Below are 88,454 nucleotides of genomic sequence, written 5' to 3' on the forward strand. Positions count from 1 at the left end.
GCTGCTGCACTTCGGCGACGGCCGGCACCGGGCCGTACCGGTGATCGGGGACAGCCGGCCGCGGGCCGTGGTGCGACTCGCGCCCAACCGAAGCGCCTACGCCATGGTCCGCACCGGCACGGCCGGCGGGCGGCACCACACGGCGGGCCCGGCCGGCCGGCCGATCGCACAGTTCGGCATGGCGCTGAACGCCCGCGCCACCCCCGTCCAGGTGGGCCTGGACGGCCGCACCCCGGTCCGCGTCGACCCGCCGGCCGCCCGGGTCACCTACTGGCAGCCGAGCCGGGAAGCCGCCCTGAAGTGGTGACGGTCCCGGCGGCGCGCGGAACGGCGCACCCCACGGGGAACGGCGCGCCGGAGCCCCAGTGCTGCCCACGGCGGGCCGTGCACGCCGGCCGCTCACCCACCAAAGATCCAGATTCGCGACCAATGATCCTTTTGCACTGCTGCGGCATGGCTGCGCCCGGTGCCGCTCGCCCGGTAGGCTTTCCGTGTGATCTTCAAGCGCATCGGAAATGGGCGGCCGTACCCCGACCACGGCCGGGAGAGCACCCGCCAGTGGGCGGATGTCGCCCCGCGCCCGGTACGCCTCGACCAGTTGGTGACGACCAAGCAGCAGCTCGACCTCGAGACGCTGCTCGCCGAGGACTCGACGTTCTACGGCGACCTCTTCGCGCACGTCGTGAAGTGGGAGGGCGACCTGTACCTGGAGGACGGGCTGCACCGCGCGGTGCGGGCCGCGCTCCAGCAGCGCCAGGTGCTGCACGCCCGGGTACTGGAACTGGACTGACGCCGGCGGGCGCCCCCACACGACACGCACGGAAACCGCGCGAGCCACAGGAATCGCAGGAGTCGCGCGAGTCGCGGGAACCGCAGCGATCTCGGGAACCCGAGCGGCCCCGAAAATCCATGGAAAAGCCCCACAGCCACGCGGACCCACCCCATCCCACCTGTCTGAATTGACCCTTTTGGGTTGGGTCTCGCGCCACGCGTTGATCATCTAGTAGGCACGGACCGCCGCCCGCACTACGCTGCGGCCATGAGCATGCTGACGCCCCCTGGCATGGGCGGTAAGAAGTACCGCATCACGGGCGACAGGTATCCGCGGATGCGCCGCCCCCGACACCGTCGCCGGATCGTCCTGATCCTCGTCGCCACCGCGTGCACCCTCGGCCTGGCGGGCTGGGGCACCCTGCAGCTCATCGACGTCTTCGGCGGCAGGAGCAACACCGCCCAGGCCGCCCCGGAGAAGAAGCACTGCGAGACCGGCAGCAAGGCTGCGGCACAGGCCGCGCCGGCGGTGCAGAAGCCCCCCGCACCGGCCACGCTCACCGTCAACGTCTTCAACGCCACCCCGCGCTCCGGGCTGGCCAAGCGCACCGCCGACGAGCTCAAGAAGCGCGGCTTCAAGATCGGCAAGGTGGGCAACGCCCCCGCCGCCTACGACAAGAAGGTCAAGGGCGCCGGGATACTGCTCGGCCCGGCGGCGGCCGAGGGCCCGATGAAGGTGCTCGCCACCCAGCTCACCGGCGCCGAGCAGAAGACCGACGGCCGCAAGGGCGCCGCTCTCGACCTGATCATCGGCGACGGCTTCAAGGAGCTGGTGCCCCAGCAGGCCGCCGCCAAGTCCCTGGCCGTACTGGCCCACCCGTCACCGGCGCCCTCCGCGGGCGCGAAGTGCTGACCGCACGCAGTCGGGCCCCGCACCACTCTCTGGTGCGGGGCCCGCTCGCTTTCCGGACCGGCGCCGGGCGGAGTGCTCAGCCGGCGGTGCCGTACATCCGGTCGCCCGCGTCGCCGAGGCCCGGCACGATGTAGCGGTCCTTGTTGAGCCGCTCGTCGACCGCGGCGGTGACGACCGTGACCGGCGTGCCGGCCAGCTCCTTCTCCATGACCGCGACGCCCTCGGGCGCGGCCAGCAGACAGATCGCGGTGACGTCGTCCGCACCGCGCTTGATCAGCTCGCGGATCGCCGCGACCAGCGTGCCGCCGGTGGCCAGCATCGGGTCGACGACGTAGACCTGGCGGCCCGAGAGGTCGTCGGGCATCCGCGTGGCGTAGGTGTGCGCCTCGTAGGTCTCCTCGTTGCGGACCATGCCCATGAAGCCGACCTCGGCGGTGGGCAGCAGCCGGACCATGCCGTCGAGCATGCCCAGACCGGCCCGCAGGATCGGCACGACCAGGGGACGCGGGTGCGAGAGCCGCACGCCGGTCGTCGCCGTCACCGGCGTCTCGATCTCGACCTGCTCGGTGCGCACATCACGGGTGGCCTCATAGGCGAGCAGGGTGACCAGCTCGTCGGCGAGCCGCCGGAAGGTGGGGGAATCGGTGCGCTTGTCGCGCAGTGTGGTGAGTTTGTGCGCCACCAGCGGGTGGTCGACGACGTGGATCCGCATGACATCGACAGTAACCGAGCCGGCGAGCCCCGACGCCCGCCGTGCGGCACCGGCCGCCGCCGAGGGCGCCCCGGCCTTGTCGGCATCAACCCACCGAAACGAGGGAATGTGGGCACGTACGCCCGATCGACCGTGCCGTTGGCGGGCGACGACCCCACCCGAGGTGGTGTGCAGCGTGCCCGACGGTAAGCGGACCGACGACGACATCGACGCCGTCCCCAAAGGCCCGGACCCGGGCGGCGGCGGGGACGCCGGCAGCGACGCGGCACGCCGGCGGCGCAGGGCGCAGTTCCTGCGGGAGCTGCACGAGGCCAAGGAGCTCCGCAACCGCGTCCAGCCGCGCCGGGTACGCGCCGAGCGGATGCGTCAGGCCCTACGAATGCGGACATTCCGCTGGTAGCGGAGCCGGTTCCGCTGGTAGCGGAACTCCATCGCGGAACCCGCTCCCGCTGCGGCACGTGAGCGACATCTCGCACAACCTCCGCACGACGCAGCGCCGAAGACGCCGCGCGGACGCCATGTTTCTGCCACGATTCCGAAAGGGGCGGGACCAACGGCGTGCAGCGCCGCCCCGCCCGGCCCGGCACGCCTATGACCAGTGGGAGAGTCACGGTGTACTTCGCCGCACTGCTCGCGCGCACCGAAGACGGGTGGGAAGCGAGCGATACGGAGCTCGACAATGTGGAGACAGTGACCGATCTGGCCGATCTGGCCCGAGAGACGGCGGTCGACGATGACACGGTGGTGGTCCTCCTGGAGCAGGAGGACGCATGGTTCGGCGTGGTCCGGGTGGACGGCGACGACGACCCCCGCGTTTTCATCTCGAACGCCGCCGCGGCGGCCCGGAGCTCGTACGGTGCGATGCTGACCGACGAGCTGCTCGGCCGCGACGACAGCGTCGAGACCGACCTCGACAGCCTCGACCTGGACGGGACCGAGGACGGCGAACCCGAGGCGGAGGACGGCACCGAACAGGACGGCGAGGCGGACACCCCCGTCCCGGCCGGCCCGGTCGGCGACGCCCAGCTCCTGGACGACCTCGGCATCAGCGAGAAGGAGCTGCTCACCCTCCAGGGCGATGCGCTCTCCGAGATCGCCGACGCCCTCGGCTGCACGGACGTCCTGGAGGCCGTCCGGTAGCCCGGTCACCGACACTGGGTGGCATGAGTGCCCCCCAGTCCGACCCGCTGCCCGGCTCGCCCCCTCCCCCGCCCGACCCGCTGCGTGACCCCTGGGCCGCGCCGATGCGCCAGGCGCTGGACGAGGCCGCCCGCGCCCCCGGGACCGGTGACGTCCCGGTGGGCGCCGTCGTGCTGTCCGCCGACGGCACGGTCCTGGGCACCGGCCACAACGAGCGCGAGGCCACCGGCGACCCCACCGCGCACGCCGAGGTCCTCGCGCTGCGGGCGGCCGCGCGCACGGTGGGCGAGTGGCGGCTGACCGGCTGCACGCTCGTCGTCACCCTGGAACCCTGCACGATGTGCGCGGGGGCGATCGTGCTCTCCCGGGTCGACCGGGTGGTCTACGGCGCCCGGGACGCCAAGGCCGGTGCGGCCGGCTCGCTCTGGGACGTCGTCCGTGACCGACGTCTCAACCACCGCCCCGAGGTCATCACCGGCGTGCTCGAAGCCGAGTGCGCACAGGCCCTCACCGCGTTCTTCCGGGACCGCTGACCGGCGCCCACAACCGCCGCGCAGCGCCCCGCCGGCCCCGCACCCGCGATACCGATTTCGGCACACGGGCCCCCGTGGGCTAAGCTCTCTCTCGGTAGCGTGTCCGAGCGGCCGAAGGAGCGCGCCTCGAAAGCGCGTGAGGGGGCAACTCCTCCGTGGGTTCAAATCCCACCGCTACCGCTCGAACGGAGAGGGCCCCGATTCCCAGGAATCGGGGCCCTTTCCCTTTGCCCGGACCGGCCCGCTCCGACCCAACTCCCCCTGCACGACCGAAGGCCGCCGGTGGCCCGCCGGACGACCGCGCGGGGTGGAAGCCGCCGAAGCGGGCCACCGGCGCGGTCTGACGGCCTGTCGGGCCGAGGGGCGGTGGCTCAGGTGGTGCGCCGGCCGCGCACCGCCCGGCGGACGAAGCGCACGATCAGCCAGATCACCAGCGCAAGGACGAGCAGGAGCACCACGAACAGCACGATCAGGAAGATGCCGAGCTTCTTGAAGAAGCCGCCCTTCTTCTTGTCCTTGGACTTCTTCTTGTCCTTGGACTTCCAGGCGGACTTCTTGCCCTTGAAGACCGAGCTGCCGTGCGCGGTGTGGTGCGTGCCGTACCGGCCGTGGTGGCCGAACGAGGCCGGCTGTGCGGCGGCCGGGCGCATCGCGCTGCCGTCCGTGGCCGCGGTGACCGTGCCCGGGGCGGACGCGGCGCTTGCCGCCCGGCCGGCCGGCTCGGTACCGCGCCCGGCCGCGGTGGCCGGTGCGACGGCCGCGGCCAGCAGGCCGATCAGCAGCGCCAGGACGACGGCGGGGCGGCGCCGGGACGGGGCCGGGCGGCGGTCGGCCGCACCGGCGGCACCGGACGCGGTCCGTGTGGAGTTCTCGGTCATGCGGGTGTCCCCCCTGGGTACGTAAGAATCAGCCGTGCTGGGCCGCGACGGGCACCCCGGCGGAGGTCTCGACCTCCAGCAGGGACGCGCTGTGCCGCTCGGCGTCGAAGGCCGCGCGTCCGCCCCGCAGCCCGAAGAGCCGCTTGGTGACCGCGATGTAGAGCACTGCCAGGATATTGATCACCAGTGTGGCGATCTTCAGCCAGCTGACCTTCTCGGTGAGCTCGTAGATCTCCAGCGGCAAGAAGGCCGCGGTGGCCACCACCGTCAGGTACTCCGCCCAGCGCTTGGCGCGCCACAGGCCGACGCCCTCGACGATCTCCACCAGGGCGTAGACCAGCAGCAGCGCGGCCACCAGCAGCAGGGTGGAGTGCCGGTAGCCGAAGGTCTTCTGGATGGTGCCGACGACCGGTGACTGGTCCAGGTCGTAGTGGAAGTGCCGGGCCACCGGGCGGAGCACGGCGATGTACTCGTCGAAGAACCGGCGGACGGCGTCCTTGCGGTTGCTGAACTGCCATACCCCGACCGCGGCCAGCACGATGAACACCCCGCGCACCGCCCGCTCGACGGCCAGGAAGCGCAGGATGAACAGGTCCCGCAGGACCTTGCCGCGCGGGACCAGCGGGGCGTCGGCGGCCGGCCCGGAGCCATGCGGGGCGCCCAGTGCGAAGTCGCCGCAGCGCAGACAGCGCCAGGCCTCACCGAGGGCGGTGTCCGCCCGCAGCTTCTCCGCGAGGTGCGCCTCTTGCGGGAGGTAGGTGATGTGCCCGCGGCGCGCGCAGGTACGCCGGTCCCAGTCGATCCTCATCGTTGGAGTCCGTGTTCCTCTCATCGTCCCCGGCCGCCGTCCCGCGGGGCGCCCGGCCGTGGCCATTTCTGTCGCGTACATGATGCCCGGCGCGCACCTCGTACGGGGTGAGGGACGCAGGGCGCCGGGCCGCCGGTTGCGTCCCGCCCCAGGTGTCACACCGGCCCCCGCGCGCACGACGGAGCCCCGGCCCCACGCCGGGCACATCGGCGCGGAGCCGGGGCTCCAGGTCGGTCGGGGGAAACGGCATCGGGGGGACAACCGCTCCCCCCGGTGCGGACCGCGCCCCCAGGCCCACGCCGTTGCCGGGGGGAACCCGTGGCGTGGACCCCGCAGAGAGGCCCTGGTCCGGCTCGTGGATTCCTGCCAGATCCACGAGCCATGTCACTCATGGTGCCCCCACCGGCCGTCCCAACAGACGGACAAAGGGCCTCGTTTGGCGGGGCTTTGGTCCATAAAGTCCTGATCAGTGCCGACAGCCGTCCACCGCAGCGACTGCCGCCCCCGAACACGTGTGGTTACACTCGCCCGACTGCAACCAGGGGTGCAGCACGCCGCAGGAAACTGCCACAGGGGAGACAGCACGATGGCGCAGGCGAAGAAGATCGCGATGTACATACTCATCGTCTTCGTGCTGTACACGATCATCACCTCCCCACAGCGGGCCGCCCAGCTGGTCCAGATAGGCTTCGAGGGCATCTCGTCCGCTGCTCAGGGCGTCGGCGAGTTCATGACCCAGCTGATCAGCTAGAGCCGGTCCGCCCCGCCGGCGGTTCTGCTGATCGCCCGCCCGCACGGAGGCCCCTGTGATCCGCCACCTGGTCCTGTTCAAGCTCAATGACGGCGTCTCCCGCGACGAGGAGCGGGTGCAGGCCGGCGTCCGGGCGTTCGCGGCGCTCAAGGACGAGATCCCGGAGCTGACGTTCTGGGAGTGCGCCTGGAACATCACCGAGCGCCCGATCGCCCATGACTTCGCCATCAACTCGGCCGTGGCCGACAAGGATGCCCTCACGCGCTACCTGGACCACCCGGCCCACCAGGCGGCCGCCGCCCAGTGGCGCGAATTCGCCACCTGGGTGATCGCCGACTACGAGTTCTGAGCCGCGGCTCCCCCGAACGCCGTACGCCGAAGCCCCCGCCGCACCACGGTCGGGGGCTTCGCCATACCCCGGCCCGGTACCACCCGCCACCCGCCCCGCGCGCCTCCCCCATGCACCGCTCCCACCACTCAACTCTCTGTTCAACACGGCGTTATGGGGTGCTTGCACACAGTGCACATGTCTTGTGATGCTATGACCGCTTTTGCCGGATACATCCACTACACGTAGATGCACTGCGAGCACTGTGAAGGGTGGCGTGACCGTGACGGCCCGTACTGCGCCCAAGGCTCCATCCCGCGAGAGCCGGAGCGCGGACACGCGGGCGCTCACCCAGGTGCTGTTCGCGGAGCTGGCGGATCTGGAACCCGGCACCCCGGAGCACACCCGCGTCCGGGCCGCACTGATCGAGGCCAACCTGCCGCTGGTGCGCTACGCCGCGGCCCGCTTCCGCAGCCGCAACGAGCCGATGGAGGACGTCATCCAGGTCGGCACGATCGGTCTGATCAATGCGATCGACCGGTTCGATCCGGACCGGGGCGTCCAGTTCCCGACCTTTGCGATGCCCACCGTCGTCGGCGAGATCAAACGCTACTTTCGAGACAATGTCCGGACGGTCCATGTGCCGCGCCGCCTCCACGAGCTGTGGGTGCAGGTCAACGGCGCCACCGAGGACCTGACGGTGCTGCACGGGCGCTCCCCGACCACCGCCGAGATCGCCGAGCGGCTGAAGATCGGCGAGGACGAGGTGCTGGCCTGCCTGGAGGCCGGCCGCTCGTATCACGCCACCTCGCTGGAGGCCGCCCAGGAGGGCGACGGGCTGCCCGGCCTGCTGGACCGCCTCGGCTACGAGGACCCCGAACTCGCCGGCGTCGAGCACCGCGACCTGGTGCGGCACCTCCTGGTCCAGCTCCCCGAGCGCGAGCAGCGGATCCTCCTGCTGCGTTACTACAGCAATCTGACGCAGTCCCAGATCAGTGCCGAACTGGGGGTGTCGCAGATGCACGTCTCACGGCTACTGTCGCGGAGCTTCGCTCGACTGCGATCCGCAAACAGGATCGACGCCTAACCGGCACGGGCTACCGACACCGGCGCGGCCTGCGCAGATATGTCGACAAGGCGCTACAGCGTGTTGCCGACATGTGACATTCTGCAGAAACCGCGTTTGCCGTAGCTCTTGCTCCGGTATTCAGGTGGAGGTATCCCTCCTCGGTCCGCCCTGGGCCGGGGACGCCGCAGCGACCCGTCCGCGACCTCAAGGGGGTGGCATGTCCGTAGAACTGGGCAGCTCAAAGGTGCTTCCCGCGATTCCCGCGCCCGCACCGCACGTGCATGACGACGACTCCATCAACACCCGCACGCTCTCCCGCTCCCTGTTCATGCGGCTCGCCTCGCTCGACAAGGACTGCACGGAGCGCACCTACGTCCGTGACACCCTCATCGAGCTGAACCTCCCTCTGGTGCGCTACGCGGCGGCCCGGTTCCGCAGCCGCAACGAGCCGATGGAGGACATCGTCCAGGTCGGCACGATCGGTCTGATCAAGGCGATCGACCGTTTCGACTGCGAACGCGGGGTGGAATTCCCGACGTTCGCGATGCCCACCGTGGTCGGCGAGATCAAGCGCTTCTTCCGCGACACCTCGTGGTCGGTACGGGTCCCGCGCCGCCTCCAGGAGCTTCGACTCGCCCTCACCAAGGCCAGCGATGAGCTCTCCCAGAAGCTCGACCGCTCGCCCACCGTCGCCGAACTCGCCCTGTGCCTGGGGGTGTCGGAGGAGGACGTGGTCGACGGGCTGGCCGTCGGCAATGCGTACACCGCCTCCTCGCTGGACTCCCCGTCCCCGGAGGACGACGGCGGCGAGGGCTCCCTCGCGGACCGCCTCGGGTACGAGGACACCGCCCTGGAGGGCGTGGAGTACCGCGAGTCGCTCAAGCCGCTGCTGGCCAAACTCCCGCCCCGCGAGCGCCAGATCATCATGCTGCGCTTCTTCGCCAACATGACCCAGTCTCAGATCGGCGAGGAGGTCGGCATCTCCCAGATGCACGTCTCCCGCCTGCTCACCCGCACCCTTGCGCAGCTGCGCGAGGGGCTCATCTCCGACTGAGGAACGGTCCGCCGAGGGGCATCGCCAGACGCTCCGCGCCGCTCGGCGGACAGTTGTAGAGCCGGAGGGTCCGAGGACCGGGGAGTCCGAGGGCCAGAGAACCCCAGGCGGTGGAGTTCGAGGCCGTGGGTCCGAGGCCTTGGAGTCCGCTCGTGGAGTCCGCTCGTGGAGTCCGCTCGTGGAGTCCGCTCGTGGAGTCCGCTCGTGGAGTCCGCTCGTGGAGTCCGAGGATCGAAGGGTCCCGGAAGTGCTCCGGCCACCTTCCCCACCTTCCCCACCACCCTTGCCGCCGCCGTCCGTTCCGCCGCCGTCCGTTCCGCCATCGACCGGGCCGCCACCGCACCGGGCCCATCCGAGCCGCCCGCGCCCGGATCTCGTCGGCCACCGGCGCCTCCACCGGCGCGCCCCTATACACCTGATGCTCCGTCAGCAACACTGTGCCGATGCGACGGACGACAACGACTCTTGCCGCCGCCTCGGCGGCTGCGCTGTGTCTGGGTGTCCTGCTCACCGGCTGTGGGAGCACGGCCGGCAGGGGCTATGTCGCGGTGGGCGCGGCAGGCCCCGCCGACGGCCGCGCACCGACCGGGCCGGTACCGCCCCGGGACGGCATCGAGTTGACCCCCTTGGACGGCGGCCGCGACCAGAACCGCGGCACCCACGGGAACGACCGGGGCGACGGCACGCCGGCCCCGGACCGCACCGGCTCCGCCACGGGTTCCGCGCCGGCCCCCGCCCGGCCCTCCGGACACGACGCCCCGGAGACTCCCGGTAGCTCGGCCACCCCGTCCAATCCCGGGCCCGCGCCCGGCAGTTCCGCCCCCTCGCACGGCTCCCCCAGCAGCCCGGGCGGCTCCGGTGGTGGCAGCTCCGGCGGTGGCGGCTCCGACGGTCCGGGCAGACCGGGAGGCTCGCCCGCCCCCAAGCCCCCCTCCCCCACCATCCCGCCCGGTGAGGGCGCCCCCGCCGGGCTCGTCGTGGGCAGGCCCAGGCTCGCCGACACCGACGTCCGCTGGTGCGAAAAGGTCAGCGTCGTCTTCCTCAACACCGGCAAGCGCCCGGTGACCGCCGGCACGGTCGCCTTCGGCACCCACATCATCGGCGGCCTGGGCGTCGACTGGGCCACGATCACCTCCACCCACCCCCTCCCGCTGCCGCTCGCCCCCGGCGAGGAGAAGACCGGCACCTGGCGGGTGTGCGTGGACGCCTGGCGGGTGCCGCTGGGCATGCACATCGACACCAGGGACACCTCCTTCCGCTGGAAGTGACCGCGTCCTTCCCCGGGAAGTGACCGCGTCCTTGCGCCGGGCAGTGACGGCGGCGGTCCGGACCGGACGGTACGCCGGGCCGGGCCGGGCATCCGTACCGCCGAAGGCGGCATTGCGGCGGTCCGTCCGGATGCCCGTCCCGACACCGATGAGTTTCCTCCGGCGCGAACGTCAATACAGGTAGCGGTCCGCCCCCGCCGGGGCGGGCCACCCCTCACGACGACGCCAGGAGAGTGCCATGCCCCGCATCACGCCCAGCCTCTGGTTCGACACCCAGGGCAAGGAGGCCGCCGAGTTCTACTGCTCGGTCTTCCCCAACTCGCGGATCACCGATGTCACCTACTACAACGAGGCGGGCCCGCGCCCGGCCGGCACCGTGCTGACCGTCGAGTTCGAGCTGGACGGGCAGCCGTACCTCGCGATCAACGGCGGTCCCCAGTTCACCTTCGACGAGGCGATCTCCCTCATGATCAACTGCGCCGACCAGGACGAGATCGACCACTACTGGTCCAAGCTCACCGAGGGCGGCGAGGAGGGCCCCTGCGGCTGGCTGAAGGACAAGTACGGGCTGTCCTGGCAGGTCGCCCCGGAGGGCATGGCCGAGCTGCTCAACGACCCGGACCAGGAGCGCGCCGCCCGTGCCATGAAGGCCATGTTCGGCATGAAGAAGATCGACATCGCCGCCCTGGAGGCCGCGGCGGACGCGGCGTAACAGCCCAGGAGCACGTACGGCGGAGGCGGCCCCGCCTGATGGGCGCACGGCGGGGGCGGACGTAGCGGGGCGTCGCGGCCGGCGGAATGCAGCAGGGGTCCGGCGCGGGTGCGCCGGACCCCTGCGGGTGAAGTGGGTGGGGGAGGTTGGCCGTTGGCGTCAGGACAGGGCCAGCCAGGCGGCGCCCGCGACGACCAGGATGGCGACGATCACGCCGACGATGACGCCCACGCGGGGCCCGGCGGGCTGCTGGGGAGCCGGGGCGCGGCGGCTGCCGGCCTGGGGGGTGCCGCCCTCGGACACGAAGGCCTGGAACATCTGCGTGCTGCCCGCCGGGTCGTAGTTCCCGTCGGCCTGGTTCTGCGGGTTGGTCGCCATGGGCAAGGACCCTAGCGAACGGTGCCCACCAGGGCACCCCTGGGGCACGTACGAAACGACGGCCGCGGGCCGGGGTGCGGCGTGAGATGCGCCACTGCGGGGCGTTATTCCACCGGCTGTCCGACATGCGCCCCGACCTGCGACTTTACAAATGATTGAACGTTCACCCAGTCGTCCGGAGGGCGGGCTTGGGCGGTCCTTTACCTGCATCTGACACCCAATCGTTTGCCTTCAGCAACCAACCTTGTTTATGGTTGCCCCAAGCAACAAAAGAGGGTCGGGATACCCACCCGGGAGATTCCCGATCGGGGCGCGCGGATGATGCATGGAGGAGCGGTGGCCACTCACGGTCAGTACGAGGAGCTGGCCAGGCAACTCAGCGCCATCGGTGCCGTGAAGCGGGAGCTGGGCCGGCTCCTGCCCCAGGACTGCCCGCCTGCTTCGGCCGGTGTGCTCACGCTGCTCGACCGGCACGGTGAGATGCGGATGAGTCAGCTCGCCGAGCTGCTCGCCATCGACATGTCGGTGACCAGCCGGCACGTCGCACACGTCTGCGAGCGCGGCTGGATCGAGCGGAAGCCCGACCCGGCCGACAAGCGGTCGCGGCTGCTGCGCCTGACGCCCAGCGGGCGGGAGCTCCTGGCGGAGCTCTCCGAGCGCTACGCCGCGGCACTCGCCCGCTACCTGAGCGACTGGTCCGACGACGACGTCAGGCTCCTCAACGAACTACTCGGCCGGCTCCGTTCGAGCTTCGGCGACTGCCGGACCCGGCCGTCGCACCACGATGCGGGCCACCGGGCACCGCATCACCACTCCACCACCCGTACACCCGCAGGATGAAAAGGAACCACATGGCTACGACCACACCAGCCGGTGTGCGGGGCGGCCACGCCAGGCACGGAGGCGGCGGACACGCCGCCTCCCACGGGGCGCCCATGACGCACCGTCAGATCATGGAGGCGCTGTCCGGGCTGCTGCTCGGCATGTTCGTCGCCATTCTGTCGTCGACGATCGTGTCCAACGCGCTGCCGGAGATCATTCACGATCTGGACGGCGGACAGAGCGCCTACACCTGGGTGGTCACCGCCTCGCTGCTGGCGATGACCGCGACCACCCCGCTGTGGGGCAAGCTCTCCGACCTCTTCAGCAAGAAGCTGCTGGTGCAGTTCGCGCTGGTCATCTATGTCGCGGGATCGGTCGTCGCCGGTCTGTCGCAGAACACCGGGATGCTGATCGCCTGCCGTGTGGTGCAGGGCATAGGCGTGGGCGGTCTGTCCGCCCTGGCCCAGATCGTGATGGCCGCGATGATCTCGCCGCGGGAGCGCGGCCGTTACAGCGGTTACCTCGGCGCCACCTTCGCCGTCGCCACCGTCGGCGGCCCGCTGCTGGGCGGCGTCATCACCGACACCGACTGGCTCGGCTGGCGCTGGTGCTTCTACGTGGGTGTGCCGTTCGCGGTGATCGCCCTGATCGTGCTGCAGAAGACCCTGAAGCTGCCGGTCGTCAAGCGCGAGGGCGTCAAGGTCGACTGGGCGGGCGCCTTCTTCATCAGCGCGGCGGTCTCGCTGCTGCTGGTGTGGGTGACGCTGGCCGGTGACAAGTACGACTGGATGTCGTGGCAGACCGCCGCGATGGTCGGCGGCGCGGTGGTGCTCGGCGCGCTCTTCATCCTGGTCGAGACCAAGGCTGCGGAGCCGATCATCCCGTTGCGGCTGTTCCGCAACAAGACGATCACCCTCGCCTCGCTGGCCTCGCTGTTCGTCGGCGTCGCGATGTTCACCGGCACCGTCTTCTTCAGCCAGTACTTCCAGCTGGCACGCGGCAAGTCGCCGACGATGTCCGGCGTGATGACGATCCCGATGATCGGCGGGCTTTTCATCTCCTCCACCATCTCGGGCCAGATCATCACCAAGACCGGCCGCTGGAAGGCCTGGCTGGTCTCCGGTGGCGTGCTGGTGACCGCTGGCCTGGGCCTGCTGGGCACCATCCGCTACGACACCGAGTACTGGCACATCGCGATCTTCATGGCCCTGATGGGTCTCGGCATCGGCATGATGATGCAGAACCTGGTGCTCGCCACGCAGAACCAGGTCGCCCCCGAGGACCTCGGCTCCGCCTCGTCCGTCGTGACCTTCTTCCGCTCCCTCGGCGGTGCGGTGGGCGTCTCCGCCCTCGGTGCGGTGCTCGCCAACCGGGTCACCGACTACGTCAAGGATGGGCTGGCCGAGCTCGGCCCCAAGGCCGCCAAGGCCGCCGCACACGCCGCCGGCAACAGCGGCGGCATCCCGGACCTGGACGCCCTCCCGGCGCCGCTGCGCACCGTCATGGAGAGCGCCTACGGCCACGGTGTGGCGGATGTGTTCCTCTTCGCGGCGCCCTGCGCGCTGCTCGCCTTCCTCTTCACCCTGTTCATCAAGGAGGTCGCGTTGAAGTCACATGGCGGCATGGCCCAGAGCAGCGAGGAGGCCGCGGCGGCCCCCTCGGCGGCACCGGCGGACACCACCGTCCCGGTGACGGCCGAGGCGACGGCCCCGGCGGCTGCCGCAGCGGCGGCCGTCCCGACGCAGGCCGAAGAGCGGGAGCTCGCCCTGGTGGGCGCCCCGGTCGGCGGCGACTCGTACGACGACGGTGCGCACACGCCCTCCTGGGCGCAGCCGGCCGCCGCCACGGCCACCCGGCCGCTGACCGCGTACGCCTCGGCCGGCGGTGACGGCGCGGCCCCCACCGGCCCGTCCGTCCACGGCTTCGTGCGCAATGCGGAGGGCAGCCCGGTGCCGCGCTCCGCGGTCACCCTGATCTCCCTCGGCGGGCGTCAGCTGGGCCGCGCGGTGGCCCAGGCCAACGGCTCCTACGCGCTGAGCGCCCCCGGCGCCGGCTCGTACGTGCTGATCGCCGCCGCCGACGGCCACCAGCCGCAGGCCTCCACGGTCGTCATCGGCGAGCAGCCCTTCGGCTACGACATCCTGCTCAGCGGCGTCAGCGGCCTCGGCGGTCAGGTCCGCAGCGCGGTCACCGGCGAGCCGGTGGACGGGGCGATGGTCGTCGTCACCGACGTCCGCGGGGAGGTGCTGGCCACCGGGACGACCGGTGCCGAGGGCCAGTTCGCCTTCGACGAGCTGACGCCGGGCACCTACACCGTCGCCGTCAACGCCGCCAGCTACCGTCCGGCGGCCCAGCCGGTGGAGATCGGTGGCCAGGGCACGACCCGTATCGAGGTCGAGCTGCGCTCCGGCGCGCGGGTGCAGGGCGTGGTGCGGGCGGACAGCCAGGACGGGCTCCGCCGGCCGCTGCCGGACGCCCGGGTGACGCTGGTGGACGCCGCGGGCAATGTCGTGGCCACCTCGACGACCGGGGAGGACGGGGCGTACGCCTTCACCGACCTGGACGCCGGCGACTACACGGTCATCGCGAGCGGCTACCCGCCGGTCGCCACCGGCCTCGCGGTCGAGGCCCACGGGGTGGACGGCTACGACATCGAGCTGGCCCACCCCGGGGACTGACCCGGACCGAGCCCGGGAACGGTCCCCCAGGGACCCGTCCTCCGGGCGGCAAGACCCCGGACCGGGGCGCGCGTCGAGCGGAGACGCGTCCCGGACCGGACCCCAGGGTTCCGGCGGCGGTGCTGCGCACAGGCAGGGGACGGCCTGCACGCCGCCGCCGGAGCCCGATACTCCCCCCGGTTCCGACGGATTCGCCGGAGCGGGGCCCCGACCAGGCAACACACAGGAGAAGGCAATGGATGCGACGGGCGCGGCAGCGGCGGGCGTCAGGGCCCAGATCCGCACACGCGACGGCTGGGCGGTCCAGCACGCCGTACTGACCGTCACCGACATGACGGGCGCGCAGGTGCTGCGCGCTGCGGCGGACGAGCAGGGCACCATCCGCAGCGCGGAGCCGCTGCCCGCCGGCCCGTACACGGTGATCGTGACGGCCGTCGGCTACGCACCGGTGGCCTCCAGCGCGATCGTGACGGCGAGCGGCCGGATGGACGTGGGCGCCGTGGTGCTGGCCCGGCAGGGCGGGGCCGAGCTGCCGCCGCCCGGCGCGTGGACCATCGACCCGATGCACTCGACGGTGGCCGCGGTCGCCCAGCACCTGGGGATCTCCAGCGTGCACGGCCGGTTCACCGAGTTCAGCGGCCGGATCGAGATCGCCGAGGACCTGGAGAAGTCGCGGGTCGAGGCGGCCATCAAGGCCGCCACCATCGACACCGGCAACGGCATGCGGGACGGCCACCTGCGCTCCGAGGACTTCCTCAACGTCGAGGAGTACCCCGAGATCACCTTCCGCAGCTCGGGCCTGGCGCCGGCCGGTCCGGACCGCTGGACGGTGCACGGCGAGCTGGCGCTGCACGGCGTGGTCCGCCCGGTGGACCTCGACCTGAGCTACCTCGGCACCGGCCCGGACCCCTGGGGCGGGGTGCGGGCCGCGTTCCGCGCCACCGCGGAACTGCGCCGCGAGGACTTCAAGATGAACTACAACCAGGTCGTGGCGGCCGGCATCGCGGCGATCGGCACCACGCTGAAGGTGGAGTTGGACATCCAGGCGGTGCAGGGCGAGACCTTGCCGATGGCCTGAGGCCACGCGCGGAGCGTCACACGGGGTCCCCCAGGGGACCTCACTCGGGCCGGGTTCCCTCCGGGGAGCCCGGCCCGCGGTCGTCGCCCCGGTCCCGCAGCGCCTCGATGCCCGCGATCTGCAGATCGAGCGCGAAGGCGAAATCCCGGTCCCGCATCTCCTCCACGGTGGAGCCGCCGCGGGCCTCCATCACCTTGGTGGAGTTCTCCATGGTCTCGGCGAACTCCGGACGGTCCTGGACCGCGGCCATCACCTGATGGAAGTAGGTGTCGACGGACACCCCCGCCTCCGCACAGCGGGCGTTGAACAGGCCCTCGACGGTGGCGAAGCCGTAGACGAACTGGAACACGGCGGCCAGCGCACCGGAGATCTGATCCAGCGACAGCCCGCTCTCCTTCATCACCCGCAAACTGGCATTGGAGAAGGCGATCGAGTGCGGGCCGATGTTGATGTACGTGCCCACCAGCCGGGACGACCAGGGGTGAGCGATCATCAGGTTGCGGTACTCACCGGCCAGTTCCCGCAGGTGGTCCCGCCAGTCCCGGTCCGGGGCGCTCTCGTCCGGCAGCCGCATCTCGCCCATGACGCTGTCCAGGGCGAACTCCAGCAGGTCGTCCTTGGTGTTCACGTACCAGTAGACGGACATCGCGGTGACGCCGAGCTCGGCGGCGAGCCGGCGCATCGAGAACTTCGCCAGCCCCTCGGCGTCCAGCAGCCGGACCGTGGCCGTCACGATCTTGTCGAGGTCGAGCCCGGCCGGCTGCTCCGCCTTCCGTTTCACCGGGGGGCGTGCGCTCAGCCAGATGCTGCTCGGCCGCTTTCCGGCGCTGCTGTCCGTCGCTGCCATGGCGCCCCTCCCTGTTCCTGGGCGTCTTCGATGCCCGAGCCCGTACGGATGCCGGTACGGGCGTGTGCACCCGGTCCGGCGAACGGTGCGTGCGGGTGCGGACGCCCGCACCGTGCGAGGGGGTCCGCCCACACCGTGCGGGCGGTGTCCGCCGCCACGGTGCCAGCGGTTATCCGTCCGCACGGTGCAGGCAGTGCCCGTCCGCACGGTGCGAGCGGTGCCCGTCCTCACCGTGCGATACGTAGCGCCCGCACGCGCCGTTCACGATCACTTACCCCCGATGCTATTCCGCGGCGACGGCGGCCGGGTCCTGGCCGGTCAACGCCCCGGGCGCCGCCGGCTCCCGGCCGGCCCGCTCCGCCCGGTGCAGCAGGACGGCGGCGACCAGCCCGCCGAGCAGGACCGCGGCCGCGCCGACCAGCTGGCTGGTGCCGATGCCGGAGGCGAAGGCGTCCTGGACAGCGGCGCGTTCGGCATCCGTACGGGTCCGGCCGAGCGCCGCGGGCAGCGAACCGGCGCCGGCGGCGACCAACGGAAGCAGCGCCACGAAGCGGGAGTTGAGGACCGCGCCGAGGACCGCGACGCCCAGGCCCTGGCCGAACTCCATCAGGGTGCCGTTGACGCCGGCGCCCACCCCCGCCTTGGCCGGCGGGATGGCGGACATGATGGCGTTGGCCATCGTCGGCATGGCGAAGGCGACGCCGACACCCATCACGATCAGGCCGGTCAGCATGCCGCCGTAGCTGTGGCCGCCGAGCAGCGCTATGGCGGTGAGCCCGGCGGCGAGCAGCGACATCCCCGAGACGATCATTCCGGGGGTGCCGAGCCGGGGTGCCAGGCGGGCGCTCAGTCCGGTGAAGTTGATCAGGATGACCGTGACGGCGAGCGGCGCCATCCGCAGACCCGCGTCCAACGGGCCGTAACCGAGCACCAGTTGGAGGTGCTGGGTGAGCAGGAACATCGAGCCGCCCATCCCGAAGGCGACCAGGATGCCGCCGGAGACGGCCCCGATGAACCGGCGGTTGCGGAAGAAGTGCATGTCCAGCATGGGGTACGGGACATGCAGCTCCCACAGCGCGAAGGCGGCGAGGCCGACCAGGCCGATCGCGGCGGAGATCAGCACCCGGCCGGAGAGCCAGCCGGACTGCGGCCCGGAGATGATCGCGAAGACCACCCCGCCCATGCCGATCATGGACAGCAGGGCGCCCAGCAGGTCCGGACGTTCGCTGCCGCGGCTCTTGGACTCGGGGACCAGGGTGACGACGGCCGCCAGTGCACCCACCGCGACCGGCAGGTTGACCAGGAACAGCGAACCCCACCAGAAGTGGTCGAGCAGCGCTCCGCCGATCAGCGGCCCGGCGGCGAAGCCGAGGGAGTTGACGGAGCTCCAGATGCCGATGGCCTTCGGACGCTCCTGGTCGTCGAAGACCTGCATCACGACGGCCAGGGTGGTGGTCACCAGCAGCGCCCCGCCGACCCCCATACCGGCCCGGGCGGCGATCAGCTGCCCGGGGGACGCGGCGAGCGCCGCGCCGAGCGAGGCGACACCGAAGAGCAGCAGGCCGACGGCGAGCATCTTCTTGCGCCCGTAGCGGTCGGCGGAGTTGCCGGCGGTGAGCAGCAGACCCGACTGGACCAGCGAATAGGCGTTGATCATCCACTGGACGTCGGCGGTGGTCGCGCCCATCTCCTCGGTAAGGGAGGGGACGGCGACGTTGAGGACGGTGTTGTCGAGCACGACCGTGAGCTGCGCGAGGCAGATCACGGCCAGGATCAGCCAGCGGGCGGAGTGCCGGCCAGCGGGCTGGAGGGTGGTGGCGCCGGAGGCCACGGCGGTCATACGGGCTCCCTGTACGGTGCGAGCGGATGTTTTACACCGTACAGGGAGCCTTATACGTCGTACATTTCTTTTTCGGCCGGGTGGGTGGGATGGGGTGGGGTGGGGGTGTGCTGTGGGGGGACGCGCTGTGGGGGGATGCGCTGTGGGAGACGGGCCCTTCGCCGGGCGGCGAAGGGCCCGGTGGGTCAGCGCCGCTTCGTCAGGTCGTAGAGGGTGGCCTTGCCGACCGTGACCTTCTGGAAGTTCCGCTCCACCCAGGAGCTGATCTCCGACGAGTGCCCCATGCCGCCACCGGGGCCGGCGGTGCGGGCGGCACCAGCGGTACCGCCTTGGCCGCCGCGGCCTCCCTTGGCTGCCTTGCCTGCCTGGCTGCTCTTGCCGCCCTGGGTGCCGGGGCCGCCCGAGCCTCCGAAGGCGCCCCGTCCGCCGCCGATGAAGTAGTGGATCTTCCCTTCCGCGACGTACTTCTTGAACTGCGCCAGGGTCGGCGAGGGGTCGCTCCCGTTGAAGCCACCCATCGCCATCACCGGCTTCTCGGTGGCGAGTTGATAGCTCGCGGCGGTCTGGGAGCCGACGGCCGCGGCGGCCCAGGTGTAGTCCCCCGCGTCCTTCTCCAGCAGCGCCTTGGCCTTGGCACTCACCTTCGTACCGCCGAGCAGACCGCCCATGCCGCCCATCCGGCCGGCGCCGCGCTCGCCGAAGCCGCCCATGCCGCCCATCGCGCCGGGGAAGAACTGCGAGCGCCCGCCCTGGCCGGCGGCCCCGTTCCTGCCCTGCCCCTGGCCGGGGAACGGTGCACCCCCGGGCATGCCGCCGTGGCCGCCCCGCCCGCCCTGTACGGCCGGCCCGGCCGTGATGATCGAACCGCCCTTGGGCGTGTTCACTGTGTCGAGCGTGTACGCCACGGGCCCGGCCAGCGCCGTCACCAGCCCGACCCCGGCCGCCACCACGGCCAGCCGCCGACGTCGGGGGGTGGCATCGGCACGGTCGGTGGCTGCGGAGCCCGCAGTGGCGGGGGAGTGTGCCGTGGCGGGGGAGTGTGCCGTGACTGCGGCAGCGTCGGTGGGTGCGGCGGTGTCGGAGGGTGCGGAGTATCCCGTCCGGTCTTCCTGAGCCTGCCGGGTCTGCTGGATCTGGTGAAGCTGCTGGGTCTGCCGATCCTTCTTGCCGGCCCGGGACAGCAACAGCCCCAGCGCCGCCAGCAGACCGCACACCAGCACCGTCCAGCGCAGCCACGGCAGCCACTGCGGCGACCGGTCGAGCAGCACGAACGACCAGGCAGCGGTCACCGCGACGACCGCGGCCAGCACGCTCGTACCGAGCGCACCGCCCCGCCGCCACATCAGCGTCGCCCCCATCCCGACCAGCGCCGCGATGTAAGGGGCCAGCGCGATGTTGTAGTACTGGTGGAAGATCCCGGACATGAAGCTGAAGACCGTGAAGGTCATCAGCAGGGCCCCGCCCCAGACGAGAAACTCCGCCCGCTGAGCGGCCTGTTCGGCCGCCACCGCACGCCGCGCCCGCCACAGCACCCACACCGCCGCGGCCAGCAGGATCAGCGCCGCCGGCAGCAGCCAGGAGATCTGTCCGCCCATGTCGGACGAGAAGAGCCGGGTGATCCCGGTCTCCCCCCAGCGGCCCCCGCCGCCCGGACCGCCGCCCTGGCCGCCGACGCTGCCCGTCTCATTGCCGCTGATCCGGCCGAAGCCGTTGTAGCCGAAGGTCAGCTCCAGGAAGCTGTTGTGCTGCGAGCCGCCGATGTACGGGCGCGAGGACGCCGGCCACAGCTCGACGATCGCCACCCACCAGCCGCCGGACACCACCATCACCAGCCCGGCGAGCAGCAGTTGACCGGACCGCCGGCGCAGCGCCACCGGCGCACAGCAGGCGTAGACCACGGCGAGCACCGGCAGGATCAGCCACGCCTGGAGCGTCTTGGTGAGGAAGCCGAACCCGAAGCAGGCCCCGGCCAGCAGCAGCCACTTCGTACGGCCGTCCTCCAGGGCGCGCAGCACCGCGGCGACGGCGCACACCATCAGCAGGCACAGCAGCGCATCGGGGTTGTTGAAGCGGAACATCAGGGCCGCGACCGGCGTGACCGCCAGCGCCCCACCCGCCAGCAGCCCGGCGCCCGCCCCGAACCGCCGCCGTACCGCGGCGTACAGCACGCCCACCGTGGCCACGCCCATCAGTGCCTGGGGCACCAGGATCGACCAGGAGCTGAGGCCGAAGAGCCGGACGGACAGCCCCATCGGCCACAGCGCGGCCGGCGGCTTGTCGACGGTGATGGAGTTCGCCGCATCGGAGGAGCCGAAGAAGAACGCCTTCCAGCTCTCGCTGCCGGCCTGTGCGGCGGCCGCGTAGAACTGGTTGGCGTACCCGGATGCGGACAGGCTCCAGAGGTAGAGCGCGGCCGTGACCAGCAGCAACGCCAGTAGCGCGGGGCGCGCCCAGCGCGGATCCGGCTGCGGTGGCCGCACGGCGGCGCCGACCGATGCCGACGCCGTTCCCGACGCCGTCCCCGATGCCGTCTTCGACGCCGTCTCCGACGCGCCGTCCGACGGGCTCTGCGGGTCCCTCTCCTGCGCCCTCTCCCGTGGGGTGCGCAGGGGCGTACCCGACGGTGGCGTTCCGGGCGGTGACGGGTTCATCGGGGACTCCTGGGAAGTTCGTTCGGGTGGTTCTGTTGGTTCGGGTGGCTCTGTTGGTTCGAGGGATTCAAAGGGTTCAAGGGGTTCAAGGGGTTCAAGGGGTTCAAGGGGTTCGAGGGGTTGAGAGGAATCGGACCGTCCTGGCTGGTCCGGTCCTTCGAGTCGGTCCGTTCAGCCCGGTCGGTCGGTTCAGTCCGGTCGGCCCGGTCGGTCGGTTCAGCCCGGTCGGTCCGGTCGGGAAACACCCAGGCGCGGAAGAGCAGGAACCGCAGCACCGTCGCCGCCAGGTTGGCCGCGACCAGCACCGCCAGTTCGGTGCCGTGCGAAGGGTTGCCGCTGGCGGAGTCGAGGGCGGCGAGCGAGCCGCTGGTCAGCACCAGCCCGATGGCGAAGACCACCAGCCCCTGTGCCTGATGGCGGACCGCTCGGTCCCGCCCCCGTACGCCGAAGGTCAGCCGGCGGTTGGCTGCCGTATTGCCGAAGGCAGAGAGCAACAGCGCGGCGCCATTGGCCAGTTGGGGCCCCACACCGAGCCGGAAGAGGGAGTAGAGGCCGAGGTAGAGCAGGGTGCTGAGCGCGCCGACGACGCAGAAGCCCACCAGTTGGCGGGCCAGTCCGCCCGGCACCCCCGAGAGCTCACGGTCCCGCGGGTCGTCCCCGAAGGGCCGGGCGAGCCGGTCCAGCGGCAGCGTGCCGGTCGCCAGCGCCCGTCCCACCCGCCATACGCCCTTGAGGTCATCGGTTGCCGTGCGCACGATGTGGACGGTGCTGTCGGGGTCGTCCACCCAGTCCACCGGGACCTCGTGGATCCGCAGCCCGGCCCGCTCCGCGAGCACCAGCATCTCGGTGTCGAAGAACCACCCGGTGTCCTCGATCATCGGCAGCAGGCGCGCCGCGACATCACCGCGCAGGGCCTTGAAGCCGCACTGCGCATCGGAGAAGCGGGCGGCGAGCGAACCGCGCAGGATGAGGTTGTAGCTGCGCGAGATGAACTCCCGCTTGGTGCCGCGAACGACCCGCGCGCTGCGGCTGAGCCGGGAGCCGATCGCCAGGTCCGAATGGCCGGAGATCAGCGGCGCGACCAGCGGCAGCAGCGCGTTGAGGTCGGTGGACAGATCGACGTCCATATAGGCCAGCACCGGCGCCTCGGAGAGCGACCACACGGTGCGTAGCGCCCGCCCCCGCCCCTTCTGCTTCAGTCTTACGGCCGTGACCTCGTCGATCGCCTCGTCGAGCCGCGCGGCGACCTCCGGCGTCCGGTCGGTGCTCGCGTTGTCGGCGATGGTGATCCGGAACCCGTACGGGAAGGTCCGGGACAGGTGCTCGTGCAGCCGGCGGACGCAGGGCTCCAGATCGGTCTCTTCGTTGTAGACCGGGATGACCACATCAAGGACGACCGCTGTCTGACCGAGACCCAGGTGCTCGCGAGGCGGCAGGGAGCCCAGAGGCGTTCCGGGCGGCTGTGTCATCGTCATAGCGCTGACACTCGCCAACTGCGCTGTCATGACCGTGTGCTGGACCTGTGGCCGGGCTGTGAACCGACGGCCCGGTCGACGTGGCTGTGGTCGACACGGCTGTGGTCGACACGGCTGTGGTCGACACGGCTGTGGTCGACACGGCTGTGGTCGACACGGCTGTGGTCGACGTGGCCGCGGTCAGTGAACCTGCGGTCGTCATGGCCGCGGTCGGCCCGGCCCGGGTGCGGGCGTCGCGGGCACAGGCGTCGCGGGCCCGGGCGCAGGCGCGGTCGACGGAGCAGCCGGCACGGTCCCCGGCACCGGCTCGGCCGTCACAGGAGCAGCCGGCACGGGCGCACCGGTTACAGGCGCAGCCGCCACGGGCGCAGCCGTCGCGCATGCAGCCGTGCCGCTTCCCCGAAGGGCCATATGCGGTCGTGCCGCCGGCAGCGTCACCGTGAAGACCGTGCGCCCCGGGACGCTCGCGACCTCCACCGTTCCGCCGTGCGCGGCCACCACCGCGTGCACGATCGCCAGACCGAGCCCGGTGCTTCCGGCGGCCCGCGACCGCGAGGCGTCTCCGCGCGCGAAGCGCTCGAAGACGTGCGGGAGGAGGCCGGCCGGGATACCGGGGCCGTCGTCCTCCACCTCCAACTGGACGACGGACCCGAGGCCTGGCCCCCGACCGCCGTCTCCACGCACACGGGCCGTGACCGTCGTCCCCACCGGCGTATGCGTACGCGCATTGGCCAGCAGGTTCACCAGGATCTGGTGCAACCGCCCGCCGTCCCCGTGCACCAGTACCGGCTCTTCGGGCAGCTCCAGCCGCCACCGGTGGTCCGGCCCGGCCACCCGGGCGTCGCTCACCGCGTCCACCACCAACGGCGAGAGATCGGTGCTCTCGTACGAGAGCGGGCGTCCGGAATCGAGCCTGGCGAGCAACAACAGGTCCTCCACCAGCCCCGTCATCCGCTCCGCCTCCGACTCGATCCGCCCCAGGGCGTGCCGGGTCTCGGGGCCCGGCTGCTCCCGGCCGCGCCGGGTCAGCTCGGCGTAGCCCCGGATCGACGCCAGCGGCGTCCGCAGCTCATGGCTGGCATCGGCGACGAACCGCCGCACCCGCATCTCGCTCTCCTGGCGGGCCGAGAGCGCCGAGCCGACGTGGCCCAGCATCCGGTTCAGCGCCGCGCCCACCTGCCCCACCTCGGTACGTGCATCCGCCTCGGACGCGGGGACCCGTTCGTGCAGCGCCACCTCGCCCTGGTGGAGCGGGAGTTCGGAGACGCGGGTGGCGGTGGCGGCGACCCGGCGCAGCGGGCGCAGCGCTATCCCGACCATGCTGGAACCTGCGATTCCGGCCGCGATCAGCCCGGCCGCGGTCAGACACGCCTCGATGCCCACCAGCCGGCCGACCGTCTGCTCGACCTCGTCCAGCGGCAGCCCGATCACCAGCGCCCCCTCACCGGCGGACTGCACCCGGTAGTCGCCGAGCCCGGGGATCTCCGTGCTGTGCGGGTCTCCGTCCCGCGGTACCGCATCCAGTGCGGCGACCTGCGCCCCGTTCAGAGGGGCCAGCCGTTCCGAGGGCAGCCGATTGGTCGAGTTGCTCAGCTTCGCCCCGGCGTCGATCGTGCCGTCCGGCCCGGTCCGCGCCCCCACCGTGCCGATGGGCTGGCCGGGCAACGCCACGAAGTCGAGCGTCTCGTTCCGCAGCGGATCGTGCGGCCGCGGCGCCTGCGCCCGTCCGACGAATTCCGTCAGCCGGTTGTCCAACTGCTCCTGCAGATAGGAGCGCAGCGCGATCGTCGTCACCACCCCGATGACCGCGCCCATGACGGCGACCAGCGCCACCGCCGACACCACGAGCCGCGTCCGGAGCGTCCAGCGACGACGGGGGGCCGGGGCGGGGGTGGCGGGTCCGTGCGGGGCGGCACCACTAGGGGTACCCGCCTCCGGGGCAACGCCGGTGCGAGCGGGTATGTCCGGGGCAGCACCACCGGGGACACGCACCTCCGGGTCAGCGCCACGGGAGACAGGCCCACCCGAGGCAGCACCACCGCGGGCACGCACCTTCGCCTCAGCCCCACCGAAGGCAGGCACCTCCGAGGCAACGCCACCGGAGACAGGCGCTCCCGGGGTGGCGCCCGGTGCGTCCGGCTTCCCGTTCGTCACCGCCCGCTACCCGGCCGGCTTGATCAGGTAGCCCGCACCCCGGCGGGTGTGGATCATCGGCGTCCGCCCGGCGTCGATCTTCCGTCGCAGATACGAGATGTACAGCTCCACGACATTGGCCTGGCCGCCGAAGTCATAGCTCCAGACCCGGTCCAGGATCTGCGTCTTGCTCAGCACCCGCCGCGGATTGCGCATCAGGTAGCGCAACAGCTCGAACTCGGTGGCGGTGAGATGGATCTCCTGGCCGTCCCGCCACACCTCGTGGCTGTCCTCGTCCAGGACGAGATCGCCCACCGCCAGTCGCGATTCGCTCCGTGCGGCCGCCGCCCCGGCCCGTCGCAGCAGGCCCCGCAGCCTGGCCACCACCTCCTCCAGGCTGAACGGCTTGGTGACGTAGTCGTCGCCCCCTGCCGTCAGCCCGGCGATCCGGTCCTCGACGGCGTCCTTGGCCGTCAGGAACAGCACCGGCACGTCGGGGAGTTCGCTCCGCAGCCGGCCGAGCAGCGTCAGCCCGTCCATGTCCGGCAGCATGACGTCCAGCAGGACCGCATCCGGCCGCCAGTCACGGGCACGGCGCAGCGCCCCCGCGCCGTCCCCCTCCGCGCGGATGTCCCAGCCCTCGTACCGCAGCGCGAGCGACAACAGCTCGGCGAGCGAGGACTCGTCGTCCACGACCAGCACCCGCAGCGGACTGCCGTCGGCGCGCAGCAGCTCCGGCTGCTTTGCGGGCGTGCCCCTGGTGGACGCGGCCGTAGCCGACACACGGGAGGGCGCTGAGGACGACGAAGTCAGGGTCATGGCCCTGACCCTGGCCCGGGCCCGTGAGAGCTCTCTTTCGCCTTTCTGTGAATCTCCTGAGAATCCCCCGTGCCAGCGTGCAGGCTCCCTCCCCCAACTCACAGCGCCCGGCGTGCCATTCCCCTCCCGCCACGACGTCCACCGGGCCCTCCCCCTTCTTCCCCTCCCCCCTCCAGCCCCCTACAGGCCCTCTCTCGGCCCCGTCCAACTCCCCCGTCTGTTCCCCCGTCTTTTCCCCCGCCAGCTCCCCGATCGGGGCCGCGACCGGCCTGGGCCGCCCCCCGCGCGGTCCAGGCCGTTCACCGTGCTCCAAGCATGGCACCCACCACTGACAATCGCCCTGACCAGCGCCTTTCCCTCCTTGCCCTCGCCCCCTCACCAGAGCGCCCCACCAGAGCGCTCCCCCTCCACACCGCCGGGGCCCACCATCACCCCGCCGGGACGCCCCGCCGCCCCAACCGTCCGCACCGTCACCCGGCTCCCCACCACTCGGTGGTGCGCCCCACCCCGTACCGTCACCCCATGAGACTCCTCGCCCTCTCCGGCAGCCTGCGCGCCCGCTCCTCCAATGGGGCGGTCCTGCGTTCCGCACTCGGCCTCTGGGACGGGCCGTCCACCACCGCGGACATCGGTGCACTCCCGCACTTCAACCCCGACCTCGACGGCGAGGACGCCACCGCACCCGCCCCCGTGGCCGCCCTGCGCACCGCCGTCGCCGCCGCCGACGCGCTGCTCGTGGTCAGCCCCGAGTACGTCCACGGAGTCCCCGGGGTGCTCAAGAACGCGCTCGACTGGCTCGTCAGCAGCGGTGAATGCGTCCACAAGCCGGTCGCAGTGATCACCGCCTCCCCCTCTCCCACCGGCGGCGACCACGCCAACGCCCAGCTCCGCGAGACCCTGGGCATGATGACCGGTGAGGTCGTCACGGCGGCCTGCCGCGAGATCCCCGCCATCGGCCCGAAGGTCGACGCCACCACGCAACGCGTCACGGACGAGCCCACCCTCACCGACCTGGCCTCCGCCCTGTCTCACCTGGCGAAGGCCGTCACCCTGCCCGCCGCCGGAACCCCCTGACCAGCGACGTAGGCGGCGAGGAACACCTGCCCGGAACCGCACGGGTGGGTGCCGCCACTACCGGCGGGACCTTCCTCGTCGTGGCCGTCCTGGACGATTGGGACCACCTCACCTCGCTCACCCTCATCGGATCGAACCCGAGCGCCTTCCCCCTCACGAGGCCACCGCCACCCGCAGGTTCGGCACACACCGACGTTCAGACTCCGCGGACCCGCTGGTTCCCCCGCCCCGGGCCACCGGACCCCGCCGGTCCTCACGCCCCCGACCCCCTGGCCCCGTCCGTCCTCACACCCCCGACCCCCTGGCCCCGCCCGTCCTCACACCCCCAACCGCCGGACCCCGCCCGCCCCGCCCCGGCGCCCGGCTACAGCGACCCGTTCACCCCGAACAACCGCGCCGCGTTCCCGTAACAGACCCCCCGCAGCCACTCCTCCCCCATCTCCCACCGCGCCAGCGCCTGCAGCGCATGGGCGTACCCGTAGGGGATGTTGGGGAAGTCGCTGCCGAACAGCACCCGGTCCCCGAGATCCGCGAGCCGGCCCCGCTCGGCCCGCGGGAACGGCGCGGCCCGCTCGGCGAAGTCCGTGAAGGTCATCGTCGTATCGAGGAGCACACCGGGATGGCGCTGCGCCAGGTCCAGGAAGTCCGTGTACTCCGGCATGCCCATATGCGCGACGATCAGCCGCAGCCGGGGATGACGGGCCAGCACCCGGGCCATCGGCTCCGGCCCGGTGTGCTTCCCCGGCGCGGGCCCCGACCCGCAGTGGACGACCACCGGCACCCCGGCCTCCGCGAGCGCCCCCCACACCGGATCGAGCAACGCGTCCGTCGGGTCGTACGCCCCCACCTGCACATGCGCCTTGAAGACCCGTGCTCCGTCCGCGAGTTCGGCCCGTACGTACGCCTCGGCGCCGTCCTCCGGGAAGAAGGTCGCGGTCCGCAGACAGTCCGGCGTACGACGCGCGAAGTCGGCCGCCCAGCCGTTCAGCCACTGCGCCATCCCCGGCTTGTGGGGATAGACCATCGACGTGAACGCCCGGACGCCGAAGCCGCGCAGCACCGCCAGCCGCTCGTCCTCCTCGAAGCGGTACTCGATCGGCCACTCCCGGCCGACCAGCGGTCCGGCGGCGTCGAAGTACGCCCAGACCTTCGCCATCACCCGCTCGGGCATGAAGTGCGTATGCACATCGATCAGGCCCGGCAGCCCCAACTCCCGCCAGAACGCCGCGACCTGCTCATCGCCGTCCGCCACCCCGAGCCCTCCCCTACGCATCCGGCACCCACCGCGCGGGCGCCCCACCCGACCAACCACCTGCCCCATCTACCTGCACCCAGCATCTAAACGCCCCACCCCACCCCGAACAACCCCCGTCCCCCACTCACCTCGAACAACATCGCCCTCTCAGAACAGCCCCTCCTGCTCCCCGGCCCCCTCCCCCGGCCGCTCACCACCCCCGCTCCCGCTCCCTCTCCCGCCCCCACTCCCCCTGCCGCTTCCCGCCCCGTACGCCGCCTCCCGCACGGGAACCGTCGTCACCCGTCCCGCAGCCGCCCCCAGCACCCACCCCGACAACAACCGCGCGTCCATCACCGCAACCACCCCGCCCCCGGGACCACCACCCGGGGAACCGCCCCCATCGCAGCCACCACCAGCCTCAGCCGCCGCACCGACCCCAGCCCCCACATCCCCATCGACACCCCTGCCCCCATCGGCATCCCCGTCCCCCTCCCCGTCCCCCTCTGCCCCGACGCCGCCCCCGGCCTCGACCCCGGCCCCGGCCCCCTCCGCCACCAGCCGCAGGTAGACATCCGCCCCCACCCCGGCCAGCACCTCCCCCACGATTTCCGCCCCCGCCGTCATCCCACCCAGCTCCGCCACCGCACGCGGAATCCGGTCGAGCCCGAACAGCTCCGTGTGATCCACACCGGCGAACTCCAGCGGCTCCAACGTCTCCGGCCATCCAGCCAACTCCCGTGCAGCATGATGCAGTTGCCCCAGCTCCGCGAGCCGGTCCGACACCGGCGGCAGCGCCCCGCGCACCGCCCGCTTGGCCTCCTTGGCGAACCGGTCCGGCACTCCCAGCGCACTCCCCAGCACCGTCTCCGCCCGCCGCGCCGCCATCAGGGGCCCGCGCCCCAGCCAGGCGTACGCCACCGCGCCCTGCTCCACCAGGCGCGCCGGCCCCCGCTCGGCGGCCGTGATCCCCACCTTGAGCAGACCGGGCCCGAAGTACGCGAGGTAGACGGCGTACGGGCGCGGATCATCGGCCATGGTGTCCGCAGCCACCGAACGCGACCGGTCCAGCTGGGCACAGTCGTCACACTGGTCCCTGGCACCGGCTCCGTCCAGGACCGCCGCATACGGGCACACGATCCACCGCCCGGCCCGCCGCACCCCCAGGCAACGCCGCTCACCCCGCGCCGCGAACGCCAGCAGCTTGCCGGCCGGCAGCGCGCTGTTCCGCTCCTCCCCGCGCTCGGCGCAGTACCACCCCAACCGCTGCTCGAACCGCCCGCCGGCTCCCGCCGTCGTCCCAGCACCTGACCAGCGCGGTCCCGTACATCGCCACACAACGCCAGCGTACGACCACCCACCGACACCGCCACTTACACCCCCACCGCCCCACGCACCCCACCCAACCCCACACCGCAAACTTCCCCACACACCGCAAACTTCCCCCGCCCCCGCCCCCACCCTGCACGCCGACCTTGAACCTCACCCCACCCCTTGAAGGCCCGCCCCACCCCTTGAACGCCGCCCCACCCCTTGAACCTCACACCGCGTCAGGACGCATGGTGTCCCCATGACTCCTTCCGACACCTGGAAAGTCGGTCAGCTCGCCACTGCCAGCGGGCTGACCGTGCGCACCCTGCACTACTGGGACACCATCGGTCTGCTCAGCCCCTCCCGGCGCACCGCGGGCGGACACCGGGAGTACACCGAAGCGGACCTGGGCCGCCTGTACCAGGTGCTGGCCCTCCGCGACCTGGGACTGAGCCTGGAGACCATCGCCGTCTGCCTGGACACCGGCGTCGATCCGACGCGGCTGATCCAGCACCACCTGACCGGGGTCGAGGCGTCCCTCGCCGCCCTCGACACCTTGCGGCAACGGCTCCTGCGGCTGGCCAGCGAACTGGCGGCCGGTCGGGCCCCGACGGCCGGCCAGTTGCTCGACGCGCTCCAGGCGATCGGCGGCACCGGCCCGGACGGCGACGAGGCCTTGCGCCGGCACCTGGACCCTGACCAGCTGAACGTACTGGCGACCCGCACTGCGGCCATCGGCCCCGCGGCGCACTACCTGCTGGAGGTCGAATGGCCCGAGCTGTACCGCCGGGCCGACCGGCTCCGTACGGCCGGAACGCCGCCCACCGACCCCAAGGTCCGGAAGCTGGTGGCGCGCATGGACGAGCTGTCCACGCTGTTCACCGGCGGCGACGCCGCCCTTTCCGCCGGCGTACGGAAGGCCTGGCACGACGCCCCGGCCGCCATGTCAGGTGAGGCCACCGCCCCGGCCGACGACTGGCGCGACCTGGCCGACTACCTGGACCGCGCCCGCCAAAACACCACCCACCCCACCTGACCCGCCCCACCACCTGCCCACCCGACCCCCCCGACCACCTGACCACCCGACCCGCGCCCGCCCCTCCCCGACATCGCATCGCATCGCATCGCCCCCTACCGCTACACCGCCCGCTCCCCCGCCCGCCCCTCCCCGTACGCCCGAAGGAGCCCGACCATGGACCGTGACCGCCGAAACCGCATCCGCACCGCCCTGGCATCGACGTTCCCCACCCTCCTCACCGTCCCGCTCTGCTGCCTCCTGGCCGCAGCCGGCGCCCTGCCATGGGACAGCCTCCTCGCCCTACCGCTCGCCCTCCCCGTGCACGCCCTGATCACCTTCCTCCGGCTCCGCCCGGCCGCCCCCCTGCCCGACACCCCGACCGACCGTCCCGCCCCCGTCTGAGATCCCGTCTGAGACCACCCCGGCCCCCCGGAACGTCCTCCGGTAGGCCCGCGGCGACACCCCCAGCGCCGATTGCAGATGCTGCCGCAGCGAGGCCGCCGTCCCGAAGCCCGCCTCGGCCGCGATCCGATCCACCGTCAGATCCGTCTCCTCCAGCAACTGCCGCGCCCGTTCGATCCGTTGCTGGGTCAGCCACTGCACCGGCGACACCCCGGCCTCCTCCCGGAACCGCCGGGTGAAGGTCCGTACGCTCATCGCCTCCCGCGCCGCCAGCTCCCGCAGGGTCAGCGCCCGGTCCAGGTGTTCCAGCGCCCAGGCCCGTGCCGCCCCCGTCGAGGAGCGCTGCGGTTCGGGCACGGGCCGCCGGACGTACTGCGCCTGACCACCGTCCCGATGCGGCGGTACGACGGTCCGCCGCGCCACGTCATTGGCCACCGCAGCCCCGTGATCGCACCGGACCATGTGCAGACACAGATCGATCCCGGACGCGACCCCGGCCGCGGTCAGCACCTCCCCCTCGTCCGTGTACAGCACGTCCGCATCGACCGCGACGCCCGGGAACAACCGCCGGAAGGCCTCCACCGACCGCCAGTGCGTGGTCGCCCGCCGCCCGTCCAACAACCCCGCCGCGGCCAGCACGAACGCCCCCGTACAGATCGACGCGATCCGCGTCCCCGGCCGGATCCGCGCCAACGCCTCGGCCATCCCGTCACCCAGCAGCCCGGAACAAGCGTCCTCCCCCGGGTCGTAGTCGCTGCCGGCCGCCGGTACGACCACGGTGTCGGCATCCGCCAGCGCCTCCGGACCGTGTGCGACGTTCACCGTGAAGTCGGTGTCCGTACGCACCTCACCGGGCCGCAGCGCACACGTCACCAGCTCGTACAACCGCTCCCCGGAGGCCGACCTGGCCTCCCCGAAGATCCGGTGCACGATCCCCACCTCGATCGGCAGCATCCCGTCCCGCACCAGCACCACCACCCGATGCCGCCGCCCACCACGCCCCTCACCCGCACCCTCGCCCACACCACTCACTCCCTCACTCTCCAGCCCCTCCCCTGCCGTCCCCCTGCCGTCCCCCTGCCTTCCCCCTACCTCCCTCCCCTGGCCCGATCCTTGCACTACATGTCCATCCGGCCACTCGTCGCTCTCCCACCCCCGCACGCACAGTGGACGCCATGAAGGTCCTCTGGCTGTTCGCCCACCCCGACCAGCGCTCCCTGAGCGGCGCCCTCAAGACCGAAGGCCTGCGCGCCCTCGAAGCAGACGGCCACCAGCACCAGGTCTCCGACCTGTACGCCATGAAGTGGAACCCGGTGGTCGACGCCGCCGACTACGACCACGACCCGTCCGACCGCCTACTGGTGGGTGCCGCCTCCGAACATGCCTACACCCACGGCAAGTTGAGTCCCGACATCGCCGCCGAACAGCAGAAACTCACCTGGGCCGACACCCTGATCGTCCAGTTCCCGCTCTGGTGGTACGGAATGCCGGCCATCCTCAAAGGCTGGTTCGACCGCGTCTTCGTCAAGGGCTTCGCCTTCGGCCTCACCGACCCGGCCACCGGCCGCCCCCGCCGCTACGGCGACGGCCGGCTCACCGGCAAGCGCGCCATGGTCCTCACCACCGCCGGCGCCCGCGCCGCGACCCTCGGCCCCCGCGGCGTCAGCGGCGACCTCAACGACCTCCTCTTCCCCCTCCAGCACGGCACCCTCTGGTACACGGGGATCTCCGTCGTCCCGCCCCTCCTGATCCCCAGCGCCGACCGGGCCACCCCCACCGCCTACGCAGCGGCCGCCGCCCGCCTGCGCGAGCGCCTCCGCACCCTCCCCACCACCGACCCCCTGGCCTTCCGCCACCAGAACACCGGCGACTACGACGACAACCTTCTCCTCCACCCCCACCTCCCCCCGGCCCCCACCGGCCCGGGCGCCCACTACACCTCGCCACCACCCCCACCCCACGCCTAAGCCCCGCCCACCTCGCCCCCTCCCCACCCCACCGACAACGCAAAAACGCCGTAGGCCCAGCGGACAAAGTCCACTGGGCCTACGGCTTCAGTAGCGGGGACAGGATTTGAACCTGCGACCTCTGGGTTATGAGCCCAGCGAGCTACCGAGCTGCTCCACCCCGCGTCGGCAGACCAAACACTACGCGACTCCCGGCCCCACACCTAATCGTTTTCCCGCCGCACCGAATCCCCCTGTCCCCCACCCTGCCGAACGTGACCCACCACCGGGCATCACCACCTGGCATCCCCCCGGCTTCGAGGACATCGACGGCCGGCACACATGACCACGCAACAGGCTCCCCGCTCCCCTACCGCCCATCGCCGCACCCCTGCAGCATCTCGACGAAGTCCCCTTCCCTACCTGCCGTTGAAAAGGTGAGCGATCCCGTGAAGTCCTCAACAGAACCCGCGAACTGGGAATCGCTATCGGAACCACGGCACCGTTGGCACCGGCGCCGACGAAGACGACAACGACATCAACGACGCCCAGGAAGACGCGGATAGGCAGAACCAGAAGGGCGCTGACGCGGTGCAGGACAAGCCGGATACGAGTGAGTTCGGAGCCTTCGGGTGAGCGCCGGAGCGGTGTGGCTCGGACGCGCCGTGACCGTACTGGGCCTGCCGGCCCTCCTCGCCCTCCCCTCGTCCTGGCTCCTGTTGGGCGCGGGGCCGCTCCGTACGACCGCGGAGTGGACCGCGCTCGCCGTACTCGCCGGGTGCGCACTGGCCCTGACCGGACACGCCCTGCGGGTCGGCCGGGTGAGGCAGGCGCGCGCGTACGAGCTGGCCCTGATGTCCGTGGCACGCCCCGCGGATCCCGGGGCGCGGGCCACGATCCCCGCCGCGCTCCGCGGCTCCTCCTGGCCCTGGGCCCGCGTCACCGCCGCCACTCTCGCCGTCCCCACCGCCCTGGTGCTGTTCGGCACCCTGGGTGCCGGCGTCCCGGACCGCGCCCCCACGGCCGGCCGGATCGCCGACGCCCACCACGTGATCAGGGAGCTGCCGGTCGTCGCCGTTCACCACGTCGAGCACGCCGGCAGCAGCCCCCACTCCACGTCCGAGGCCGACTACACCGTCCGGCTGCCGGTGCCCGGCGGCGGCAGGGGCGTGGCCGCGACCTTCCGCACGGAGGTCCAGCGCGGTGTCCGGGACGTGGGGGAGACCCTCGTCGTGGCGTACGCGCCGGAGCACCCGGACGTGGGTGCGGTCGGCGCCACCACCACCTCCGCCGTCGAGGCCCAGCTCGCCGGCCGCCCCCTCGCTCACGGCGACGCACTGATCGTCGGCATCATGTGGGCGCTCACCGCCGTGGTGGCGGTCGGCTCGGCGACGGCCGTGACCGGCCCGCCGCGCCGAAGCCGCCGGGTCGACGCGCGCTGGGGCGCCCTGCGCGCGGTGGCGACCGGTGTCGCGGAACACGTGGAACGCCCGTCGCACGACGACTCCGGGGCCGAAGCCGGTGCCGACTCCGGGGCCGACTCCGGGGCCAAGAAGAGTCCGCCGCGCTACGCATGCCTGATCCTGCGCACCGAGACCGGCGAGGTCCCACTCCGCCTCACCGCCACGCACAAGAGCGCCGGCCCCCTCCTCACCGGCGCCGAGGGCTGGCTGCTCTGGGACCCCGCCGGCTCCCGGGGCAAGGTGCCCGCCGACTTCGTCGCGGACGACGGCTGGCAACTCCCGGGCCGGATCCCCCGCGACAAAGCCGCCCGGCTCGCCCCCGCCCCGCCACACGAACCGCTCCCGCTGGACGCCGCCCGTCGCCCCCACTTGCTGGAACTCGGCAGCCAGTGGACGCGTACGGTGCCGCTCGGCGCGCTGTTCGGGCTGCTCCTCTCGCTGGCCGCCGCGGGAGCACTGCTCCTCCCAGTGGACGGGGGATGGCGCACCTGGACGGCAGCGGCCGGTGTCCTCGCCCCGCTCGTCGCCCGGCTGCTCTCCGAACGGTCCACCACTCCGCCCGCGGAGAAGGACACCTCGCCCATCGCACCGGACGCGTCAGCGGCGGAGGCCACCCCGCCGACCTGACCGCTCCACACTGCCCGCCGACTCCCCCTCGCTGACGCCCCTCGCCCGGGGAGGAGCCTCAGCACGTCACAACCCACGAGAGCGCCCCCCTGTGGATCCTGCGCTGACGACTACCTCTGGGCAGATACCCATATCCCAGCGCGGAAGCGGCCTTTGGGACGGTCCGGCGGAGCCGATCGAGCCCACCACTCACTGCCGTCAAGAAAAACACCAGAGGCCCCGTTCGATTCGAACGGGGCCTCTGGCCTGCTGTGCGCTCGGCAGGATTCGAACCTGCAACCTTCTGATCCGTAGCTTTGGGCAGGCCGTTGGCCGCGGGCTCCGTTTCCCTCCCGGCTGATCGCTGATCGCCGTTATCAACAGCCTCTGTGTGCCGTCGTCGCCGTCAGGGTTGCCGTCAGCTCGGAACGGTGGCACGGCCTGTAACGACCGCCGTCAAGCCTGTTCCGCTCAGGCCCTCGGACACACCCCACACCGTCCACCTGGGACAGGGCCGGTAAGGCAGCCGCTTTGGGGCGAGCCGCTGGCCAACGCGTCCGAGCGCAGCCGAGCGATAAGTCGGCGACGCACACGCAACGACCACCAGGAATGGCCCTATTCGGGACGACGCTTCCTTCTCTCAAGTTCACGCTTAACGTAGAACGTCAAGAGGGTGAGTAAACCGAAGTGAGAGATCAGCACGCTGGCAATCACTAGGGACTCACCCATCCACCCTGGGGAACTACCCTTATCTATCACCGGAATCCATAGGAATAGTGAAGAAATGCTGATCAGCCAGTTCCCTGTCTCTTTAGGGCGTCGCCCTGCGCGCAGCTCAAAGAAGATGGTAAGCACCATCCAAGAAATGAGAATATACAGACTTCCGACACTGAGAACGGGATTCAGATCGGTGTAGTTTGTGACAAAATGCACCTGATAGGGCCACTCAAACACCAGCAGGCTGGCGATCAACAGGAGGGGGCAGACCTGAAGCACTAACCGCGCGAGCCGCTTCATCAGTACCTCGTGACGAAATAACAGCTCCGCCCACCCTTCAAAAAGAGGATTCGGCACATTGTTAGGATCAAGGCCGTCCAGGGCGCGCGAAACAGCTGCGAATGCTTCCTCAAGCGTGAAGTCTCTGAGTCTCATTCCGGTCGAATCGATATACCTCTCGATCGCGGAGATGAAATCAGGGATGGAATTCGACACCAAATGGGATGTGCGGGGTATGTAAACCCGCTTGACGGTACCCTTGGAGCTTCTGAGCTTCGCAGTCAGGTTCACCCAATATAGCTTCTTCGTCTCGACATCGAAGACGATGCCCACCACAGGGATTCTGCTGTTTCTCCAGTCGTCGTAATGATCCTCGACCGGAATGCTATAACCCTTTGCGCGCCTATATTTGCCACCAGATTTCACCTGGATAGCAAGAACATGCCCGGTTCGTCGCCCATCTCTTGTCAGCAAGACATGCAGATCCTCGCCGTGATCGTTGCCCCCATCGATCTCTTGGACGATGTGATCATGCTCTTCCAGCAGCGTCCGTACGGCGTTCACGCCGGCTCGCTCGATGCGGCGGTTTGCCCTAACCCGTGCCATGCTCCCCCTAAGGTTGTTCTCACGATATCGAGGGCCTTGCGGTGAAGTTGCGAACTCCTGGCTTCAGGCAGGGTGACGGCACCGCCGGACTGCGAGCCGTCTGGTGGGGACGACTGTGCAATAGAGACGCTGACGGCGATGAGCTTGGGCGTTGATGAGGCTCGCGGCCCATTCCACGGTGGTGACATGGGACGGTCCGTCCCGGTCACACAGGTAACTGAGTACCGTGCCCACGCAGACCGGCCCTGAGCGCAGGTACCTTTAGTCGAAGGAATCTCCGGAAATCGAACCGATCAGTCGAACTGATCATCTGCTCCGGGCTCTTCAGTCCGGAGCAGAGGGCTTCCTTGAGGCTCATGCCAAGGTGCCCGATGTTCCTGAGCCGACCGCCCCTGTTCCACGAGCTCGTGGCCGGGCCTGATGCGCAGTGGTGGCTCAAGGGTGCTGGCGTCTGCTCTGCGTGAGGTGCGCAAACGCCCCCAGCAGTCAAACCGTTGGGGGCGCAGATGGGCGGGAAGCTCACACGAACAGGAGGGTGTCCTCGGCGAGGATGTCCCTGTTCAGTTCGCTCTTGTAGATCAGGTCGATGCTGCCGAAGCGGGCTTCGCCGTAATCGAAGCCAAGTTCAGCCGCCGCTGCGCGCACCGCCTGCTCCGAGGAACCCTCGATTTCCATGAAGGTCGGCAGGCCGGGCCACGTGTCGAAGTCGTAGGTGACGCCGTCGAGCTGCCACTCCTCCCGGTAGTTCTGCTGGTAGCGCACCTGGCGCAGCCCGAGGGCCTTGAGGAGTTCTGCGGTCTTCTCCAGGTCGCTGACCTCGACCTCGATTTCCGTGGTGCCGTTGATGTGGCTGGCGTCGGTGACCTGCTTCAACGTCAGGGTGGTCTTGCCTCCCTCATCGCGCAGCCGCAGCCACTGCTCGCCTTGAACGGTGTCGTTCTCGAAGATCAGGCGGGTGAACAGGGTCTTGGGGAAGACCTGCTCTGCGCCGGCGACCTTCAGGTGGTCGCGCAGGGCGTCCACGTCGATCTCCAGGAACTTGGCCTCGTACTCGTGCTGTGCCATCTCTCTCCTCTGGTCGCGGGGGCTACGCAGTGAGGTCGTGATAGTCCTGCTCGCGCAGCTTCCTGATCTCGCTGCACACGGTGCTGGTGACGAACTCTTCGAGCGGCAGGCACAGGTCCATGCGCTGGATACATACGCCAACGTGGAACGTTCCGCGCGGGTCACGGTAGAGCCGAACGCCGTAGTAGCCCTCGTGGCAATCAGTGTTGTTGTTGAACCGACAGCCGACGCACGTCTCCGGCAGCCGCAGCGATCGTATGTGCTTCACGAAAAGCGTGCGCCCGTCCGGGAGTTGGTAGCCGACCCGGAAGCCTGACGTGCCTGCGATCAGCCTCACCTCGGTCGGCCGAGCTTGCAGTTCCTCCAGGAGGAGATCGATGGCTTGCAGCGACTCCTCCCCGTCGGCGAGGGAGGACAGGACGCGGACCGAGAGCTGGGGTGAGTACTTCTCTAGGAGCCGGTGCACGCGACGGAGGTGGCGTCGGTTCGGAATGACGACGTTCGCCCGAGCGCCAAGTCCCAGGTCGAGCGACAGGCTGATTGATCTCTCCAGCGCATCGATCTTGCGTCCTGCCAGGGAGTGCGAGCGGTAGCGGGTGTTCTGCACCTGGGCCAGTTCTTCGGCAGTGGTTCCGAAGATGGAGAAGTTCACGTGGTCCAGGCCGGCTGTGGCGCAGCCAGGGAGGACGCGCCCGCCGTTCTCCCCGTTCGATGTGACGCTGACCTTGTAGCCAGCCGATCGGGACACGTCCACGATCTGAGGTAGGCGGGGGTGGAGCGTCGGTTCTCCGCCGGTCAGGTGGACCTCGTCGAAGTCCAGCACGTCGCGGAGCTGTGTGAGCGCCGCGTGAAACGTGTCATCGGGGAATACAGGTGCGGTGGTGAAACGAGCACCGTTGGTGGCGAGGTAGATCGAGACCCGGCCGGAGCGGCCTGCTGCCCCGAACTCTCCCACGTGGTCCTCGTGGTTGTCCGCGCTAACCGGCGTTCCTTCGTTGTGGCAGAAGGTGCAGGTCATGCCACAGGCGTCGATGACCTTGACGCGGAGGGTCCGGTCCACCGTGACACGGACAGGCACGGCATGGCTGATGTTCCTTAAAGCGGGGTGATCGATCACGTATCTCTGCTCCTTCGTCGTCGGAGGGCGAGAGTGAAGGGATTCGGTGTCCTGCCGCTGCGAGCTTGAGTGCCGGCAGGCCCTGCGAGTTGTGACGCAGCCCCTGCGCGTGGCGGGAAGCCTCCTGGGCCAGACCGTTCAGGCGACGTGAGCGAATTCAGCTCTGGAGGGCGGCTTCGTCGGGCAAGGTTCGAGCGGCCGAGGCCCACGCCCCCGGATGCCTGTCGAGGTCGTTGTGGACGAGCTGGAGGAGCAAAATCATCGCGGTGACTGTCCCCAGTGCCCACGTCCATTCCAGACACCGGGTGACCACATCGCCGCGACGGGATGTGGCTCGCGCGCCGGTGTGCCTCCCGGCGGATGACAGCACTTTCACATCAGATCCTTCCTTCTCGTGCGTGGCTAAGGTGAGCTTCCGGCAGTCCGCGGCCGGGCGTGCAGCACATTCGTTTATGCGTCGGCTCATCGCGGTCGAGTGGCCTGAGCGCATGGCCCGTCGGTATCCGCGACCGCGGCCACAGGTCTCGCCTCGGTCGGCGAACCACCGACCGCGATTTCGAACCAGACCACTTTTCCCGCCGGGCCCTGCTTCGTTCCCCAAGCAGTTGCCAAGGCGGAGACGAGCCACAAGCCTCTGCCGCTTTCCGATGCCGGTACGGTGCTGACGACATGCAGGAGCTGCGGATCGGGGTCGGTCACTTCGACCCTCACTTCCGCGCCGGTCCACTGCACGCACACCACACAGGTCACGCCCGTATGGGTCACGGCGTTGGTGATCACCTCACTGCTCAACAGCAAGAGGTCGTCGGCCTGGACAGCGGTGATTCCCGTGCGCCAGCGACAGACACGTTCTGCGATCCGCCGCCGGGCGTCGCCAACTGACCTGGTGGCAGGCGTCACGCGAAACCCGTAGGACGGCGGTGAGGAAAGTCGTGTGGGCATGGTGGATCGCACCTCCGCATGCCTTGTCCGTCACTGCCCGGGAACTCCGGACAGGACAAGAACATCCACCCGCGGTCCCTCAACTCATAAGGTTTCAGAGGGTTTCAGGGCTCTCCGTACCTGGACCCAGCAAGCATCGGCAGCGCTATGTTGAGTGTGCATGCGGGCCGATGGGAGGACCTGATGACCGGGTATCCGGCGGAGTTGTTACACCACCCCCTGTCCTACGCGCGGGTCGAGGCCGGCCTGGGCAAGACCAAGTTCGCCCAGTTGATCCGCCTTGAGGGGCGGGGTCTGGGGTACAACCTGGGGACCACCCGTTCGACGGTCTTCAAGTGGGAACGCGGCGACCATGCGCCTGACGACATCACCCAGATGGTTATCGGGCGGGTGCTTCGAATCTCTGACGCCGTGCGCTTGTCGGAGCCATGGCCGCGCTGGTTGCTTGCGGGGGACAACACCTTCGACCTTGCTGCGCCTTGGACGCAGGAGGCTACGCTGAAGTCCCTGACCTCACTTGCTGGGAGTGGACCTATGGACCGGAGGGCATTTCTCGGTATCGGTGGCATGGCACTCGTGGGTATCGGTGCCCAGTGGGCGACGGCCGATCCAGCCATCGCCGCAGCTGCGTCAGGTGACAGGGTCACCTCTGCCACCGTGGATCACATGCGCGGCAGAGTGGAGTCTCTGCGCAGCATGGAGCAGGTGACGGGCGGCGGTGAATTCCTGGAGTCCGCCCGGACAGATCTCCGGCTGATCATGCGCATGTTGGAGAACGGCCGGTACACAGAGGAGACGGCGAAACAGCTCTACGCGCTAGCCGCCGAGGTGTGTTGCCTCCTGGGCTGGATGAGCTACGACGCCAGCCTCCACAGTGCCGCCCAGCAGCACTATGCCGTGGCTCTCCGTTCGGCCAAGACTGCGGGTGACGACACCCTCGGGGCGCACACTCTGTGCTTCATGGCCACCCAGGCGGCCAATCACCAAGAACAGCTCGCTGCTGTCGGGTTGATGGATACCGCAGAAGCCATCCGGGGCCGGGTGCCTGCCATCATGCGGGCCTCGCTCGCTGCCCACCAGACCACCGTCTACAACAAGGCCGGCGACAAGCGGAAGGCAGCAGCGGCGCTCAACCGCGCGTTCGATGCCCTAGGTCGAGTCGATGCCTCGGACACTCCTTCCTACTTGGCCTGGTTCGGTGAGGCGCAGCTCCGGTCCACGGAGGGGCGCTTCCTCCTCACCACGGGGCAGGCAGAAAGGGCCACCGAGGCGCTGGAACGCTCGGTCACCGAGGCTGCGCCACGCGACAAGGCGGTCCGTTACGGCACCTTGGCTCTGGCCTATCAGAAGTCCGGTGACCTGGACGGTGCGCTCGACGCCACGTACAAGGCCGCCGATCTCATCGAAGACGGCATCCACTCGCGTCGTGGCGTGGAACGCCTGCAAGATGTCCGTCGCGCCTTTCGGCCCGTCAAGAATGAGCCGAAGGTCCGGGAGGTCTCGGAGCGAATCGCCGCTCTGGCTGCGTAGCCGTCGCTTGGCGCCGCCGTTGACTTGCGCCTGTCAGTTCGCCCCGCCCGTCTGCTCTCTCGCAGCAAACGAGCGGGGCCTTCTCATGCCTGGCTCCTAACCGGGCGGCAGAAGCCGGAGGTAGGAGCGGGTGCGGTCCTGGGCCTCAGCCACAGAAAGTCAGCTACGACGCTCCCGCGCAGTGGGGAGCACCTGCCACGTGTGTCACCCGCGCCCCCTCCGGCCTGGGCCACGCTGCCCTGTTTGGATTGGCCCGCGAACTGCGAGGTGTCACCGCGAATTCGGCGTGGCCTGGCTGGGGGTCGTGTGCGCCTGGTTGTGGTGGCTGTGTGGGGCGCTGCCATGGTGTCGGCCCGATGGTGCTGGTCGGGCTGGTCGGGTTGCTTCCTGGGCTCTGTCGGCACGCTTGCTGTCCTTGCGCGCTGAGTTGCCAGGGGCTGCCGAGAGCGGGGCGGTAGACAGGAGCGTCGGCGGCCTTCGGCCGCCCAGCGCGCGCGGCCCGCGGAGCGGGCCGCCTTGATCCAGTAAAGAAACTCTGAACAGTTCGGCTGTTGCCTACCTTGGCCGTGGCTCGTGGCGCCATGCGAGCTGATCACCACAACCGGCGATTGTGGGCGCGGTCGATCGCCTCCTGGAGCTCTTGAAGATTCGCCGTGTGCTGCTCGGGTGTGATTTCTCCTTCGAGGCGCTGTGTGGCCGTGCCGGGGTCCGTAAGGCCCGCTTCCATGACCTGCGTCACACGTGCGCGTCCCTGCTCCACGAACAGGGCGCTGATGCCCGCATGATCATGGAGGTCCTGGGCCACAGCTCGATCCGCGTGACCATGGACATCTACACCTTCGTGCGGCTCGACTCCCAGCGCTCTGCATTCGATCGCGTCGGGGACGCGCTGAGGGGTGACGGCAACCCGCCGGACGACGAAGACGGCACGGCTGGCGCCCTCGTAGCCGTCTGACCGCGCTCGCATCAGCCCTGCACGGCGGTTGCCTTCAAACACCTCCGTCAACACAAAAGCCAGAGACCCTGTCGATCACTCGACAGGGCCTCTGGCCTGCTGTGCGCTCGGCAGGATTCGAACCTGCAACCTTCTGATCCGTAGTCAGATGCTCTATCCGTTAAGCTACGAGCGCTTGGCTTTCCGGCGGTTTTTCTTGCCGGTCGGCGTTGCGGGAACAACATTACATGACCTGCGCCGTCACGCGAAATCCATTGGCCGTAGCCCCTCTGACCTGCGGAAATGCGGTTATGGGGGTCGAGCGGGGCGCGCCGGGGCGTGGGGGTGGATCGGCGATCCGGGTGAAGTTCGGGTGGCTGGAGCCCTCTTCGGGGCGGACGGGGAGACCCGATTCGGGGGCGGGTGTGACCGGGGCCACTTCCGGGGGCGTTTCCGGGTCCCCGTCGCGGGGCGTTGCGCTCGGCCGGGCGATCAGCAGAAGCCGGGGAGCGGGCAGCGGGCGGCGGGGAAGTGCGTCGGGCTGCGGGGCACGGGGTGGGGCGCAGAATCGGTCGCCGGGAGAGGCGGCTGGGTCAGCACGGCTCGCGGCGCAGCGTGGCTCGCGGCAGCCGGCTCGTGAGGTGCAGAACCGATCGCCGGGCGGGGCCGCTGGGCTCGGTGGGGCTCGGGCCGGCCGGCTCGTGAGGTGCGGAACCCTTCGTCGGGCGAGTGGCGGAATGAGACGTGAGCCGTGGGTGAGTCGTGGGGCCTGAGTGAGTCGTGGGGCCAGGGTGGGGTGAGGGCGGGGTGAGCGATCCGGGGATGGCGAGGCATCCCGGGAGGGGTGAGCGGTGTGGGGCGTGGCGGGGGGCGTGGTGAGGGGCGTGGAGCGCTGTGAAGGTGTTGGTTCCGGGAATCGTCTCGGGGGGAATCGCTCAGGGAAACACTCAGCGGGAAATCACTCAGGCCCCGGTCGGAGTGACCGGGGCCTGAGAAAGAGGAGCGGAGGCGGAGGGATTTGAACCCTCGATGGGGGGTAAGCCCCAAACCGCATTAGCAGTGCGGCGCCATAGACCGGACTAGGCGACGCCTCCATACACCTCACCTCGTGCGCGTACGCACGCTGTGTTGTGTCCAGATGATGGCACAGCCACAAGGGCTGTCACCAATCGCCCCCTACGGTACCCGGCGCGCGGGCCACCCGGCAAAGACGTTCCTGCAGCGCAACGTCGGGGGCGGCGGCGCGTTAAGAGGAGTGGGGCCGTAATGACACGGATGTCGTGCGCCCCCGGCGCGTACGTATCGCGTACGCGCCTCGCTCTCGCCTCTCTGGAGCCTGTGATGTCGTACCGCCGGTCCTCGTCACTCTTCGCCGCGGCCGCCACCGCCGCCACCGCCGTCCTGACCCTGGGGGCGTCCGCCGCCTCCGCCGCCCCGATCCCGCTGCCGCACCACCGCTCCGAGGACGGCATCACCGGGGCGGGCCACCACGGCCCCGACGGCCGTCGCGTGTCCGGGCGGGACCTCGGGGACGCCGGGCTCTCCGGTCCCGCGCCCCTGGCCCGGGCCCCGCACGACCACCTCACCGTCACCGTCCGCGACTCCGGGTCGGAGCGCACCGACGGGACCTTCGAGTTGTTCTGCCACCCGCACCACGGCAGCACCCACCACGACGCCCAGGCCGCCTGCAAGAAGCTGGACTCGATGACCAGGTGGGGCAGGGACCCGTTCGCGCCGGTGCCGCAGAACGCGCAGTGCACGATGATGTACGGCGGCCCGGCGACCGCACATGTGACCGGGACCTGGGCGGGACGCCCCGTCAACGCGGACTTCCGGCGCACCAACGGGTGTGAGATCAACCGCTGGGGCCGCTTCGAACCCCTGCTCCCCGTGACCACTTCCTGACCCCTTTCATGCCGTAGTAGCGGCCCAGGTCAGGATGCAGGGCACATGTCGGGCGTGCGGCGAGTCGCACCGGACCGCGGCATTACCTCCTCGTCATCCGCCTCCGCGCGGCGGGCAAGTGGCCGTAGACTCCCTCCCAGCGATCCGCCGCGGTGGGTCGGCACGGTGCGGTAAAAGGGAGGAAGCGTCTCGTGAGCAGCAGGCCATCCCGAGGCGCTGCTCGCCTCGCAGCCATACTCGACGCTCTTCCCGACGCGCTGCTGCTGGTGAACTGCAACGGCACGGTCGTCAACGCCAACACCATCGCCCTGGAGACGTTCGAGGCGCCGGGTACCGCGCTGGTCGGGCGCGGGCTTCTCGATCTGCTGCCGTCGTTCGACTCCAAGCGGATCCCGGGCTCCATGCGGCGCCGGGACGAGGAGGTCGAGGGGCGGACCAAGCCGACGCGGATGGTCGCGCGGCGCACCGACGGCACCGAGCTGCTGGTCGAGGTGACCAGCGCCAACCTGGAGGACGGGCGCACCCCGTACGAGTCCGCCTTCGAGGCCGCGTACGCCGATCACCGCAACGGCTATACGGGCGACGAGCTGCTGATGCTGGTGGTCCGCGATCTGACCGGGACGCTGGACACCGAGACCGAGCTGGCCCGCCAGCAGCGGCAGACCGAGATGATCCTGCGGGCCGCGGCCGAGGGCGTGGTCGGGGTGGACGCCGAGGGCAAGGTCGTCCTGGTCAATCCGTCCGCGGCGCAGATCCTCGGCTACCGGGCCAGTGAGCTGGGCGGCAAGGAGCTGCATCCGCTGATCCACCACTCACGGGCGGACGGCGCGACGCTGCCGTGGGAGGACACTCCGCTGGCCGACACGCTCAAGTCCGGGCGCAAGCACCGGGTGCGCGGTCAGGTGTTGTGGGCCAAGGACGGGCGCTCGGTGGCGGTCGACCTGACCACGGCGCCGGTGCGGGACGGCGATCAGCTCGTCGGTGCGGTGATGACCTTCACCGACCGGCGCCCCCTGGACGCGCTGGTGGCGCGGCACGCGCAGTTGCTGGCCGTGCTGGAGCAGGCGCTGCGCGGGCCGCTGGAGGAGCTGAAGGGCGAGCTGGGCACGCTCGCCTCCGACCCGGCCGGCCAGCTGTGGCCCGAGGCGAACCAGATCCTGCACCACCTCGCGGCCGGCCACGCCCGGATGACGACGCTGGTGGACAACGTCCTGAGCTACCAGCGGCTGGACTCCGGCACGGAGAAGCTCAACCGCAAGAAGGTGTCGCTGGACGGCGTCGTCGCGGCGGGCGTCGAGGGCGCGATTGAGCTGATCGGGCCGGGGCGGGCGCAGTTCGCGGTGCACGCGCCGCCGATAGAGGCAGTGGTGGACGCGGAGCGGATCGCGCAGGCGCTGTCGCACCTGATCGCGGACGTCGCGGGCGTGGACTCCACGGGCCGGATGCCGGCGGGCCAGAGCGTGTCGGGCGCGGGCGGGCGCGGACCGATCCCCGGGGACTCCACGATCGTGGTGGCGGCGGCCAAGCGCGGCGATGTCGTACGGATCGAGGTGCGCGGGCCGTTCGGCGGTGGCGACCCGGTCCACGAGCCGATCGTCCGCGGGATCGTGCGGCGGCACGGCGGGCTGATGCAGACCCACGAGGTGCCGGGGGCGCCCGGCGGCGGTCCCGGCGCGGGCGGCAGCGCGTACGTGCTGGAGCTGCCGGTGGGGATGGACGGTGCGCCCGCGGAGAGCGCGGAGCAGCCGACCGGCAACGAGACGACCGTGATGCCGGTGCCGACCGCCCGTGCACGGGGCACCCAGGGCACCGCGGGCGGTCCCCGGCCGACCGGGGACAAGGGCGAGGAGGGCCACGGGCCCGGCGACGGCGGTACCGACGGGGCCGGTGCGTCCCTCGGTGACGGTACGGAGGGCGGTGTGACGCTGCCGGCCCAGGCGGGCGCGCAGCCCACCGGCCGCCGGCGCGCCCGGCACTCGGGCGCGGCACCGACCATGGACAACGGCCCGGCGGGCGGCGGTACGGACGGTGCCGGTGTGCCGCACGGTGCGCCGGCTGATGCCGCGCAGGGCGAGGCCGGTGACGGCGGGCCGGGCACGGACGGGACGGGGCTGCCGGCGGGCATGGCGGCGGCCGAGCCGGTCCCGGCGGCCGGCCGGCGACGGGCTCGGCAGGGCGCCCCGGAGGAGGGCGGGCCGCGTGCGCTGCCCGCCGGCCCGCAGCAGACGTCCGGCCCGCAGGCCGGCGCCCCGGCAGCCGAGGCCCAGGCGCCCGCTGCGGGCGCTGGGGGCGGGGCGCCGGAGCAGACCCCGGCCGCCGCCTCGGCGACTCCCGTTCAGGCCCGTCCGCAGGTTCCGGGGCAGTCCGCTCCGGGGCAGCCGCAGGGCCTGGGGCCCGTGCAGCCAGCCGGACGACGGGCGCGCCGGGCACTGGCCGAGGCGCCCGAGCGCACCGCGCAGGGCGAGCGGACCCCGGCGCCGGCGGCGGCCGGTGCCCAGCAGTCACGCGGTGGCCAGCAGCCGGCCGGTGCGCGGACGGCCTTTGCGCTGCCGCCGGCCGCGGCGGACCGGGCCCCGCAGCCCGCGGAGTCGTCGCTGCCGGCGCTGCCCGCGGCCGGCGACCAGGTGCCCGCGCAGGCGGACGCCCCCCAGGACGGTGCCGGCACGGGACGCCGGCGAGCCCGGCGCCCGGTGGCCGGCGGCCCGGAGGCGGCGGCCGACTCCGCCGAGGCGCAGGCCGGTTGGGACGCCGAGCCGACCGGGCGGCGGCGGGCCCGACGGGCCGCGGCCGAGGAGCGCGCGGCGGCCGCGATGGCCGACGCCGAGTCCTCCGGCACCTTCGTCGCGGGGCCGGAGGGCCTGGTGGCCCAGCCGGCCGAGCCCGGCGTTCCGTCCGGCAGCACAGGGACGGGGTCCGGGCCGGCGCCCGCCATCGCCCCGGTGGGCCCGGAGGCGCCCCCGGCGCCGGGTGCGCAGGCGCCCGAGGCCCCCGCGCCCACCGGCCGGCGGCGTGGGCGCCCCAGCCCGGCCGAAGAGGCGGCGGGGCAGCCCGCCGTACCCGTTCAGGCCACCCCCCAGCGTCAGCCGCTGCCGCCCGCGGCCGACGACGACGCGAACGCCGCGGGCCGGGGGTTCAGCGTGCGCACGCTCGGCCAGGGCGTGCCGTTCGCCCAGCAGATCGTCGATCCGCAGCGTCCGCCGGCGCCCCCCGGCAGCACCCCGCCCGGTGGTACGTCCGCCGGTTCGGGCCGTCGCCGTAAGCTCGCCACGCCTCCGCAGGAGGGCGAGCGGCCGGCCGCCGGGGCCACGCCGGCCGAGGCGCGCCCGCACCCCGGCGCCGCACCGGCCGGCCAGCCGGACCGGCCCCAGCCGGCGGACCGGCAGCAGCCGCATCTGATGGACGCGAGCGAGGGCCGGGCCTTTGCGATCTCGGCGCCCGACGACGGCAGCGAGGGGCCGGAGCCGCTGGACGGGCCGAACGGCGCGGTAGAGGTGATGAACCGTCAGCCGATGCCGATGGATGATGAGTTGCCGCCGGAGCCGCTGGACAACCCGCGTCGGCTGCTGGTCTGGCCGGCGCCGGACGCCGCCACCCAGCAGGCGCTCAGCGACCGCGGCTACCGCCCGGTGATCGTCAACTCCCGGGAGGAGGTCGACGCGCAGATCGCGGCGTACCCCGCGGCGCTCTTCGTCGACCCGCTGACCGGGCCGATCACCCGTACCGCACTGCAGTCGCTGCGCCAGGCGGCGGGGGCGGCCGAGGTGCCGGTGCTGGTGACCGCCGGCCTGGGGCAGGCCACCCGGGAGGCGGCGTACGGCGCCGACCCCGCGGTGCTGCTCAAGGCGCTGGCCCCGCGCGACAGCGAGAACCATCCGCCGCGGGTCCTGCTGATCGAGCAGCAGGACGCCATCGCCGGCGCCCTGGTCACCTCGCTGGAGCGGCGGGGGATGCAGGTCGCACGGGCCGGCACGGACGCCGACGCGGTCACCCTGGCGTCGCAGATGCGGCCGAATCTCGTCGTGATGGACCTGATGCAGGTGCGCCGGCGGCGGGCCGGGATCGTCGACTGGCTGCGCGCCAACGGGCTGCTGGACCGCACCCCGCTGGTCGTCTACACCTCCGCCGACATGGACCCGGCGCAGCTGCCGCTGCTGGCGTCCGGCGAGACGGTGCTCTTCCTCGCGGAGCGCTCGACGAGCGCCGAGGTGCAGGCCCGGATCGTCGATCTGCTCGCCAAGATCGGTACGAACTGAGCCGAGGGCGCCGGGCGCGGCGGCGCCGAGGCGTTCGAGGACCGGCGGGACCGGGGCGTTCGAGGACTGGGGCGGGGCCGGGTGGGCGTGTGCTGCCCGCCCGGCCCCGCCGCTGCCGGCTCAGGCCAGCAGGGTCACATCCAACTCCCCGGCCGCGTACTGCTTGCGCAGCACCTTCTTGTCGAACTTGCCCACGCTGGTCTTGGGCACCGCCGGGATCACCGCCCACCGCTCCGGCAGCTGCCAGCGCGCGATCCGCTCACCGAGGAACGCCTTCAGCTCCTCGTAGCCAATGGTGGCGCCCTCGCGGAGCACCACCGTGGCCAGCGGCCGCTCGCCCCACTTGTCGTCCGGCACGGCGACCACCGCGGCCTCGGCGACGTGGGGGTGGGCCATCAGGTGGTTCTCCAACTCGACGGAGGAGATCCACTCCCCACCGGACTTGATGACGTCCTTGGCGCGGTCGGTCAGGGTCAGGTAGCCGTCGGGGGTGATGGTGCCGACGTCCCCGGTGCGCAGCCAGCCGTCGGGGCTGAACTTGTCGTCGGGGCACAGCGGTTCGCCCTGGGCACCGCCGTAGTAGGCGCCCGCGATCCAGGGGCCACGGACCTCCAGCTCGCCGGCCGCCCGCCCGTCGTGCGGCAGCCGCTCGCCGTCCGGGCCGATCAACCGGGCTTCGACGGAGGCGGGGAAGCGGCCCTGGGTGGCGCGGTAGGCCCACTCGTCCTCGCCGCTCGCCCCGGCCGGCGGGTGGGCGACGGAGCCCAGCGGGGAGGTCTCGGTCATGCCCCAGGCGTGCACCACACGGATGCCGTGCCGCTCCTCGAACCCGCGCATCAGGGACGGCGGACAGGCCGAGCCGCCGATGACGACCGTCTGCAGACAGGCAACATCACGCTGCCCGGCGTCGAGTTCGGCGAGCAGGCCCTGCCAGATGGTGGGGACGGCGGCGCCGATGGTGGGCCGTACGGTCTCGATCATCTCGGCGAGCGGGCCGGGCTGGAGGAAGCGGTCCGGCATCAGCACGGAGGCGCCGGACATGAAGGCGGCGTGCGGCAGGCCCCAGGCGTTCACGTGGAACATCGGCACGACGGGGAGGGTGATGTCCCGCGAGCTGAGCGCGAACGCCTCGGCGGTGTTCACCTGCAGCGAGTGCAGGTAGAGCGAACGGTGGCTGTACAGGACGCCCTTGGGCTCTCCGGTGGTGCCGGAGGTGTAACAGAGGGTCGCGGCCTCCCGCTCGTCGATCTCCGGCCAGTCGTAGCTCTCCGGCCGGCCGGAGATCAGCTCCTCGTAGTCGTGCACCCGGGCCCGCGCGCCCTGGAGGACGGAGGTGTCCCCGGGGCCGGCGACCACGATGTGCTCGACCTTCGGCAGCTGCGGCAGCAGCGGAGCCAGCAGGGGCAGCAGGCTGCCGTTGACCAGGACGACCCGGTCCTCGGCGTGGTTGACGATCCACACCAACTGCTCGGCGGGCAGCCGCAGGTTGAGGGTGTGCAGCACCGCGCCCAGGGAGGGGATCGCGAGGTAGGCCTCCATGTGCTCGGCGTTGTTCCACATGAGTGTCCCGACCCGCTCCTCGGCGGACACTGACAGCTCGTCGCGCAGGGCGTGGGCGAGTTGGGCGGCGCGGTTGCCGATCTCGGCGAAGGTGCGGCGATGGGGTTCCGGCTCGCCGGTCCACGTCGTCACGGTCGACTGTCCGTGAACCGTGCGCCCGTGCTCAAGAATCCGGCTGATCAGCAGGGGTACATCTTGCATGGTGCTGTACACAGAACCTCCCGAGGGTGCCGTCGCCGCATCGCGACCGGTGGGACGATTCTGCGCACATACCATGCGGTATGTCACTACCCGGCGGTAGCGCCACCCTTTTCGATGTCGGCCACGCGTCCGGTTCCCCACCCGGGGCGTATGCGGATCTCGTGATTCTCGGCCCCGGGACCGTGATGCACGAGGGCGACACGGCGTATGACGACCCGGCGGCCCGGCGACCGTGTGCCCGAATCCGCGTACGTCAACGCTGCGTACCGCGTGGATCCGCGGCCATGTCCGGACCCTCCCCATGTCCCCCCGACCGGAGACCGCTGGTCAGGGGGCGTCCCGCAGGCCGTTTGTCAGGGGCCGTCGTGCGGCGTGCGTGGCGGCCAGTGCGGCGCCAGGCCATTACGGGAAGGCCAGCCGTGGCCCTCATGGGAAGGTCGGTGCGGCGGCATCGCGACTGGCTTTTGGGCTTCACTGTCGCCGTAGACCGAGAAAATTCGCGCGGCTCCCGCAAACGCCGCCAGGATGAATGCGAAGACCGCGCAACCCAAAACCGTGTCTCCCGCACCAGGTTTCCCTTGGGCCCAGGTCACGATGTTGGCCGCACCCACGACCACATAGACATTGCACCACAGGAACAGGAGCCAAAAAGCGATCCGCCATATCTGGGCACCCGCTCCGTGAAGTCGCCGAAGCAGGAGCAGCCGACGCAGGACACCGATCCGCTTCGGGGGTGACAGCAACACCTTTCTCTGCGCATCCTCAACCGACTCATAGCATCTGTCCAACCACTCTTGGGCCACTCGGGAATCCATCCCCAACGGACCCAACAGCTGACGGGCCTGTATCCACGCGTGAATGAATTTCACCTCCGCCTGACCTATTTCCACTTGACGCCGAAGTTGGTGATCGAGACTCTTTTCCCTGCGGCGATCTTTTGCAAGGATGCCAAGGGCGCCCATTGCAGCCGTCAGCAAGGGCGCCACGAGTGGAACGACGGCCACGAGTATGTCTTTTCCCGTCATAGGCTTCATTCACCCGCTTGATGAAATGCATCCCATGTCAGCAAAACAAGGGCCGACAAGGCCACGTATCCAGCCTGCGCCTTCGCGTCGCTGAGAGCACGTCGAACGCCCCGCGGAGCCGGCGGTGGACCGCTGCGGGCCGGCCGGGGCGGCGGGGCCTGACCGCGGACCGCCCGCGGCTCACAGCTTCGGGTCGACGGTCGGTGCCACCGCCTGGAGGACCAGTACCGACAGGTCGTCCTCGACCGGGCCGGTGCCGAAGTCGTGCGCCGCGCGCCGTACGTGCTCGGCGAGCGCCTTGGCGCCCAGGCCCATGCCGTCCTTGAGGACCCCGATCAGACCGTCGTTGTCGTCCAACTGCCAGTTGCCGCAGCGCCGTTCGGTGACCCCGTCGGTCACGCACAGCAGCGTCTCGCCGGGGGCCAGGGCGAAGGTGCTGGCGTGGTACTCGGTGCCCTCGTCGATGCCGAGCAGCATCTGGGGATCGGCGGCCGGCTCGACGGTGCCGTCGACGAACAGGTGCAGCGGTGGGGGGTGGCCGGCGCTGGCGACCGTGCAGCGGGCCCCGGGGACGCCCGGGTCGACCTCCAGCTCACCGTAGAGCAGGCTCAGGAAGCGGGAGCCGGCCTGCTCGCCACCGAGCTCCAGGGCCTCCGCGCTCTCCTCGGCCATCGCCAGGTTCAGCCGGCCCAGGACCGATTCCACCCCGTGGCCCTCGCGGGCCAGCAGCCGTACGAGGTGCCGGGCCAGACCGGTCACCGACATCGCCTCGGGGTCCTTGCCCTGGACGTCGCCGAGCAGGAAGCACCACCGGCGGTCGCCCATCGGGAAGACGTCGTAGAAGTCGCCGCCCACGGTCTGGCCCTCGCCGTGCGGCTCGTAGACGATCGCGGTGTCCACACCGACGATGCTGGCCAGCGAGGCGGGCAGCTGACGGCGCTGGAGGGCCAGGCTGATGCTGGTCTGCCGGGTGTACTGGCGGGCGGTGAGGACGGCCTGTGCGACCCGGCGGGCCACGTCCTCGACCATCCGCACCACGGTGTCGGTCATCCGGAGCTGACCGGCCCGGCCGAGCAGCAGGATGCCCAGGTCGGTGTCCCGGGTGACCAGGGGGAAGGCGAGCGCGGAACCGCCCCCAGGGGTGGCGCCGGCGGTCTCCGGCCAGGGCCAGGGGGTGCCGGCGGTGCGGACCATGTCGGTGGGCGGGTCGCGCTCCAGGTCGGCGCGGAGCGGGGTGATCCGCCGCTCGTCGACGTGCCAGACGCGGGAGAGCTGCATCCCGCCGCCCTCGCAGGTCAGCCAGATCGCGCACCAGTCGGCGAGCCGGGGGACCAGCAGCTGGGCGGCGAGCGCGGTGACCATGTCCTGGTCGAGCTGCCCGGCCAGCAGTTCGCTGGTCTCGGCGAGGAAGGAGGGGCCGCCGCGGTCGGCCCATTCGGCGGCGTGCCCGAGCACCCGGCCGCCGCCGGTCACCGGGTGGGCCATGCGGACCGGCGGTTCGGACCGGCGCTCGGGGGTGGCGGGGCGGGGCCGGCCCTCGGTGCCCTCCAGGCGGAACCAGACCGTCTTGACCGCCGGCCGGTAGGTGACACCCCAGGACTCCGCCAGCGCGCTCACCAGCTGGAGGCCGTAGCCTGGCTCGCCGGTACGGGCGTCCACTCCACCGCGTACGCCCCGGGAGGGGTGCCGGTCGGAGACCTCCACCACCACTCCGACCGTGGCCCGGTCCTCGCCCGCCTCGGAGCCGGGGGGCGGACCGTGCTCGATCCGGCAGGTCACGTCGATGTCGGTGCCCGCGTACATCACGGCGTTGGTGACCAGCTCGCTGGTGAGCAGCACCGCGGTGTGGATGAGCTCTGAGCTGATCGCCGCCACCCCGGGGCCGGCCGTGGCGGGCGGGGCCGCCGCGCGTTCGGTGAGCAGTGCGCGCACGAATTTGCGCGCCCCGGAGGCTGCGAGCTGATTGGCGGGCAGGCCCTTTCGGGACACGGATTCGGTCGCGTACGGGGAGGACAGCGGTACCACTGCGCCCCCTGAAGATGCCGGGAAAATCTCGTTACGGGCGCTTTATACTATGTCATATCCAGCCAAGTTGATCACTTTCCTGACATAGGCCTCTCCGTCACGATCACTGGGGGGATGGTGCGCCATGGCTCTCGATCCGAACCGGCCCGAGCCTGCCCCGTCGCCCCCCACCCCGGGGGCATCGGAGCCGGCCGGGACCACCGACCCGCCCGCGACGCTGGGGACTCCCGTGCCGCCGGGGACTCCCCCGCCGCAGCCCGCCGGCGGTGACCAGTGGGTCCGGACCAGCGAGCTCCGGCCGCTGCTCGCCGCGATGAACGCCCTGCGTGACGGCGACTTCACCACCAGCGCGGTGGTCTCACCGGACGGCAGCGGGGCGGACGGGGTGCTGGCCGACATGGTCAGCGCCTTCAACCAGGTCGTGGCGCGCAACGCCCATCTCGCCTCCGAGCTCCAGCGCGTCCGCGGCGAGATCATCCGCCAGGGCCGGCTGGACGAACGGATCTCCGCGAGCCCCGGCCAGGGCACCTGGACCACGAACATCGACGCGGCCAACACCGTCCTGGAGGCGCTGGTCGTCCCGCTCGCCAAGGCCACCCGGGTGCTGGACGCGGTGGCCGGCGGCGATCTGACCCAGCACGTCGATCTGCACGACGGCAGCCGTGAGCTCCGCGGCGATCTGCGCCGGCTGGGCAACGGGGTGAACCGCATGGTCGACCAGCTGTCGCTGTTCACCGGCGAGGTCACCCGGGTCGCCCGCGAGGTCGGCACCGAGGGCCGGCTCGGCGGCCGGGCCAAGGTCCAGGGGCTCTCGGGCGACTGGCTGCATGTGACCGAGGCGGTCAACACCATGGCGTCGCGGCTGACCGCGCAGGTCCGGGACATCGCCGTGGTGACCACGGCGGTGGCGACCGGCGACCTGACCCAGCAGGTGACGGTCGAGGCGACCGGGGAGCTGCTGGAGCTGAAGATGACCGTCAACAAGATGGTCGACCAGCTGCGGGCGTTCGCCGACGAGGTCACCCGGGTGGCCCGCGAGGTCGGCACCGAGGGGCAGCTGGGCGGCCGGGCGCAGGTCAGGGGCGTCTCCGGGGTCTGGAAGGACCTCACCGACAACGTCAACTTCATGGCGTCCAACCTGACCTGGCAGGTCCGCAACATCGCCCAGGTGACCACCGCGGTGGCCAACGGCGACCTGAGCCAGAAGATCACCGTGGACGCCCGAGGGGAGATCCTGGAGCTGAAGTCGACCATCAACACCATGGTCGACCAACTCTCCGCGTTCGCCGACGAGGTCACCCGCGTCGCCCGCGAGGTCGGCACCGAGGGGCGGCTCGGCGGCCGGGCCCAGGTCAGGGACGTCTCCGGGGTCTGGAAGGACCTCACCGAGAGCGTCAACTTCATGGCCGACAACCTGACGTCCCAGGTCCGCAACATCGCCCTGGTCGCCACCGCGGTCGCCGAGGGCGACCTCGGCAAGAAGATCACCGTCGAGGCGAAGGGCGAGATCCTGGAGCTGAAGTCGACCATCAACACCATGGTCGACCAACTCTCCGCCTTCGCCGACGAGGTCACCCGGGTCGCCCGCGAGGTCGGCACCGAGGGCAACCTCGGCGGCCAGGCCCAGGTCAGAGGCGTCTCCGGGGTCTGGAAGGACCTCACCGACAACGTCAACTCGATGGCGCTGAACCTGACCTCGCAGGTCCGCAACATCGCCCAGGTGACCACCGCGGTGGCCAACGGCGACCTGTCGAAGAAGATCGACGTCGACGCCCGCGGCGAGATCCTGGAGCTCAAGGAAACCGTCAACACCATGGTCCAACAGCTGCGGGCGTTCGCCGACGAGGTCACCCGGGTCGCCCGCGAGGTCGGCACCGAGGGCCGGCTCGGCGGCCGGGCCCAGGTCCACGGCGTATCGGGCGTCTGGAAGAACCTCACCGACAACGTCAACTTCATGGCCGACAACCTGACCTCGCAGGTCCGCAACATCGCCCAGGTCGCCACCGCGGTCGCCAAGGGCGACCTGTCGAAGAAGATCGACGTCGACGCCCGCGGCGAGATCCTCGAACTGAAGACGACCATCAACACGATGGTCGACACCCTCTCCTCCTTCTCCTCCGAGGTGACCCGCGTCGCCCGCGAGGTCGGCAGCGAGGGCCAGCTGGGCGGCCAGGCCCGGGTCGAGGGCGTCTACGGCACCTGGAAGCGGCTGACCACCAGCGTCAACGAGCTGGCGCTGAACCTGACGACGCAGGTCCGCGCGATCGCCGAGGTGGCCAGCGCGGTCACCCAGGGCGATATGTCCGGCTCGATCACGGTGGACGCACAGGGCGAGGTCGCGGCCCTGAAGAACAACGTCAACCTGATGGTCGCCAACCTCCGCGAGACCACCCGGGCCAAGGACTGGCTGGAGTCCAACCTGGCCCGTATCGCCAGCCTGATGCAGGGCCACCGCGACCTGGTCGAGGTCGCCGACCTGATCCTGCGCGAGCTGACCCCGCTGGTGAACGCGCAGTTCGGCGCCTTCTTCCTGGCTGAGGCGGGCGCCGAGCCGGGCGAGGGCCTGGAGCTGATCGCCGGCTACGGCACCGGGCAGCCGGAGGGCCGCCGCTCGCTGCCGCGGCTACGGCTGGGCACCCCCGGCTGGGGGCTGATCACCCAGGCCGCGATGGAGAAGAAGCGGATCGTGGTCGACGCCGTGCCGCCCGACTACATCACCATCAGCTCCGGGCTCGGCGCCGCCGCCCCCGCCAGCATCGTCATCTACCCGATCCTCTTCGAGGACCAGGTGCTGGGCGTCATCGAGCTGGCCTCCGTCAGCCGCTTCAGCGACGTCCACCTCGCCTTCATCGACCAGTTCGTGAACACCATCGGTGTCTCCATCAACACCATCATCGCCAACTCCCGTACCGAGGCCCTGCTGTCGGAGTCCCAGCGGCTGACCGCCGAGCTGCGCCAGCGCTCCGACGAGCTGCAGCTGACCAACGCCGAGCTGGAGGAGAAGGCCGCACTGCTGGCCACCTCCTCCCAGTACAAGTCGGAGTTCCTGGCGAACATGTCGCACGAGCTGCGCACCCCGCTCAACTCCCTGCTGGTGCTCTCCCGACTGCTCGCCGACAACCCCGACGGCCGGCTCTCCCCACAGGAGGTGGAGTTCGCCGTCACCATCCACCGCGCCGGCTCCGACCTCCTCCAGCTGATCAACGACATCCTCGACCTGTCGAAGATCGAGGCCGGCCGGATGGACGTGCACCCCAAGCCGCTCCCGCTCATCAAGCTCCTCGACTACGTCCGGGCGACGTTCAAGCCACTCACCGTCGACCGCGGCCTCACCTTCGACATCAAGGTCGGCGACGACGTCCCCAAGGAGCTCTACTCCGACGAGCAGCGCCTCCAGCAGATCCTGCGCAACCTGCTCTCCAACGCGGTCAAGTTCACCTCCACGGGCGGGGTGGAGCTCATCGTCCAGCGGGTCCCGGGCGGCCACTTCGAGGAGGATTCGCTGCGCACCGCCGACGATGTCATCGCGCTCTCCGTGAAGGACACCGGCATCGGCATCCCGCCCGAGAAGCTCGACGGCATCTTCGAGGCGTTCCAGCAGTCCGACGGCACCACCAACCGCAAGTACGGCGGCACCGGCCTGGGCCTGTCGATCAGCCGGGACATGGCGGCGCTGCTCGGCGGCCGGATCACCGCCGAGAGCGAGCCCGACGTCGGCTCGACGTTCACGCTGTACGTGCCCGCCCGCTACACCGCCCCGCTCCCGTCGCCCAGCCCCGCCGCGCCGGGCCGCCCCTCGGATGGCACCGCCCAGCCCACCCCCGCGGCCACGGCCCCCCGTCCGATCCTCGCCGAACAGCTCTCCACCCGGCCCGCCGCGCACACCGCCGCGGCCGACCGGGGCGCGATCAGCGGCGATGTCTTCAGCAGCGAGGAGGACGAGGAGTCGGCGCCGCGCAGCGGGTCCCGCTCCGCCGACGGCGGCGACGTCACCTGGCCCGAGACCACCCGGCTCAAGGACTGGCTCAGCGGACGCCCCGGGCAGGTGCTGGCCGACCGCCGGATCCTGATCGTCGACGACGACATCCGCAATGTCTTCGCGCTCACGCATGTGCTCGGACGGATCGGCATCCGCGTGAAGTACGCCGAGAACGGCCGCGAGGGCCTGGAGGTCCTCGACCGGACACCGGACGTGTCCCTGGTGCTGATGGACATCATGATGCCCGAGATGGACGGATACGAGATGATCAAGGCGATCCGTCAGACCCCCCGGTTCGCGGACCTGCCGGTGATCGCCCTCACCGCCAAGGCCATGCCGGGCGACCGCGAGAAGGCCATCGAGAGCGGGGTCAGCGACTACATCCCCAAGCCGGTGGACGTGGATCGCCTGCTGTCGGTGATCTGCCGCCTGCTGGACCCCGAAGACTCCACTCCGTATCCACAGCCCGACCTCTCCGAGGAGGCCGGTTCGGGCGCCGGGGCGGGCACCGGCCCCGACGACCAGGGAACGGGAGGGCAGCAGCGATGACCACCGCATCGGACACCGCCGGCATCCTCATCGTCGACGACATGGAGGAGAACCTCGTCGCCCTGGAAGCCGTCCTCGGCTCGCTCTCCCACCGTGTGGTGCGCGCCCGGTCCGGCGAGGAAGCCCTCAAGGCCATGCTCCGCGAGGAGTTCGCCGTGGTGCTCATCGACGTCCTCATGCCGGGCATGAACGGGTTCGAGACCGCGGCCAACATCAAGGGCCTGGACCAGACGAAGGACGTGCCGATCATCCTGCTGACGGGCGCCTCGGTCGATCCCAACTACGCCTACCGCGGCTACACGGTCGGCGCCGCCGACTTCCTCATCAAGCCGTTCGACCCCTGGCTGCTGCGCACCAAGGTGAACGTCTTCCTGGAACTGCACCGCAAGAACCAGCAACTGGCCGCCCAGGCCGATCAGTTGAAACGACTGCTCACCTCGGAGAACCGGCCCGGCGGGGAGCCGGCGGGCACCGCCCCCGGGGGGCCCCGGGGGGCCCAGGAGGGCGAGGAACCGGCGACCGTCGCTTCGGGCACCCCAGAGGCCGGGCCCGGCGAGGAGAGGCGCCTGACCGACATCACCGCCCAACTCGCCGAACTGGAACTGCTGTTGCGCGACGCTCGGGGCACCGACCAGTCGAACCTCGCCGACCGGGTCGCCGAACTGGAACGGTCCGTGGGGCGGCTGATGACGAGCCGGGGCGGGTAGTAGGCGCCGGGCCGGGGAACGGGGGCGGAAACGGGGCGGGCAGGTGCTGGCCCGGGGAACCGGGATGGGTGGGTGCTGGCCCGGGGAACCGGGATGGGTGGGTGCTGGCCGGGACAGACGGGCGCTGGCCCGGGGAATCGGGGCGGGTAGGTACTGGCCCGGGACGGGCAGGTGCTGGCCCGGGCCTAGCCGCGGCCCCGTCCGCCCCGGAAGCGGCCTCGGCCCGGGCGCTCCGGTGGGCGGGGGATGTACGGCAGCCGGTCGCGGGTCTCGCTCGTACGGCTCCAGGCGCGGCTCAGCGCCGGGCGGACATGGGTGAGGTCCGTGCGCGGCGCCCGGGCCTCGTCGAACTCGGCCGGGTCCTGGCCCGCGACCGCCATCAGGTCCAGCAGCATCCGCTCCGCCAGATCCGGCTCCAGCTGGACCCCCACCCCTTCGGAGCCCCAGCGCAGCACCAGCTCCGCGGCCCGGGTCAGCCCCTCGTCGGTGGCGGTCGGGAACGCCAGGGCCAGCGAGGCCCGGACGATCTCCACTGCGCTCTCGGCCTGCATCACACGCCGTCCTCTCCCCCGGAGCTACCCGACCCCACCCGCCGCGCCCTCACGGCTTCCGGGCCACACACACCACACACAGCCCGACCAGTGCCGCCGGGCGCATATGGATGAGCGTGGCATCCTGCGCCTGGCGCAGGCACTCGTGCCGGTCGAGCTTGGCGAACTGCTGGGTGCTCATGGTGTCCCTGATGATGACTTCCCAGTGGTCCTGCGCCTTGACCCAGTCGTTGCGGTGAGCGATCCGTACGAAGGCGTCGACGAAGACCTGCTCCGCCAGCGTCCCGTGGAAGTAGCTGCCCAGGAAGTGGATCCGGGACGGCGGCCGGAGCCGGGCACCCCAGCTGCGCCGCTGGAACAGGGTGCTGGTCGCCATCGACTTCACGCTCTGGATCCGGGTGGCGATCACATGGCCGGCGACCCCACCGAGCACCGCCGGTACGGCCAGCCAGCCGATCACCGATGCCAGCCACAGCAGGGTGTGCCGGGGCGCGTCGATGAGGGTGAAGGTCCGGTACACCTCGCTGGGGCTCGCCGCGCGCGCGGCGAAGACGTACAGCACGGTGATCACGGCGGCGAACGGCAGCCCCCAGTCGATGATCCACTGCGTCAGCCCGGCCAGGGCCTTCCGGGAGCGCCACAGCCGGCGCAGCCTCCCCAGGGGGCGGGTCGGCGGCAACGCCAGGTCCAGGGGTATCGGGATCGGGTTGTTCAACTGCGCCCCCGTCGGCTCGCTCGGGCGACCGGACCCCGCCCCGGTCACCGCGCCTGTGCACCACGGACGAGTCTAGGGAACCGGACCCTGCGTCATGCCCAATTCCTGCTTTCCGGGCGGTCGTTGCCGATCCACTGCGGGGTGCGGGTGGTGCTGGCGTGGTCGGGGCAGGCATCTGGCGCGGGGCGGGGGCGGGGTGCGATGTGGCTCGAGGCACGCGCGGGGTGCGGGGCGGCCCGAGGCTCGCGGGGCGGCCCCGGGAGCGCGGCGCGGCCCCGGGAGCGCGGCGCGGGCCCGAGGAACGCGGCGCGGCCCCGGGAGCGCGGCGCGGGCCCGAGGAACGCGGGGCGGGTCGGTCAGGCCGGGTCCCAGGTGACCGGGAGGCGGTGCACGCCGTAGATGTTCATGTCGGTGCGCAGGGGTATTTCCGCCGGGGGCACGGCCAGGCGCAGCGAAGGGAAGCGGGTGAGGAGGGCGGGGAGGGCCACCCGCATCTCCACCCGGGCCAGTTGCTGGCCGAGGCACTGGTGGATGCCGTGGCCGAAGCCCAGATGGCCGGTGGCCCTGCGGTGGAGGTCGAGGGTGTCGGGGTCGGGGAAGGCCTCGGGGTCGCGGTTGGCGGCCTCGACCGAGAGGACGACCGACTCTCCGGACGAGATGCGCCGGCCGTCCACTTCGACGTCCTCCAGCGCCACCCGCACCATGGTGTGGGCGACGGTCAGATAGCGCATCAGCTCTTCGACGGCCCGGTCGGCGAGGTCCGGTTCGTTGCGCAGCGCGGCGGCCTGCGCGGGGTTGCTCAGCAGGGCGAAGGTCCCGTGGGCGAGCATATTGGCGGTGGTGTCGAGGCCGGCGACGAGCAGGAAGGTGCCGAGGCCGCTGAGTTCCTCGTCGCTGAGGTCGGAGTCCCGGGCCAGGTCGCCGAGCAGGTCGTCGGTGGGTTCGGCGCGCTTGGCGAGGACCAGCCCGTGCAGGTACTCCTGCAGCGCCTGGTAGGCGGCGGCCTGTTCCGCGGGCGGCACGCCCATGGTCATCAGGGTGGCGGCATGCCGGTGGAAGGTGTCGCGGTCGGCGTACGGCACCCCCAGCAGTTCGCAGATCATCAGCGCCGGGACGGGCTGGGCGAACGCCGTCACCAGGTCGGCCCCAGGGCCGTTGCGCTCCATGACGTCCAGGTGCTCGGCGGTGATCTGCTCGACGCGTGCGGTGAGTTGGCGCATCCGGCGGACCGTGAACTTGCCCATGAGCAGCCGCCGGTAGCGGGTGTGCTCGGGGGCGTCGATACCGGTCATGTCGCCGACCGGTGCCGGCGGCAGGCCGCCCTCGGGGCCGCTGGGGAAGGGGTAGTGCATCAGCTCGTAGCGTGAGCTGAAGCGGGAGTCGGCCAGGATCGCGCGGACGGTGCGGTGGCCGGTGGCCAGCCAGCCCAGGTGCCCGTCGGGGTAGCGCAGCCGGCTGAGCGGGTGCTCCGCGCGGAGCCGCGTCAGGCCCTGGGGCGGATCGAAGGGGCAGCCCGCGGCGCGGGTGCTCGGCAGTTGGGTCGTCGGGGCCGGATCGGTGTGCACGGAATCGGTAGGGCCGGAATCGGTGCGCACGGAGCCGGCGTGCGGGCAGTCAGCCTGCGGGGAGGCAGTGTGCACGGAGTCTGCGTGCGGGGAGTCGGCGTGCGGGGAGTGGGTTTCCCTGGAAGCGGGGCGGGTCGATGGTTCGTGCTGCATGGTGTCCTCCGGTGTGAAGTGACGTACGGAGCGAGGTACCGGGCGCGGCGTGCAGGGCGTGGCGTGCGGTTCGGGGCGCGCCCCGTCCGGGGCACGGCCGAGGGGTCCACGCGGCGAGCGGGCAGGCCGATGGGGCGAGCGGCAAGCAGCCAGGCCGGTGGGGCGAGCGGCGAGCGGCCAGGCCGGTGGGCCGGCACGGCGGCGTACGAGGGACCGTGACGTACGGGGGCACGGGGTGCGGCGGGCCGAGACGGCTGGCCGGTGCTCCGGGCCACCGGCCAGCGGGTTTCGATGCGGCGAGGCGGCCAACGGTTGCCGGTACGGGGGGCGGCCAGCGGGTGCCCGTGTGGCTGGCCGGCCAGCGGGTGCCCGTGTGGCGGGCCGGCCAGCGGGTGCCGGTACGGGGGGCCGGCCAGCGGGTGCCGGTCGGTGGGCCGGCTAGCGGGTGCCGGTGCGGTGGAAGGCCCGGCGGGCCCAGAGGTAGCCGGTCAGGGCGAGGCCGAGGCACCAGGCGAGGGCCAGGTAGCCGCTGTTGCCTATGCCGGTGCCCAGCAGCAGACCGCGCAGGGTCTCGATGACCGGGGTGAAGGGCTGGTACTCGGCGAACCAGCGCAGCCCCGACGGCATGGACTCCGGCGGCACGATGGCACTGCCCAGGAAGGGCAGGAACGTCAGCGGCATGGGCAGGTTGCTCGCCGACTCGGGCGTCTTGGCCACCAGGCCCATCCCGGCCGCTAGCCAGGTCAGTGCCAGGGTGAGCAGGGTGAGGAGGCCGATGGCGGCGAGCCATTCGACGGCCGTGGCATCGGGCCGGAAGCCCATGGCCAGGGCGACGCCGATGACCAGCGCGATACCCACCAGGGTCTGTAGGACGCTGCCGACGACATGGCCGGTCAGAAAGGCGGCGCGGGAGATCGCCATCGTACGGAAGCGGTTGACGATGCCCTCGGTCATATCGACGCAGATGCTCACCGCGGTGGCCAGCGCCCCGGAGGTCGCGGCCATCAGGATGATGCCGGGGGCGACATAGTCGATGTAGGCCCCGTCACCCTTGGGCTGGCCGGCGATTCCGCTGCCCAGGGCGCCACCGAACACGTAGTTGAACAACAGCAGGATGACGACCGGCATGGCGACGACGGAGAACGTCAAGGAGGGGTAGCGCAGTGCGTGCTTCACATTGCGCCGCAGCATCGTCGCCGCGTCCCGGGCCGCGAAGGACAGGGTGCTCATCGGGCGTTCTCCTTCTGCTGGCCGGACCGGCCGGTGAGGGTGAGGAAGACGTCGTCGAGGCCGGGGGTGTGCACAGTGAGCGACTCGGCCTCGATCTCCACCGTGTCCAGGGCCTCGAGCACGGACCGCAGGGCGGGGATGCTGCCGTCACTGGGGATGTGCAGGGCCAGCGCCTCACCGTCGCGGGCCGCATGGCCGAAGAGGTCGGCGGCCGAGGCCAGGCCGCGCTCGTCGGCGAACCGGAGGCGGATGTGGCCGCCGGGGGTCAGGCGCTTGAGCTCGTCTGCGGTGCCCTCGGCGACCAGCTGCCCGCGGTCCAGTACGGCGATCCGGTCGGCGAGTTGATCGGCCTCCTCCAGGTACTGCGTGGTCAGGAAGATGGTGACGCCGTGGTCGGCGACCAGGCTGCGGATGATCTCCCACATCGTGCGCCGACTGCGGGGATCGAGTCCGGTGGTCGGCTCGTCGAGGAAGATGATGCGGGGCCGGCCGACCAGGGTCATCGCGAGGTCGAGCTTGCGGCGCATGCCGCCGGAGAAGGTACTGGCCGACTGTGCGGCCACCGCGGTCAGTTCGAACCGGTGCAGCAGCTCGTGCACACGGCGGCGGCCCTCGCGGCGGGGCAGGTGGTGCAGGTCCGCCATCAACAGGAGGTTCTCCTCAGCGGTGAGGAGGTTGTCCACGGCGGCGAACTGGCCGGTGACGCCGATCGCGGCGCGTACCGCATCGGCCTCCCGGACCAGGTCGTGGCCCGCGAGCCGGGCCCGGCCGGCGTCGGCGGGGAGGAGGGTGGAGAGGATCTGCACGGTGGTGGTCTTGCCGGCGCCGTTGGGCCCGAGCAGGGCGAACACCGTGCCCTCGGGGATGTGCAGGTCGATGCCGTCCAGGACGGTCTTGTCGCCGTAGGACTTGCGGAGGCCTTCGGCGGTGATCGCCGCGGCGGTGGTCGCCGGTGCGGCGGCGGTGGATGCTGCGGTCATGGCGGTGAACTTCCCCCTAAGGTATGGCGGTTCATCTCTCTCGGTTTCCGTGCGGCGGTGCAGGTGCTCATCGGTGCTCGGTCGTTGCTCGGTGAGGGCTCGGTGGGTGGTCGGTACGGCCCGGTGGGGGCGGCGGTAGGGCCGGGCGGGGGTTCGGTAGAGCCCCGATGGGGCACGGTGGGGCACGGTGGGTGGTTGGTACGCGCCCGGTGGGCGGTTGGTACGTGGCCGGTGGCGCGGAGGGGAGGCCCGGGGAGGGCGGGCCAGGCCTGCCTGCCGGGCCGTCAGGCGCGGCGGATGATGATGTCGCCGAGGGCGGTACGGGCGCGCACCTCGACGGTCTCGTCGGAGGCTTCGGGCCCGTCGGCCGAACCGAGGGAGTTGTGTACAGCGCCAAGCTTGGTGCGTACGTCGAGCCAGGCGGCGGCGTGCTCCCGGATACCGACCTCGATATCACCGGCCGCCACCTCCAGGGCGACCCGGCCGCGGGCGACCTCGCCGACCCGGATGTCACCGTTGGCGGACCTGGCGTCGACATCGGCGTGGGCGACACCGACCGAGATCTGGCCGTTGGCGGAGTTGGACCGCAGGTTGCCGTGGACCTCGCCGAGCACGGTCTCGCCATTGCTGTTCTTGACCGTCGCGGTGCCGCCGATCTCCCGGACGTCGATCCGGCCCCCCGCCGTGACTTCGGCCTCGCCGGTGACCCGGTCCACGCGGATGATGCCGTGGTCGGTGCGCAGCTTCACCGTGCTCGCCTCGTCCAGCCGGACGGCCCCGACCGAGATCTTCAGCCGGCAGTCGCCGAAACGCCCTTCGCAGGTGTAGTCCGCCACGGGTGAGGTGCCCTGGATGTCCGAGCCGGCCGGCAGCTCGATGGTCACCGCGATGGAGCCGTTCATACCGAACAGCGAGCGCTTCTTGGGGCCCTTCACCGTCAACTGACCGCCGGACAGGGTGACATCGGTCTGCTGCGCGGCCTTCACATCGGCGCCCTCGGCACCGTTGGCCGGCTGCACCTCGACCACGGTGTCGGTGCGCTCGGTCGCGATGATCCGGGCGGAACCGACGTCGAATTCCAGGATCACGGAGATCGGGTTGGGAGTGTCGAAATGTGGCATGGCTGTGCCGTCCTTATGGCTGTGGTCTGCGTTCCCGCTGGTCGGGCGGGTGTGGAAGAAGAGCTGTGGTGCGGAGGAAGAGCTCGGGCCTGGCAGGAAAACGGGCCTGGCAGGAAGCTCTGGCCTGGCAGGAAATCGGGCGGAGAACCGGGGTCGGGGGTTGAGGAATCGGAGGAGGGGCTGGAGGCGGGACTGGGGCGGGGCCGGGGGGGGCGCCGGGCCGGGGAGCTCGCCGGGGCTGTACTCCGGGATGGGCCCGGCGATGCGGACCCGGCCATTACGGACCTGGCCCGCTCCCCCGGCTAGCGGAGCCGGCTAACGGACCCAGCCGGTGTACCCCTGGCGGCCCCAGTGACGCGCTCCGCCGGATGGTCGGGCGGCGGGCCGCTCGCCCGGTTCCAGCGCGGTGGCGACCGCCCGCACCAGCCAGGCGTTGACCGAGAGGCCCTCCTGGCCCGCGGCTTCCTCGGCCTTGGTCTTGAGGTGGGCCGGGAGGCGGAGGTTGATCCGCGCCGTACCGCCCTCGTCCCCCTCTGGAACGACCGGCGTCGGGTGCACCGGCGCCGGTCCGGCCGCGCTCCCCGGCCCCTCGGGCTCCTCGTAGGGGTCCAGTCGCGGTGGCAGTGTCACCACGAACTCCGGATCGACACCGCGCAGCCGCACATCGACCGACCCCGGGGCGAGGTCACGGGTGATCTCACCCATGGCGGCGGAGAGTGCATTGAGCAGCGTGAGCCGGGCGGCCGACTCCAGGGGAGTAGTGAGTCTCTCGGCCAGCGCGCGGGCTTCGTCCCCGCCCGCGTCGGCAGCGACCGCGAGCTCGTGCCGGAGATTGTCGACGTAGGGCGTGAGGTCCATGACGCCATGATGGCATCACCATGGCACCACCGCAAGCCTCGCTTGGCACGCATACGGCACCATGAAGAGAAAAGACCAGGTCATAGGCGACACCATGACCCCAGAAGACTTCACTCAACGAACCCATGAAGGGAGCATCCACGCCGGGCTGACGCCATCACGGCACCACCTTGGCCCCTCCATGGCACCTCCACGGCACCGCGTGGCACTCCAGCACCGCGTGGCGCACCAGCATCGTGTGGCACACCGACATCGAGCGGCAGAGCGGCACACCTGCGTCGAGCAGCACACCGGCGTCGAGCGGCAACCAGCACCCGACCGGGCGCACCGAGTTGACCTTCACCTTGCGGCAAGCCACAGCATCGTCGGCGCCGGCCGGGCGCCGCGCCCGGCAACGAGGAGGGGTGGACATGCGGTTGCTGACCATCGAGGCGTGCACGGAGGTGTCGGGGCTCATCCGGGCAGCGGACGAGTACCGCCTCGCCCGCGAGGCACGGCAAGGCCGGAGGGCCGCCCACCGCGACATCGGCAAGGGCATCGACAGGGCCGCCTACAGGCATGCCAACGGGGTGGCAGGAGAAGGCACTGTGGCTCCTGGCGGCGCGAGCGAGGCAGCGCCGGCGGGCCGCTCGGCGGCCCAGCCCGCAAACCGGTCGGCAGCAGGATCCGGAGGCCGGGCAGCAGCCGAGTCCGGAGGCCCGTGGGCAGCCGGGTCCGAAGGCCAGTGGGCAGCCGGGCCCGGAGGCCGGGCAGCAGCCGGGTCCCGGGGCCGGTGGGCAGCCGAGTCCGCACCCGCTCGGCGGCCGGGTCCGGAGGACGATGGGCGGTGACCGCGGCCGGAGGCCTACGCGATCATCGCCAGCTCCGGGTCCTCCCGGAGCTTGGCCAGGGCACGGGAGACGGCGCTCTTGACCGTCCCGATGGAGACCTCCATGACCTCGGCGGTCTGGGCCTCGCTGAGGTCCTCGTAGTACCGGAGGACGACCATGGCCCGCTGACGGGCGGGCAGCCGCATCACCGCCCGCCACATCGCGTCCCGCAGCCCCTCCAGCTCGGCCGGGTCCGGCGCCGGCAGCGGGTCCGGCTCGGGGAGCTCGTCGACGGCGAACTCCTCGACCTTGCGCTTGCGCCACTGGGAGGTGCGGGTGTTGATCAACGCGCGGCGGACATAGCCGTCCAGCGCACGGTGGTCCTCGATGCGTTCCCAGGCCACGAAGGTCTTGGTCAGCGCCGTCTGGAGGAGGTCCTCGGCGTCGTTGGGGTTGGCGGACAGCGACCGCGCGGCGCGCAGCAAGACCGGCCCCCGGGCCCGTACATAGGAGGAGAACGACGGGAACACAGCGGCGGTCGAAGCGCTTGTGCACACTGGCGTGGTCATAGGCCCCACGCTAGAAGCGGGGGCGGGTAACGGGGATCGGCCCCAGGTGCCGAAGCGCCCTCCCCCTCAAGTTGTACGGGTGGCGCCGGCCCGACCTCCTTTGGGGGGATGGGCGGGGAGGCGCCACCTAGGTGGTGCGCGACGCCTGTCCGGACACCGGGCCTCCTCAACCGTCCGCGCCGAGGACGAGCCCGGACGTGGGCACCCCGGTGCCCGCGGTGACCAGGACGCGGGCGGCGCCCGGCACCTGGTTCACCGAGGTGCCGCGGAGCTGGCGGACCGCCTCGGCGATGCCGTTCATGCCGTGGAGGTAGGCCTCGCCGAGCTGACCGCCGTGGGTATTCAGCGGGAGGGTGTCCGCGGCGACGAAGCCGGCGGCCTCCCCCCGGGCGCAGAAGCCGAACTCCTCCAACTGCATCAGCACGAACGGAGTGAAGTGGTCGTAGAGCACGGCGACGTCGATCTCCCCGGGACCGAGGCCGGCGGTGCGCCACAACTGGCCTGCCACCACGCCCATTTCGGGGAGTCCGGTCAGATCGTCGCGGGAGAAGCTGGTCATCTGTTCCTGGGCGCGGCCGGCGCCCTGGGCCGCCGCGGTGACGATCGCTGGCGGCTGCCGCAGATCGCGGGCGCGCTCGCACGAGGTGACCACCAGCGCCTGGCCGCCGTCGGTCTCCTGGCAACAGTCCAGCAGGCGCAGCGGCTCGACGATCCAACGGGACGCGGCGTGGTCGGCGAGGGTGATGGGCTTGCCGTAGAAGTACGCGGCTGGGTTGCGAGCGGCGTGCCGGCGGTCGGTGACCGCGACGTGCCCGAAGACCTCCGGGGTCAGCCCGTAGGTGTGGAGGTAGCGCTGGGCGGCCATCGCGACCCAAGAGGCGGGGGTGAGCAGCCCGAAGGGGAGCATCCAACCGAGCGCCGCCCCCTCGGCGGAGGGTTCGCGCTGCTGGACCCCGGAGCCGAAGCGGCGGCCGGAGCGCTCGTTGAAGGCGCGGTAGCAGACCACCACGTCCGCGATGCCGGCGGCGACGGCCAGCGCGGCCTGCTGGACGGTGGCGCAGGCCGCGCCGCCGCCGTAGTGGACCCGGGAGAAGAAGGACAGCTCCCCGATGCCCGCGGCCTGCGCGAGGGTGATCTCGGGGGTGGTGTCCATGGTGAAGGTGACCAGACCGTCGACGTCGGCGGGGGTCAGCCCGGCGTCGTCGAGCGCGGTGTGCACCGCCTCGACGGCGAGCTTGAGTTCGCTGCGCCCGGAGTCCTTGGAGAACTCGGTCGCGCCGATGCCGGCGATGGCGGCCCGGCCGGAGAGGCCGTCGGGGCGGGTCAGGCTCATACGGCGTCCTCGGGGAGGGACACGGTGACCGTGCCGGTGACGTGGTGGCCGAGGGAGTTCGCCCCGACGATCCGCACCGCCGCCGTCCGGCCGGTCCCCTGGGTCATGGTGTCTGGCGCCTCGGCCACCGTGCCGGCCACCTCAGCCACCGTGGCAGTCACCTCGGTCACCGTGCCTGGCACCTCGGCCACCGTGCCGGTCGCCCCGGCCACGGTGCCGGTCGCCTCGGTCACCGTGCCGGCCGCCTCGGCCACCGTGGCAGTCACCTCGGTCACCGTGCCGGTCAACGTCATGGTGTCCCCCGGGTAGTTGGGGACCCCCAGACGGATCGCGACCTTGCGCAGGGTGCAGCGCGGCCCGAAGTGGTCGGTGACATAGCGGCCGACCAGCCCGTTGGTGGTGAGGATGTTCATGAAGATGTCTGGGGAGCCCTTCTCCTTGGCCGCCTCGGCGTCGTGGTGCACGTCCTGGTAGTCGCGGGAGGCGAGCGCCCCGGCGACGATCAGGGTGCGGGTGATCGGGATCTCCAGGGGTGGCAGCGTGTCACCGGCCCTGACGCGCGGCACTGCGTCGCTGCGCCCTGCTGGACCATGCCCTTCTCGACCGTGCCGTTCTTGACCGCGCTCTTCTCGACCGTGCCGTGCCTGGCGAGCCCCTGTGCTGCTGCGCCCTGCCTGGCTATGACCTGCTTGACGGTGCCCCGCCTGGCTGTGCATCGACTATCACCTCACCGAGTTCTTCGAGGAGTCGGGCGCCGGACCCGAGGTAGGCATCGAGCTGCCGGCCCCACAGGAAGTGCCGGTGGACGGGGTGGTCCAGGGCGGCACCGAGCCCGCCGTGCAGGTGCTGGCCGGTGTGCACCACCCTCGTCCCCGCCTCCGACGCCCACCAGGCCGCGGTCAGCGCATGTCCGGCGCAGGGCAGCTGCTCGTCGTACCGCCAGGCCGCCTCGTAGGTGGTGACCCGGATCGCCTCGGTGTCCATATGGGCGTCGGCGGCTCGCAGTTGTACGCCCTGGTGGGTGCAGAGCGGGCGGCCGAACTGCTCGCGGGTGGTGGTGTGGGCCACGGCGTGGGCCAGGGAACCGGCACAGACCCCGGCCTGGAGGGCGGCGAAGGCGATCCGGCTCGCGGCCAGCACGCCTGGGTAGGCCCGCCCGTCCCGGTCGCCGATCCGCTCGGCCCGCGCCCCGTCGAGCACCAGCCGGCCGGCCGCCCAGGGCGCGGTGAGCTCGACCGGCTCGATCCGCGCCTCGGACCCGGACACCGGGACCCACCACAACACCGTGTCCGCGTCCGCGACCAGCACATGGGTGGCCTCGCGCACCCAGGGCACCCAGGGCACCACGCCCGTCAGCCGTCCGCCGTCGCCCTCCGCGTCCGCCGCCGCCCGTACCGACCCGGCCGGCAACAGGGCCCCGGTCGCCACGGTCGTGCCGTCCCGGAGGCCGGGCAGCAGCCGTTGCCGCTGGGCGTCGGTGCCGTGCCGGGCCAGGGGGAGCACCCCGTACGCGCAGGTGGCCGCGAGCGGCACCGGTGCCGTACGGCGCCCCTGCTCCTCCAGTACCAGCGCCAGACCGAGCAGCCCGATGTCCTCGACGGCCGCCGGCAGTCCGGCCGTACAGAGCGCCTTCCACAGCGCGGCGTCCGATCCGCCCCCGGCCGCCGCGAGCCGGTCGGGGGTGGCGAGATCGCCGAAGATCCGGGCCGCGAGCTGCTGGGCGGCCGACTGCTCTTCCGTGGGCGTGAAGTCCATCTCAGCCCGCACCGCCCTCGTCCGCCCGGAACACCGGCAGCTCCCACTCCTCGTCCACCCGCAGGAAGTCGAGCCGTACCGGCATCCCGATCCGCACCTCGTCGTAGGGCACGCCGGTCACATTGCTGACCATCCGTACGCCCTCGGCCAACTCGATCAGCCCCACCGCGTACGGCGGGTCGAAGGCCGGGAACGGCGGGTGGTGCATCACCACGTACGAGTGGACCGTCCCCGCGCCGCCCGCCTCGACGGTGTCCCAGTCGGGCGACCCGCAGGCTGCGCACCCGGGCAGCCAGGGGAAGCGCAGCGTCCGGCAGCCGGTGCACCGCTGGATCAGCAGCCGGTGCTGCCGGACGCCCTCCCAGAAGCCGGCGTTGTCCCGGTTGATCACCGGCCGGGGGCGCCGGGCCTTGGACGGGCGCCGGGCCGGTGCGTACTTGAGGATCCGGAAGCGGTGGGTGCCGGCCGGCTCGCCGTTCGCCCGCACGTCCATCCGCGTGGTGACGAAGTACCCGGTGCCCAGCTTGGTGGTCTTGCGCGCGGACACCGACTCGATCACCGCGTCGAAGGTGATCGCGTCGCCGGGCCGCAGCGGACGCAGGTACTCCTGCTCGCAGTCGGTGGCGACCACCGAGGTGCAGCCGGCGTCGTCGAGCAGCCGGGACAGCTCGTCGTACGCGCCCGAACGGTCCTGGTGCCCGGCGAGCCCGGCCATCGTCCAGGCCTGGAGCATGGTGGGCGGGGCGATGGCGTCCGGCCCGGTGTAGGCCGGGCTGCGGTCGCCCATCGCCTCGCACCAGTGCCTGATCATCGGGGCGTTGACCGGATCCCTGCCGATGCCGACGGTGCCGGTCGGTCGGCCCTCGTACGCCTTCAGCCGCCAGTACAGCCCGTCCGGGCCATCCGAACCAGCCTTCTTGGCAGCGGAGTTGGCGGCGTCCGCCCGGGCGGCGCCCACGCCCGGCCCGTCGCCCACGCCCGGCCCGTCGCCCTCGCGCCGGCCGCTCATCGCCGCCCCCTGGTCATCCCCAGCCGCGCCGTCGCGACGATCTCCCGCTGGATCTCGCTCACTCCGCCCCCGAAGGTGTTGATCTGCGCCGCCCGGTTCATCCGCTCCAGTTCGCCGTCCTGGTGGGCGCCCGGTGACCCGGCCCGCACCAGGGCGGTGTCGCCGACCACCTCCTGGCACATCCGGTAGACCTCGACGGCACTCTCGGTCCCGGCGAACTTGACCCCGCTGGCGTCCCCGGGGCTGAGCGTCCCGGCCCCCACCTCGCCCACCAGCCGCCAGTTCAGCAGCCGGGTGGCGGCCAGCCGGGCGTGCGCCTCGGCGAGCCTGGCCCGTACCCAGGGGCGGTCCGCCGGCCGTTCCCCGGTCCGCGGATCCGGCGTACGGGCGTGTGCCAGCGCCGCCTCGTAGGCGTCCTCGGCCTGCATCCCGATGGCCGCCAGCGCGACCCGCTCGTGGTTGAGCTGGTTGGTGATCAACTGCCAGCCGGCGTGCTCAGCGCCGACGAGGTTCCCGGCCGGGACGCGTACGTCGTCGTAGTAGGTGGCGGTGGTCATCAGCCCGCCGACCGTCTCGATCGGTGTCCAGGAGAAGCCGGGCGCGTCGGTGGGCACCAGGAGGATCGAGATGCCCCGGTGCTTGGGCGCGTCCGGGTCGGTGCGGCAGGCGAGCCAGATCCAGTCGGCCTGGTGGGCGTTGCTGGTGAAGGACTTGGCGCCGTTGATCAGCCAGTGGTCGCCGTCGACGGCGGGACGCCGCACCGCGCGGGTGCGCAGCGCGGCGAGGTCGGTGCCGGCCTCCGGTTCGGTGTAGCCGATCGCGAAGACCAGCTCGCCGCTGAGGATCCGGGGCAGGAAGTCGTCCTTCTGCTGCCGGGTTCCGTACTTCATCAGGGTCGGACCGACGGTGTTGAGGGTGACCATCGAGACCGGGGCGCCGGCCCGGTACGCCTCGTCGAAGAAGACGAACTGCTCGTCGGGGCCGCGGCCCTGCCCTCCGTACGCGGTCGGCCAGCCCAGGCCCAGCATGCCGTCGGCACCGATCCGGCGCAGCACCGCGCGCTGCGCCGCGGGGTCCTGGAGCGGTCCGTCGGGCAGCACGTCCCGGAAGTAGGCGCGGAGTTCGGTGCGCAGCCGATCGAGGCGCGCGGTGGGGGCGAGGTGCACGGTGGGCGTCCTCCCCTGATGGGGTCCGTACGTGCGGTGCGCGGGAGCCGCGGGCGCACACACGGACGAGCGGGTTTCTGACTGTCCGTCAGAAACCCGCTCGCTGTCAAGGCCGGCGCAGTGAACCCCGGAGCAGCCCCACTGCTCGGTGCACCGGCCCTGGACCTCACCCTCCGGTCGGCCGCCACTCCCCATGGCGGCGGGCCGGTCAGCCGATGTTGTTGCCGAAGCTGACGGTGGCATTGTCCTGGTCGATGGACGTGTAGCCGGAGCCGTTCACGCTCGCGGTGTTGTTCTGGTTGGAGGCACCGGCGCCGTTGGCGACCTGCTGGCCGTTGGTGGCGTTGCCGTGATTGTCGGCGCCGATGAGGACGCCCCCCTGGCTCGTCGCCGCGGAGCTGGAGCCGTTGTTCGCAAGGCCGCCGTTATCGGCCTGTGCCACGCCGGAAAGCAACGCAACCGCGAATGGCAGTGCGGCGGCCACGGCGATGGCGCGGGCAGTACGGGTGCTTGCCATGTCTCTTCCTCCTACGGAACACAGTTCTCTGGATCTGTCCTGCTGGATCCGACCTGCCGGACCCGCCTGCTCGATCCCGCTCGCTCCCGATCCGGATGTCATCAACTCCGTTTGTTCATCGGGTGGTTGGCCGACCACCGCGATGACCTTCTCGACGTCGCGACCTCAGGATTGCCCACCGGATCCGCGGCGGACCCGCGACGACGGGGCGATTCCCCCGCAAGCATGAGGAGCCCCGGGTAAACCCCGGCCGCACCACCTCACCCCGCCCACACCCCCGCGGCCGAGCCGCCACCCACGAGAGGCCCCATCCCCCAACGGCCGTACGCTCCCCCGCGCCGCCCCTGCACATCCGGCGCACGGGCCGCCCCGCACACGCCCCCCTGCCCTTTGTCGAACGTTCGTACGAAAATGGAGCCATGGCCACGCCCCGCCGCCATGCCGCACCACCGGCCACCCGCAACGCCCCCGGGCCCGGCGCCCCACCGCAGCCCGCCGCTCCGCCGTATCCCGCCCCCTCTCCACCGCCCGGTGCCGCGCCACCGCCCGACAGCTCCCGGCCGCCCGACAGCTCTCCGCCGCCCGCCGACGACCACACCGCCGCCCTCGCCGACGCCCTGCGCGCGGCCGAGCGCGGCTACCCCGTCATCCCGCTGACCCGCAGCAAGCTCCCCGCGATCCGGTCCCCGCACCGCGGCCACCCCGAGGTCCCGCCCTGCCGCGGCGGCTGTGGCCGGGTCGGGCACGGCGTCCATGACGCGAGCACCGACCCGCTCGTGGTCCGCCGGATGTTCGCCGCCGCCCCGTGGGCGACCGGCTACGGCATCGCCTGCGGGCGGCCCCCGCACCACCTCATCGGGGTCGACCTCGACACCAAGAACGGCGCCGACGGCCTCACCGCCCTGCACTTCCTCGCCCAGCAGCACGGCTTCCCGATCCCGCCCACGGTCACCGTCCACACCCCCAGCGGCGGCCGCCACCTCTGGCTCACCGGCCCGCCGTCCCCGCCCGTCCCCAACTCGGTCGGCAAGCTCGCCCCCGGAATCGACGTCCGCGGCACCGGCGGCTACCTGGTCGGCCCCGGCTCGCTCACCACTCACGGCCGGTACGTCCTCGCCCCGCACGCACCGCCCCGCCCGGCACCCGTGCCGGACGCGCTGTTCGCCCTCCTCACCGCCCCACCGCCGTCCGCCCACCGGGAGCCCGCGCCCGGCACCCCGCCACAGCCGGCCGGCGCCCTCGTACGGTTCGTCCGTACCTCGCCGGACGGCCAGCGCAACGCCCGGCTCTTCTGGGCCGCCTGCCGCGCCCACGAGTCCGGCCTGGGCCGGGAACTCGCCGAACGCCTGGTCACGGCCGCCTGCCACGCCGGCCTCTCCGAACAGGAGGCCCGCGCCACACTCGCCTCGGCGGCCCGCCGTTGACCCTTCTCCCCGCGGGCCCCGCCCGACGGAAAACCGGATGCACCCACCACCCCGCCCCACTACCCTCCCCACCATGTCCACGCCCCGGATCTCCTAGCTCGGAAACCCGCTTCCACGCCACCGGTGTGCCCACATCCGCCCGTGGCCCCCGCGTTTCCGAGCGTCCTCTCTTCCCTTTCCGGAGCGTTTTCCGTGATCACCGTGCGCGGTGTCGACGTACGCGTCGGCGCCCGACTCCTGCTGTCCGACCTCTCCTTCCACATCGCCCCCGGCGACCGCATCGGCCTCGTGGGCCGCAACGGCGCCGGAAAGACCACCCTGATGCACACCCTGACCGGCCGACACCGCCCGGCCGCCGGGAACATCACCCGCACCGGCTCCCTCGGGCACCTCGCCCAGGACTCCCGTACCGCCGCCCCGGAGACCACCGTCCTCGACCGGGTCCTCTCCGCCCGCGGCCTGGACCGTGCCGTACGGGCGCTGCGGGCCGCCGAGGCCGCGCTGGCCACGGCGGACGGCACCGCGCAGGAACAGGCGGCGCTGGCCTGCTACGCCCGCGCCGAGGCGGAGTTCCAGGTGTGCGGCGGCTACGCGGCCGAGGCCGAGGCGGCCCGGATCGCCGCCGGGGTGGGACTGCCGCAACGGGTCATCGACCAGCCGGTCGGCTCCCTCTCCGGCGGCCAGCGGCGTCGCGTCGAACTGGCCCGCATCCTCGCCGCCGACCACGACACCCTGCTGCTCGACGAGCCCACCAACCACCTGGACGCCGACTCCCTCGCCTGGCTGCGCACCTTTCTGGCGTCCCACCGGGGCGGCCTGGTCGTCATCAGCCACGACACCGAGCTGCTGGCCGGCGTCGTCAACCGCGTCTTCCACCTGGACCCCGGGCGCGCCACGGTCGACATCCACAACACCTCCTGGGACGCCTACCTCACCCAGCGCGCGGCCGACGAACGGCGCCGCACCCGCGAGCGCGCACAGGCGGAACGCAAGGCGACCGCACTGCGCACCCAGGCCGAGAAGATGCGCTCCCATGTCGCCACCGCGGTGGCCGCGAAGAACATGGCCCGCCGCGCCGACCGGCTGCTGGCGGACCTGGAACCGGCCCGGCGCACCGAGCGGACCGCCCGGATCCGGCTCCCCGAGCCCGCGCCGTGCGGCCGGGTGCCGCTGGGCGCCGTCAGCCTGGCCAAGTCCTACGGCGCGCATCGGGTGCTCCATGGGGTCGACCTGGCCGTCGACCGCGGCAGCCGGTTGGTGGTCCTCGGTCTCAACGGTGCGGGAAAGACCACCCTGTTGCGGCTGCTCGCCGGCCGCGAGACCCCCGACTCCGGTCGTCTGGTGCCCGGAGTCGGCCTGCGGCTCGGCTACTTCGCCCAGGAGCACGACACCCTCGACCCGGCCCGCAGCGTCCGTCAGAACCTCGCCGACGCCGCACCCCACCTCACCAACGGCGAGGCCCGCCAGGTCCTCGGCTCGTTCCTGTTCACCGGCGACGACGCCGACAAACCGGCCGGGGTGCTCTCCGGCGGCGAGAAGACCCGGCTGGCGCTGGCCGGCCTGGTCCACTCCGGCGCCAACGTCCTGCTGCTCGACGAGCCCACCAACAACCTCGATCCGGCCTCCCGGGACGAGGTGCTGACGGCGGTCGACGGCTACCCGGGCGCAATCGTGATGGTCACCCACGACCCCGGCGCGGTCGACGCCCTGCGCCCGGACCGCGTACTGCTGCTACCGGACGGCACGGAGGACCTGTGGAGCCCGGAATACGGGGAACTGGTCGGCCTTTCCTAGCTCCCCACACACCCCGGGGCCACTCCGGCCCCGGGGCCCCTACCCACCACCTCCCGCAGAATCGGGCGACGACAGCCCACAGAAGCACCAACCCAAAAATTGGAACCGAAACCCAAAACCAAACCAGCAGCAAAAACAAAAACAAAAACGGAACCGGAACCGGAACCGGAACCGGAAGCAGAAGCGGAAGCGGAAGCGGAAGCGGAAGCGGAAGCGGAAAAAGGCAAAACCAGACCCCCCGAATAAACCCCCGAATCCCCCCCAAAGAAACCCCCGAGAAACCCCCGCCACGCCGCACCTTCTTCACCTTCCCTGCACACATGCACACATGGCGGGGGATGGGCCAAACAATTTCCGTTCGCCCCTTCAATCAGTCGCTGCCCCACTGTTCAGGCGTCGGTTCCGGAACTCGCAACCGGTCCCATGAACTCCGCCCCGGCCAACCATCCGCATCGGGTCCCGAGAAACCCAATTGCTGCTGCCAGAGCGCGTAGGCCTGCCGATGCCTCTCGTTCCACCTGGGCCCGGGCCCGGAGAACCCATAGGGTTCACCGCAGCCTTCATCGGCGAGCCGCTGCCCCATGTTCAGGACGATGGGGCTCTCCGGCGGCGGCAGGGCCTTGAACCACTCCACACCAGGGAAGGGCACCAGCCCCGTCCCGGCCGGCGCGGGCTCGCCCACGGCCGACTTCCCCACGATCAGCTTCAGCCCGACGGGGATGATGTTCGGGTCCGGAATGTTGTTCCAGATCTGAAGCTGCTTCACGGTGGTATGGAAGCGATTGGCAAGCGCGCCCAGCGTGTCACCCGCCACCACGGTGTAGATCTTGTCGCCTGTTGTCTGTTGAGTGCTCATGGCACTCACGCTAGAAGCCTTTACCCGACTCCGCACCATTTCGCAAATGAACCGCGCCCGCCCGCACGGCAAATTGGTTGACGCCTCACTGAAAAATGCGCACAAAAATCACCCACAGTGATCCCGCCGCGAACCGCACTAGCGCAAGCACACGCACAATCCCCTAGCAACACCCGTCGGGAAATTCACCAAAATCACCTGGCGTTAATTGATTCCGCAAAAGAAATGGACCGGTCCGAGTTCTGGCCACAGGTTGGCCACACCCCGGCACAGGTGCGACCAACTGACTGCCACAGCGCCGAGCCCGAGCCGGGTGACACCGGTTCGTTCGCTACGCGTCACCCCGTGCCGGACAGGTCACGCCCGCGCCGGACGGAGCGGCCACACACGGCCAGCGGCCGTCAGCCACAGATCAACGGCGCCGAGAAAAGGGACCGGCCCCCGACCGGAAAATTCCTGGTCAGGGGCCGTTCCACCGTACTGAACTGCGGAGGCTGTGGGATTTGAACCCACGGTGACGTCGCCGCCACGACAGTTTTCAAGACTGTTCCCTTAGGCCGCTCGGGCAAGCCTCCCCACGACACTGGTGGCCCGTGCAGGGCGCTGGTGTCGCGGGGATCAGACTAGCGCGTCACTTGTCGCCCGTGCGCTGGCCCAGGGTGACTTTGACGGTGTGCTCCTTACCGCCGCGCTTGTAGGTCAGAGTGACCTGGTCGCCCGGCTTGTGCTGCCAGATCTCGCTGATCAGGGTGGGGCCGCTGTCGACGACCGTGTCGTCGAGCTTGGTGATGGTGTCACCGGGCCGCAGACCGGCCTTGTCGGCCGGGCCGTTCGGGGTGACCGCGTCGCTGCCGTTGTTGCCGGTCTGGGCGATGGTCGCGCCGTCGCCGGTGTCCCGCATGCCGACCTGGACGCCGATCTGGGGGTAGACCGGCTTGCCGGTCCTGATCAGGTCCTGGGCCACCCGCTTGGCCTGGTCGATGGGGATGGCGAAGCCCAGGCCGATGCTGCCGGACTGGCTGGACTCGCCGCCCAGGCCGCCGCCGTTGCCGGCCGACTGGATGGCGGAGTTGATGCCGATGACGTTGCCGCCGGCGTCCATCAGCGGGCCACCGGAGTTACCGGGGTTTATCGAGGCGTCCGTCTGCAGGGCGCTCATGTACGAGGCACTGCTGCCGCCGCCGTCGCTGGAGGCCACCGGGCGGTCCTTGGCGCTGATGATGCCGGTGGTGACCGTACCGGAGAGGCCGAACGGGGCACCGATGGCGATGGTGGCGTCGCCCACCTGGACCTGGGACGACTTGCCGAGCGGGAGCGGGTTGAGGGTGGCGCCGGAGGCGTTCTTGAGCTTGATCACGGCGACGTCGTAGCCCTGGGCGTGGCCGATGACCTCGGCGTCGTACTTCTTGCCGTTGGAGAACGTCGCGGTGAGCTTGCCGCCGTCGGCCGCACTGGCGACGACGTGGTTGTTGGTGAGGATGTGGCCCTGCTTGTCGTAGACGAAGCCGGTGCCGGTGCCGCCCTCACCGGTGGCGCCCTGCGCCTCGATCGTCACGACGCTGGGCAGCGCCCGCTGCGCTATCCCGGAGACCGAGGTGGGCTTGCGGTTGAGGGCACCGGCGTCGCCGGTTGCGGAGACCGTCGTCGAGTCGTCGTTCTGGCCGGCCGCCCAGAAACCGATGCCGCCGCCGATACCGCCGGCGACCAGTGCGGCCGCCAGGACGGCGGCGATCAGCCCACCGTTGCGCCGCTTGGGTGCAGGGTGCTCCGGAGCACCCCAGGGACCGCCGCCGTACGGGGGGCCGCCCCAGCCGCCGGACGAGGAGCCGTGGCCGGAGGGGTACGTCGGGATCTGCGCGGTCTGCTCCGTGCCGGGCACGGCGGTGCCGTCGCCGGGGTGACCGGGCTGCTGCGGCTGTCCGGCGGGCGGGTGGCCCTGGGCCGCGGCCGTCGGGGTGAAGCCCGGCGGCGGGGGCGCCGCCGGCGGCGTGCCCGGTACGGGCGGGGCCTGGGGAGCCTGGGCGCCGGAGGCGGACGCGGGGGCGCTGTCCGGCTTCGGCCCGGTCGGCGGCGCGGCCTCCGACGGGACGGCGGCTCCCTCGTTCTCGGTGCTCACAGCTCTCTCCTCAGCTTCCTGCGGGCCTTGCGGTCCCTACGGGCCCTCCGGTGGGCCCGTACGGGCGGTGCGGGTCGTACAGCTCCTGGCTGCGGGGCTCCGGTGAGCCCTACCCAGTACCCCAGGATTCAGGATCCGGGGGATCCGGGCGAGTCCCGTCCACTGGGCGGGCCGACGATCCGCGGGTCCCCGCCCATGGGCCGGGCCGGGACGTACGGTCCGTCCGGCGGCACAGGCGAGTCTCCGTCCCAGCCTTTCCCACCGCGCGTCAGAGCACCGTAAGCCGAGGCTGTGACTGTCCCCTCATCCTTTATGCCGGACAAAACCGGCGCATCCCCTGATCCGCCCTCGGGGTACGCACCGTCGGCCCGGGAACAGCGGATGGCACGATAACGCGGTGACCTCTGCGCACCCCGCTCAGGACGCCCGTCCGGGTCGTCCCCCGATCTCCGTCGTCGCCCACCGAGGTGCCTCCGAGGATGCCCCGGAGCACACCCTGGCCGCCTACCGCCAGGCGATCGAGGACGGCGCGGACGCCCTGGAGTGCGATGTCCGGCTGACCGCCGACGGCCATCTGGTGTGCGTCCACGACCGGCGGGTGAACCGCACCTCCAACGGGCGCGGTGCGGTCTCCACCCTGGAGCTCGCCGATCTCGCCACGCTCGACTTCGGGTCGTGGAAGGACGAGGCCTACGGGAACGAGGCGCCGGACCGTCAGCACGAGGACCCCGAGCGGACGTCCGTGCTGACGCTGGAGCGGCTGCTGGAGCTGGTCGCCGACGCCGACCGGCGGGTCGAGCTGGCCATCGAGACCAAGCACCCGACGCGCTGGGCCGGGCAGGTGGAGGAGCGGCTGGTCGAGTTGCTCGGCCGGTTCGGACATACGCATCCGGCCATGAACGCCGGCCGGGGCTCCGCGGTCCGGGTCATGAGCTTCTCGGCACGCTCGCTGCACCGCGTGCGGGCCGCGGCGCCCGGCCTGCCGGTCGTCTACCTGATGCAATTCCTCACGCCGCGGTACCGCGACGGCCGGCTGCCGGCCGGGGTCGGCATCGCGGGCCCCGGTATACGGATCCTCCGTTCGCACCCGGAGTACGTCGCCAGGGCGCACCGCGCGGGTCACCAGGTCCATGTGTGGACGGTCAATGACCCGGCCGATGTCGAGCTGTGCCAGGAATTGGGAGTGGACGCGGTTATTACAAATCGCCCCAGACAGGTACGAATGCAACTCGGCCTTGGCTAAAGCCCCTCACAGGGTGTGCACCGGCGCATTCGGCATGTATTCGATTATGTCTCTTGCGTCACTGCGTGCCGCTTGGCCGGTTTCCGGTCCAGTCCATTGGGGCATTCATCCCGTGGCGTGGGGCAAAGGAGGTCTCGGGGGTGGCGTTGGTGGTGGCACAAGAGGTGCCGACGTCGTCGATCATGGCCGTACCCCATGGTCCAGTGGGTGTGGGCATGGCCAGGCGACGCATGCGAGAAGAGCTTTTGGCAAGTGGAGTTCAGGACAGCGTCGTCGATGACGCGGTCCTCATCCTTTCGGAACTCCTGAGCAATGCGTGTCGTCATGCGCGTCCGATATGCGAAAACGGCTCGCTCAGTTCCGCGCGGGCCGTGCCCAAGGAGGCGTCGCAGGACGCCCCGTTGGCGTCCGTCCGGGCGTCCTGGCGCATCGACGCACAGGGCCGGCTGACCGTCGCGGTCACGGACGGCGGCGGCCCGACCCGGCCGCTTCCGGCCACTCCCTCGGTCACCGCGCACGGCGGCCGAGGGCTGGCGATCATCCGGTCGCTCGCCAAGGACTGGGGTGTGCGCGACACGGTGCCCGGTGAGGTGACGGTCTGGGCGGTGCTCTCCCTGCAGGGCGGCTTCGCTACGCGCGTGGATCTGACGCCCGGCGTGCCGTCCTCGCTTACGGGGCGCGGGACCACACTGGGCCCGGCCTTCGTGGACGTCGACGATCTGACGTAACGGCCTTACGGCAGGGGGGCTTTGGCCGACCGGCGCGGCCGGCGGGCCGAGTGGCCGCTCCCGGCCGGCCGGGAGCGGCCCGCGGCGCGGCGAGCACCCTTCCGGCACCGGCCGGGACACGGCGCCTGCCGAGCGAGGGCACCCCGGTACGCAATCCTCTAGGCTCGCGCCGACACGCGTCCGTACGCCGAGGATCGACCGGGAGACACCGCCGCCATGGCAAAGAAGCGCCGCCCCCAGCCCCAGGCCGCAGCACCGCAGATCAAGGACGGCGAGGTGCCGGTCGTCGGCGCTCGTGAGCCCTGTCCGTGCGGTTCGGGCCGCCGCTACAAGGCGTGCCACGGGCGGCGCGCCGCGCACGCCGTCACCGAGCTGGTGCAGCGCCCCTTCGAGGGCCTGCCCGGGGAGTGCGACTGGGTGGCGCTGCGCGAGTTGGTGCCGGCCGCCACCGCACCGCTGACGCTGAAGGGCGGGCTGCCCGAGGGCGTGCCGTCCGTGACGCTCGCCACCGTCCTGCCGATGGCCTGGCCCGCGCTGCGCCGGGACAACGGCGCGATCTTCCTCGGCCTGCAGAACGACACCGCCTCCGGCGACCTCAGCCGCGACCTCGCGGACACCCTGCAGCGCGCCCTGGTCGCCGAGCCGGGCAGCCCGGTCACCGCCGCCCGGCCCTCCGCCGACGGCCCCCGGCTGCAGGACCTGCTCGACCCGGACGCGCCGTTCGAGCCGACCGTCCACACCGGGTTCGAGTTCTGGGTGGAGAACGCCGAGAACGCCACCGGTGAGGTCGCCGCCTCCCTGGAGCGGGCCAATGCGGCGGCCGTCCCGACGGCCCGGATCCCCGGCCTGGAGGGCGCGTACTGGTGTGAGGCGCCGGAGAAGAACCATCTGCGCTGGGTCACCTCGCACCCCGAGGAGCAGCTGCTGGACGCGCTCGCCCGGCTGCACGCCGCGGGGGCCTCCTCGCTCGGCGACGACACCCGGCTGGTGGGGTCGTTCCGCGCCCACGGCCTGGTCGTTCCGGTGTGGGACCTGCCCTCGTCGATGGGGGCCGACGAGGTCGCCAAGCCGGCCGAGGCGTTCGCCGAGCGGCTGGCCGAGGCGCTGGCGGCCACCGCCCCGCTGACCCCCGACGAGCGCCGGGCGCGCGGCGGGCTCACCAACCGTCAGATCACCCTGAGCTGACCGCCCGGTCCTCGGTCGTGCGGCTCGTACGCCTCCCCGGTGCCCGGGTGACTCCGGTCACCACTTTCGGACTCCTTTCCTGAAGAGGCGTCCGGAATTCCACGATCGAATTTGCTAACCGCGGATCTCTTGTTACGGTTCTGGAAGCCCGGTCGCTGGTGCATCCCCCGTCGCCAGCGACCGGGCGCTTCCATGTCCGGAACCGGGCATTCCACTCGGACCGGGCACCGGCCCGACGCGGGCCCTCAGCGCCCCGAACCACTCCCGCCCACGGCAGAGTTGCTGCCGGCCCGCAGGCGCAGCCGCTCCCCCGACGCATCGGCGATCTCCGCCACCGCGCCGTACCCCGGCCGACCCCGGAGCACGGTCGCACCGGCCGGCGTCTCGCAGCCGCCGGGCACGTCGGCCGCCGGAACGTCGCAGGTCACCTGGAGGGTGCGACCGTCCGGCCGGAGCAGGGTGAGCACAGCGCGCAGCGGGCTGCCGGTGCGGTTGCGGTAGTACGTGCGCGCCCAGGTCCGGCCACGCTCGGCGAGCACACAGGTCTGCGCCTCGATCCCCCGGCCGGAGCCGAGTGCGGGTCCGCAGTGGGCGGTGCGGCCGGACCGCAACGGCAGTCCGAGGCCCCGGGACCGGTCGGCGGGCCGGCCGGCGGAGCGGGGGGAGCGGACGGCACCGGTGCGTCGTCCGTCCGCTCCGGAGCCGCGTTCCGCGGCGTCGACACCGGCGACCGAGGGGCTGTTTTCGGCCGTGCCGGCAGCCGGTGCTCCGGCACCCGGACCCGGGGTGCGCGGCCTTGACTCCTCCGCCGGGCCGGCCATCGCGGCGCCCAGGGGTACGGCGACGGCCAGCAGCGCCACGGCGGCGAGCCCGGTCATGCGGATGTTCTGCGCGCGCTGCACGGCCCCCACCTGGAGAGAGATGCCGCCGACGGCGGCTTGACGGTGAGCCGAACCTATCGGCCGGCGCGGGCACCTCCGGCCGCGTGAGGACCCGTTTCCCGTGGTGCGGGGGCCGGTCGCACCCGGACGGGTGAACTCTCAGTACGCGAGCTTGCTTCCGCCGTCCGGGGCGCTGGTGCTCGCCAGCACCAGGGCGTCGACGATCGTGGACACCTCCGGCAGCCACGGCGCGGCCGTGGTGGCGGCCGGCGGGCGCTCCCAGCGCACCCGGCCGGCGCCGATCTGGGACGGCGGAAGCACCAGATATCCGCCCTCGCCGTGGAAGCGCAGCGAGCTGGGCACCCAGCTCTGGGAGTGCAGCAATTCGCCCAACTCCGGCAGGCCGTAGGGGGATACCAGCAGCGACCAGCGGGTGGGCGTGGCGACGACCGGGCCGAGGCGGACGCCGAAGTGGTCCAGGGCCGCCAGGGCGCGGGCGCCGGCGACCGCCGGCAGACTCACCGCGCACGGCGCCCGTCCGCCGGTGGCCAGCACGACCGGGGCGTCCGGGCGGTTGGTCCACCACCAACGGACCATCCGGGCATCGGTGCTGGCCGCCAGCAGGCCCGGGTCGAAGGGGTGGGCACCGGGCACCACGCAGTCCGGGTCGGGACAGCTGCACTGCGGGGCGGGGCGCTCGCCGAGCCCGAGCCGGACACCGGCCGGCTGCCGGCCGCCCGACCGGAGCCCCACACCGGGGAGCACCGGCCACTGCCACTCGGTGGCGCAGTGGAGCGCCGCACCGAGCAGCGCCGACCGTCCGCCGCGGCGGAACAGGGGCTTGCGTCGCCTTCCGAGGATCTCGCGCATGAGCGCTCGTTCCTTTCCGTGAACGCCGAGGGCTTGTCCATCGCACTACAGGGCACTGCTTGCCACTCCGCCATCGGTCACGCCGCGCCGCTTCATGCCGCCTGGGTGGCGTTCTTGCGGCCCGGTGGTGCGACCCGGGGTCGATCGCGCGTCGATCACGCCACGTGGAGCTTTGGTCACCGCGTGTACGAGGCAGCGCATCACGCCGTACGTCGAGCGTGGAACATGGCGGGGGTGGCGCGCGCATGGCGCTTGAGCTTCCGTTGTGCGGTCCCCGCCACAAGGGAGTCCGTCGCGGTCTTCGCCGTATGAGACGCCGGTGCCCGCCGGAGAGTTCCGGTACGGGCGCAACCGGCCCCGCACCTATCCGATGACGTACCTGCCACTGTGAGGGTGACGCACTGTCGATCGCCGTCAGTCGACCTCAAATTGACGCTCGGGGGGCTTTTTTCAGGCCAATCTACAGACCCCGCTGACACCACAAACCCCAACGGGACAATGCTGGACATCGCATTGCTGGTGCGTGTACATGTGGAGGCATTGATAGCGGAGCAGCATGACATGGGGGTTTGCGATGCTATTGAGGAATTTGAGCGGCCAAACGGACCGCACAACATCACTCAACGAAATGTCACACTCCCTACCAAAATCCGGCCTGACCTGGGCCAATGCCTGGCGCGACGATAGCCGCCAACCATGACCACCCCGCACGTACCGAAAGTGGCTGGAATCGAACCAGCGCTTCCCGCGCCGGCTCACACTGCCAGCCCACATGTCGCGATGCCGCCCGCGGATCGCCCTTCTGACGCCCCGTCCGGCCCCCTTGCGGACGCCGTCCCGCACGCCGCCCCCGTCGCGTCCGGGGTGTGCGAGGAGGTCTCCGCCGTCGATCAACTCGCCGCCGTCCAGGACCGGCTGGCCGGCTGGATCTCCGACCTCAGCACCCTGCACGACCTGACCGAACGGCTCGCCCGTACCCGCACCCTGGAGGACGCCCTCCACGAGCTGCTGCGCGCCGGCGCCGCGCTGGTCGGCGCGCGCCGCGGCCTGGTCGTCGTCGCCCCCGCCGACGGCCTGGGCCCCGAGACCACGGTCGGACTCGGGCTCGGACACGCCGAGATCGGACACATCGAGACCATCCCGCGCCGCGCCCTGTCGTACGCGCGGATACTGGACGGCCTGCCGGAGCCGGGCGCCGCCGGTGACGACGCCCCCGACATCGCCGAGCCCGACATCCCCGGCGAGAAGGACCTCGACCCCCGCCTGCGCGAGGTCGCTGCCCGCCTGGGGTACGCGGCCAGTTACGCGGTACCGCTCACCGCCGCCCCGTTCGGCCGCACCGGTGCCGCGGTCTGGCTCTACGACGAACCGGCCGAACCCACCGAGCGCCAGCGCCATCTCGTCGGCGTCTACCGCGCGCACGCCGCCGAACACCTCGCCCGCCTCCTCGAACTGCACCGCAGTCGGCAGGCAGCACGAACCCTCCGGGAGGAGCTGCTGCCGCACCGCCTGCCGAGGGTGCCCGGCGTACGGCTGGCGGTACGGCACAGCACCGGCCCGCGCGGCGGCGGCGACTGGTACGACGCGCTGCCGCTGCCGGACGGCGCACTGGGCCTGGCCGTCGGCTCGGTCACCGGCTCCGGGCCGAGCGCGGTGGCCGCCATGGGGCGGCTGCGGGCATCACTGCGGGCCTATGCGGTCATGGAGGGCGAGGACCCGGTCGCCGTCCTCTCCGACCTGGAGCTGCTGCTGCGGCTGACCGAGCCGGCCCGCAGCGCCACCGCGCTGTTCGCCTTCACCGAGCCGCCGCCCGGTGCGCCGGGCGGGCCGCCCGCGGCGCCGATGCCGGACGGCATCACCGACCCCTTCGGCCGCAAGCTGGTGCTGGCCGGCGCCGGTCACTGTCCCCCGCTGATCCTGGGCGACCTGCGGACCGAGTTCGTGGAGACCTCGCTGTCCGCGCCGCTGGGCATGCTGGCCTGCTGGGAAGCGCCGAGCGTGGAGATCGAACCGGCCGGCGGCGAGACCCTGCTGCTCTACAGCGACGGGCTGCTGCACCGCACCGGCGAGCCCATGGACCGCGCCTTCGCCCGGCTGCACTCGGCCGCCGCAGGGGTCCCCCGGGCCGTCCGCCACGACCCGGAGGCGGTGCTCGACCACATCGTGCGCACGATGCTGCCGCAGGGCCTGGACGACGAGGAGTCGGAGGAGGACGTGGTGCTGCTGGCCGCGCACTTCGAGGAGTGACGCGGGGTGACCGCGCCGGAGCGCGGTGTCACACCGGCCGGCGCCGTCATGTCGAAGGGCGGAGTGCCGGAGAGGTCACACCTTCCTCCCTCTGGACCGCTTTGCCTCCAGCCATACGATGGAGGGCGGTTCAGTCTTTAAAGGAGGCATGGTGACCGACGCGCTCACGCCGGAGACCCCGGACGAGGACGAGCAGCCGATCAAGCAGCGCAAGAACGGCCTTTACCCGGGCGTCTCGGACGAGCTCGCGGAGAACATGAAGAGCGGCTGGGCCGATACCGAGCTGCGCGATCTGCAGCCGATCGAGCAGGCCCCGAACGCCGCCCGGCGCCGCGAGGCCCTCTCGGCGCAGTTCCCCGGCGAGCGACTGGTGATCCCGGCGGGCAACCTGAAGACCCGCTCCAACGACACCGAGTACGCCTTCCGGGCCGCGACGGAGTACGTCTACCTCACCGGCGACCAGACCGACGACAGCGTCCTGGTGCTGGAGCCCCGCAGGAAAGCGGCGGACGGCCACGACGCGACGCTCTACCGGCTGCCCCGCTCCGACCGCGAGAACGGCGAGTTCTGGCTGAGCGGCATGGGCGAGCTGTGGGTGGGCCGCCGGCACAGCCTGGCCGAGTCCGAGGCGCTGCTCGGCGTCCCCTGCAAGGACGTCCGCGAACTGCCCGAGCTGCTCAAGGAGGCCACCGGCCCGGTCCGCGTGGTGCGCGGGCACGACGCCGGCATCGAGGCCGCGCTGACCGACAAGGTCACCGCCGAGCGCGACGAGGAGCTGCGGGTCAACCTCTCCGAGGCCCGCGCGGTCAAGGACGCCTTCGAGATCGGCGAGCTCCAGAAGGCCGTGGACTCCACCGTCCGCGGCTTCGAGGACGTGGTGAAGGTCCTGGACCGGGCCGAGGCGACGTCCGAGCGGTACATCGAGGGCACCTTCTTCCTGCGCGCCCGGGTCGAGGGCAACGACATCGGCTACGGCTCGATCTGCGCCGCCGGCCCGCACGCCACCACACTGCACTGGGTCCGCAACGACGGCGCGGTCCGCTCCGGCGAGCTGCTGCTGCTGGACGCCGGTGTGGAGACGCACTCCCTCTACACCGCGGACGTCACCCGCACGCTGCCGATCAACGGCCGCTACTCCGACCTCCAGCGCACGATCTACGACGCCGTGTACGAGGCCCAGGAGGCGGGCATCGCCGCGGTCAAGCCGGGCGCTTCCTACCGCGACTTCCACGACGCGGCGCAGCAGGTGCTCGCCGAGAAGCTGGTCGAGTGGGGCCTGGTCGAGGGCCCGGTGGAGCGGGTGCTGGAGCTGGGCCTGCAGCGCCGCTGGACCCTGCACGGCACCGGCCACATGCTCGGCCTGGACGTCCACGACTGCGCCGCGGCCCGCACCGAGGCGTACGTCGACGGCACGCTGGAGCCCGGCATGGTGCTGACCGTCGAGCCCGGCCTGTACTTCCAGGCGGACGACCTGACGGTGCCCGAGGAGTACCGCGGGATCGGCGTCCGGATCGAGGACGACATCCTCGTGACGGAGGACGGCAACCGGAACCTCTCGGCCGCGCTGCCCCGGCGGTCGGACGAGGTCGAGGCGTGGATGGCGGAGCTGCGGAAGTCGTAGCCCGCAGGTCACGGGCCGGCGGCGGGGTCCGCCGCCGGCCCGTCCTCGTGCCGTGTGTACGCGCCCGCGCGCGCCGCGGCCCACACGGCGGTGGCGGTGGACTCGGCCAGGTGGTCGTCCACCGGCCGACGGGCAATCAGGATCCGGTAGTAGAACGGCGCCCCGAGCGCCGACATGACCTGCGTCGGGTCGGTATCCGGGGGCAGTTCGCCACGCACCATCGCCCGCTCCACCATCCGGCCCGCCAGCGGCAGCCGGTCCTCGAAGAAGGACCGGATCGCCGTGGCCGCGTGCGGGTCGGTGGCCGCGGCGGACACCACCGCCTGGATCAGCCGCCGCATCCGCGCCTCCCCGTAGAAGGCGCTGATCGAGCGCGCCAGGGTCCGCAGATCGCCGGGGAGGGTGCCGGTGTCCGGCAGCGGCACGCTGCCGCTCAGATCGGTCAGCAGGTCGCAGACCAGCCCCTCGGTGGAGCGCCAGCGCCGGTAGAGCGTCGCCACGTGGATGCCCGAGCGCTGCGCGACCCGCTCCATCGTGAGTCCGGCGAACCCGCCGTCATCCAACTCCTCGAAGACAGCGGCGAGTACGGCCTGCCGGGTACGGGCCGTCCGTCCACCGGGCCGGGTTTCGCCCGGGGCATGATGCGCTGTCACGACGGCTCCGTATTGCAGTGCGGGTTCACGCCAAGTATTGTCCGAGAAAGACTAACGCGAACGAGTTCGCTTTAGTCGTGGTGTGCGCTGGTCTCGTAGGGACAGGGGACGCCGCGGGGGAGGTCCTCCCACCGCGAGACCGCGCTGCACACCCTCCGCAAAGGGTGATTTCCGGACAGCTCTCCGACTTCCGAGGTTCGCCCGGTTTGACACGACTGCGACGGCGGCTCCTGTTGGAGCGAACGCGGTGTCACCAGCCGTCCACGCGCTCCCGGTTGCCCCCGCTCCGTCGCAGCTACCTCACCCGTACCCGCCGTCGGCGCGCACCGGGCACGGGGCGTGGTCGACGATGAAGCGGCCGGCGGGGCCGAGGCTGTGCGGCCCGGGGTGGGTGCGGTC

The 88,454-nt window shown here is 71.6% G+C and carries 72 protein-coding genes, 5 tRNA genes and 1 pseudogene (1 of these 78 only partly in view); 33 read left to right on the plus strand and 45 right to left on the minus strand.

Annotated features, from left to right (window positions below):
• The 3 genes from AB0G84_RS14465 to AB0G84_RS14475 all read left to right on the plus strand — a co-directional run.
• On the plus strand, nt 1-307 hold the end of the coding sequence (locus tag AB0G84_RS14465) for a DUF4232 domain-containing protein (protein ID WP_361319739.1). It extends 308 nt beyond the left edge of the window; 307 of the gene's 615 nt are visible here — the last part of the coding sequence; its start codon lies off the left edge, out of view; its stop codon occupies nt 305-307.
• Nucleotides 308-493: 186 nt separating this feature from the next.
• Nucleotides 494-790 (plus strand): type II toxin-antitoxin system VapB family antitoxin, encoded by a 297-nt coding sequence (locus AB0G84_RS14470; RefSeq protein ID WP_006604254.1) that lies wholly within the window; start codon nt 494-496, stop codon nt 788-790.
• A 249-nt stretch (nt 791-1,039) separates the two neighbouring features.
• Nucleotides 1,040-1,684 carry a LytR C-terminal domain-containing protein gene (locus AB0G84_RS14475; protein ID WP_361319742.1) on the plus strand — a complete coding sequence of 215 codons (645 nt, stop codon included), beginning with the start codon at nt 1,040-1,042 and terminating at the stop codon, nt 1,682-1,684.
• Between the two features lie 76 nt (nt 1,685-1,760).
• On the opposite strand, the gene upp is transcribed toward AB0G84_RS14475, so the two are convergent.
• Nucleotides 1,761-2,396, minus strand: coding sequence for a uracil phosphoribosyltransferase (gene upp / locus AB0G84_RS14480; protein WP_361319744.1), 636 nt, complete (start codon nt 2,394-2,396; stop codon nt 1,761-1,763).
• A 205-nt stretch (nt 2,397-2,601) separates the two neighbouring features.
• Here upp and AB0G84_RS14485 point away from each other — a divergent pair, with 205 nt between their 5' ends.
• The 4 genes from AB0G84_RS14485 (at nt 2,602) to AB0G84_RS14500 (ending at nt 4,249) form a co-directional block, all read left to right on the plus strand.
• Nucleotides 2,602-2,796, plus strand: coding sequence for a hypothetical protein (locus AB0G84_RS14485; protein ID WP_361319962.1), 195 nt, complete (start codon nt 2,602-2,604; stop codon nt 2,794-2,796).
• 212 nt (nt 2,797-3,008) lie between these two features.
• Nucleotides 3,009-3,536 (plus strand): hypothetical protein, encoded by a 528-nt coding sequence (locus tag AB0G84_RS14490; RefSeq protein WP_361319965.1) that lies wholly within the window; start codon nt 3,009-3,011, stop codon nt 3,534-3,536.
• A gap of 23 nt (nt 3,537-3,559) precedes the next feature.
• Complete coding sequence (gene tadA / locus AB0G84_RS14495; protein ID WP_361319747.1) at nt 3,560-4,069, plus strand: tRNA adenosine(34) deaminase TadA; 510 nt, start codon at nt 3,560-3,562, stop codon at nt 4,067-4,069.
• Nucleotides 4,070-4,162: 93 nt separating this feature from the next.
• Nucleotides 4,163-4,249, plus strand: a tRNA-Ser gene (locus AB0G84_RS14500).
• Between the two features lie 191 nt (nt 4,250-4,440).
• Here AB0G84_RS14500 and AB0G84_RS14505 read toward each other — a convergent pair.
• Together AB0G84_RS14505 and AB0G84_RS14510 are read right to left on the minus strand one after the other, a co-directional pair.
• Nucleotides 4,441-4,947, minus strand: coding sequence for a hypothetical protein (locus AB0G84_RS14505; protein ID WP_361319750.1), 507 nt, complete (start codon nt 4,945-4,947; stop codon nt 4,441-4,443).
• Between the two features lie 28 nt (nt 4,948-4,975).
• Nucleotides 4,976-5,755 (minus strand): DUF2127 domain-containing protein, encoded by a 780-nt coding sequence (locus AB0G84_RS14510; protein WP_361319753.1) that lies wholly within the window; start codon nt 5,753-5,755, stop codon nt 4,976-4,978.
• Nucleotides 5,756-6,341: 586 nt separating this feature from the next.
• Here AB0G84_RS14510 and AB0G84_RS14515 point away from each other — a divergent pair.
• The 6 genes from AB0G84_RS14515 to AB0G84_RS14540 all read left to right on the plus strand — a co-directional run bounded on the left by AB0G84_RS14515 (nt 6,342) and on the right by AB0G84_RS14540 (nt 10,937).
• Nucleotides 6,342-6,506 (plus strand): hypothetical protein, encoded by a 165-nt coding sequence (locus tag AB0G84_RS14515; protein ID WP_361319756.1) that lies wholly within the window; start codon nt 6,342-6,344, stop codon nt 6,504-6,506.
• Nucleotides 6,507-6,561: 55 nt separating this feature from the next.
• Nucleotides 6,562-6,855, plus strand: a complete 294-nt coding sequence (locus tag AB0G84_RS14520; protein WP_361319759.1) for a Dabb family protein — start codon at nt 6,562-6,564, stop codon at nt 6,853-6,855.
• Between the two features lie 256 nt (nt 6,856-7,111).
• Nucleotides 7,112-7,921, plus strand: coding sequence for an RNA polymerase sigma factor SigF (locus AB0G84_RS14525; protein WP_361319762.1), 810 nt, complete (start codon nt 7,112-7,114; stop codon nt 7,919-7,921).
• A gap of 199 nt (nt 7,922-8,120) precedes the next feature.
• Complete coding sequence (locus tag AB0G84_RS14530) at nt 8,121-8,957, plus strand: RNA polymerase sigma factor SigF (RefSeq protein ID WP_361319765.1); 837 nt, start codon at nt 8,121-8,123, stop codon at nt 8,955-8,957.
• A 443-nt stretch (nt 8,958-9,400) separates the two neighbouring features.
• Nucleotides 9,401-10,225 carry a hypothetical protein gene (locus AB0G84_RS14535; protein WP_361319768.1) on the plus strand — a complete coding sequence of 275 codons (825 nt, stop codon included), beginning with the start codon at nt 9,401-9,403 and terminating at the stop codon, nt 10,223-10,225.
• Between the two features lie 238 nt (nt 10,226-10,463).
• Complete coding sequence (locus AB0G84_RS14540) at nt 10,464-10,937, plus strand: VOC family protein (RefSeq protein ID WP_361319771.1); 474 nt, start codon at nt 10,464-10,466, stop codon at nt 10,935-10,937.
• Between the two features lie 159 nt (nt 10,938-11,096).
• Here AB0G84_RS14540 and AB0G84_RS14545 read toward each other — a convergent pair whose 3' ends face one another.
• Nucleotides 11,097-11,315, minus strand: coding sequence for a hypothetical protein (locus tag AB0G84_RS14545; protein ID WP_361319774.1), 219 nt, complete (start codon nt 11,313-11,315; stop codon nt 11,097-11,099).
• A 336-nt stretch (nt 11,316-11,651) separates the two neighbouring features.
• On the opposite strand from AB0G84_RS14545, the gene AB0G84_RS14550 reads away from it, so the two are divergent.
• The 3 genes from AB0G84_RS14550 to AB0G84_RS14560 all read left to right on the plus strand — a co-directional run bounded on the left by AB0G84_RS14550 (nt 11,652) and on the right by AB0G84_RS14560 (nt 15,893).
• On the plus strand, nt 11,652-12,155 hold the full coding sequence (locus tag AB0G84_RS14550) for a MarR family transcriptional regulator (RefSeq protein WP_361319777.1): 504 nt from the start codon (nt 11,652-11,654) through the stop codon (nt 12,153-12,155).
• Between the two features lie 11 nt (nt 12,156-12,166).
• Nucleotides 12,167-14,815, plus strand: coding sequence for an MFS transporter (locus AB0G84_RS14555; RefSeq protein WP_361319780.1), 2,649 nt, complete (start codon nt 12,167-12,169; stop codon nt 14,813-14,815).
• Nucleotides 14,816-15,050: 235 nt separating this feature from the next.
• Nucleotides 15,051-15,893 carry a YceI family protein gene (locus tag AB0G84_RS14560; RefSeq protein WP_361319783.1) on the plus strand — a complete coding sequence of 281 codons (843 nt, stop codon included), beginning with the start codon at nt 15,051-15,053 and terminating at the stop codon, nt 15,891-15,893.
• Between the two features lie 40 nt (nt 15,894-15,933).
• Here AB0G84_RS14560 and AB0G84_RS14565 read toward each other — a convergent pair whose 3' ends face one another.
• From AB0G84_RS14565 to AB0G84_RS14590, 6 genes are all read right to left on the minus strand, one after another.
• Nucleotides 15,934-16,740 carry a TetR/AcrR family transcriptional regulator gene (locus AB0G84_RS14565; RefSeq protein ID WP_361319786.1) on the minus strand — a complete coding sequence of 269 codons (807 nt, stop codon included), beginning with the start codon at nt 16,738-16,740 and terminating at the stop codon, nt 15,934-15,936.
• A gap of 283 nt (nt 16,741-17,023) precedes the next feature.
• Entirely contained in the window at nt 17,024-18,580 is a 1,557-nt protein-coding gene (locus AB0G84_RS14570; RefSeq protein ID WP_361319789.1) for an MFS transporter, read from the minus strand.
• Nucleotides 18,581-18,765: 185 nt separating this feature from the next.
• Nucleotides 18,766-21,231 carry a glycosyltransferase family 39 protein gene (locus AB0G84_RS14575; RefSeq protein ID WP_361319792.1) on the minus strand — a complete coding sequence of 822 codons (2,466 nt, stop codon included), beginning with the start codon at nt 21,229-21,231 and terminating at the stop codon, nt 18,766-18,768.
• Nucleotides 21,228-22,706, minus strand: coding sequence for a bifunctional glycosyltransferase family 2/GtrA family protein (locus AB0G84_RS14580; RefSeq protein ID WP_361319795.1), 1,479 nt, complete (start codon nt 22,704-22,706; stop codon nt 21,228-21,230). The genes AB0G84_RS14575 and AB0G84_RS14580 overlap by 4 nt, the downstream gene beginning before the upstream one ends.
• Nucleotides 22,707-22,904: 198 nt before the next feature.
• Nucleotides 22,905-24,521 (minus strand): HAMP domain-containing sensor histidine kinase, encoded by a 1,617-nt coding sequence (locus tag AB0G84_RS14585; RefSeq protein WP_361319968.1) that lies wholly within the window; start codon nt 24,519-24,521, stop codon nt 22,905-22,907.
• 345 nt (nt 24,522-24,866) lie between these two features.
• Nucleotides 24,867-25,568 (minus strand): response regulator transcription factor, encoded by a 702-nt coding sequence (locus tag AB0G84_RS14590; RefSeq protein ID WP_361319971.1) that lies wholly within the window; start codon nt 25,566-25,568, stop codon nt 24,867-24,869.
• 612 nt (nt 25,569-26,180) lie between these two features.
• On the opposite strand from AB0G84_RS14590, the gene AB0G84_RS14595 reads away from it, so the two are divergent.
• The gene (locus AB0G84_RS14595) at nt 26,181-26,732 is read left to right on the plus strand and encodes an NADPH-dependent FMN reductase (RefSeq protein WP_361319798.1); all 552 of its coding nucleotides are present in this window, start codon (nt 26,181-26,183) and stop codon (nt 26,730-26,732) included.
• 364 nt (nt 26,733-27,096) lie between these two features.
• Here the strand turns inward: AB0G84_RS14595 and AB0G84_RS14600 are convergent, their stop codons facing one another.
• Together AB0G84_RS14600 and AB0G84_RS14605 are read right to left on the minus strand one after the other, a co-directional pair.
• A complete protein-coding gene (locus tag AB0G84_RS14600) occupies nt 27,097-27,984 on the minus strand; it encodes an amidohydrolase family protein (protein WP_361319801.1) in 888 nt (295 codons plus the stop codon).
• Between the two features lie 150 nt (nt 27,985-28,134).
• Entirely contained in the window at nt 28,135-29,304 is a 1,170-nt protein-coding gene (locus AB0G84_RS14605) for a DUF2797 domain-containing protein (protein WP_361319803.1), read from the minus strand.
• Nucleotides 29,305-29,536: 232 nt separating this feature from the next.
• Between AB0G84_RS14605 and AB0G84_RS14610 the strand changes: the two genes are divergently transcribed.
• Entirely contained in the window at nt 29,537-30,313 is a 777-nt protein-coding gene (locus tag AB0G84_RS14610) for a MerR family transcriptional regulator (RefSeq protein ID WP_361319806.1), read from the plus strand.
• Nucleotides 30,314-30,595: 282 nt separating this feature from the next.
• Here AB0G84_RS14610 and AB0G84_RS14615 read toward each other — a convergent pair whose 3' ends face one another.
• On the minus strand, nt 30,596-31,720 hold the full coding sequence (locus AB0G84_RS14615; RefSeq protein WP_361319974.1) for a helix-turn-helix domain-containing protein: 1,125 nt from the start codon (nt 31,718-31,720) through the stop codon (nt 30,596-30,598).
• Nucleotides 31,721-31,872: 152 nt separating this feature from the next.
• Between AB0G84_RS14615 and AB0G84_RS14620 the strand changes: the two genes are divergently transcribed.
• Nucleotides 31,873-32,664 carry an NAD(P)H-dependent oxidoreductase gene (locus AB0G84_RS14620; protein WP_361319809.1) on the plus strand — a complete coding sequence of 264 codons (792 nt, stop codon included), beginning with the start codon at nt 31,873-31,875 and terminating at the stop codon, nt 32,662-32,664.
• Between the two features lie 91 nt (nt 32,665-32,755).
• Here AB0G84_RS14620 and AB0G84_RS14625 read toward each other — a convergent pair.
• A tRNA-Met gene (locus AB0G84_RS14625) sits at nt 32,756-32,829 on the minus strand.
• Nucleotides 32,830-33,275: 446 nt separating this feature from the next.
• Between AB0G84_RS14625 and AB0G84_RS14630 the strand changes: the two genes are divergently transcribed.
• Nucleotides 33,276-34,733 carry a hypothetical protein gene (locus AB0G84_RS14630; RefSeq protein ID WP_361319812.1) on the plus strand — a complete coding sequence of 486 codons (1,458 nt, stop codon included), beginning with the start codon at nt 33,276-33,278 and terminating at the stop codon, nt 34,731-34,733.
• A 594-nt stretch (nt 34,734-35,327) separates the two neighbouring features.
• Here the strand turns inward: AB0G84_RS14630 and AB0G84_RS14635 are convergent.
• The 4 genes from AB0G84_RS14635 to AB0G84_RS14650 all read right to left on the minus strand — a co-directional run bounded on the left by AB0G84_RS14635 (nt 35,328) and on the right by AB0G84_RS14650 (nt 39,438).
• Complete coding sequence (locus AB0G84_RS14635; RefSeq protein WP_361319815.1) at nt 35,328-36,272, minus strand: DUF4365 domain-containing protein; 945 nt, start codon at nt 36,270-36,272, stop codon at nt 35,328-35,330.
• A 561-nt stretch (nt 36,273-36,833) separates the two neighbouring features.
• Nucleotides 36,834-37,379: a class IV adenylate cyclase gene (locus tag AB0G84_RS14640; RefSeq protein WP_361319818.1), complete on the minus strand. Its 546-nt coding sequence runs from the start codon at nt 37,377-37,379 to the stop codon at nt 36,834-36,836.
• Nucleotides 37,380-37,401: 22 nt separating this feature from the next.
• A complete protein-coding gene (locus AB0G84_RS14645) occupies nt 37,402-38,496 on the minus strand; it encodes a radical SAM protein (RefSeq protein ID WP_361319821.1) in 1,095 nt (364 codons plus the stop codon).
• A 462-nt stretch (nt 38,497-38,958) separates the two neighbouring features.
• Nucleotides 38,959-39,438 (minus strand): ATP-binding protein, encoded by a 480-nt coding sequence (locus AB0G84_RS14650; protein WP_361319824.1) that lies wholly within the window; start codon nt 39,436-39,438, stop codon nt 38,959-38,961.
• A gap of 183 nt (nt 39,439-39,621) precedes the next feature.
• On the opposite strand from AB0G84_RS14650, the gene AB0G84_RS14655 reads away from it, so the two are divergent.
• On the plus strand, nt 39,622-40,968 hold the full coding sequence (locus AB0G84_RS14655) for a transcriptional regulator (RefSeq protein ID WP_361319827.1): 1,347 nt from the start codon (nt 39,622-39,624) through the stop codon (nt 40,966-40,968).
• Nucleotides 40,969-41,578: 610 nt separating this feature from the next.
• Complete coding sequence (locus tag AB0G84_RS14660; protein WP_361319830.1) at nt 41,579-41,923, plus strand: tyrosine-type recombinase/integrase; 345 nt, start codon at nt 41,579-41,581, stop codon at nt 41,921-41,923.
• Between the two features lie 102 nt (nt 41,924-42,025).
• On the opposite strand, the gene AB0G84_RS14665 is transcribed toward AB0G84_RS14660, so the two are convergent.
• Both AB0G84_RS14665 and AB0G84_RS14670 read right to left on the minus strand, forming a co-directional pair.
• Nucleotides 42,026-42,098, minus strand: a tRNA-Arg gene (locus AB0G84_RS14665).
• 807 nt (nt 42,099-42,905) lie between these two features.
• Nucleotides 42,906-42,996, minus strand: a tRNA-Ser gene (locus AB0G84_RS14670).
• Between the two features lie 247 nt (nt 42,997-43,243).
• Between AB0G84_RS14670 and AB0G84_RS14675 the strand changes: the two genes are divergently transcribed.
• Nucleotides 43,244-43,807: an SSI family serine proteinase inhibitor gene (locus tag AB0G84_RS14675; RefSeq protein WP_361319833.1), complete on the plus strand. Its 564-nt coding sequence runs from the start codon at nt 43,244-43,246 to the stop codon at nt 43,805-43,807.
• Nucleotides 43,808-43,998: 191 nt separating this feature from the next.
• On the plus strand, nt 43,999-48,060 hold the full coding sequence (locus AB0G84_RS14680) for a PAS domain-containing protein (RefSeq protein ID WP_361319836.1): 4,062 nt from the start codon (nt 43,999-44,001) through the stop codon (nt 48,058-48,060).
• Between the two features lie 120 nt (nt 48,061-48,180).
• On the opposite strand, the gene AB0G84_RS14685 is transcribed toward AB0G84_RS14680, so the two are convergent.
• From AB0G84_RS14685 to AB0G84_RS14695, 3 genes are all read right to left on the minus strand, one after another.
• Entirely contained in the window at nt 48,181-49,833 is a 1,653-nt protein-coding gene (locus AB0G84_RS14685; RefSeq protein ID WP_361319839.1) for a long-chain fatty acid--CoA ligase, read from the minus strand.
• Between the two features lie 341 nt (nt 49,834-50,174).
• Entirely contained in the window at nt 50,175-50,846 is a 672-nt protein-coding gene (locus AB0G84_RS14690) for a hypothetical protein (RefSeq protein ID WP_361319841.1), read from the minus strand.
• 180 nt (nt 50,847-51,026) lie between these two features.
• Entirely contained in the window at nt 51,027-52,835 is a 1,809-nt protein-coding gene (locus AB0G84_RS14695) for a SpoIIE family protein phosphatase (RefSeq protein WP_361319844.1), read from the minus strand.
• Between the two features lie 349 nt (nt 52,836-53,184).
• On the opposite strand from AB0G84_RS14695, the gene AB0G84_RS14700 reads away from it, so the two are divergent.
• Together AB0G84_RS14700 and AB0G84_RS14705 are read left to right on the plus strand one after the other, a co-directional pair.
• A complete protein-coding gene (locus AB0G84_RS14700) occupies nt 53,185-57,399 on the plus strand; it encodes a HAMP domain-containing protein (protein WP_361319977.1) in 4,215 nt (1,404 codons plus the stop codon).
• Nucleotides 57,396-58,106 carry a response regulator gene (locus tag AB0G84_RS14705; RefSeq protein ID WP_361319847.1) on the plus strand — a complete coding sequence of 237 codons (711 nt, stop codon included), beginning with the start codon at nt 57,396-57,398 and terminating at the stop codon, nt 58,104-58,106. The genes AB0G84_RS14700 and AB0G84_RS14705 overlap by 4 nt, the downstream gene beginning before the upstream one ends.
• A 185-nt stretch (nt 58,107-58,291) precedes the next feature.
• On the opposite strand, the gene AB0G84_RS14710 is transcribed toward AB0G84_RS14705, so the two are convergent.
• From AB0G84_RS14710 to AB0G84_RS14780, 15 genes and pseudogenes are all read right to left on the minus strand, one after another.
• Nucleotides 58,292-58,657, minus strand: coding sequence for a hypothetical protein (locus tag AB0G84_RS14710; RefSeq protein WP_361319850.1), 366 nt, complete (start codon nt 58,655-58,657; stop codon nt 58,292-58,294).
• A 49-nt stretch (nt 58,658-58,706) separates the two neighbouring features.
• The gene (locus AB0G84_RS14715; protein WP_361319853.1) at nt 58,707-59,372 is read right to left on the minus strand and encodes a DUF6313 family protein; all 666 of its coding nucleotides are present in this window, start codon (nt 59,370-59,372) and stop codon (nt 58,707-58,709) included.
• 356 nt (nt 59,373-59,728) lie between these two features.
• Nucleotides 59,729-60,967 (minus strand): cytochrome P450, encoded by a 1,239-nt coding sequence (locus AB0G84_RS14720; protein ID WP_361319856.1) that lies wholly within the window; start codon nt 60,965-60,967, stop codon nt 59,729-59,731.
• A 561-nt stretch (nt 60,968-61,528) separates the two neighbouring features.
• On the minus strand, nt 61,529-62,320 hold the full coding sequence (locus AB0G84_RS14725; RefSeq protein ID WP_361319859.1) for an ABC transporter permease: 792 nt from the start codon (nt 62,318-62,320) through the stop codon (nt 61,529-61,531).
• Nucleotides 62,317-63,300, minus strand: coding sequence for an ATP-binding cassette domain-containing protein (locus tag AB0G84_RS14730; RefSeq protein WP_361319862.1), 984 nt, complete (start codon nt 63,298-63,300; stop codon nt 62,317-62,319). Before AB0G84_RS14730 ends, AB0G84_RS14725 begins: the two co-directional genes overlap by 4 nt.
• A gap of 284 nt (nt 63,301-63,584) precedes the next feature.
• A complete protein-coding gene (locus tag AB0G84_RS14735; RefSeq protein WP_361319865.1) occupies nt 63,585-64,421 on the minus strand; it encodes a DUF4097 family beta strand repeat-containing protein in 837 nt (278 codons plus the stop codon).
• 315 nt (nt 64,422-64,736) lie between these two features.
• Nucleotides 64,737-65,279: a hypothetical protein gene (locus tag AB0G84_RS14740; RefSeq protein WP_361319868.1), complete on the minus strand. Its 543-nt coding sequence runs from the start codon at nt 65,277-65,279 to the stop codon at nt 64,737-64,739.
• A gap of 157 nt (nt 65,280-65,436) precedes the next feature.
• Nucleotides 65,437-65,736, minus strand: a complete 300-nt coding sequence (locus AB0G84_RS14745) for a hypothetical protein (protein WP_361319871.1) — start codon at nt 65,734-65,736, stop codon at nt 65,437-65,439.
• Nucleotides 65,737-66,123: 387 nt separating this feature from the next.
• A complete protein-coding gene (locus AB0G84_RS14750) occupies nt 66,124-66,657 on the minus strand; it encodes a SigE family RNA polymerase sigma factor (RefSeq protein WP_361319874.1) in 534 nt (177 codons plus the stop codon).
• 166 nt (nt 66,658-66,823) lie between these two features.
• The gene (locus AB0G84_RS14755; RefSeq protein WP_361319877.1) at nt 66,824-67,990 is read right to left on the minus strand and encodes a lipid-transfer protein; all 1,167 of its coding nucleotides are present in this window, start codon (nt 67,988-67,990) and stop codon (nt 66,824-66,826) included.
• A gap of 164 nt (nt 67,991-68,154) precedes the next feature.
• Nucleotides 68,155-68,556: pseudogene (locus AB0G84_RS14760) on the minus strand (MaoC/PaaZ C-terminal domain-containing protein); the annotation flags it as partial.
• A gap of 112 nt (nt 68,557-68,668) precedes the next feature.
• A complete protein-coding gene (locus AB0G84_RS14765; protein WP_361319880.1) occupies nt 68,669-69,745 on the minus strand; it encodes an acyl-CoA dehydrogenase family protein in 1,077 nt (358 codons plus the stop codon).
• Nucleotide 69,746: 1 nt separating this feature from the next.
• Nucleotides 69,747-70,754, minus strand: a complete 1,008-nt coding sequence (locus AB0G84_RS14770; RefSeq protein WP_361319882.1) for an OB-fold domain-containing protein — start codon at nt 70,752-70,754, stop codon at nt 69,747-69,749.
• Nucleotides 70,751-71,920: an acyl-CoA dehydrogenase family protein gene (locus AB0G84_RS14775; RefSeq protein ID WP_361319885.1), complete on the minus strand. Its 1,170-nt coding sequence runs from the start codon at nt 71,918-71,920 to the stop codon at nt 70,751-70,753. Before AB0G84_RS14775 ends, AB0G84_RS14770 begins: the two co-directional genes overlap by 4 nt.
• Nucleotides 71,921-72,128: 208 nt before the next feature.
• Entirely contained in the window at nt 72,129-72,437 is a 309-nt protein-coding gene (locus tag AB0G84_RS14780; protein WP_361319888.1) for a hypothetical protein, read from the minus strand.
• A 419-nt stretch (nt 72,438-72,856) separates the two neighbouring features.
• Here AB0G84_RS14780 and AB0G84_RS14785 point away from each other — a divergent pair, with 419 nt between their 5' ends.
• Both AB0G84_RS14785 and AB0G84_RS14790 read left to right on the plus strand, forming a co-directional pair.
• The gene (locus AB0G84_RS14785) at nt 72,857-73,861 is read left to right on the plus strand and encodes a bifunctional DNA primase/polymerase (protein ID WP_361319891.1); all 1,005 of its coding nucleotides are present in this window, start codon (nt 72,857-72,859) and stop codon (nt 73,859-73,861) included.
• 192 nt (nt 73,862-74,053) lie between these two features.
• Nucleotides 74,054-75,655: an ABC-F family ATP-binding cassette domain-containing protein gene (locus tag AB0G84_RS14790; RefSeq protein WP_361319894.1), complete on the plus strand. Its 1,602-nt coding sequence runs from the start codon at nt 74,054-74,056 to the stop codon at nt 75,653-75,655.
• Between the two features lie 370 nt (nt 75,656-76,025).
• Here the strand turns inward: AB0G84_RS14790 and AB0G84_RS14795 are convergent, their stop codons facing one another.
• From AB0G84_RS14795 to AB0G84_RS14805, 3 genes are all read right to left on the minus strand, one after another.
• On the minus strand, nt 76,026-76,511 hold the full coding sequence (locus AB0G84_RS14795; RefSeq protein ID WP_361319896.1) for a peptidoglycan-binding protein: 486 nt from the start codon (nt 76,509-76,511) through the stop codon (nt 76,026-76,028).
• 488 nt (nt 76,512-76,999) lie between these two features.
• Nucleotides 77,000-77,086, minus strand: a tRNA-Ser gene (locus AB0G84_RS14800).
• Nucleotides 77,087-77,142: 56 nt separating this feature from the next.
• Nucleotides 77,143-78,627 (minus strand): trypsin-like peptidase domain-containing protein, encoded by a 1,485-nt coding sequence (locus AB0G84_RS14805; protein ID WP_361319899.1) that lies wholly within the window; start codon nt 78,625-78,627, stop codon nt 77,143-77,145.
• A gap of 397 nt (nt 78,628-79,024) precedes the next feature.
• Here AB0G84_RS14805 and AB0G84_RS14810 point away from each other — a divergent pair, with 397 nt between their 5' ends.
• Complete coding sequence (locus AB0G84_RS14810; protein WP_361319901.1) at nt 79,025-79,870, plus strand: glycerophosphodiester phosphodiesterase; 846 nt, start codon at nt 79,025-79,027, stop codon at nt 79,868-79,870.
• A 58-nt stretch (nt 79,871-79,928) separates the two neighbouring features.
• On the opposite strand, the gene AB0G84_RS14815 is transcribed toward AB0G84_RS14810, so the two are convergent.
• Nucleotides 79,929-80,054 (minus strand): hypothetical protein, encoded by a 126-nt coding sequence (locus tag AB0G84_RS14815; RefSeq protein ID WP_266105151.1) that lies wholly within the window; start codon nt 80,052-80,054, stop codon nt 79,929-79,931.
• Here AB0G84_RS14815 and AB0G84_RS14820 point away from each other — a divergent pair.
• A complete protein-coding gene (locus AB0G84_RS14820; protein WP_361319904.1) occupies nt 80,011-80,598 on the plus strand; it encodes an ATP-binding protein in 588 nt (195 codons plus the stop codon). The two genes, AB0G84_RS14815 and AB0G84_RS14820, sit on opposite strands and share 44 nt — an antisense overlap.
• A 216-nt stretch (nt 80,599-80,814) precedes the next feature.
• A complete protein-coding gene (locus AB0G84_RS14825) occupies nt 80,815-81,783 on the plus strand; it encodes a DUF5926 family protein (RefSeq protein WP_361319907.1) in 969 nt (322 codons plus the stop codon).
• 245 nt (nt 81,784-82,028) lie between these two features.
• Here AB0G84_RS14825 and AB0G84_RS14830 read toward each other — a convergent pair whose 3' ends face one another.
• Both AB0G84_RS14830 and AB0G84_RS14835 read right to left on the minus strand, forming a co-directional pair.
• Nucleotides 82,029-82,685: a hypothetical protein gene (locus AB0G84_RS14830; RefSeq protein ID WP_361319910.1), complete on the minus strand. Its 657-nt coding sequence runs from the start codon at nt 82,683-82,685 to the stop codon at nt 82,029-82,031.
• A 138-nt stretch (nt 82,686-82,823) separates the two neighbouring features.
• Nucleotides 82,824-83,534, minus strand: a complete 711-nt coding sequence (locus AB0G84_RS14835; RefSeq protein ID WP_361319912.1) for a bifunctional DNA primase/polymerase — start codon at nt 83,532-83,534, stop codon at nt 82,824-82,826.
• 696 nt (nt 83,535-84,230) lie between these two features.
• Between AB0G84_RS14835 and AB0G84_RS14840 the strand changes: the two genes are divergently transcribed.
• Together AB0G84_RS14840 and AB0G84_RS14845 are read left to right on the plus strand one after the other, a co-directional pair.
• The gene (locus AB0G84_RS14840; RefSeq protein ID WP_361319915.1) at nt 84,231-85,781 is read left to right on the plus strand and encodes a PP2C family protein-serine/threonine phosphatase; all 1,551 of its coding nucleotides are present in this window, start codon (nt 84,231-84,233) and stop codon (nt 85,779-85,781) included.
• Nucleotides 85,782-85,932: 151 nt separating this feature from the next.
• On the plus strand, nt 85,933-87,402 hold the full coding sequence (locus AB0G84_RS14845) for an aminopeptidase P family protein (protein ID WP_361319980.1): 1,470 nt from the start codon (nt 85,933-85,935) through the stop codon (nt 87,400-87,402).
• 8 nt (nt 87,403-87,410) lie between these two features.
• On the opposite strand, the gene AB0G84_RS14850 is transcribed toward AB0G84_RS14845, so the two are convergent.
• Nucleotides 87,411-88,055 carry a TetR/AcrR family transcriptional regulator gene (locus AB0G84_RS14850; RefSeq protein WP_361319918.1) on the minus strand — a complete coding sequence of 215 codons (645 nt, stop codon included), beginning with the start codon at nt 88,053-88,055 and terminating at the stop codon, nt 87,411-87,413.
• Nucleotides 88,056-88,454: the final 399 nt, after the last annotated feature.

The organism is Streptomyces sp. NPDC020742, assembly GCF_040641675.1.
Taxonomy (GTDB): domain Bacteria; phylum Actinomycetota; class Actinomycetes; order Streptomycetales; family Streptomycetaceae; genus Streptomyces.

Excerpts from the sequence above, each read along its gene's own strand:
- AB0G84_RS14475 (WP_361319742.1), top strand. The coding sequence starts at position 1,040 with ATGAGCATGCTGACGCCCCCTGGCATGGGCGGTAAGAAGTACCGCATC.
- upp (WP_361319744.1), bottom strand. The coding sequence starts at position 2,396 with ATGCGGATCCACGTCGTCGACCACCCGCTGGTGGCGCACAAACTCACC.
- tadA (WP_361319747.1), top strand. The coding sequence starts at position 3,560 with ATGAGTGCCCCCCAGTCCGACCCGCTGCCCGGCTCGCCCCCTCCCCCG.
- AB0G84_RS14505 (WP_361319750.1), bottom strand. The coding sequence starts at position 4,947 with ATGACCGAGAACTCCACACGGACCGCGTCCGGTGCCGCCGGTGCGGCC.
- AB0G84_RS14510 (WP_361319753.1), bottom strand. The coding sequence starts at position 5,755 with ATGAGGATCGACTGGGACCGGCGTACCTGCGCGCGCCGCGGGCACATC.
- AB0G84_RS14515 (WP_361319756.1), top strand. The coding sequence starts at position 6,342 with ATGGCGCAGGCGAAGAAGATCGCGATGTACATACTCATCGTCTTCGTG.
- AB0G84_RS14530 (WP_361319765.1), top strand. The coding sequence starts at position 8,121 with ATGTCCGTAGAACTGGGCAGCTCAAAGGTGCTTCCCGCGATTCCCGCG.
- AB0G84_RS14535 (WP_361319768.1), top strand. The coding sequence starts at position 9,401 with ATGCGACGGACGACAACGACTCTTGCCGCCGCCTCGGCGGCTGCGCTG.
- AB0G84_RS14540 (WP_361319771.1), top strand. The coding sequence starts at position 10,464 with ATGCCCCGCATCACGCCCAGCCTCTGGTTCGACACCCAGGGCAAGGAG.
- AB0G84_RS14545 (WP_361319774.1), bottom strand. The coding sequence starts at position 11,315 with ATGGCGACCAACCCGCAGAACCAGGCCGACGGGAACTACGACCCGGCG.
- AB0G84_RS14555 (WP_361319780.1), top strand. The coding sequence starts at position 12,167 with ATGGCTACGACCACACCAGCCGGTGTGCGGGGCGGCCACGCCAGGCAC.
- AB0G84_RS14560 (WP_361319783.1), top strand. The coding sequence starts at position 15,051 with ATGGATGCGACGGGCGCGGCAGCGGCGGGCGTCAGGGCCCAGATCCGC.
- AB0G84_RS14565 (WP_361319786.1), bottom strand. The coding sequence starts at position 16,740 with ATGGCAGCGACGGACAGCAGCGCCGGAAAGCGGCCGAGCAGCATCTGG.
- AB0G84_RS14570 (WP_361319789.1), bottom strand. The coding sequence starts at position 18,580 with ATGACCGCCGTGGCCTCCGGCGCCACCACCCTCCAGCCCGCTGGCCGG.
- AB0G84_RS14575 (WP_361319792.1), bottom strand. The coding sequence starts at position 21,231 with ATGAACCCGTCACCGCCCGGAACGCCACCGTCGGGTACGCCCCTGCGC.
- AB0G84_RS14580 (WP_361319795.1), bottom strand. The coding sequence starts at position 22,706 with ATGACGATGACACAGCCGCCCGGAACGCCTCTGGGCTCCCTGCCGCCT.
- AB0G84_RS14585 (WP_361319968.1), bottom strand. The coding sequence starts at position 24,521 with ATGGGCGCGGTCATCGGGGTGGTGACGACGATCGCGCTGCGCTCCTAT.
- AB0G84_RS14595 (WP_361319798.1), top strand. The coding sequence starts at position 26,181 with ATGAGACTCCTCGCCCTCTCCGGCAGCCTGCGCGCCCGCTCCTCCAAT.
- AB0G84_RS14610 (WP_361319806.1), top strand. The coding sequence starts at position 29,537 with ATGACTCCTTCCGACACCTGGAAAGTCGGTCAGCTCGCCACTGCCAGC.
- AB0G84_RS14620 (WP_361319809.1), top strand. The coding sequence starts at position 31,873 with ATGAAGGTCCTCTGGCTGTTCGCCCACCCCGACCAGCGCTCCCTGAGC.
- AB0G84_RS14640 (WP_361319818.1), bottom strand. The coding sequence starts at position 37,379 with ATGGCACAGCACGAGTACGAGGCCAAGTTCCTGGAGATCGACGTGGAC.
- AB0G84_RS14650 (WP_361319824.1), bottom strand. The coding sequence starts at position 39,438 with ATGCCCACACGACTTTCCTCACCGCCGTCCTACGGGTTTCGCGTGACG.
- AB0G84_RS14655 (WP_361319827.1), top strand. The coding sequence starts at position 39,622 with ATGACCGGGTATCCGGCGGAGTTGTTACACCACCCCCTGTCCTACGCG.
- AB0G84_RS14675 (WP_361319833.1), top strand. The coding sequence starts at position 43,244 with ATGTCGTACCGCCGGTCCTCGTCACTCTTCGCCGCGGCCGCCACCGCC.
- AB0G84_RS14690 (WP_361319841.1), bottom strand. The coding sequence starts at position 50,846 with ATGACGGGAAAAGACATACTCGTGGCCGTCGTTCCACTCGTGGCGCCC.
- AB0G84_RS14700 (WP_361319977.1), top strand. The coding sequence starts at position 53,185 with ATGAACGCCCTGCGTGACGGCGACTTCACCACCAGCGCGGTGGTCTCA.
- AB0G84_RS14705 (WP_361319847.1), top strand. The coding sequence starts at position 57,396 with ATGACCACCGCATCGGACACCGCCGGCATCCTCATCGTCGACGACATG.
- AB0G84_RS14710 (WP_361319850.1), bottom strand. The coding sequence starts at position 58,657 with ATGCAGGCCGAGAGCGCAGTGGAGATCGTCCGGGCCTCGCTGGCCCTG.
- AB0G84_RS14725 (WP_361319859.1), bottom strand. The coding sequence starts at position 62,320 with ATGAGCACCCTGTCCTTCGCGGCCCGGGACGCGGCGACGATGCTGCGG.
- AB0G84_RS14730 (WP_361319862.1), bottom strand. The coding sequence starts at position 63,300 with ATGACCGCAGCATCCACCGCCGCCGCACCGGCGACCACCGCCGCGGCG.
- AB0G84_RS14735 (WP_361319865.1), bottom strand. The coding sequence starts at position 64,421 with ATGCCACATTTCGACACTCCCAACCCGATCTCCGTGATCCTGGAATTC.
- AB0G84_RS14740 (WP_361319868.1), bottom strand. The coding sequence starts at position 65,279 with ATGGACCTCACGCCCTACGTCGACAATCTCCGGCACGAGCTCGCGGTC.
- AB0G84_RS14745 (WP_361319871.1), bottom strand. The coding sequence starts at position 65,736 with ATGAGCCCCGACACCTCCGTGCACGCCTCGATGGTCAGCAACCGCATG.
- AB0G84_RS14750 (WP_361319874.1), bottom strand. The coding sequence starts at position 66,657 with ATGACCACGCCAGTGTGCACAAGCGCTTCGACCGCCGCTGTGTTCCCG.
- AB0G84_RS14755 (WP_361319877.1), bottom strand. The coding sequence starts at position 67,990 with ATGAGCCTGACCCGCCCCGACGGCCTCTCCGGCCGGGCCGCCATCGCC.
- AB0G84_RS14765 (WP_361319880.1), bottom strand. The coding sequence starts at position 69,745 with ATGGACTTCACGCCCACGGAAGAGCAGTCGGCCGCCCAGCAGCTCGCG.
- AB0G84_RS14770 (WP_361319882.1), bottom strand. The coding sequence starts at position 70,754 with ATGAGCGGCCGGCGCGAGGGCGACGGGCCGGGCGTGGGCGACGGGCCG.
- AB0G84_RS14780 (WP_361319888.1), bottom strand. The coding sequence starts at position 72,437 with ATGGCAAGCACCCGTACTGCCCGCGCCATCGCCGTGGCCGCCGCACTG.
- AB0G84_RS14785 (WP_361319891.1), top strand. The coding sequence starts at position 72,857 with ATGGCCACGCCCCGCCGCCATGCCGCACCACCGGCCACCCGCAACGCC.
- AB0G84_RS14795 (WP_361319896.1), bottom strand. The coding sequence starts at position 76,511 with ATGAGCACTCAACAGACAACAGGCGACAAGATCTACACCGTGGTGGCG.
- AB0G84_RS14815 (WP_266105151.1), bottom strand. The coding sequence starts at position 80,054 with ATGATCGACGACGTCGGCACCTCTTGTGCCACCACCAACGCCACCCCC.
- AB0G84_RS14825 (WP_361319907.1), top strand. The coding sequence starts at position 80,815 with ATGGCAAAGAAGCGCCGCCCCCAGCCCCAGGCCGCAGCACCGCAGATC.
- AB0G84_RS14835 (WP_361319912.1), bottom strand. The coding sequence starts at position 83,534 with ATGCGCGAGATCCTCGGAAGGCGACGCAAGCCCCTGTTCCGCCGCGGC.
- AB0G84_RS14840 (WP_361319915.1), top strand. The coding sequence starts at position 84,231 with ATGACCACCCCGCACGTACCGAAAGTGGCTGGAATCGAACCAGCGCTT.